This window comes from Streptomyces sp. NPDC005408 (assembly GCF_040606445.1).
Classification (GTDB): Bacteria; Actinomycetota; Actinomycetes; order Streptomycetales; family Streptomycetaceae; genus Streptomyces.
In genome coordinates this window covers 56,937-172,279 of sequence record NZ_JBEXEX010000012.1, presented here as the reverse complement: position 1 = coordinate 172,279, position 115,343 = coordinate 56,937, and the positions used below count along the sequence as shown (strand labels likewise).

The window sequence follows — 115,343 nt, the reverse complement described above, 5'->3', positions numbered from 1 at the left end:
TTCAACTTCTCGCACGCCGCGCACAGCGGTATCGCGTACAAGGCTCCCTGGTACTCCGGCATGGCGCAGGGCGAGGCGATCAGCCTCTTCACCCAGCTCTCCCAGCTCGACGGGATCACCGAGGAGGAGCGCACGCTCTACAAGGCGGCCGCCGACGGCGCCTTCGCCTCGATGCTGCGCGCCGACGACGCGAAGCCGTGGGCGGTGAACAAGGACAGCAGCGGATACCTGTGGATCCAGGAGTATCCGATCGACGCCCCCGGCATCTCGGACTACACCTACAACGGCATGGTCTTCGCCATGTTCGGGCTCTGGGACTACTTCCAGGCGACCGGCAATCCGCTGGCCGAGCAGCTGTACGACGGCTCGCTGACCACGATCCGCGACCACTTCCCCCGGCTGCGCAACGCCCGCTGGTACTCGTTCTACTGCGACACCCACCGGATACAGGCGCCGACGTACCACCAGCACCACATCAATCTGCTCCGCCAGCTGCACTGGCAGACCGGAAGCCCCACCATCGCCAACCGGCACGACCTGCTGATCGACGACTTCCCGGCGTACATCCTGCGCGCCGGGTCCGCCGCGGCCTTCGCCGCCGGCACGCACACGCTCTACAAGCTCGACACCCTCGGCGCGGCTGACGACTACGGGTGGTCCTCCTCGAAGGGCGACAAGCAGCTGGCCGTGAAGAAGGTGACCTTCGCCAAGGCCACCCAGGCACCGGTCAATGTGCGCCGCCGCATCATGGGCCGTGGCATCTACTACCGGATCAACGCAGGCGCGTACGCGGGCTGGTGGGTCGGCGAGGCCTACCCGAAGGTCTTCCTGCGCGGTGAGTACGTCTCCACCACCTACCTCCCGCAGCGCACCGCGACCTTCCCCGCGAATGTGGCAGTCACCTGCGTCAAGTTCGGTTCCGACGGGGTCACCGGCTCCACCAAGACGGTGAAGTTCGCCAGTGCGTCCAACGCGCCCTTCGACCGCAGGGCGATCGTGAACGGCCGGCCCATGGTCCGGATCACCGCGGGCGGGCTCACCGGCTACTGGGCACCCACCGCGCAGGTGCTCACCGACGGCCGCTGACGCGGCTCAGCAAGGCCACAGGGCCCCTGCCATCCAGCAGGGGCCCTTTCCCACGTCCCGCCCGTTCCCGCGTCCCCGTCGGTGACCCTGGTTCCGGTACCTGGCCCCGGTTCCGGTACCTGGCCCCGCGACCCGTCGAGGTAACGCTTTGGTTGCCTAGACGGCGCTGACCATTGACTCCTGCCTGACATGCGGCTTACCTTCCTCCCAACTGAATAGGAAACTTTCCTAACAGTCCAGCTGAGGACCTCGGCAGCCGAAGGGCAGGTGCATCCGTCGTGGCCGGAACCACACCCGGAACCACACCCGGAACCACACCCGGTACACCGCGCGTACTGCGCGCCATGAACGACCGGGCCGCGCTCGATCTGCTGCTGGAGCACGGGCCCCTGTCACGCACCAAGATAGGGAAGCTGACCGGTCTCTCCAAGCCCACCGCCTCGCAGCTGCTCGCGCGGCTGGAATCCGCCGGGCTCGTCGTCGCGACCGGGACCACCGAAGGGCGGCCCGGGCCCAATGCGCAGTTGTACGCCGTCAATGCGCGCGCCGCCTTCGCCGCCGGGCTCGATGTGACGCCGCAGCGCATTCACGCCGCCGTCGCCGACATCACCGGGGCCACCGTCGGGGAGTTCGAGCTGCCGACCCCTGGGCGGCGTGCCGAGAGTGTCGTGCGGCAGGTCGCCGAGGCGCTCGACGGGGCCGTGAAGGCCGCCGGGGTCACCCGGTCCGATGTGCACCGACTCGTCATCGGTACGCCCGGTGCGTTCGATCCGTCCACCGGCCGGCTCCGGTACGCGTCCCATCTGCCCGGCTGGCACTCCCCCACCCTTCTCGACGAGCTGGCCGCCGTGCTGCCGATGCCCGTCGAGTACGAGAACGACGTCAACCTGGTCGCGGTCGCCGAGCAGCGGCTGGGCGCCGCGCACGGGCACGAGAACTTCGTGCTGCTGTGGAACCAGGAGGGCCTCGGCGCCGCCGTCGTCATCGGCGGCCGGCTGCACCGGGGCTTCACCGGCGGCGCCGGGGAGGTCGGCTTTCTGCCGGTGCCCGGTACGCCGCTGGTGCGGCAGGTGACCAAGGCCAACAGCGGCGGCTTCCAGGAACTGGCCGGCGCCCAGGCGATCCCCCGGCTGGCCCGCGAGCTGGGGATCGACGGCGTCGGGCACGGCCCGCACGCCGAGGTCGCCTCCGGGCTCGTCGCCCGGGCGACCGAGGCCGACTCGGGGCCGTACCGCAAGCTGCTCGACGCCTACGCGACCGGGCTCGCGACCGGTCTGGCCTCCATGGTCGCCGTGCTCGACCCCGAACTCGTCGTCCTCTCCGGCGATGTGATCGCCGCCGGCGGGGAGCCGCTGCGCGAACGCGTGCAGGCGGAACTCACCGAACTGGCCGCCCCCCGGCCCCGTCTCGTACTCGGCTCCGTACAAGAACACCCGGTCCTGCGTGGGGCGCTGGAGAGCGCCCTGGCCACCACGCGCGACGAAATCTTCGACACCGCTCGCTGACACCCCCGCTGGAAGCCCGAAACAGCCCGCAGCTACCCCCGACCGCCACAGGGAGACTCCGCCATGTCCACACGCACCCGGAAGACGGCCGCCGCGCTCGCCGCGACCGCCGCGATATCCCTGTTCGCCTCGGCTTGTACGGGCTCGAGCGACAGCGCGGCCAACGACGATCCGAACGCGAAGACGACCATCACCTTCTGGCATGGCTGGAGCGCTCCGAGCGAGGTCAAGGCGATCCAGGAGAACGTCGCCCGCTTCGAGAAGACACACAGCAACATCAAGGTCAAGATCGTCGGCAATATGACCGACGACAAGATCAACCAGGCGCTGCGGGCCGGTGGTTCGAACGCGCCCGACGTCGTCAGCTCGTTCACCACCGACAGCGTGGGCAAGTTCTGTACCTCTGGTGCCTTCGTCGACCTCAAGCCCTTCCTCGAGAAGTCGAAGATCGACGCGTCCAAGGTCTTCCACAAGACGCTCCTCGACTACACCCAGTACGGGGGCAACCAGTGCTCGCTGCCACTGCTCAATGACGCGTACGGCCTCTACTACAACAAGGACGCGTTCAAGGCCGCCGGGATCACCGCCCCGCCCAAGACCTGGAGCGAGTTCGCGAAGGTCGCCGAGAAGCTGACCAAGACCAAGGGCGACAGCTACGAGCAGCTCGGCTTCATGCCGAACTACCACGGCTACGAGACGACCCCGATGCACTATGCCTCGCAGTGGGGCCCCACGTACTTCGGCGCGGACGGCAAGTCCAACATCGCCAAGGACCCGGCGTTCTCGAAGGTGCTGACCTTCCAGAAGGGCCTGGTCGAGAAGCTGGGCGGCTTCACCAAGCTGGAGAAGTACCGCAACACCTTCGGTGACGAGTGGGGTGCCAAGCACCCCTTCCAGACCGGTCAGGTCGCCATGCAGCTGGACGGCGAGTGGCGGCTCGGCATGGCCAAGGACGCCAAGGTGAAGTTCGAGATCGGCACCGCGCCGCTGCCCGTCGCGGACGACCAGGTCGCCGACTACGGCAAGGGCTACCTCTCCGGCACGATCATGGGCATCGCCTCCACCAGCAAGAAGCAGAACGCCGCGTGGGAGCTGGTGAAGTACATGACCACGGACACCGAGGCGGTGGTGGCCTTCGCCAACGGCATCCACAACGTGCCTTCCACGATCGAAGCGCTCAAGTCGCCGAACTTGAAGATCGACCCGGGGTTCAAGACCTTCATCGACATCGCGCAGCACCCGAAGTCGAACACCACGCCCGCCAACGTCGACGGCGGCGCGTACCAGATCACCTTCCAGGACTTCGGCTACCAGTACGAGTCCGGGAAGGCACAGGACCTGAAGGCCGGTCTGGAGAAGACGGCCAAGCAGATCGACACCGACATCGCGAAGCAGAAGTAGCAGAGAAGAAAGACAGTGACTACGCACACTCTGCGGTCGAAGCGCCGGCGCTCGGCGCTTCGTACCGCCGCCTTCATGTCACCCTGGCTGATCGGCTTCAGCGTCTTCTTCGCGTACCCGCTGATCTCGACCGTGTACTTCTCGTTCATGAAGTACGACGGCTTCAGGCCCCCTGTCTTCAACGGCCTGGACAACTGGACGTACGTCTTCAGCGAGTACCCGATGTTCTGGCCGGCGCTGCGCAACACGCTGTGGCTGGTGCTGGTGATGGTCACCTGCCGGGTCGTCTTCGGCCTCGGCATCGGACTGCTCATCACCAAGATCAAGACGGGCGCCGGGGTTTTCAGGACCCTGTTCTATCTGCCGTATCTGGCCCCGCCGGTCGCGGCGACGCTCGCCTTCGTCTTCCTTCTCAACCCCGGTACGGGACCCGTCAATTCGATCCTCGACGCGATCGGCCTTCCGACCCCGGGCTGGTTCACCGACCCCAGCTGGTCCAAGCCCGCGCTCACCGCGCTCGCGCTGTGGGGCATCGGCGACCTGATGGTGATCTTCATGGCGGCGCTGCTGGACGTACCCAAGGAGCAGTACGAGGCGGCGGAGCTGGACGGGGCCTCGGCCTGGCAGCGCTTCCGCTTCGTCACTCTGCCGAACATCTCGCCGATCGTGATGTTCGCAGTGGTCACGGGTGTGATCCAGACGATGCAGTACTACACACAGCCGCTGGTGGCCGGAAAGGTCGCCTCCGGCATCATCGGGGGCAGCGGGCAGCAGTTCGAGCCCGGCTACCCCGAGAAGTCGACACTGACGCTGCCGCAGCTCGTCTACAACCTCGGCTTCCAGCGCTTCGACTACGGCGCCGCGGCCGTCATCGCGCTCGTCCTGTTCGTGCTCTCCATGGTCTTCACCGCGTTCCTGATGCGCAGGCGCGGCGGCCTCGTCCAGGTGGGTGACTGACCACATGACCCAGATCCTCGACAAGCCCGCCTCACCGGCAAGCCTAGTCGCCGACGCCGAACGGACCGCGCGCCGCAAGACGCTGCTGCACTGGATCGCCGTGCACTCGCTCGGCATCGCCGCAGCCCTGTTCTTCGTGCTGCCGATCGTCTTCGTCGTCCTCACCTCGCTGATGAGCGACCAGCAAGCCCTGACCCGCGATCTCGTTCCCAAGACCTGGGAGTGGGACAACTACCGCCGGGTGCTGGACACTCCGGGCTTTCTGACCTGGTGGCGGAACACCCTGCTGTACGCGGGCCTCGGCACCGTCCTCACGGTGGTGTCCTCGATCCCGGTGGCGTACGCCCTCGCCAAGTTCCGTTTCCGAGGTCAGCGGCTCGCGCTGATGCTCGTCATCTCGATGATGATGCTGCCGCCCCAGGTGGTCATCATTCCGATGTACCTGTTCTGGGCGAAGCAGCTCGATCTGGCCGGCACGCTGTGGCCGCTGATCATCCCGATGGCGTTCGGCGACGCGTTCTCGATCTTCCTGTTGCGCCAGTTCCTGCTCACCATCCCCAATGAGTATCTGGACGCGGCGAAGGTCGACGGCTGCAGCGAATTCCGCACCCTGCTCAAGGTGGTGCTGCCGATGGCCAAGCCGGGCATCGCCGCCGTAGCGCTCTTCCAGTTCTTCTACGCCTGGAACGACTACTTCGGCCCGCAGATCTACGCCTCGGAGAACCCGGCGGCCTGGACGCTGAGTTACGGCCTGGAGTCGTTCAAGGGCGCGCACCACACCGACTGGAATCTGACCATGGCCGCGACCGTCCTGGTCATGGCCCCCGTGATCCTCGTCTTCTTCTTTGCCCAGAAGGCATTCGTCGAGGGCGTCACACTGACCGGAGTGAAGGGCTAGAGACACATGAAGCTCGCAGTCGTGGGTGGCGGATCCACCTATACCCCTGAGTTGATCGACGGCTTCGCCCGGCTGAGGGACACCCTCCCGATCAGTGAACTGGTGCTCATCGATCCTGCGGCCGACCGGCTGGAGCTCGTCGGTGGCCTGGCGCGGCGGATCTTCGCCAAGCAGGGCCACGACGGGAAGATCGTCACCACCTCCGACGTCGACGCGGGCGTCGCGGACGCCGACGCGGTACTGCTCCAGCTGCGCGTGGGCGGGCAGGCCGCCCGCAACCAGGACGAGACCTGGCCGCTGGAGTGCGGCTGCATCGGCCAGGAGACGACGGGCGCGGGCGGCCTCGCGAAGGCGCTGCGCACGGTCCCGGTTGTTCTCGACATCGCCGAGCGGGTGCGGCGTGCCAACCCCAACGCCTGGATCATCGACTTCACCAACCCGGTGGGCATCGTGACCAGGGCGCTGCTGCAGGCCGGTCACAAGGCCGTCGGCCTGTGCAATGTCGCCATCGGCTTCCAGCGCAAGTTCGCGGCCCTCCTCGAAGTCACCCCCGCCGATGTTCACTTGAACCATGTGGGCCTCAACCACCTGACGTGGGAGACGGGTGTGCGGCTCGGCGGCCCGGAGGGTGAGGACGTACTTCCGAAGCTGCTGGCCAAGCACAGTGACGCGATCGCCGGCGATCTGCGTCTGCCGCGGGCGGTGCTCGACCGGCTCGGAGTCGTCCCCTCGTACTACCTGCGCTACTTCTACGCGCACGACGAGGTCGTACGGGAGCTGAAGACCAAGCCTTCGCGGGCCGCCGAGGTCGCGGAGATGGAGAAGCAGCTGCTCACGATGTACGGCGACCCCGCGCTCGACACCAAGCCCGAGCTGCTCGCCAAGCGCGGCGGCGCCTTCTACTCGGAGGCGGCCGTGGACCTCGCGGCCTCCCTCCTGGGCGGGGGCGGCAACCCGTACCAGGTGGTGAACACCGTCAACAACGGCACTCTGCCGTTCCTCCCGGACGACGCCGTGATCGAGGTGCAGGCCGCCATCGGCGCGCAGGGCGCGACGCCGCTGCCCGTGCCCGAGCTCGACCCGCTGTACGCCGGGCTGATCACCCATGTCACGGCGTACGAGGACCTGGCGCTCGAGGCCGCACTGCGCGGCGGCCGCGACCGTGTCTTCAAGGCGCTGCTCTCCCATCCCCTGATCGGCCAGTACGAGTACGCCGACGCGCTCACCGACAAGCTGATCGCGCACAACCAGGAGCACCTCGCGTGGGCCTGAACGCACCTCGCCCGGCAGAGGCGAGCGTGCTCGCCATCGACGCGGGCAACAGCAAGACCGACGTGGCCGTGATCGGTGCGGACGGCGCCGTGCTCGCCGCCGCGCGCGGCGGCGGCTTCCAGCCGCCCCGGGTGGGCGTCGAGGCGGCGATCGACGCCCTCGCCGAGCCGGTCGGCCGGGCGCTGGCCGAAGCGGGGGTGACGGGCGTCGCGCATGTCTCGGCCTGCCTGGCCAACGCCGATCTGCCGGTGGAGGAACGGGAGTTGGCGGATGCCGTGCAGCGGCGCGGCTGGGGACGTACGACCGAGGTCCGCAACGACACCTTCGCGATCCTGCGCGCCGGTGTCGACGAGCCGCGCGGTGTCGCGGTGGTGTGCGGCGCGGGCATCAACTGCGTCGGCATGCTGCCGGACGGCCGCACCGCCCGCTTCCCGGCGATCGGCAAGATCTCCGGGGACTGGGGAGGCGGCGCGGGCCTCGCGGAGGAGGCGCTGTGGTTCGCGGCCCGGGCGGAGGACGGGCGCGGCGAGCCGACGGCCCTGGCCCGTACGCTGCCCGCGCACTTCGGCCTCGACTCGATGTACGCGTTGATAGAGGCACTGCACCTGGAGCACATCCCCTCGGGACGCAAACACGAGCTGACGCCCGTCCTCTTCAACACCAGCGCGGAGGGCGACCCGGTGGCGCGCTCGCTGGTGCACCGGCTGGCGGAGGAGGTCGTCGCGCTGTCCACGGTGGCGCTGGCCCGGCTCGATCTGCTGGACGAGGAGGTGCCGGTACTGCTGGGCGGCAGTGTGCTGGCGGCCCGGCACCCCGAACTGGACGAGCACATCGGCACATTGCTGGCGGCCAAGGCGCCGAAGGCGGTCATCGACGTCGTGACGGCACCGCCGGTGCTGGGCGCTGCCCTGCTGGGGCTCGACCATGTGGGGGCGCCGCCGGAGGCCCGCGCCCGGCTGCGCGCGTACTACGCATAGCGCGGTGACGGGCGCCGGACGGCCCTCGGTGCCGGACGGACTTGAGATCAAGCCCGTCCGGCACCCCCGTCCACCCCGTGCGACGGGAACCGATCAAGGCCCGGGGGCGTATTCATGGTGGGGAGATCGGTCTGGCAGGATCGTGGATTGCTGCGATAGGAACAAGATCCAGTCAATCCTGCTGTGAATGTCGGTCACTGCGGCCATACTGCTGGCCGGGAGCAGTCTCCCGACCCGCCGGGGGGCGGGCCGACGTCAGGGACCGAGGGGGAGGTCACGTGACATACCCGCCGAATGTGCGCACCGCGCCCCAGTCGGCTCCGGCGCATGCGCCCGCACAGCCGCCGGTCCAGCCATCCGTCCAGCCATCCGTCCAGCCGCCCGCGCACCGCGGCGCCTGGGCCGTGGGCAAGGAACGGCTGCGCGCGGCGGCGACGACCGAGCCCGGGCGGCTGCAGATCATCGGGGCCGTACTGGCCGCGCTGGTGGTGGCGTTCGGCGTGGTGACCGCGTTCGAGATCGCCGACCGCGCCGCCGCCGCCGACGATGTGGTGAGCCGCAGTCAGCCGCTGAGCGCGGACGCCGCGTCCATCCACCGCTCGCTGGCCGACGCGGACGCCGCGGCCGCCAATGGCTTCCTCGCGGGCGCCGAAGAGCCGCGCGCGATCCATGAGCGGTACGAAAAGGACATCACGGCCGCGTCGCGGCTGCTGGTCAACGCCGCGGCGAACACCGACAGTTCGACCGAGTCGGGTCGCCAGATCGCCACGCTGAACGAGCAGCTGCCCCGCTACACGGGCCTGATCGAGCGCGCCCGCGCCAACAACCGGCAGGGCCTGCCGCTCGGCGGCGCCTATCTGCGCTACGCCAACCTGAAAATGTCGAACGAGCTGCTGCCCGCGGCCGACAAGCTCTACAAGGCGGAGACGAAGCGGCTGGCCGAGGACAACGACCAGGCACGCGGCTGGCCGTTCGTCTCGCTCGGTCTGGGCGTGGTGGCGCTCGGCGCGCTCGTGTGGGCGCAGCGGCGCAACTACCGGCGTACGAACCGGATGTTCAACCACGGGCTGCTCGCCGCCACGGCCGCGTCGACGGTCGTCATCCTCTGGCTGATCGTGGGACACTCGGTGGCCCGCGCCGAACTCAACGACGCCATGGAGCGCGGCGAGGAGTCCCTGAAGGCTCTCAACAGCTCCCGGGTACAGGCGCTGCAGGCCCGCGCGAACGAGAATCTGGCAGTCGTATCCCGAGGCGCGGTCCTCACCCCGGACGGCAAGAACGACCAGTACGAATTCAATTACACGAACCGCATGAACGCCGTCGGTGTCACGCTGAAGTGGGCCAAGGACCTGGCCGACGACTCCGACGGCCGCGATCCCGTCGCGGACGCCACCAGTGCCGTCACCGAGTGGCGCACCCGCCACAAGAAGGCGCGTGACACCGACAACGGCGGTGACTACGACAGCGCGCTGCAGCAGATCATCGGCCCGAAGGTCTCGACGGGCCAGTCGTTCGACACGGTGGACGCGGCCCTGCGCCGGGCGATCGACCATGAGCAGCGGGAGTTCACGGCGTCCGCGAAGTCCGGGCGCGGCGCGCTGGACGGGCTGCCGATCGGCGCCGCCGCGCTGGCCGTTCTCGGCGCGGCCGGAGCCGTGGTCGGCATCAACCGCAGGCTTTCGGAGTACCGGTGAGAGGGGGCGCGATGAAGGACGCGAGGAGCAGGATCCGCGGCTGGGAGGGCGTCGCGGGGATGGCCGCCGCATGTGCCCTGACCGCCGCCGTCACACTGCTGCCGCTCTCCCGGGGCACGGACGTGCGCGAGGCGGGCCCTGCCACGCAGGGTGTGGCCTCCATCGTGCCCGCCAAGGCCGACTGCTCCACCCCCGAGGCCTCGCTGCCGTCGTCGACGGCCGGCGGACCGGCCATCAACGCGATTGTGAAGCGCGGCAAGCTGATCGTCGGCGTCGACCAGAACAGCTACCGCTGGGGCTACCGCAATCCCGCCAGTGGCGGCCTCGAAGGCTTCGACATCGATCTCGCCCGGGCCATCGCCACGGACATCCTCGGCAGGCCCGACGCCATCATCTTCCGCGCCATACCGACCAACCAGCGCATTCCCGCGCTGAACAACGGCACGGTGGACATCGTCGTCCGTACGATGACGATCAACTGCGCCCGGATCAAGCAGGTCGCGTTCTCCACGGCGTACTTCCAGACCGGCCAGCAGGTGCTCGCCCCCAAGGGGTCGTCCATCACGGGTTACGACAAGTCCCTGTCCGGCAAGAAGGTGTGCTCGGCCGAGGGCTCCACGGCGTACGAGGCCCTGGAGAAGAACTCATTCGGGGCGACGTTCAAGGACACGCACGACGGGCAGGCATCGGACGAGGACCAGCTCACCGTGCCCAACCAGCTCGACTGCCTGGTGCGGCTCCAAATGGGCCTCGTCGACGCCGTCGTCACGGACGCCGCCCTCGCGGCGGGCCAGGCCGCCCAGGACCCCGCGGTCGAGCTGAAGGGCGGCAAGCCCTTCACGACCGAGTTCTACGGCGTCGCCACCAAGCTCGGCAACGACGATCTGGTACGCCGCGTCAACAGCGTGCTCGACGACTACCGCAAGGGCCCCTGGACGGAGGCGTACAACAAATGGCTGGTGGCGGACCTGCCCGGGATAACCGGGCCGCCCGCGCCGAAGTACCGCACCGGCTGAACAAGAACGACAGGCCCTAGTCCTGCAAGGAAGAGCGGAGAGGTGATCGATGGGCGCGGCGGGACCCTCCCCCAGCTTCGCGGGGGGACCCCCAGGACCGGTGATGGACCGGGACGAGGTGGACCGTGCGCTGGCGCGCCTCGGCGCCGAGCACGAAGCGATCGAGACGTCGCTCCTCGCCCTTCAGGACCATGCGGGCCGCCGGCTCCTCGAAGGCGCCGAGCTGACCGGCGTCACCAAGGACCGCTGGGCCTCCGCCGAGCAGGCGATCACGCTGCTCTGGGGGTACTTCGACGCGTACAGCGCCGCTCTGAACGACACCCGTGAGCTGCGCGCCCGCAGGCGCTGGCCCAGCCGTGAGGACCTGATGGAGCTGACCGACAGGCTTCGCGGCCGCAGCGTCACGGTCGCCAGCACTGCCGCCCACACCGCGCCGTCCATCACCGGACCCGCCAAGCTCTCCGAGCAGTTCACGCTCGAAGAGCTGGTCGCCCGGATGAACGATCTGTATGCGAGCTCGCTGGACATGGTGGTCACGGCCGACTCGGTGTGGTCCGCGCTGCCCGCCCGGATCGATCTGCTCTCCGCCGAACTGCAGCGCACCCGCTCACTCGCACACTCCGTCGGCGTACGTCCCGGAGAGCACCCGGCGGGGGACGAGCTGGAGTCGATCACCCATGAACTGACCACGCTGCGCGCCCAGGTGATCTCCGACCCGCTCGCCTTCTGGCGGCCCGCGCCCGGCAGTTCGGCCCCGGGCGGCGGACGGCCCGACACCGACCGCTACGACCGGGCGGCGAGAGCCCTTGAGGACATCCGCCGCGAGATCGAGGCGGTGCTCCAGGTCCGGCAGGACTCCGAGGAGCGGCTGCTCCGGCTGCGCGACGTACTCTCGCGCGCCGACCGGACGCTGACCGAGGCCAGGTCCGCGCGCGGCGAGGTGCTGGCGAAGATCGCGGCATCCGAGGTGCCCGCGGTCAGCGGCCCGTCGACCGCGCTCCAGGAGCGGCTCGCCACCGCCGCCGAATACCGCAGGCACTCCCAGTGGCACCGGCTCTCGCCGCTGCTCGAAACCCTGGAGCGCGAGGCGGAGGACGAACTGCTGCGTGCCCGTGAGTCGTTGACGGCCGTGACCGCGCCGCTCGCGGTCCGCGCGGAGCTGCGCGGCCGCCTGGACGCGTACAAGGCGAAGGTGGCCCGGCACGGCATGGCGGAGGACCCGCTGCTGATCGAGCGGTACGACGCGGCCCGCCGGATGCTGTGGAGCGCGCCGTGCGATCTGCGCGTCGCCGAACAGGCGGTGCTGCGCTATCAGCAGGCCGCCGCCGAAGTACTGGTCCCGCGCCAGGCAGGACCGGCCGGGCCCGAGGACCGCAGGGGGGACTCATGAGCGAGAACAAGAAGTGCCAGCGCCCCGGCTGCGAGGGCAGTTACGAGGACATGGGAGGCGGTGAACTGTACTGCGACACCTGCGGGCTCGCGCCCGTCGTCTCGTCGAACGGCATGGTGTCCTCGCAGCCCACCGGCATCACCGGCGGCGGCCGGGACTCCGGCTCCGCGCGCAGCAGTTCACGCTCCTCGCGGGCCTCCGCGCGCTCGTCGACCTCGCGGCGTTCCGTCTCCGGGCGGCTTTCGCGCTCGCTGACCGGGAGCAGCACCTCGTCGCGCTCTGTCTCGGTGCGCAGCTCCGGCACCTCCACGGGCGCGTCGGGCCGCAACCGTCTTGGCGCGGGCCTGGTCTCGGTGCCGGACGTGCCGCGCCCGGAGCCGCGTACGGCGGTGATGGAGAACCCTGAGGTCCCCGAGCGCAAGCGGTTCTGCTCGCGCTCCGACTGCGGGGCGCCGGTGGGCCGTTCGCGCGGGGAGCGTCCCGGGCGTACGGAGGGTTTCTGCACCAAGTGCGGCCACCCGTATTCGTTCGTGCCCAAGCTCGCCGATGGCGACATCGTGCACGGGCAGTACGAAGTGGTGGGCTGCCTTGCCCACGGCGGCCTGGGTTGGGTCTATCTGGCCGTCGACCGCGCGGTCTCCGACCGGTGGGTGGTCCTCAAGGGCCTCCTTGACACGGGCGACCAGGACGCCATGGCCGCGGCCATCTCGGAGCGCCGCTTCCTCGCGGAGATCGAGCACTCCAACATCGTCCGCATCTACAATTTCGTGGAACATCTCGACCAGCGCACCGGCTCCCTCGACGGCTACATCGTCATGGAGTACGTCGGCGGCAAGTCGCTGAAGGAGATCGCCAACGAGCGGCGCGACACGGGCGGCAAGCGGGACCCGCTGCCCGTCGAGCAGGCGTGCGCGTACGGCATCGAGGCGCTGGAGGCGCTCGGTCATCTGCACAGCCGGAACCTGCTGTACTGCGACTTCAAGGTCGACAACGCCATCCAGCAGCAGGACCAGCTCAAGCTCATCGACATGGGCGCGGTCCGCAGGATGGACGACGACGAGTCCGCGATCTACGGCACGGTCGGCTACCAGGCCCCGGAGGTCGCCGAGGTCGGCCCTTCGGTCGCGTCCGACCTGTACACCGTCGCGCGCACGCTGGCCGTGCTGACCTTCGACTTCCAGGGCTACACGAATGTGTTCGTGGACTCCCTGCCGGACCCGGAGAACATCAAGGTCTTCCAGACCTACGAGTCCTTCTACCGGCTGCTGGTGCGGGCGACGGACCCGGACCCGGCGCGCCGGTTCGCCTCGGCACAGGAGATGGCGGAGCAGCTGACGGGGGTGCTGAGGGAGGTCGTCGCGATCCAGACGGGCCGCCCGAGGCCTTCGCTGTCGACTCTGTTCGGTCCTGAACTGCGGGTCACGGACACGCAGTTGTTCGCAGAGCTGACCGGGGACGTGTCGCAGCTGGGCGGGCGTACGGCGGCGGCCGCGGGACGGGGACGTGGCAGGCGGCCGGTGGTCGTGGCGAACGGCTCGGTGGGCACCGGTTCGGTGGGTACCGGTTCGGTGGGTACCGGTTCGGCCGCCCTGGGCGGGCCGGTGGCGAACGGCTCGGGTCCGGTGGCCCATCCCCTGGGCGCCGGAGGTGCCGGATACGGGCACGGCGGAGCCGGGAACGCGGGCGGCGCTCTGGTGCCCGGTGCGCGTGTGGGCGGGGGTCCGGCCCAACTGGGCGCCGGAGGCGCCGGGTATGGGACCGGCGGAGCCGGGAACGCGGGCGCGGTGCCCGCACCGGGCGCCGGGTACGCGGGCGGCGGAGCCGCCGGTACACACGCCCTCGCGCCGCACCTCGCCGCGCTCGACACCCGCGCGACCTCGCTCGCCCTGCCCGTGCCGCGGGTCGATCCGAACGACCCCAACGCCGGTTTCCTGGCCGGTCTGATGGCCTCCGCGCCCGCCGAGCTGATCGCCGCGCTCCACTCCGCGGCCGCGGCCTCCCCGGAGACCCGGCTGCGAGAGCTGCGCGCCCGCCTGGAGATGCGCGAACTCGACTCAGCGACCAGGGCGCTCGCGACCCTGGAGAGCCAGCACCCCGACGACTGGCGGGTCGTCTGGTACCGCGGCCTCACCTCTCTGGTGACTGGGGAGAACGAGGTCGCGGCGCTCTCCTTCGACGCGATCTACGACGCGTTCCCCGGCGAGCCCGCGCCCAAGCTGGCGCTGGGCGTCTGCGCCGAGGTGCTCGGCCAGCTCGACAACGCCGCGGAGTACTACCGCCTGGTCTGGACGACCGACCCGAGCTATGTCAGCGCCGCCTTCGGCCTGGCGCGGGTGCAGCTCGCGGCGGGCGACCGGGCCGGAGCCGTACGCACTCTGGAGTCGGTGCCGGAGGCGTCGATCCACTACACCGCGGCTCGCGTGGCCGCCGTACGGGCGAGGCTGCGGCGACGCGCCGTGCACGACCCGCTCATCGACGACCTGTCGGCGGCCGCGGCGCAGGTGGACGCCCTGAAGGACTTCGGTCTGGATGCGGTACGCCGCGAACAGTTGTCGACAGAAGTACTCGGTACGGCTCTCGACTGGGTACTCTCCGGTAGTCCCGGAGCCCCACCGTCCGTACAGAACGCACCGCAAGCACCGCATGCACTGCACGCACCGGCGCACAGCACGCCGACCGTGCTGCTCGGCAGCGAACTGGACGAGCGCGGCCTGCGCTTCGGACTGGAACGCTCCTACCGGGTGCTCGCCCGGCTCGCCCAGCGCGGCGAGGAGCGGATCGACCTGGTGGAGCGGGCGAACCGCTTCCGCCCCCGGACGTGGGTGTGATTGATGGCATCGCAGATGCACCAGCCGGCCGCCGGGTCGACCTGCCCAAGTTGCGCGGAGCCGCTGGAGACGGGTGACCTCTTCTGCGGTGCGTGCGGACACGACCTCTCGGCCGTGCCCGCGCAGCCGGACGACCGCCCCACCATCGCCATCGGTACGGGGGTCCAGTGGCCGGCGTCGACCGGGACGGACAGCTCGGGCACCTCGGCGCCCACGCAACAGCCCGGCGATCTGCGGGGCAGGGACTCGGGCGGCGGGCGGCTCTCCGCTCCGCCGGCCGTACGGTTCGACCACCGGGCAGGCCATGAGGCGTCGCCGGACGCGTCGCCCGGCGCCCCGGCCGTCCCCGCCCCTGCCGCTGTCCCCGTCCAAGCCACCTCGCCCAGCGTCTCGCCGAGTGTCTCGCCGGGCGGCGACTTCGAGCTGCCCGCCCCCGAGGCGGCACCGGCCGTCGCCGCCGACCCGCGCGCCGTCGACCCCACTCCCCCGGCGGGCACCAAGCTCTGCGTGGCCTGCCGCGCCGGGCATGTCGACACCGACGGCTACTGCGAGAACTGCGGCCACGCCCAGCCCCGCGAGCGCGACCACATGGAGCGTGAGCTCGGCTCGGTCGCCGCGGTCAGCGACCGCGGACTGCGCCACCACCGCAACGAGGACTCGTTCGCGGTCTCCTCCACGGCGTTGCCCGACGGCTCACCGGCCGTCGTCGCGATCGTCTGCGACGGGGTGTCGTCGGCGACCCGCCCCGACGAGGCGTCCGAGGCCGCCGCGAGCGCCGCCAACGAGCTGCTGCTCGAGACCCTGCCGCGCGGCACGCACCCCCAGCAGGCCATGCACGAGGCGATCGTCGCGGCCGCGGACGCGGTCAACTCCCTTGCCGCCGACCCGGGTCAGGGCGAGGCGATGGAGCACGACCCGCACCGCCGTCAGAACGCGCCGGCGTGCACGATCGTCGGCGCGGTCGCGGCAGGCGGTCTGCTGGTCGTCGGCTGGGTCGGCGACAGCCGGGCGTACTGGGTGCCCGACGACCGCAGCGGCCCGCCGGCCCGGCTCACCGAGGACGACTCCTGGGCCGCTCAGATGGTGGCGGCGGGCCTGATGAGCGAGGCCGAGGCGTACGCCGACGAGCGCGCCCACGCCATCACGGGCTGGCTGGGAGCCGATGCGTATGAACTGGAGCCGCACACCGCGTCCTTCAAGCCGGACCGTTCCGGTGTGGTCGTGGTCTGCACGGACGGCCTGTGGAACTACGCGGAGGGCGCCGAGGACATCGCCAGGGCGATCCCTGCTGATGCCGCGGGCAGGCCGCTGCACAGTGCGCAGGTTCTGGTCGGTCATGCCCTCGACGGCGGGGGCCACGACAACGTAACAGTGGCCGTCCTGCCGTTCGCCGTGCCGCAGCAAGGGGCAGGATCGGCCTACAACAAGGCTTGAGCCCCCTTTGTCCGCTTGTCCGCCGAGCTACCCCTTGCCGACCTTCGTGCCGTTTCTCGCTGACCACGTCACCGAGTGACCAAAGACCAACTGACCAACTCTGCCCGAGCGGAGCCTCAAGGAGCCGATTCAGATGGCCGTTTTCTCCAAGTCCCAGGTGCCGCAGTTCTCGGTCGACGTGTACCAGAACGAATACCTGCCCGAGGGCGGCCGCGAAGTGAACGCGATCGTCACCGTCACCTCCACCGGCGGCGGCACCAGCGGCGGGGCACCACTCACGGGCGCTTCGCCCTCCCCCTCCGCCATACCGGGGCAGGCGCCGAGCGCGGCCGTAGTGATCATGGTCGACTGTTCCGGCTCGATGGACTACCCGCCGACCAAGATGCGCAACGCCCGTGATGCCACGGCCGCCGCCATCGACACCCTCCGCGACGGTGTCGCCTTCGCGGTGGTCGCGGGCACGCACCTCGCGACCGAGGTCTTCCCGGGCGGAGGCAAGCTCGCAGTCGCCGATCCGGCGACCCGCGCCCAGGCCAAGGACTCCCTGCGGCGGCTCACCGCGGGCGGCGGCACCGCGATCGGCACCTGGCTGCGGCTGGCCGACCGGCTGCTCGCCACCTCCGATGTCGAGATCCGGCACGGCATCCTGCTCACCGACGGCCGTAACGAGCACGAGTCGCCGGAGGATCTGCGGGCCGCGCTCGAAGCCGTCGCCGGCCGCTTCACCTGCGACGCCCGCGGTGTGGGAACCGACTGGGAGGTCAAGGAGGTCACCGGTATCGCCTCCGCGCTGCTCGGCACGGCGGACATCGTCGCGAACCCTGCCGAGCTGGCCGCGGACTTCACGAGCATGATGGAGAACGCGATGGGCAAGGAGGTCGCGGACGTCGCGCTGCGGCTGTGGACGCCCGTCGGCGTGGAGATCAAGTTCATCAAGCAAGTGGCGCCGACGGTCGAGGAGTTGACCGGGCGGCGCACCGAGGCCGGGCCGCGGGCCGGGGACTATCCCACCGGCTCCTGGGGCGACGAGTCCCGCGATTACCACGTATGTGTGCAGGTGCCGGAGGCAGGGATCGGCCAGGAGATGCTGGCGGCCCGCGTCTCGCTGATCATTCCGGCGACGGACGGCGGCGCTCCGCAGGTGCTGTCGCAGGGTCTTGTACGAGCGGTGTGGACGGACGACATGGCCGCATCCACCTCGATCAACCCCCAGGTCGCGCACTACACGGGCCAGGCCGAACTGGCACAGGTGATCCAGCAGGGCCTGGATGCCCGCAAGTCGGGCGATATCGACGGCGCGACCGCGAAGCTCGGACGTGCGGTGCAGCTCGCGGCCGACTCGGGTAACGAGGACACTGCGAAACTGCTTTCGAAGGTGGTGGACGTCGTCGATGCGGCGACGGGTACTGTGCGACTGAAGGCGAAGGTCGCGGAGGCGGACGAGATGACCCTCGAAACGCGCTCCACCAAGACGGTTCGTGTGAAGAAGTAGCCAGCCAGAAGCACCCGCATTACTGATGTGACACGGCCCCCGGGGCCGGACGAGGAGAGGGGGAAGCGCCGACATGCCGACCTGCCCGAACGGACACCAGTCGGGTTCCGACGACTGGTGCGAGGTCTGTGGCCACCGCATGGCCGGTCCTGGCGCTCCCGCGGGTGCCGTTCCGCCGCCTCCCCCGCCACCGGCCTACGGCTACCCCGGCGCCGGCCTCGGCGACCCGAACGCCACCGCCCAGGCCGAGCTCTGCCCGCAGTGCCGCACCCCGCGCGAGGCCATGGCCCCGTTCTGCGAGGAGTGCAGGTACAACTTCCTCACGCACACGGCGACGTCGTACACCCCGCTGGCTCCGCCCCCGCAGCCGGTCGGCGGGCTGAACCTCCCGCCGGGCTTCCAGGCGCAGCCGGCGCCCGCGCCGCCACCGCCGCCCCCGAATCCGCAGCACCAGCAGCACGATCCGTACGACTACCAGAGCTCGCGGCCCTCGCAGATGAACCGGCCCGCCGAGCCGCTGGTCAACGAGCCGTCGGCGCAGCAGCTGCCTCCCCAGGGCTTCCAGCAGCAGGGGCCGCCGCCTCCGCCGTTCCAGCAGCAGCCGGGTCCGCCCCCGCCGCCCGCGTATCAGCAGCCCGCGCCGCCGCAGCCCCAGCAGACGGGCGGCGGGGACGACTGGATGCTGTCGCCGCCCTCGCAGACGCAGGCACCGCAGCAGCCCCACGCGCCTCAGCCGCAGCAGCCGTTCCAGCAGCAGCCGATGCCGCCGCAGTACGGGCAGCAGCAGGGTCCGCCGCAGGGCCAGTACCAGGCCCCCGCGGGCTGGACCGCCGTCATCGCGCCCGACCGTGAGTACTTCTTGGCGATGATGCAGCGCAGCGGCCCGGACGCGACCGGCCTCAACCTGCCCGCGTACTCCCCCGAGCAGCAGCTCCCGCTCGTCGGCAACCAGATCGCCATCGGCCGCCGCCGGCACTCCACCGGTGAGTCCCCCGACATCGATCTGTCCGTGCCGCCGGAGGACCCGGGCGTTTCGCACCAGCACGCGGTGCTGGTGCAGCAGCCCGACGGCTCGTGGGCGGTCGTCGACCAGAACTCCACCAACGGCACCACGCTCAACGGCGCCGAGGACCCGATCCAGCCCTATGTCCCGATCCCGCTGAACGACGGCGACCGGGTCCATGTCGGAGCCTGGACGACGATCACGATCCGCCGCGGCTAGCGGGAGGCCCCAGAGGCCAGGCGTACGGCCCTTCGGGGTCGTCCAGCCAGGCCCACTGGTGGCACCCGCTGACGGTGACGCCGAAGCGGTCCCGCTGCGGGCGCCGCTCGCGCTCCCACAGCGACAGCGCCTCGTGCGGATCGAGGCTGCCCGCGGTCAGCGTCAGCAGAAAGCGGAACAGTTCGTTCTCGATCGCGCGCCTCGGCAGCCCGCCGGTGTGCCCCTCTCGTGCGGCCTCGCCGCCGCGCAGCGGCACGAAGTACGCGGACGTCCGCAGAAAGCGCCCCTCCGCACTGCGGCCGTGGCTGTCGTCGCGCACCCGCAGGGCGATCAGCCCGGTGGAGAGCGGCGCCAGGATCCGCGCCCCCGGCCGGCACTGCGGCAGCCAGTCGAAGGGCACGGACGGCAGGGTGCAGGTCGCGATGATCCGGTCGAAGGGCGCGCGCTCGGGACAGCCGCGCGCGCCGTCGCCGGTGATCACGGCCGGGTGGTAGCCGGCGCCCGCCAGGTGCGAGCGCGCCGACTCGGTGATCTCCGGTTCCACGTCGATGGTCGTCACCAGCTCGTCGCCGAGCCGGTGGGCGAGCAGGGCCGCGTTGTATCCGGTGCCCGCACCGATCTCCAGGACGGCCTGCCCGTCGCGTACCTCCAGCTCTTCGAGCATCCGCGCCATCAGCGAGGGCTGGCTGCTGGACGAGATCAGCCGGCCGTCGCGGACCCGCGTTGCGAGCGGCCCGTCGTCATACGCGCCCTGCAGCCAGCGGGCCCGCCGCCCAGGATCGGGGTCCTCGCACCACAGCCGCTCGTACGCGCCCTTCCCGAGGCCGTCGCTCGGGACGTGTCCCCGGCTCACGAAGTAGTACGGCACGAACAGATGCCGCGGCACGTCCTCGAACGCCGCCCGCCAGGCCGGATCGGTCAGCCCGCCGTCGGCCATGATCGTCCGCACCAGCGAGCGCCGCGCCTCGGCGGCGGGCTCGGCGAACCGTTCAAGCTCCGTACCCATGCCTCCACTCTCCTGCCCGGCCGCCGCCCAGGCGAGCACCCGACCGTGAATGGTCCTAGGCCTTCCGTACTCGGCCGGTGCGTCTGAGACCATGGAGGCGTGACTGAGATTCCGCGCGGCACCCTTGAGGAGCAGACGTTCTACGAGCAGATCGGCGGCGAGGAGACCTTCAGGCGCCTCGTCCACCGGTTCTACAAGGGCGTCGCCGAGGACCCGCTGCTGCGGCCGATGTACCCGGAGGGGGATCTGGGCCCGGCCGAGGAGCGGCTCACGCTGTTCCTGATCCAGTACTGGGGCGGCCCCCGCACTTACAGCGACAACCGCGGCCACCCGCGGCTGCGGATGCGGCACGCGCCGTTCACCGTCGACCGGGCCGCGCACGACGCCTGGCTGAAGCACATGCATACGGCCGTGGACGAGCTCGGCCTCTCCGAGACGCACCAGCGGCAGCTGTGGGACTACCTCACCTACGCCGCCGCCTCGATGGTGAACGCCGCGGACTAGGGCCTCTCGTTTGGATCAGGCCGGATCAGTGAACGGGACTGGTGCGTGCGATCGCAAGGCGGAGGAAGGAGCCCACGCGGAGCGTCAGCGACTGACGACAACGCAGCGTGGGGGCACCTCCCGTGCCCGAAGGGCTACGGGGGAGTGCGTGCCAGGGCACGCGAGCCCGGCAAGATCCGAACGACAGGCCCAAGCCCGCTGGCGCGTTCGACGCGGGTGTCAGCCGTGCCGGGTGGGCGTGACGCTCAGTCCGCCGAGACCATGCGTGCGTACGGCGATCGACCCGAAGGGCGTACGCAGTCTGAGCCACGCACCCGTGGACAGCAGGGCCACGGGGACACCCGGTCGCAGAAAGCCGAGCGACTGGGCCGCGTGCACGGCGCGCAGGGGCAGCCCGGTGGTGCCGACGGTGCGCGACCAGATCTCGCGCCCGATCCGGTCCCGCTCGGCGCGGGTGCGGCGCTCGGCGGGCAACTGCTCGTCGCGGGTGCGGAATTCGGCAACCGCGGCAGCGACCGCGCCGCGCATCGCGGTCACTTCGGGCAGTCCGGAGAGCTCCCGCCAGCCACCGCGCGGCGGCAGCAGACCGGCCCACGGCGGTCCGGTGACCGGCGCGGGCACGGTGAACTCCGCCCCCGACTCACCGCCCAGGGACTCGAGAAGCTCACCCGCGGAGACGGTCACATCCAGCTCGACCGGGCCGCCGAGCCGTGCCGTACGGATCGCGAGCACCTCGAAGGAGGGCGGACGTCCGAAAACGGCGAGCGCGCCGCTGCCGGCCTGAAGGCGGACGGCGGCGGCGCGGTCGTAGTGGATCAGCCGGGCGAGGAAGGCGGCGAGATCCTCCGCCTCGCTCGCGTCGGCGAAGTGCAGACTCTGCACGGGCACGCTCATGCCGCGAGCGCACCCTCGCCCGCGTCGTCCAGGTACTGCTGGAGGAAGGACTTCTCCTCCGCGCTGATCCGGCGCGGACGCTCGGCAGCGAACTCGTAGGGCACGACGATGGTCGAGGCCCGCACATAGACCTGCGACGAGGGGCCCTCGGCGTCCTTGACCTCGTACGCGATGGTCAGCGACGCCGCGCCTATCTTCGTCACCCACAGCTCGATGACCACCGGCTCGTGCCGGTGGACCAGCGGCCGCTTGTAGTCGATCTCGTGGCGGGCCACGACGGACCCGCCCGAGAACGACGGGGAACCGTCCCCCGGCGCCAGCCGGAACATGAAGTCGATACGCGCCTCTTCCAGGTACCGCAGGAAGACCGCGTTGTTGACGTGCCCGAAGGCGTCCATGTCCGACCAGCGGAGGGGACAGCGGTAGATGTAGCGGGCCATCTGCGAATCAGCCCCGGGTGAGCTTCTTGTAGGTGGCGCGGTGCGGACGGGCCGCGTCCGGGCCGAGCCGCTCGACCTTGTTCTTCTCGTACGACTCGAAGTTGCCCTCGAACCAGAACCACTTGGAGTCGCCCTCGTACGCCAGGATGTGCGTGGCGACGCGGTCGAGGAACCAGCGGTCGTGGGAGACGACCACGGCCGCACCGGGGAACTCGAGCAGGGCGTTCTCCAGGGAGGAGAGCGTCTCGACGTCGAGGTCGTTGGTGGGCTCGTCGAGGAGCAGCAGGTTGCCGCCCTGCTTGAGGGTCAGCGCCAGGTTCAGGCGGTTTCGCTCACCGCCGGACAGGACACCGGCCGGCTTCTGCTGGTCCGGGCCCTTGAAGCCGAACGCCGAGACATAGGCGCGTGACGGCATCTCGACCTGGCCGACGTTGATGTAGTCGAGCTCGTCGGAGACAACGGCCCACAGGGTCTTCTTGGGGTCGATGTTGGCGCGGCTCTGGTCGACGTAGGAGATCTTGACGGTGTCGCCGACCTTGATGACGCCGGAGTCGGGCTCTTCCAGACCCTGGATCATCTTGAAGAGCGTGGTCTTGCCGGCGCCGTTGGGGCCGATGACGCCGACGATGCCGTTACGCGGCAGGGTGAAGCTCAGGTCGTCGATCAGGACCTTGTCACCGAAGGCCTTGGAGAGCTTCTCGACCTCGACGACGACGGAGCCCAGACGCGGGCCCGGCGGGATCTGGATCTCCTCGAAGTCCAGCTTCCGCATCTTGTCGGCCTCGGCGGCCATCTCCTCGTAACGGGCCAGACGGGCCTTGGACTTGGCCTGCCGCCCCTTCGCGTTGGAGCGGACCCACTCGAGCTCTTCCTTCAGACGCTTCTGGCGCTTGGCGTCCTTCGCACCCTCGACCTTGAGACGGGAGGCCTTGTTCTCCAGGTAGGTGGAGTAGTTGCCCTCGTAGGGGTGGGCGCGGCCGCGGTCGAGCTCAAGGATCCACTCGGCGACATTGTCGAGGAAGTACCGGTCGTGGGTGATCGCGACGACGGTGCCGGGGTACTTGGCGAGGTGCGCCTCCAGCCACTGCACGGACTCGGCGTCCAGGTGGTTGGTGGGCTCATCGAGAAGCAGCAGGTCGGGGGCTTCGAGGAGCAGCTTGCAGAGGGCGACGCGGCGCTTCTCACCACCGGAGAGGGTGGTGACGGGCCAGTCGCCGGGCGGGCAGCCGAGGGCGCCCATGGCCTGCTCGAGCTGGGCGTCGAGGTCCCAGGCATTGGCGTGGTCGAGGTCCTCCTGGAGCTTGCCCATCTCCTCCATCAGCGCGTCGGTGTACTCGGTCGCCATCTGCTCGGCGATCTCGTTGAACCGGTTGAGCTTGCCCTTGATCGCGGAGACGCCGTCCTCGACGTTCTCCAGCACCGTCTTGGACTCGTCCAGCGGCGGCTCCTGCAGCAGGATGCCGACCGTGTAGCCGGGCGAGAGGAACGCGTCACCGTTGGAGGGCTGCTCCAGACCGGCCATGATCTTCAGCACGGTGGACTTACCGGCGCCGTTGGGGCCGACCACACCGATCTTCGCACCGGGCAGGAAGCTCAGCGTCACGTCATCGAGGATGACCTTGTCGCCGTGCGCCTTGCGCGTCTTGCGCATCGTGTAGATGTACTCAGCCAAGAGAAACCGTCCGGCAAGAAGAGGGTGGGCAGATACACCCCATCTTGCCGTACGTCCATCCCTGGACGGAAACCGGTCCTCCGGCGCCCCGCGCCCCGACCCACGCATCGGCCCGGCCCTGCCCGCCCATCTGCCCGCCCATCTGCTTGCCCCCGACGGCAACGGCCCCGGCACGCGCACGCGTACCGGGGCCGTCTTCCGCGCGCAGCGTCACGTTGCGCGAGGGCTTGCTCACTCCTCGGTGGGCGTCTCCTTCTTCTTGCGGAGGAAGAAGACCGCGCCGCCGCCGATCACGACCAGCGCGATCGCGATGCCCGCGATCATCGGGGTCGCGCTGGAGCTGCCCGTCTCCGCGAGGTCGCCCTCGAGGCCGCTGGAGGTGCCACCGGCCGAAGCCGGGCTGGGCTGGGACGAGGGGGTGTCCGTCCCCGGGCCCGCGGCGCCGGTGGTCTTGCAGTCCAGCACGCCCTTGAAGTTCTTCTTGAAGCCCTCGGGCCCGGTGATCGTGAAGTCGTACGCCTGGTCCTCGGCGACCGGAATCGTGACGGTCCTGGAAGCCCCGGCCGGGATCGTGTGCTTGAAGCCCATCAGCTCGAAGCTGAAGGGAGCGTCTCCCTTGTTGGCGGCGGTGATGTCCACGCCGCCCTTGGCGCAGTTCTTCTTCGCCGAGAGCGCCGGTATCGCGCCCGCCTTCGCCCAGGTCGCCGTCGCGTCTGCGGAGACCGTGGACTCGCTGGAACCGGCCAGGATCTGGGTCTGGCTCTTGGTCGCCCCGGCGAACGCGCGGCCCACCGGCACGGAGGTGGTGGCCTGCGCGGTCAGCGACGCCGAGCCGTCCACGGCACCGGCCGGGACGTCGAAGTACAGCTGGGCGCCGTTGACGACCGAGGTGAGGGGCTTCCCGGCCCCGTCGGTGATCTTGATTCCGCTGGCTGCCGCGTCGGCCGGCGGGGCCACGGCGACCTGCCCGGCGTCGGTGCGGACCGTGACCGGGCCGAGCCGCCCGCCCGCCTTGCCGGAGACCGCGTTCGGCTCCAGGCTGAGCGAGGCTTTCGGCTCCGCCACGTTCTGGGCCTTGCCCTGCAGCCAGTCCGCGAGCTTCTCCGCGGCGGGGTCGAGCGCGTCGACGTCCGCGTCGTCCGAGTAGCGCCAGATGGCCACCTGGGTGCCGGCCGCCGCAGTGCTCTCGGAGAGCGGCCCGGTGCCCGCCGACTTGGCCAGCGCCGCCAGGTCGTCGACCTGGGGGTAGGAGTGCTGCAGGATCCACCGGATCTTGCCCGCGTCCTTGTTGGTGCCCAGCGAGGTCTGGTTCCAGGGGGTCTCCAGGTACTTCGCCTGGTCCTGGGTCGGGTTGTGGATGTCGATGCAGTACGTCTTCAGCCGGCCGCCGCCGTCGACGGTCATCTCGAAGACCCCGGCTGCTATTTCGTGCTTCTTGCCGTTCGTGCGGAGCACGGCCCGGTCGAAGGTCTTCAGCCCGTCGAGAGTGGCGACGGCGCCACCCTGGTGCTGGACGTCGTTGTCGGCGGCTGCCGAACCCGCGGCCGCCATGGAGCCGGTCGCGATGAGGCCCGACAGCAAAGCCGCGGCAGTAAGACGACGAGCAGCGCCCCGCCTGCGTACAACTGACGCAGAGAACACAGCAAACACAGAATTCCCCTCCGGGCGAGGCCCTATTCGCATGTGACGTGTGGGGGGAGTGCCTCGCCTGCAGACTCAAGTGCCCCGTGAGTACGCGGAAATCCTAGGGACGCGGCGCACCCCAGTCCCCCGTCCTACCGTCAGACAACCATTCCGACTCGGAATCGTTATCGCGGCCTTGCCGTCATCGCCGAATCCCCGTTCCTGAATCGACAAATCTCCACAACTCCTGGTCAGGGCACGGCTACCGGTGCCGCCCTCACCTCGTCGGATCGTTCGCCGGCGTGCTGTTCCGGACGCTCCGCGGAAGTCACCGCCGGACGGGCCGTCAGATTGGGCTCCGCCTTCACCACGCGGCGGAATGCCGAGGTCCCGCGCGTCAGATCGTGTCCCACCGCCACCGCGCCGATCTCCACCGATGCCCTGCGCTGCCCGTCCCGCTCCTCCTCGCGCACCTTCAACCGCCCATGGACGAGAAGCGGTTCACCGACCGAGACCGACCCGACCAGATTTATGGCGAGCGACCGCCAGGCGAAGACCGTGTAGAAGCTGGTGTGCCCGTCCGTCCAGCTTCCGCTCTGCTTGTCCCACCGCCTCGGTGTGACCGCGAATCGGAATCGCGCCATGCCTCCCGCCACCGATTCGCGGTACTCCACATTCGTGGCGACATTGCCCACCAGCGTCACCATCGTGTCGTTCACGACAGCCACCTCCCCGTCCGGTTGCCTGACCGATCTCCATGCTGGACCGGACGGGAAGAAGCCGCAGGCGCCTGTGGACGACCGCGCCTGTGTGGAAAACCCCGTCACCCCAGAAGCCCGGTCACCCCAGAAGCCGTACCGACCCGCCCCCTGCCCCGCCGGAGCCCGTCCCCGCCTTCCCCGACGACACCGTCGCGTACTGCTCCCGCACCTCCCGGTAGCGCATGAGCTCTCCCGCGACCGGATCGAGCACCCTCGCCCGTCCGCACCCGGCCGCCGCCTCCCGCAGCCGTCGTTGCGCGTCCTGCCCGTACCGCCGCGCGGGTCCTCGTACGGCCGCCCCGCACGCCCACTCCACCAGCGGCCCGCCCACGATCCCGGCGACCATCAGCATCGCCGGGACCAGCAGCCCCGGCTCCAGTACGCCGATGATCTGGCCCACCAGCCACAGCCCGCCGTAGATCTGAAGCAGCGTCATCGACGCCTGCGCCAGCACCGCGGCGGGCCACCACGCGGGCCGCAGTGGCCGCCCGCTCGTCGCCGCCGCCTCACGCGCCGCCAGCTCGTCCAGCGCTTCGGGCAGCCCTTCGGCCCCGCGCACAGCAGCCTCGCGCACCGCCTGTGCCCACGGCGCGGGCAGCCCGGACGCCGCCTCGTCCGCGACCGTGCGCACCGCCTGCTCGACCCGCTGCCGCGCCGTGAGCTCGTCCTCCACCGGCGCCGCCGGCTCCGGCAGCCCGCTCCCCGGGGTTCGGGTGCGCTCGTACCAGCGCCACAGCCGCAGCCACGGCGTCCCGCACGCCCGTCCGGCGTTCCTGCGCCACTCGCGCTCCGCCGTCTCACCGGCCGCATTCGCGCCGATCGCCTCGGCGAGCCGGGCGGCGAAGTCCTCGCGCGAGCGCTCGTCGAGACCGGTCCTGCCACTGGCCAGATACACCGCACGCAGCCTGGACGCCGCCGCGTCGACATCGGCGGACAGCCGTCGCGCCGGGGCGTTGCGCTCCTGGACGAACGTGCCGATCAGGTCCCGCAGTTCGTCGATGCCCTCGCCGGTCAGCGCGGAGAGCGAGAGCACGGTGGCTCCCGGCTCGCCGTGTTCGCCCAGTGCCATTCCGTCCTCGTCCAGGAGCCTGCGCAGATCGTCGAGCACCTGGTCGGCGGCCTCGCCGGGCAGCCGGTCCACCTGGTTGAGCACCACGAAGGTGATCTCCGCGTGCCCGGCGAGCGGCCGCAGATACCGCTCGTGCAGCGCGGCGTCCGCGTACTTTTCCGGGTCGACGACCCAGATCACCGCGTCCACCAGTGCCAGTACCCGGTCCACCTGCTCCCGGTGTCTGACCAGGGCGGAGTCATGGTCGGGCAGATCGATGAGCACCAGCCCGGACAGCTCCTCGGCGCCGCCCGCCAGAGGGCGGCGCCGCAGCCTCGGGGGGATGGCGAGCCGGTCGAGCAGCCCGGCCGCGCCCTCCGACCAGGTGCAGGCGATCGGTCCTGTGGTGGTGGGCCTGCGCAGCCCGGTCTCCGAGATCGGCACCTGGGCCAGGGCGTTGAAGAGCGTCGACTTGCCGCTGCCCGTGGCGCCCGCGATGGCGACGACGGTGTGCCTTGAGGAGAGCCGCTGCCGGGCGGCGGCCTCGTCGAGTACGCGTCCCGCCTCGGCGAGTGTCGGCCCGTCCAGCCGGGTCCGCGACAGACCGATGAGTTCGCGCAGGGCGTCGAGGCGTACCCGCAGCGGCCCCACGTACGCCCCGCCGATCGGTACGTGCTCCTCTCCCAGCTCCTCCTCGGTCTCCTCCTGCTCGCTGTCGTCGCGTCCGCCCGCGCGCCGGGCGATCAGCCCGTCGTCCCAGCGGTCCCCGGCCTCGTTCTCGTCGTCAGTGATGGCGGTCAACGCCGTCACCTCTCCTTCTGCAGTACGGACAGCGCGGCGATCAGTTCGGCCTGCGGCTCGGGGGTCACTTGGAGTGCGTCCAGCGGGGCGAGGCGGCGGTCGCGTTCGCCGTGCAGTACGCCGTCGATGTACGTCGCCATGAGCTCACCGCCCTTGTCCCGCAGCCGCAGCGCGCCCTTGGCGCCGATCCGTTCGGCGAGCCGCTCCCCGGCGCCTCGGGCCCGCCGTCCGCCGAGCAGAGCGGCTGCGACCAGTGCAGCGACGGTCTCGGAGTCGGGCGCGAGATTGAGCTCCAGCCTGCGTACCTCTTCGTCGGCGAGTTCCTCCAGCTCGCGCCTCCAGCGGCGTACGGCCATCCCGATCCGCTCCGCCGATTCCAGATCCGGCCGCCCACGGACGACGACCGCCCCGGCGGCGGGCTCGCGCCGCCACGCCTCCTGGACGCGTTCGTCGGCGGCTGCGACGGCGCACTGCAGCAGCGCGGACAGGCTGCCGACCAGGGCGTCCAGCAGCTCGCCCGCGGAGCTGTCGCGCGGAAAGCCCCGCCAGCGCGTCCGCGCGTCGCCCGCGAGGACCGCGCCGCTCAGGAGCTGCTGACGTACGCGCTCGCGCTCCTTGTCGTACCCGTCCTCGACCGCGCCCGTGAGCCGTACTGCCGCGGCGTACTGCCCCGCCACCGCCGCCGCGAGCTCCGGCATCCGGGCGTTGAGCGAATCGATCACGCCCGAAGCGGTACGTGCCAGGGCCTGCTGGCGGGCCGCCGGATCCTGTACCCGGTGCGCCAGCCAGGCGAAGAGGGGGGCCACGGCGGTGGTGGGCAGCAGCCCGCTGCCGCCGCCCGCCGACTCGGGCAGCTCGGGGATCGTGAACCGCGGCACCTCGCCGAGTCCTGCCTTCGTCAGCAGCGCCGCGTACTGCCGCGAGACATCCGCGATGACCTGGTGCGGCACCCGGTCGAGCACGGTCACCAGCGTGGCGTCGTACTCCTTGGCGGTACGCAGCAGATGCCACGGGACCGCGTCCGCGTACCGCGAGGCCGTCGTCACCATCACCCACACATCGGCGGCGCAGATCAACTCGGCGGCCAGCAGCCGGTTCTCGACGACGAGCGAGTCGATGTCGGGCGCGTCGAGCAGTGCGAGCCCGCGGGGCAGGCTGGCGGCAGTCTCGACGCGCAGGGAGTTCTCCTCGTCGGCCTCGCGCCCGCTGTCCTGTCCCCCTTCGGTCTCTTCCTGCTGAGGCAGCCATACGCGGGTGAGATGCGGCAGGACCCGCATCCCCGCGAACCAGTGGTGATCGTCGGGGTGGCAGACGAGCACGGGCGTGCGGGTGGTCGGCCGCAGCACCCCCGCCTCGCTGACCCGACGCCCCACAAGGGAGTTGACGAGGGTCGACTTCCCGGCCCCGGTGGATCCGCCGACGACGGCGAGAAGCGGCGCTTCGGGCTCCTTGAGCCGGGGCACGAGATAGTCGTCGAGCTGTGCGAGGAGCTCGGCACGGGTCTGCCGTGCCCGCGGCGCACCGGGAAGGGGAAGAGGGAGACGCACGGCGGCGACACGGTCGCGGAGGGCGGAGAGTGCGTCGATCAGCTGAGGCCGTGCATCCAAGGTCACCACATGCGAAGAATGCCCAACTTTAGTGGCTTTTTGAAGCGTATAGCCCTCCCTGCGCGCCGGTCGGACAGACGCGACAGATGGGGCGAGTGGGGCGCAGGCATAACGAGTGCACAACACCCGAGAGCGTGAGGCGCCAAAAGCGGTGCGTGAATCGCACCTGCCTGCGATTATCGGTTCGCTTCACTGAACCTACACATCGTGCCACGCAGGTGAAGCAACCGGGTCAAGGCGATCGGAGCCCTATCCTTGTCCCGGCAAGGTCACGGAACCGCCTGACGAGGGCTCCAGGCCACCGAGGTCCACCATCCGGCCCCCGTAGCTCAGTGGATAGAGCAGGCGCCTTCTAAGCGCTTGGCCGCAGGTTCGAGTCCTGCCGGGGGCGCTCTTCGCGACCGATGTACGGCCCTCCACCGCGGAGGGCCTTTTTTCGCGGGTTTTTCGCAGGTCTGCGGCACTCTAGCGGGAGCGGCGTTGAGACGGGATAAACAGGGCAGAAACCGGCCACCCGTCCGGCTCATACGCTCTGCGCGCGTCATGGTTGGGCGGGGACGCCGCAAAGCATGGGCAAAGCCGGCTCCAGCAGGAAGTTGATCTTCTAGGATCCCTGAGGCCTGTACTCCGAGGTCTTTCCCTCGCGTGCTGCCGCTCGACCAATCTCATGATCGTGACCTGGGGGATCCTCCATGCCCAAATCCGTCCTGCTCAACTGGGGCCCGACCATCCTGTTCAGCGTGCTGCTGCCCTGGGTGACGTACGGAATCCTCACCGATCACGGCGTGGCGCCGGTGACGGCGCTCTTCATCATCGCCGGGTGGCCCCTGGTGGAGGTGGGGATCTTCTTCGCGATCAATCGTCGCATCGACGAGTTCGGGGTGATGATCCTGATCGTGCTGCTGCTGAGCGCCGTGAGTGCGTTCGCCTTCAAGAGCGAGAAGCTCGTCTTCGTCAAGGACTCCGCGCTGACCGGCCTGCTGGGGCTCGCATTCCTGGGATCGCTGCTGATGACGCGACCGATGATCTTCTACTTCGGGCGGAAGTTCGCGACCGACGGGACCGCGGAGGGCATCGCGCGCTGGAACGGCTTCTGGGACGCGTACCCCGGCTTCCGCAGCACCCAGCGACGGCTGACCGTCATCTGGGGCGTGGCGTTCCTGACCGAGTCCGCGGTGCGCATTGCGCTCACGTACATGCTCGACACCGGGACCATGGTCGGGGTGACGAACGTGCTGCCGTTCGTGGTGCTTGCCGGGCTCATGACGTACACGATCCAGACCGGGAAGAAGGGGCGGGCCAGGATGGCCGCCGCACAGCAGCAGCAGGAGCCCGGGGCAGCCTGAACGCCCCCGGGCCCGTGCTGGTGCGGATCAGTACCTCGGCTTACGGGTGAGGGCCAGGCCCGCGACGAGGAACAGCACGCCGATCGCGCCCGCGATGACCGCTTCGGTGGTCGCCGCGGGCCTTTCGCTTGCGTCGAGGACCGCGGTGACCAGGCCGGCGACTCCGCTGATGTAGCAGAAGATCGTGATGAAGATCTTGAGGTTGGGGTGCATGGAGCATTCCTTTCTGAGGGGGGTGGTTAGGGGGCGGTCCCTGCCGCGGTGAAGCCGAGCAGCATCACCCAGGCGTCCGGGTCCTTGCGGAAGCGGTTCCAGCGGTCGGCGGCCAGGGCCAGTTCGGGGAAGGTGAGCACCCCGGCGGCGACCAGGGGTTCGAGGCGCTGCGGCCCGAGGTGCGGGGCGAACATCTCGGTCGGAAGGTCGTCGTTCGTGGTGGCGAACGGGCGCAGGGCGATGTCCGTGCAGCCCGCGCCGCGCAGCAGCCGGGTGAGACGGCGGCCGATCGACCGGTCTCCTCCCGCCTGCTCCTGTGCGCGGGCGATCTTCGCGTGGATGGGGGCGAGTTCGGGGTAGGCAGGGTCGGCCAGGCCCCAGCAGGAGCTGTCCACCTCGGTGACGACGATCGTGCCGCCGGGACGCAGCACCCGCAGCGCCTCCGCGACGACCGCCGCCGGGTCCGCGACGTGCTGGAGGACATAGCGGAGCAGGACGCATCCGGCGCTGCCGTCCTCCAGCGGGAGGCCGGCGGCGTCGGCGACCATGAGTTCGGCGCCCGAGTCCGCCGCGTGGGAGAGCAGTTCGCCGTCGATGTCCGCGGCGATGAGGGGAAGGGCGGGGAAGGCCGAGCGGAGGCGTCGGGTGATCGCGCCGGATCCGGCGCCGAGTTCCAGCAGGGGGGCGTTCGCGGTGGCGCCGCCGATGCCCAACTCCCCCAGAATGCGGAGCTCTTCGGCGAAGGACAGCTCGGCCTGGGCTTCGAGCCGGGCGAGTTCGGCGGTCAGGCCCCCTCCGGTCGTACGGGCCGGGTCGTACGAGCCGCCGACGGGCCGGGGCCGGGCGGGGGCGCTCATCGGGTCACCGCCAGCATGCTCATGCCGTGCCGCGGGCGCAGGGTGACAAGTGCCTCCGGCTCGACGGGGTGGCCGGGCACCAGTGCGAGCCGCAGCGACTGCATCAGGACGGCCAGGACGAGGGTGGCTTCGGCCATCGCGAAGTGCTGTCCTATGCAGATGCGGTCGCCGCCGCCGAAGGGGAGATAGAGGTGGCTGGGCAGTTCCGCGTCCGCGAAGCGGTCGGGGCGGAACTCCTCGGGCGCGTCCCAGAATTCGGGGTGGCGGTGCAGGACCCACTGACTGACGCAGATCAGGGTGCCGGGCGCGACGTCGTAGCCGCCGATGGTGTCGGGGCCGACGGCACGCCGGGAGATCAGCCATACGGGCGGGTAGAGGCGCATCGCCTCCTGGATCGCCCGTCGGCACAGCGGGAGCCGGGAGAGGTCGGCGGCGGTCGGCGTACGGCCGCCGAGGACCCGGTCGACCTCGTCGCGGAGCCGCTCGGCCTCCTCGGGGTGGCGGTCGAGGAGATAGAGCGTCCAGGTCAGGGATTTCGCGGTGGTCTCATGACCGGCCATGACGAGGGTGAGGACCTGGTCGCGCAGGTCGGTGTCGGACAGCGCGTCCACTCCGGGACGGCCGGAGCCGAGCATGGTGTCGAGCAGAGTCGCGGGTCCGCCGCCGGCCGAGCCGCCCGCCCGCCGGCTCGCGATGATCATGCGGGTGATTCCGTCGAGGAACATCCGTGCGCGCAGGAAGCCCTGCCGGCGCAGTGCGGTGTCCTGCGGGTCGGGGTCGTCGGCCGGTACGTAGTGCCCGATGAAGCGGTTGACCGCGTCCACCGCGCGGCCGAATCCCTCCCCCGTGCCCTCGGTGTCGGCGCCGAGTATCGAGCGGGTGAGGACGGCGAGGGTCAGCCCGGTCAGCTGGTGATCGACGGCGATCGGGGTGGAGGCGGCGGCCGCGGTGCGCCAGCGGTCCACGAGGGCGTGCGTGGCGTCGGTGATGATCGCGTCGAAGGTCCGTACGGCACTGGGCCGGAACGCCGGTGCGCACAGCCTGCGTTGCCGGGCCCACTCCTCGCCGTCGCTCGTCAGCAGACCGTTTCCGAGCAGCGGGCGGAGCATGTGGTCGTCGGGCGTGTTCTCCTTCGTGTAGTTGGCCCCGTTGTCCTTCAGTACGTGCCGGACGTGGTCGGGGTGGTTCAGCAGGTAGACGGTGTCGCCGTCGGCCTGGTGCCGGGTGATGTCCCCGTACGTACGGGCGAGTCCGGTGATGAACTCCAGTGGCGCGGTGCGCATGCGGCGCATGTCCACCTCCCCCGGCGGGCCCGGGGGAAGAAGACTGTCTCGGACTCGGTCGAGTCGGGTCGGCACGGTGCTGCCACCTCCTGTTCGGTATGCGTGGCGCGTCGGTTACGTATGCGCCCCATACGCAAGGGAAATACGTAAGCAGAATGCGTAACCGGCCCCAGAAATACGTGATGCCGAGTGCCGCATACGTAACTGCATTACGTATGGAGCGATCTCGACTGCACGCAAGATACCGCAGCGACTAAGGGCACTCAATACCTACTGGACCTAACCGGACAGGGCACGGAGATTAAGTCTTGGCAGCCCATTGACCGCATGTCAGTGTTCTTCTCGTCGCCAGGCACACCGGGTGCCGGTCGGTCGAACAAGGAGGAGTCCACATGGCGTTGGACCCGCAGAAGCGCGCGGAATTCGTGAACGCTTACACCCGCGCTCTGATCAATGCCTGGTCGAGCGAGGAGTACGCGGAGCGACTGGGCACGGACTCGCGTGCCGCTCTCGCCGAGGCCGGCCTCGAGCTTCCGGCGGACGCCGAGATCGTCATCGTCCGTGAGCTGCCCGAGGGCAAGCAGGACGGCAACCTCGACGTGCAGGTGGAGTTCTGGGAGATCGGTCTGGCGACCGGTCGCTACGAGTTCCACATCCCGGAGACCCCGATGGTCGACACCGCCGAGCTGAGCGAGGGCGACCTCTCCGACGTCGCCGCCGGCGGCACGTACTGCTGCTGCCCCTGCTGCTGCTGCACCTGATTCCTGCAGCTGCACCCGCAGGAATTCCTACTCCACCGGGAGCGTAGAAAAGTGGTTCAAGCCGCTGGGGATGTCCATCCCGTTCAGGTACGCGGTCTGCACAAGCAATACGGTGACGCATTCGCCGTGCAGAACCTTGATCTGGAAATTCACCAGGGAGAGGTATTCGCCCTGCTCGGGCCGAACGGCGCGGGCAAGACGACTACCGTCGAAATCCTGGAGGGGATACGGCAGAGAACCAGCGGCGAGGTGCGGGTCCTCGGCTGTGATCCGGCCGAGGACCGCCGCACCTGGCGGTCCAGGATCGGTGTCGTACCGCAGGCCACCGGCGCGTACACCGATCTGACCGTGAAGGAAGTGGTGGAGCATTTCGCGGCGTTCTATCCGGCGCCGCTGCCGGTCGGCCAGATCATCGACATGGTCGGACTCGGTGCTCACGAACGGAAACAGACGACGGCATTGTCGGGCGGCCAGCAGCGCCGGCTCGATGTGGCCGTGGGGGTCGTCGGCGACCCCGAACTGATCTTCCTCGACGAGCCGACCACGGGGCTCGACCCGGTGGCCCGCCGCGAGGCGTGGGAACTGGTCCGGTACTTCGCCGACCGCGGCCGGACCACCGTTCTCACGACGCACTATCTGGACGAGGCGGAGGCGCTCGCGCAACGGGCGGCCGTCATCGTCGACGGGCGCGTCGCCCAGCTGGGCACCATGTCCGAACTCGGCGGCCGCGCGCACACGCCCGCCACCGTCTCCTTCCGGCTCACCGCCGCACTCTCTCGGCGCGGCCTGCCGGCTCTGCCGCCCGACGCGCTGCTGGAGTCCGACGGAATGCCCGGCGGAGCCGAGGAGATGGGCGTCGTCACCGTACTCACCCATGAACCGACCCAGTTGATGGCGGTGCTGCTGGCCTGGGCGCGGGATGCGGGGGTCACCGAGCTGCCGGAGCTGAGTGTGCACCGGCCGACGCTGGAAGAGACCTACCTCCGGCTGATCCGTGAACACCGCGAGAACCGGGCCATCGAGGAGACGTCATGTCCGTGACGGACCATCAGCAGACTGTCCGTACGGGCGGATCCGTACGCGCGAAGAGAGAGCCGGGGGGCGGTGCGCTGCCGGGCTGGTGGCGCGCGAGCGTGGCCCGTTCCCGTGTCGAGCTTCGGGCCTTCTTCCGCAACAAGCAGTCGCTGATCTTCACGCTGCTCTTCCCCGTCCTGATGCTCGTCGTCTTCGGATCGATCTTCGACGGCAAGGTCGAGGGGACCGACACCGATCTCAAGCAGCTCTTCATCGCGGGCATCATCGCGGCAGGTGTGATGAGCACCGCCTTCTCCGGCCTTGCGATCAATGTGGCGATCGAGCGGGACACCGGCACGGTGCGCCGCCTCGCGATGACGCCCATGCCCAAGTCGGCCTACTTCACCGGCAAGTTGGTACGGGTCGTGGTGACGACGCTGCTGGAGACCGCGCTGCTGCTGATCCTGGCGGTGGCGCTGTTCGCGCTGCCGCTGCCCAGCAGCCCCGAGCGCTGGCTCACCCTCGCCTGGGTGCTGACCCTGGGCACGGTCGCATGCACCCTGCTCGCCTTCGCGTACAGCGCGGCCATTCCCAACAGCCGGTCGGCCGCCGCGATCGTCACACCGGTCTTCATGGTCATGCAGTTCATCTCGGGAGTGTTCTTCCCCTTCGGCCAGCTGCCGCAGTGGATGCAGACCACGGCCGCGTTCTTCCCGCTCAAGTGGATGGCGCAGGGCTTCCGTTCGGTCTTTCTGCCCGACTCCTTCGCCGCCGTCGAGCCCGCCGGGAACTGGGAACTGGGCGCTATCGCCCTCGTGCTCGGGCTGTGGTCGGTGGCCGGGCTCGCGCTGACCGCCTGGACCTTCCGCTGGCGCGGACCACGCGTCCGCTGACGACAGGAGTCACCATGGCGACGGCTCTCGTACGACTGCCGGGACATCTGGCCCACCCCTTCTCGCCCGCCGGGCGCGCCGATCCGTATCCGGCCTACCGATGGCTCCGTGAGAACGACCCGGTGCATTTCGACCCCGCGTCCCGGATGTGGCTGCTCACCTCGCACGCCGACTGCTCGGCCGCGCTCCGCGACGACGGCCTCTCCGCCGCGCAGGGCCAGCGGGAGCGCGCCCGCGACGACGACCTTCCGCCGTCGATGCTCACCACCGACGCACCCGACCACCAGCGGCTGCGTGCCCCCGGCACGCTGCTGCTGGGGCCCGCCGCCATCCGGTCCGTCGCGGACCGGATCGCGGCGGAGGCCGATGCGCTGCTGGACCGGGCGCCCCGGGTGCTCGACGCCACCTCCGGTATCGGAGTGCCGCTGGCCACCGCCGTCTTCGCGGCTCTCTTCGGGCTGCCCGACGCCGAGCGGCCGCGCTTCGAGCTGCTCGCGCGCGCCGCGTCCGTCAACCTCGACCCAATGGCCGGGCCCGAGGCTGCGGCGGCAGGCCGGCGCGCGATGGGCGAGCTGACCCGTTATCTGGACGCGCACGCCCGCGAGTTGACGGTACGGGGGGACACCTCCCCGCTCGCCGTGTTCGCCTCCGACGAGAGGCTGTCCCGGGCCGAGATGCTCGGCGTCCTCGGGCTGGCCGTGGTGGGTGGCTGGCAGCCGCTCGCCGAAGCGGTCGGGAACGGGCTCGCCTGGCTGCTGCCCCGGCCCGAGGTGATGGCCCGTCTGCATACGGGAGGCGACGAGCTTGCCCGCAGCGCCATGGACGAACTGCTGCGGCTCGAAGCCCCCATCCCCTTCACCGCGCGGGTCGCCACCCGTCAGGTCCGGCTGCCCGGCGGAACGATTCCCGCGGGCGCGCGTGTGCTGTCCGTGCTCGCTGCCGCCAATCGCGACGCCGCCGTCTTCGCCCGGCCCGACGAGCTGGTGCCCGACCGCTCCCCCAACCCCCATCTCGCCTTCGGCGCGGGCCCGCACTTCTGCCTGGCCGCCCAGCTCGTACGGCAGACGGGCGCCGTACTGCTGGCGCGGCTGGCCGGGCGGTTCCCCGGGGCGCGGGCGCTCACCGACGCGCCCGACTGGGACGGCGGTCGGCTGATTCCCCGCCGGCTGCGCGCCTTCCCCCTCAGCCTGTACGGAACGGAGTGACCCGGATGGGTACCGACGTCGTTGTGATCGGCGCGGGAATCAGCGGACTGGCCTGTGCGACACGGCTGCACGAGGCGGGCCTGCGGGTGACCGTGCTGGAGGCCCGCGAACGGGTCGGCGGCCGCATCCGCACCCACCGGCCGGCCGACGGCGGCCCACCGGTGGAGCTGGGCGCGCAGGTCGTCCACGGCGAGCACAACCCGGTGCACGCGCTGATGGGCCCGGAGCTGATGGAGGCGGTGCCGCGCGCCGTCACCGCCCGCGTGGTCAGCGAGGGCGCCGCACATCCCATGGCGGTTCTGGCCCGTCCCGGCCGCAGGGCGCCCTGGGTCCTTGAGGGGCAGCTGCACGCCGCGTACGCGCAGGGCCTCGCCGGGGACGGTGTGTCGGTGGGCGCGTGGCTCCGCGCCCAGCGCGTGGCAGGTTCCGAAGGACGCGCAGCCGAGGAGTGGTTCCGGCAGAACTGGGCTGCCGAACCTGACGAGTTGAGCGCGGCGGGAGTCGCGGCGGCCCGGCGCGGGGACGCGGTGGGCCAGGGCGAGTTCGCGGTGTCCGGCGGGTTCGGGCTGCTGCCCGGCCGCCTTGCGGCTGCGCTCCCGGATGTACGGCGCTCCAGTCCGGTGCTCGGGCTCGAGTGGTCGCCGGGCCGGGTGACGGTCCGTACTCACGAGGGCGTGATCCGGGCGGGCGCGGTGGTGATCACCGTGCCGCCTTCGGTGGTTGCGGCGGGGGCCACGGCCTTCGACGAGCTGCCGGCGTACAAACATGCGGCGGCCCGCGAACTGCGGGCGGGCGACGGCATCTGCGCGGTGATCTCGCTGTCGCGGCCCGCTCCCGAGACGGCGGTGGTACTCGACACGGACGGCTCGGCGGGCTTCGTACGGACGGCGGCCGGGCGCCCTGAGGTCCTGGTGGTGGCCAAGGCGGCGGCCGCCGGGCCGGTGCGCTCCGCCGTACAGCACGACGGCGATCCCCGTGCCCTGCTCGCCCCAGCACTCCCCTGGGTGCGGGACGCCGCGGTGACCGCCGTCACGGTGGCCGACTGGGGCTCCGACCCCTGGTCGCGCGGTGCCTTCACCGCGCCCCGCGCGGGAGCCGGCGATGCCGTCTCGAAGTGGGCCGAACCGCTCGGCGGGACGCTGTTCTTCGCGGGCGAGGCAACGGTGTGCGGTGAGCAACTCCCCTGGGTCCAGGGCGCGATGGCGTCCGGACGGCGCGCGGCGCGGGAGCTGCTGGGCAAAGAAACAGCTAAGGACGTGGCGTGATGACCGTGCATTCCGGGTGGTACCTGCTGGCCTTCCGGTCCGAACTGGACACCGACGTCACACCGTTGGCGATCGGTCCGCGGCGGCTTGTCGCCGTGCGGGACGGCGAGGACCTGATACGGGTCTTCGACGGGTCCTGCCCGCACCGCGGGGCACATCTGGGGTACGGCGGAAAGCTCGACGGGGGCTGCCTCGTCTGCCCCTTCCACGGAAAGCGGATCGCGCTGGGCGACACCTCCAAGCGCTGGTCGGTCGGGGAACATCCGGTGCTCGTCGCCGGGGACGCCGTCTTCGTACGGCTCTCGCGGGAGGACGCCGACGACCGCGGGTTCGAGGCGCGGATGCGGGAGTGGGCGCGGACCCATCCGGTGGTTCAGGCGGTCGCACAGCCCGTCTCGGCGGATTCGGCACTGGTCGTCGAGAACGCCTTCGACGCCGACCACTTCACCGCCCTGCACAAGGTGCCCAAGGTGCGCGGTATGACCGTCTCGCACGGCGACAGCGGTGAGCTGGTCATCGACGGGGACTTTCTGATGCAGACCTCGCCGTGGCAGGACGCCCGGGCCAAGGAGAAGGTGCGCTGGGATTCGGTACGGACCGGGGTCGTCCGGTGGGACTACGTGCCGCGGTTCCATGCGCGTGCCTTCAGCCCCGGCGTCGTCGTCACCGAGTTCGGGCCTGCCGGGCGGGAGCACGTCATCATCACCGGTGCCGTGCCGAACGCCGACGGCAGCGGTAGTACGGCCCGTGTGGCGATCGGGGTACGGCCGGGCCAGGAGGGCGAGTTGCCGATGCTCATCACGGGCAGCGAACGCGCGCTCGCCGAGGACGCCGTCATCTGGGACCACCTCGACCCGGACCATGTGCCCCGCTACGACCCCGGTGACGCCCCGGTGGTCGCGTACCGGGCCTTCTGCCAGGGCTTCCGGGACCTCTCCCGTCCCGAGCCGTCACCCGCCACGACACCCGCGGCGTCATGAGCGGCGGCACCCGGCCCGCCGTGCTGTGGCTGCACGGCTACACCATGGACTCCACCACCTGGGAACCGCTCTGGGAGCTGCTTCCCGGTTTCCGCCACATCGGGGTGGACCTGCCGGGACACGGCACGGCCGAGCCCATCCCCGCCGGGCTGACGCTGCCCGCGCTCGCCGCCCGGATCGCCGATCGCGCCCGCGCGGAGGGCACTGAACGCATGGTCGCGCTCTCGTACGGCTCCTCCGTGGCCCTCCAGATCGCCGTGGACCACCCGGATGTGACGGAACGTCTGGTGCTGGCCGCACCGACCCTCGCGGGCGCCCCGCCCGAGCCGCACGCGCGACGGCGCTATCAGCAACTCGCGATGGCCAAGAGGATCACGGGCCCCGGCGAACAGCTGGCCGACCTGTGGATGGCCTCGCCGCCCGACATCTTCAACGGCACGGAACGCCATCCGCGGCTGCGCGCCGCACTGCGCGAGGTGATCCGCAAGCACAGCTGGGCCGAGCTGGACGACGGCAGCATGAACGCGCTCACCGCTCACCACCACTCCCGTGAGGACCTGCGCCGCATCCGGGCCCGTACCCTCGTCGTCATCGGCGACGAGGACATGCCCACGTTCAGGCGGAACGCGCGGTGGCTGGCCGAGGATGTCGCGGAGTGCGAGGTTCTTTCGCTGCCGGAGACCGGGCATCTGCCGCTGCTGGAACGGCCGGAGGCGGTCGCGGGCGCGCTCGCCCGCCACCTCGCGTGAGCGGACGTACGGAAGCGGGGCCGGGTGACACTCACCCGGCCCCGCTTCCGTATGCGCGCGATCAGCTCACTCAGCCGTCCATCCCCACCATCCGCGCGGGCAGCTCCCCAGGCGCCCCCAGGAACGACCGCCCCGGGCCGTGCGCGGCACAGAAGCGGTCGACCATCAGCGCGAAGCCCGGGTTGACCGAGGCCTCCTGCTCGGCGAGCGCGTTCACCTCGGCCGCCGGCTCGGTGCGCAGCCCCGGCGTGCGGGAGAGCAGGAACATCCCGCCCTGCGTGTAGCCGCGGTCGAGCCAGCTCTGCCAGTGCGCCGCCCGGTCGGCCTCCTGCCCGGCGAAGTACGCCGTCGCGCGCGGGCGCGGCCCGGCGGGCGCCTCGGGTCCGGGGCGCAGCGCGATCCGGCGGCCGTCGATGTAGGCGACGCCGAGTCCCTTGCGTACACAGAAGGTCAGCGCCTCCGCGGCGGTGTCGACGATCGGTTCGCCCTTGTCGTTGAGCGAGGTGTTGCACAGCAGTGCCACACCGGTGACCTCGCGGAAGGCGTCGATCGCGCGGTACAGCCGCGGGTTGGCCTGCGCGGTGAGGCACTGGTGGCGGGCCGAGCCGTCCAGGTGCAGCACGGCCGGAACACGGTCGCGTGCGTCGGCGGGTACCTGGACCGTCTCCAGCATGTACGGCGAAGGACGGGAGCCCTCGAACCAGTCCCCGGCATGGTCGGCGAGGACGATCGGCGCGACCGGGCGCCACCACTGCCGCTGTTTGAGGTCGTTCAGCCGGTCCTTGACCTTCGCCGAGCGCGGGTCGCCGAGCAGGCTGCGGTGGCCGAGCGCACGCGGACCGATCTCGGCGGCGCCGTCCACCCACGCGATCACCCCGTCCGTCACGTCCTGGACGAAGGCCTCGGGCGTGAACTCCTCCACGGACTCGATCCACGGCTCGAATTCGGCGATCGCCCGGTCCGTGTCGCGCAGCGGATTCCCGTAGTAGGCGGAGTCGACTCGCAGTTCAGCGCCGTCCAGCAGGCCCGTGGTGTGCAGGGCGAGCAGGCCGAGACCGAGCGCCTGACCGGAGTCGTTGGCGCTCGGCGGGGTGAGCAGGGACCGGAAGCCGAAGTGGTCCATGAGGAGTGAATTGGTGGGGCAGTTGAGGGCGAAGCCGCCGCTGGTGGCGAGATGGCAGTCCTCGGGACGTACGTCTCCGAGCGCGAGCAGCCGCTCCACATTGCGGATCGCGACCAGTTCGCAGCAGCGCTGCACGATCTTCATGACCGCGCTCTGCAGGTTCTCCTCGGCGCTGAACTCCGGGTCGGGCGCGCCGCCCGCGAGCTGCCGCCGGGCCTCGGCGACCGCGCCGCGCACCAGGCGGTGGGCCACCTGCCAGGGCGCGGTCCGCCCGCCGTAGAGACGCACGGACGCGGCCGCCTTCTCCGTGTCGTACGCGATCTCGGTACGGCAGGCGGTGGCCAGCGCCATGAGGGTGCCGGGCTCCTTGCCGAAGAGCGTTTCGGCGGCGGTGTAGAGCGGGCCTGGCGACTCGACGGGCAGATAGCTCACCTCCCCCCGCCGGGACAGGCAGCCCGCGTACCAGAACTCCTTGGTCTGCTCGTCCTGTACGTGGTCGGGAGCACCGTCCACGGCCAGGCCGATGACGGTCCCCTCGCGGAAGACCCGGGTGTCGCGCAGCAGCCCGCTGAACAGATGGCCGAGGCTGTGCACCGGAAAGTCCCCGGCGCCCGGCGGCACCGGGATCGGGCGATGACCGGGAAGCCCCGGGGTCCCCCAGGAGGCGCGGATGTCGGCGAGGCCGAGCCCTTCGGCGGCCAGCAGGTCCGACAGCAGCGCGCGTGCCCTCTCCGGGGTGTACAGCGGCCAGAAGTGGTGCTTCTGGCCGCTGATCCGCTCCAGCTCCCACAGCCGTACGAGCTCGACGGTGCGGCCCGTGCGGCGCCAGAGTGCGAGGTTCTGGTCGTGTCGGGGGGAGAGCACGGACAGCTCTCCGGGCGGCGTCAGATAGGCGGAGAGGTAGTGCTCTGCCGTCATGTTTGTTCCTCCTCGGCTGTGGATGGGCTCAGTCGGATCTCGTGGCGCCCGGACGGTCGCAGCGGCGTACGTCGACGACGTTGCCCGGGCTCACGGGCATCCGGGCGGCCCACTCCAACGCCGCTTCCTCGGAGTCGAGTTCGAGGATCCACAGACCGCCGACCTCGGGGCGGCCGTCCTGGGCACGTTCACCTTTGGCGGCGACGTCGGGGCGGGCGAGCTTGGCCCCGTACCGGATCACGACCCCGGCCTCGTGCAGTTCGCGGCCGTACCGCAGGTTCGCTTCGAAGCGTTCGCGGCGCTCGGACTCCGGCATGTCGTCCCATGCCTTCTCCTCGCCGCAGACGAGCAGGGCGAATTCCACGGGTGGCCTCCTGGAGGTGAGAACGGTCAGGACAGGGGGATCAGGAGATCTGACGGCGGGCGAGGCGGGCGAAGAGTCCCTCGTGGTCGGCGAGCAGTTCCTCGTACCGGCCCTGCTGGACGATGCGTCCCTGGTCCATGACGACGATGCGGTCCGCGCCCGCGACGGTGGACAGCCGGTGGGCGATGACGACACGGGTGGCGTTGAGCCGGCGGGTGGACTCGGTGACGCGCTTCTGCGTGGGGTTGTCGAGGGCACTGGTTGCCTCGTCGAAGAAGACGATGCGGGGGCGGGCGACGAGCGCGCGGGCGATCATCAGGCGCTGCCGCTGGCCTCCGGAGAGGGTGTTGGTGCCCTCGGAGAGCACCGTGTTCATGCCCATGGGCATGGCCTGGATGTCGGCGGCGACACCGGCCATCTCGGCGGCTGCCCAGGCGTCGTCGATGGTGTGGCTGCTGCTGCCGATGATGTTTGCCTTGATGTCCCCGGCGAGCAGCGAGCCGCTCTGCAGGACAACGCCGCACTGGCGGCGTACGGCGGAGACCTCCAGCTCTGCGAGGTCCTGGCCGTCGTACAGCACCGTGCCCGCGGCGGGTTGTTCGAAGCCGAGGAGCAGCCGCAGCACGGTGGACTTGCCGCTGCCGGAGGGGCCGACGAGGGCGACGAACTCGCCCGGCTCGACCTTCAGGGTCACGTCCTGCAGGGCCAGCGGCCCGTCCTGGCCGTAGCGGAAGGAGACATGGCTGAGGGCGAGACGTCCGGAGAGATCGCCGGGGTCCGCCTTGCCGGTGTCGTCCTCGGGTTCGGCCTCCAGGATCGGGCGGAGCTTCTCCAGCATGGGCACGACGCCCATCGCGGTGATGGCGGCCGCGGTGAACTGGAGGCTGGAGGCGAGCAGCAGGTTGAACGCGGCGAAGAAGGAGAGGAACGCCGCGACCGGCACCTCGCCGTGCATCGGTCCGGCGATGACGGCGAACAGCACCACCGAACACAGCAGGGGGAAAACGGCGTTGAAGGTGGTGACGGCGTTCTGGATGCGCCGGGAGGCGGCGCCGAGGCTGCGGCCCCTGGCGAGTTCGGCCGCCCACACTCCGAACACCCGGTCCTCGGCGGCCGCGACGCGCAGCTTCGGTACCGCGGACAGGAGCTGGAAGACCTTGGACGACATCTCCTGCTCGTGCGTGTACAGCTTGCGCTGCCAGCGGACCTCCCGGCGTCCGGCGACGAGGGCGAAGACGGCGCCGCCGAGGACGAGTCCGGTGGCGATCAGGGCGAGGCGGACGTCGTAGAAATAGACGAGGACCAGATTGGCGGAGCCGGTGAGCAGACCGAGCGCGGCCGTGGTCAGCATTCCGGAGAGCATTTCCTGGGCCGCGCTGACGCCGAGGACGGTGGTGCCGAGTTCACCGGTGGAATAGCGGGTGAAGAACGGCGCGGGGAGGGAGAGCAGCCGCGTCCAGACGCCGACCTGCATGGCGGACGCGGAGCGGCTCTCGACCCGCAGTACGGCGATGTTCTGTACGACGGAGATGGCGGCGACGACCAGGGCCGAGCCGATCACCACCAGCGAGCCCTGGATGATCAGGTCGCGCTGGGCGCGGGCGACGAAGGTACCGAGAACAGTGCCGGTCATGATGGGCACGAGCAGCCCGACGAGGGCCACGACAGCGGCCGTACAGGCGAACATCCACAGGTCGCGGCGGTTGCCGTGCATACCGAAGCGGAGGAGCCCGCCGAGGGTACGGACGGTGTCGGGGAGCGGGCGGTACAGGACGGTGCCCTTGTTGCGGAGCTCGGCGGCGAGAGCCGGGGTGACGGGGGTGACGCGGCCGGCTTCGACCATCACGTACCGGCCGCCGATGGGGAGCAGGGCGACAGGCAGGTCGCCGACCTTGCGGTGCCCGACGAGCGGGCCCAGGTCCTGTCGCCACCAGCGCCCTTCGAGGCGGACGCCGCGGATGCGGACCCCGGAGGCCAGGGCGATGGCCTGGAGTTCACCGAGACCCCGCTCGTGGCCGAGGCCGGCGACCGGTGCGTGGACGGTGAAGCCCTGGTGGGAGGCGACCAGCCGGGCGGCCGCGAGGGACGGCGGGTCGGCGGCGACATCGGCGAGCCGGATCCGGGCCTCCGTGTCGTGCAGTACGGCGTCGAATCCGGTGGCCGCGGCCTTCAGCGTTCCCGCATCACGTTCCTGACGATCCGCCAGAAGCTGGCGCTCCTGGGTCCGTTGGCGCTCCATGCGGCGGTCGACCGCGTACAGCAGCCGCGCCGCATGGGTGACCAGCCGGCCCCACAGCAAGCCCTCGTCGAGGAGTTCGCGCAGTCCGCGGGTGCGGACCCGGGCATCGGTCTGGGCGACCAGCCAGTCCCGGCCCGTAAGACAGACGTCCGCCCCCGCGGAGAGCCGGCCGGGCAGGCCCTCACCGAGCTCGACAGTGCCTTGCTCGACCTCGACCCAGCGGACGCCGTCGACCGAGCGGGCCGCCGCTCCGGCCTCGACGACCGTCGGCCCGTCGACGGCCAGCGGCACGAACTCGCGGGGCGGGAGGGTGTCGCGCAACGCCTGGGAGACGGCGACGATGCCCTCCTCCAGCCCCTGCAGGAACTGCCGCACCGCGGCCCGGTAGGCGCTCTCGTCCTGGGCACGGAGCGCCGAGAGACCCTGCAGCCGGGCGATGGTGAGATACGAGAGCCGGGCACCCGGGAGCGGACGGCCGACGATGCCGTGGCGCGGCCCCGGCGGCGAGCCGACGAGCAGCGCGCCGGGCTCCAGACGGCACAGGAAGTTCCAGCGGCCGGTGGGCGCACCGTCCTTGAGGCGTACGGCGAACAGGTCCACTCCCCCGGACTCGACGAGCAGTACGCGGCGCAGATCGTCGAGGACGATGAAACGGTCGGCGTGCGCGGGGTCGGGTTCGGCCGGGGTGGCGGCCTCGGTGAAGAACTCCGAGAAGGCCGAGCCGTCCCCCGCGGGGACGGGGCCGGTGGCGGCGACTTCGGGGCCGGCGGTCACAGTTCGTCCTCTTCTTCCCGGCGGCTGGAGGCGATGAGGGCGGCGTACTGGCCGTCCAGGGCGATGAGATCGTCATGGCTGCCGCGCTCGGCGATCCGGCCTTCGTGCAGCACGATGATCTCGTCGGCGTCGCGCACGGTGGAGAGCCGGTGCGCGATGGTCAGACAGGCGCAGCCGCGGCGGCGCAGGTTGTCCATGATGATCCGCTCGGTCTCCGGGTCGAGGGCGCTGGTTGCCTCGTCGAGGATGAGCAGGGTGGGCTGGGCGGCGAGGGCGCGGGCGAGTTCGAGGCGTTGGCGCTGGCCGCCGCTGAAGTTGCGTCCGCTCTCCCAGACTGGCGAGTGGATACCGCCGGGGCGGGTCATGACGGTGTCGAAGACGGCGGCGTCGTGCAGGGCCGCGATGACGGCCTCGTCGGTGATGTCCTCGTTCCAGAGGGTGAGGTTGTCGCGGACGGTGCCTTCGAAGAGCGAGATGTCCTGGTCGACGTAGGCGACGGAGGCGGCCAGTACCGTACGGGAGACCTCGCCGCGCGGCGTGCCGTCCAGCAGGATGGAGCCCGACCAGGGCGTGTAGAGGCCGGTGAGGAGCCTGCCCAGGGTGGACTTTCCGCTTCCGGAGCCGCCGACGACGGCGACCCTTCGGCCCGGGACCACGGAGAGGCTGAGGTCCTCGATGACGGGCTCGGACAGCGGGCTGTAGCCGAAGGTGACGTTCTCCAGGGCGAGATGGCCGTCGAGCCGGGTGCGGATCTCCCCGGCGGGCACCTCGAACAGCGGGTCCGCCGGGAACTTCTCGACGTCGTACAGCCGCTTGATGTCGGCGGTGACGTCCTGGAGCCGGCTGCCGAGGTTGGTGAGCTGGGTGACGGGCCGGCTGAGTGCGGCCAGCAGCGTCTGGAAGGAGACCAGGATGCCGATGCTGATCGCGCCGTCGACGACCCGCTGGCCGCCGACGAGCAGGATGAGCCCGCTGTTGAGGGCGGCGAGCATGGGCGGCACGACCAGGAGCACGGCGGTGGGCACACCGAGCCGCTGCCGGCCGGAGACGACCTTGGCGAGGAAGCCCGCCCAGCGGCTGAAGGCGTCCGGTTCGGCACCGGTCGCCTTGACGGTCTCGATCTGGCTGAGGGTGTTGAAGGTGGTGGCGGTGAGGTTGCCCCGGTCGGCTCTGAGCGCGACGACGGCGTCCGTACGGGCCCGGGAGACCCAGCGCAGGACGACGACGTTGAGCAGGGCCATGCTGATGCCGATGACGCCGAGCAGCACGTCGTACCGGATGAGCAGGGCCGCGTAGAAGGCGACGAGTACGAGGTTGACGGCGGTCAGGGCGAGATCGCGGGAGAGGATCTCGGCGACCACGTCGTTGCCGGAGACGCGTTTGGCCACCTCGGCCGGCCTGCGCTGCATGAAGAAGTCGACGGGCAGCCGCAGCAGATGGCGGAAGAAACGGGCCGAGGAGACCAGGCCCATCCGGATTTCCAGACGCAGCAGATAGTGCTGCTGCACGGAGGTCAGGATGAGCGTGGCCAGGGCGGTGAGAAGCATCGCGACGAGCAGCGGCACCAGGTAGCCGCCGGCCGGTCCGCCCGAGAGCACCCGGTCGATGAAGACCCGGGTGAAGGCCGGGGCTGCGATGCCCGGGACGACGAGCAGGGCGCTGGCCATCAGCACCAGCGGCAGGGCGCGTCCCGACGGCAGGCGCCGGGCGAGCAGCGCGGCGCCGACGCGGGTGGGCGTGCCGCCCCGCTCGAAGTCCGGGCCCGGCTGGAAGGAGAGGACGATGCCGGTGAAGCCGGCGTCGAACTCGTCCCAGTCCATCAACCGGGGCCCCGCGGCGGGGTCGTTGACGGCGACGACGGTCCTGCCGAAGCGCGTCCGTACCCCTTCCACCACCATGAAGTGCTGGAAGGCCCAGAAGATGATGACGGGCCCGGTCAGCTCGCGCAGACTGTCGGCCTCGGTCTGGTACCCCTTGGCGGTGAGGCCGTACTGGCGGGCGGCGGCGAGGAGCGTGGACGCCTTGGCACCGTCGCGGGACACGCCGCAGACACCGCGCAGCTCTTCGAGCGGTACGTGCAGGCCGTAGTGGCCGAGGATCATACCGAGCGACGCTGCGCCGCACTCGACCGACTCCATCTGCATGACGGTCGGCACGGGGTGGCGCCAGCGGCGGGGGCGGTGTCGCTGCCCCCGCCCGGTGGGTCCCGAGGGTCCTGGCTGCTGCGGGTCGGCGGCGGGCGGGGCGGTGAGGGTCTGCGTCATCCGGTCCTCCGTGCTCAGCGTCCGAGGACGAGGTCGAAGGGCGTCTGGCTGCCGAGGTTGATGGTCGCGGCGACCGAGACCTGGGAGCCCAGCTCTGTGGGCGGCCCGCTGGTGGTGGACCAGGCGTAGCCGGTTCGGGTGTCCTTGTCCGGGATGAGATCGACGACCACCAGCCGGGGTGCGCTCTGTCCCGTGTACCGCTTGGCTGCGAGTTCACCGCCGACCAGCCCGGTGATCGCTTCCTGGGTGAGCGGGTACGGGCTCACCGAGCTGACCTTGCCGCGCAGCAGCCCGAAGGCCGCGGGCGGGGCGGTGGAGACGGCGAGATCCACGCGGGTGCCGGGGGCGAGCATGGCGGCCCGGTCGGAGGGGACGAAGACCATGGCGACCATGCGGTCGCCCGGGCCGTCGGTGCGCTCCACGGTGAACAGGGAGGTGCCGGTGGTGACGACCTGGCCGTCGCTGACGGCGAGACCGACGACTCGGCCGGCGAAGGGGCTGGTGATCTTGCGGGTGCGGCCGTCCGCGTCCCTGATCTCGGCCACCGGCTGACCGCTGGTGACGGCGTCGGCCGGGTGGGCGAACAGACGGTGGACGGTGCCGTTGTAGGGGCTCTGGACCCGGGCGGTCCCGCCGGGACGGGTGAGCAGTCCGGGGGCGTTGACCGTGACGCGGAGCTGTCCGGCGAAGGCCCAGATCAGCGCGGCGGCCATGGTGATCAGGACGACGAAGAGAGCGATCCAGCCGCGGGGGGCGGCGAGCAGTGTGGGCGAGTCGAGTTCGTCGGGCTCGCGCATCCGCTGAAGCGCCTTGAAGCGGAACATCATGGTCTGTGTCCCTCCTCGTGGCCGCGCGGCACACCCGCGGAATGACGGAGCGTCACTGGGCGGCTGCCGAGCACCAGTTCACCGACCGAGCCCTCGATGAGCGGGTCGATGCCGCTGGCCGCGGCGAAGTCTCCGGCGTCCCCGCCGCCGAGCCCGCACACGCCGAGTCCCATGGCGGTGCCGACGAGATAGAGCGTCTGGTAGAGCACGCCGACGTGCTTGAGGATCAGGGGGTACGCGACGGTCTCGTACTTCCACATCACCCGGCCGAAGCGGGCGGTGACCAGCAGCAGCACCTGCGGATCGGTCGCCATGAGACTGCCGTCCCGGGCCGCGGACACCAACGCCTGGGTTCTGGGGCCCGGTTCGGCGACGAGTTCGAGCTCGTGCCGGTCGGTCGCGTAGTGCCAGAGCCCCGCGTCGAGGCCGGCGCAGTGTGTGACAAGCGGGTAGACCTCCAGCTCGTGCACGGCGCCACCGGACGGACAGGGCCGGTCGGCGAGCTCCTGGCCGTCACTGCCGGTGAAGGTGGAGCGCATACGCAGCGTGCGGTAGAGGAGTTCGCCGAGCTGGTCGACGGTGATGGGCGCGTCGTGGTCGTGTTCGCGTACGGACGTCCGGCCCTCCAGCACCTCGGTGAGGGAGGGGTCGCGGCGGGCGATGTCCCCCAGGTCGGGGGTGGCCGGCGCGACCCTCCGTACGGGGAAGGAGGGCCGCGCCGCCGGTTCGGGAGCGAACCGGTCCCGGTTGCGGTACGTGCCTCCGTATCCGGCGACCGTTTTCGGCCCCCGGGTACGGGCGTGGATCCAGCGGTCCTCGGACTGCCAGGTGGCGAGGCGCGGGTCGGCCGTCTCCTCGTCGTGGTCCGGCCCGCCGGGGGCGAGCAGCCCCGCGGCGGCGAACAGGCCCAGGACCTCGGCCGGTGCCGGGAAGTCCAGGCCGTCCGGTGCGGTCCAGGAGGTGAGGGCGCCGAGCAACGCCACTGCCTGTGGAGCGAGTTCGACGGCCAGATGGCTGCCGGGCGCCCGTACGGAGAGGACTCCCCCGTCGGCCGGGGCGGCGACCGCGAAGCGCGACAGCTTGACCGCGCCGGCCAGGGCGGGAGACGCGGGCAGCGGTCCCTGCCCGATGACGCGCAGCCGGGCGTGCGGCTCGCCCGCGACCCGTATCGCGCGCTCCACCAGACCACCGCCCTCGAGTCTGCGCAGGAACATCTGCCAGCGCAGCAGACCGAGTTCGCCGTCGAGGGCGGTGACCGCCGCGGCCAGCTCGCCGGTCGTGCGGTCGCCCGTGCCGAGGGCGGCGACGGCGGCACGGATGCCGTCGGACGGCAGGGCCGCCTCGGTGATCCGTGCGCCGGGCCGCAGCCTCAGCACGGTCTCGGTGATGGTCCGCGTGGGTGCGGTCGTCATCGGTTCCCCCCGGTCCGAAAGTGATGAGTCAGCTGGGCGAGATGGACCGCACGGTCTAGAAGAAGACGTTCCAGGGGTTCATCTCGTCCTCGGTGCGCGGCTCTTCGAGCAGGCCCATCCGCACCGGTACGTCGTAGAGCCGTCCCGCGCCGAGCCGCCGCCAGAAGTGCCGCATTCCGGGTGCGATGACCTTGACGACGTTCAGGTCCAGATCGGGCCGGGTCTGGTCGAGGACGATGACCTCGATGCCGGCCGCCTCGGCCCGCCGTACGCAGTCCTGGATGTGCCCGGCGAGGTCGTCACCCGCCAGTGGCTCGAAGTCGCCGAGTGTGCTGGGCTTCGCCGCGGGATCGGGCAGCAGCCAGGGCTCCTGCTGGAGCTTGGCCTCCTTGCACCAGGTCAGCGTCTCGGGGTCGTCGGAGCGGTAGAGCGTGTTGCCTTCCGCGTCGCGGCGGTCGACGTACGGCAGGAACTGGTTGACCTCGGTGAGGGCACGGATCGCGGCGATCTTCGGATCCGGGTGGGCGCCGAAGCCGACCATGATGTCCTGGACCTCGTGGCGCCGGTTCGACACCGCGGCGAAGACCGGGATCCCCAGGTCGGACGTGATGTCGATGACCCACAGATCGCGGTCCATGGAGTCGTAGAAGGCGCGCATGGTGTCCACGTACGGGTCGCCGAGCGAGTCGAGGTCGAAGGCGGGCAGGCGCAGCCGGTTGTACCACCAGAGCGCGACGGCGTCCCGCTCCACGACCTCGCAGTAGCCCTGCAGGATCGCTTCCTCGAGGGTGTTTCCGCTGGCACTGCCGTTGGAGTCGCCGACGCAGTAGAAGTGACCGTCGAGGTCCGGGTGCCCGTACCAGACATAGCCGGAGGGAATCTGCCGTTCCCGGTCGTGCGTGAGCGACCAGGCCGAGGACCAGTCGAGCTGAAGGCCGGTGTCGAAGGGATCGGGGACGAGCTGGAGACGGTGCGCGGGATGAGCGTTCCATTCCGCACGTCCTTCGGACTGGCCGGGCGAGAAGTGCAGGAGCTCGTCCGGGTGGACCGCGGTTTCCGGGTCGAGATCCCGGTACGCGGCCCGCGTCACCGGCTCGTTTCCGCGCCAGACCCCGGAATAGCGCTCAATGGCCTCGCAGACCGCGCTCACCTTCGCCTGCATTTCGGAACGGCCCTTGCCACCGCTCTGGCCGCGCATATTGCGGCGCAGCAGATCCATGTTGTCGTTGACCATCGCGAAGTTGTGCCCGGCGGTGAAGCTGTACGTGATGCCGTTGCCGCCCTCGCTCTCCTCGTGCGCACCGAGCTTGGTGATCGCGCCGAGGTAGGGGCTGATGTGCTTCTTCAGCCGGTCGAAGGTGAGCTGAGGCGCCTGTACGCGGTAGCCGCCGTCGGTGGTGTGCCGCGCCGGGCTCGCCGAGAGGACGACCTTGGGGCTGCGCTCGGTGACCAGCGCCGGGTCGCCGCACGAGGCGCACTGCGGCTGGCGGATCAGCTCGTGCTCCTCGGTGGTCAGCGTGCCGAGGTCGAGGGTGACCATGCGGCCTTCGAGGGACGGACACGAACCGGTGGCGAGCTGAGCCAGGGTGCGTCCGGTCTCGGCGGCGAGCAGGCCGGCGAGCGCGCCCGCCCCGGCGGGGATCACGGCGTGGGAGGGGTGCAGCGGGGCCTGGTCGCCGCGCTTGCCCGCGAGATAGCGCTCGACCTGGCGGTTCCCGCCGAGGCGCTGGGCCAGACAGGACCAGCAGCCGGTGTGGCCCGGCTGCAGGAACGGGCCGATCCACGGGGTCACCCCGCCGGGCTTGGCGAGGAGCCAGGGGCGCTCGGCGGCGAGATGGGCCGCGTTGATCCGCTCCAGTGCGGGGTCGAGGTAATCGTCGACGAGGACGACCGTGAGACCTTCGCCCGGCGCGTAGCCCTCGCCGGTCTCCTCCAGCGGGGAGGTCCGTACCGTCAGACCCGTCTCGCGCAGCGCGGCCAGGACCGGCTCGCAGGGGACGCTCCGCCCGGTGAGCACGCTCACCCCGTCCGCGGCGGCGGTGAGCACGGCCGCGGGGTCGATGCCCTGCGCGTCCCAGTAGGCGAGTTGGGGCTCGGGCAGGTCCGGGCGGCCCTCGGCGAGATGTCCGGCGGCTTCGTAGCGGCGCAGCGCGGTGAGCGTCTCGGCGATGGAGAGCGTGCCGCTCAGCAACTGGATGATGTCCGGGACCGTGCGGGTGCCGTCGAGGTACGGGAGCAGCAGCGCGGCGGCGCGGCCCTGGACCAGATAGTCCTTGCCCTCGGCGAGGAGGAAGACCTTCGAGCCGTCGACCACTTCACGCAGGTAGTGCGCCTTGACTCGAGGACGCTCCATCTTCGTTCCCCCATATCACGTATCCCTGCGGGGATTTCCAGCAATTCCCCGGTAAGTGGGAGCAATCCAAGCACGGGCCGAAAACTGCTGTACATACCGAATTCCCGGGCGGGAAGCGGCGTTACGTATCTGCGGCGGGATTACGTATGCGGGGCCCGGATACGTAATCCGGCGCGTATCCAGGACCGGCGCTTCCGCCGCGGGTTCGGCGCGTACAAACGCGGAGTAAGGTGCGAAGGTCAGGTCTGGGGGGTGTTTTTGGGATCAGGCATGGACACCCCTACGGGGGCATACAGGGGGGCCATGATGCCGGAGGGGCAGTTGCGGCAGCGCTTGCTGCAGCGTGACACCGAACTCGGCCTACTGCGCAAGTCCTTGTCCGGGCTCGGCGACGGCCGGCCCGCGGTCGTGGTGATCCAGGGGCCGCGCGGCATCGGCAAGACGGCGCTGCTCCAGGCGGCGACCGAACTCCTGCCGTCCGAGACCGTGGTGTTGCGGGCCCGCTGCCATCCGACGGAGCGGGAGTTTCCGTACGGGGTGGTGCGCCAGCTCTTCGACCGGTCGGGGCCCGCCGCTCCCCCGGCGGACGCCGCACCGCACGACGTACTGGACGGCCTGTTCAGCACGGCGCGTTCACTGGCCGCGACCCGGCCGGTGGCAGTCGTCGTGGACGATCTCGCGGACGCGGACGAGCTGTCGCTGCGGTGGTTCGCCTACCTCGCCCGGCGGCTGGACGGTCTGTCCGTCGCCCTGCTCGCCACGCTCGCGCCCGATGCGCACGACGGCCTGCTGGCGGAGCTCGGCGCACTCTCGTACACCACGCTGCTGCGGCCCGGACCGCTGTGCGACAGCTGTACGACCGAGACGGCCGCGCTCGCCCTCGGCGGGCCTCTCGACCCCGAACTCGCGGCCGCCTGCCACATCCTGTCGCAGGGAAATCCCCTGGTGCTCCGCGAACTGACGGACCGTCTGCGCGAGGAGTCGGTGTCGCCCGGCGCACCGGACCTGGAGACCGTCCTGCGGATCGGGGCCTCGACACTGTCCGACACCACCCTGGAGTGGCTGCACCACCGCCACCCGACCGCCGTCGAACTGCTCACCTCGCTGGCGCTGCTCGGACCGGACGCCGATCTGCCCACCGCCGCGGTCCTGACCGGTCAGGGCGAGTACGCCGCGGTCGAGGCGCGGGAGGCGCTGCGCGGGACCGGGCTGCTCGAGCCGGGCCCCCCGGACCGCTTCCGGCACGATCTGATCCGTACGGCCATCCTCTCCCGGCTGCCCGCGGGCGAACGGCTGGACCTGCATGCGCGGGCCGCCGCCCTGCTGGCCCGGCTGGGGGCACCCGCCCCGCAGACCGCCGAGCATCTGATGGCGCTGGGCACGACGGGTGAGCCCTGGACGATGCCCGTGCTGCGGTCGGCGGCACGGGACGCGGCGGCCGGGCAGGACTGGGAGGGCGCGGCCCGCTTCCTGCGCCGGGCGCTGGCTGAGTCCGCCGCCGCGGACGGCGACGAGAGCGGTTCCCCGGAGCTGACGGCCGAGCTCGGCGCGGTCGAACTGCACCGCGATCTGGCGGCCTGCGCGCGATACGCGGCGGCCGTGGCCGGCGGTCCCGGCGGGCTTGCGGAGCGGGCCCGCGCACTGCTGCCGCTCGCCCATCCGGCGCTCGGCGCCGAAGGGGCCGCGGCGGTAAGGCCGTTCGCGGAGCTGGCGACGGGCCTGGCGGCGGGCGGGCAGCGTGAACTGCTGCTGCCCTTCGCAGCGCAGGCCGCGCTCGCCGGACACCGCGCGGGACTTCACCAGGCCGTACGGGCCCTGGGCGGCTCCCCCGACCCGTCATCGCGCGCGCTGCTCGGAGCACTCGCCGCCATGAAGGCCGCGGGTGGCCGGGGCACGCGGCAGGCCAGGCGGCTCGCGGACCGCTGCGTGGCGGGCCTCTCCCCCGCCGACACCGGAGCAGCGGTGCTGAGCGCGGCGCTGGCCTTCGCCTGGACGGGAGCGGTGGACGAGGCCGCGGAGTGGTCGGACCGCGCCGTGACCGCCGCCCGGGGACGGGCTCACCCGGCGGAACTGGCCCTGGCCCTGCTGGTGCGGGCGGATGCCGCGTACCGCCACGGGCGTTGGGCGGCGAGCCTCGGCGACGCCCGGGAGGCCGGCTCGCTCGCGGAGGCGGTTCGGGCACCGGGTCTGGCGGCCGCGGCCGCGGGATGCGCGGCCCGCGCCCTCGTACGGCGTAGCCAGCACGATTCCGCGGCAGCGCTGCTTGCGACCGCCGAACTCCGGCCGGACACCCATCCGTTGGTACGCGGTGTGGTGCTGGAGGCGCGGGGCATGGTGGCGCTGGCACGGGGTGAGCACGCTGCCGCACTGGACATGTTCCTGGAGTGCGGGCACCGGCTTGCCGCACGCGGTATCGCCAACCCGGCCTGCATACCCTGGCGTTCACATGCGGCGCGCTGCTACGAGGCGCTCGGAGAGCCCGAGGCCGCCCGCACCATCGCCGGACGGCAGGAAATGCCCGGGTCGCCGGGTCCGCAGACGCCCGGAACGGAGACCGCCGCCCCTCAGCAGTCCGGGGCAGCGGAGCCGCTACGTCTCTCGGTGGCCGAACAGCGCGTGACGGACCTGGTGTTGCGCGGCTTCAGCAATCTGGAGACCGCCGAGCAGCTGTGCCTCAGCAAGCGGACGGTGGACACCCACCTGGGCCGCATCTATCGCAAACTCGGCATCCGGGGCCGCCCTCAGCTCGCCGCGGCGGTGGCGGCACTGGAGAGCGGCCCGGTGACCGGCCGGACGCCCGGCCCGTAGGCCCCGTGGATCAGCGGCCCGGCTCCACGAGCCCGAAGACCGCCCCCCACGGATCGCGCAGCACCGTCCCCCCACCGGGGCGGGTCACGAGGGACGCGCCTGCTGCGAGTGCCGCCCGTACCGTGGTGGTCGGGTCCGCGGCGCCGAACAGCGGCATCCAGTGCGGCGACACGCTCGGGTCGGCGACCAGTTCGGCATACGGAACGCCGCCCAGGGTGAGGGTCGTGCGGCCGTGTGCGACGCGATCGGCCGTGTACCCGTACAGCGCGCCGTAGAACTGCTCCGCCTGAGCGTCGCGGTGCACGCTCAGCAGCGTCCCGCACACGGCACCCGGCTCGTCGGCGAGCACGACGCCCTCCGCACGACGCCCCTCCCAGAAGCCGACCGGCGCCCCGGCAGGATCCACGGCGAGGAACAGCCGGCCGTTGTCCGCGACGGACACCGGTCCCATCACTACCCGGCCGCCCTCGGCGAGCACCCGAGCCCGGGTCACCTCGGCGTCCTTGGTGGCGAGATAGACGTTCCAGGCCGACCCCGCAGGACCGCCCGGGCTGCGGCCGATCCCGCCGATGATCTCGCCGCGCAGCGAGACGATGCGGTATCCGGGCCCCTCGTCCTCGTACTCCCAGCCAAAAAGACCGGCGTAGAAGTCCTGGGCACCCTTCAGATCGGTAGTGACACAGTCAGTCCAGCAGGGCGTGCCGGGTCCGTATCCGGTACGGCGGGGCATGCGCGCTCCTTCTCCGTCGTATCAATGGTGTCCCCCTCGGGTGCCCATTGCTGGTCGATGAGACAGGCGGCCTCCTCCACGCCGCCCGCCGGGGTGAGTTCGAGCCGGTAGGTGTCCCAGTCCGGCTCGTCCGGGGTCCCCGCACCGTCGACGTCCTCCGTGCCGTCCACCACCGGCCAGGTCTGCGCCCTGCGGTTCCAGGTCACCAGCCGCACGGCCTCCCCGGTGCCACGGCACAGCCGCACAACCCGGGGTGGCGCCAGCCGCGCCCCGACCGGCACGGCGCCGCCTGCCGCCTCCGGGCGTACGAGCAGCACCTCGCCGCTCAGCGTGGAGCGCCGCGCCCTGGCGGTGCCCCGCGGCAGACCGCGGGCAGCCACCGACTCCCGTATCTCACCGCGCAGTTCGAGCGGTGCCAGATAGGGGAGTGTCTGCCCGGTGGTCCGGTCCACGACCAGCAGACGCCCGGAAACGAAGCGCCAGCCGAGCTGGGCGAGGGCGAATCCGGTCCCTGCCTGCTGCCCTCCGGGGCCGCCGACGAGGGCGACGGTCGCACCGCCCTTGGCGAGTACGACGGCCGGGAGCAGCCGGTACCGGCCACGCAGGGCCGCGAAGGGAGGGACGGGCGGCGGCACATTTCCCCAGTCGCGGAAGGTGCGCCGCAGCAGAGTGGTGCCGTCGCTTCGCCGTACGAGATATTCGTCCGGCGTCGTGAATTCGACCCGCAGCCTGCCGGGAGACTGAGAATCCGCCACCACGTGCGGGCCGAACAGGAAACGCAGATCGGCCAATTGACCGGTCGGTGCGGCGACTGCGAATTGCTCTGAGAAGAATTCGAGGAAGAGGTGCGATGCGTCCGCCATGGCGGTTCCCCGTTCCATTCACGACACCGTGCCCACGGTCCAGCCGTCGAGCCGGCGCACGGCCTCGAGTGCCCGGTGGCAGAGTTCCTCGCCGGTGGCCGCCCCGCCCCGGGAACCGGCCACGGTCTGGAAGAGGACCAGATCGACACGGTCCGGGGCGGGGCGGACGGAGATGTGCTCGAGGCCGTCGTCCGGGGTCGCCACCGCGCGGAGGAGACTGGCCAGAAGGAGCAGGTCGAGCTCCTGTCCGGCGGAATGCTCGGGGGCGATCAGGGTCACCACGCTCATCTGCACGGAATCCCGCTCAGTCCCAGTTGAGGTTGTTGCCGATCTCGGCGATCCGGTCGGCGATGCACCGTGCGACATCGGCCGGAATTGTGTCCCAGTTGAGGTTGTCGGAGTGGGCGACGACGGTGCCGCCCGCCGGGTTTTCCGCGGCGTGCGCGGAGCCGGAGAAGAGCATCGCGCCGAGCACGACCGCGCCGCCGGTACACCCGAGAATTCTGTTGATCGAAGACATTTTTCCCCCGTACGACTTCTTGGATTTCGTCGACGCCACGGTCTCGACCGGTGTCCATTCGGGCCCCAGCCGGTTCCGTCGCGTTTCTGCGATGCCGAGAATCCTGCGGCGCGTGGCACGCCCAGCGGAAGGGGTTATCACTGGCATCAAGAACCTCGTGGCACTTGGGTGCCAGGCCGGTGTTTCCTCCGGCCGGAACCGGACTTTCGTATTCCAGGATCACCGAGTTCACGATCGTTTACGGAAACTTGGTTTCTCAGGGCCCCCGCGCGTTGAACAATGGCTCAGCACCGCGGCCGAGAAACGACCTTGAGCACCCAAAGCGAGCCCGGCCCGGGCCGAAGCTGATCAACGGGGGATCTGTCAGGCATGCTCGAACTACTGGGGCTGGACGCCGAAGCGGAAGCCGTCTACCGCTTGATGCTCGTCAACCACCACTGGGGCGTCGCGGAACTCGCCCGCCGGCTGTCGTTCCGCGAGCCCACCGTCCGGGCCGCCCTGGAGCGGCTCGCGGACCTCCGACTGCTCCACCGCTCACGGGCCGACGCCGACCTGCGCCCCGTCGACCCGAAGGTCGGACTGCGCGACCTGCTGAGCAAGCAGGAGAGCGAACTCCAGCGGAAGAAACGTGACTTCGACCGCTGCGAGGCGGCGCTGACCAGCCTGCTCGGCGAGTACAGCGACCTCTACACCGGCAGCGTGCAGCGCTATGCCGAGCAGCTCATCGGCATCGACGCCGTCCAGGAACGCATCCAGGAACTGGCCGCGAGCGCCACCACCGAATGCCTGACCTTCAACCCCGGTGGCGCCCAGTCGGAAGCCAGCCTGAACGCCAGCAAGCCCCTGGACCGGGATGTCATCGCCCGTGGCGTACGGATGAGGACCGTATATCTCGACAGCGTGCGCAACGACGCGGTGACCAACGACTACGCGGTCTGGCTGACCGAACTCGGCGGCGAGGTCGGCACCGTGCCCTCCCTCCCGCTGCGCATGCTCCTCATCGACCGCGAGATCGCGCTCGTCCCCGTGGACCCCGAGAACACCCGCAAGGGGGCGGTCCAGCTCACCGGTCCCGGCCCGGTCGCCGGACTGGTCGCGCTCTTCGACCGGGTCTGGGCAGCGGCTGTACCGCTCGGCACCGGCCCGGAGCGCGACGAGCGCGGGCTGACCCGCCAGGAACAGGAACTGCTGCGCCTGCTGAGCAGCGGCCTGACCGACGCGGCGGCGGGAAAGCAACTCGGCCTCTCACTGCGCACGGTGCGCCGGATGATGGCCGACCTGATGGAACGACTCGAGGCGCGCAGCCGTTTCGAAGCGGGTCTCCGCGCCGGCCAGCGCGGCTGGCTCTGACGGTGCTCACCCCGCCCGGGGAGGCCGCTGCGACGCCCACATCAGCCCCGCGGCGATGAACACCAGCACCACGCCCGCGCCGACACCGACGGACCGGGCATCCGGCCCTGCGAGCACGCCGAACGTCACCTGGAGACCGAGGTACGCGGCCATGATCAGCTGCCCGTAACCCCACAGGCGCGGCCGCTGGATGTGCCTGCGCTGCCACGTCGGCAGCCAGCCCGTCCGGATCGCGGCAATCCCACTGGCGGCAATGAGGGCCCCTACGACGACAGAGGGCACCAGAATGTAGCCGCTCATTTCCCCACCTCGAGAGCCCGGCCCGGGACAACAATCGTCCATCACAAGGTGCTTGGAGACAACTCCGATTCCTCTCGCCTTGACGACTTCCATATGCAGGTCACCGGGCCGCCCGGCCGCGATCCCCGCCGCGGAGGCGGAAGCGGCACCACGGACCTACGGTGGTCTGGGAAGCGCCATCAGGCCGGACCGGGCGTTCCGGAGGAGGCTGCGATGAAGGAGCAATTCGTCTGGGTGACGACGCGCCGCATCAAGCCCGGCACGTTGGAGGAGTTCGAGAGGGCATGGCGCCCGGACCCGTACCCGGAGGCCCTGTCCTACGCCTACGCGTACTGGTCCGAGGACGGTCAGGAGATCACCGGGGTGTCGTTCTGGGACACCAAGGAGGCGTGCGACTCCTGGCGGGCCTCCGAGGCGGAGACGCGGCGACACGAAGCCATGGCCCCGTACGTCGTCGAGGAGCGCGAAGGCTTCTACCGCGGCCGCGCACTCGGCGCCCCCGTGTCGTAGATGCCCGCTGCCACCAGGCATGGGCACGGTCTTCACCGCGACGGGGGGCGTGGCGCGGAGGAGAATTCGAGTAGAGGGCAAGAAACGGGATATAAGCCCCAGCGACCAAAGGGCAGAGACCGATGTCGAAATACCTGATCAAAGCCAAGTTGACGGTGGATGGACTGAAGGGCTTGCTCAAGGAAGGCGGTACCGCGCGCCGCGAGGTCGTCGAACGCATGGTCCAGAGCGTGGGGGGTCAGCTCGAATCGATGAACTGGGCATTCGGCGAGGAGGACGTGTACGTCGTGGTGGACCTGCCGAGCAACGTCTCCGCCGCGGCCGTGGGCCTGGTTACGTCGGCAGCCGGTGGCGTTCGCACGAGCGTCGTGGTGCTGCTGACGCCGGAGGAGATCGACGAAGCGGTCCGCCAGAAGGTGGAGTACCGCGGACCCGGCGCCTGACACACACCCCTCGCGCACGCGAGGCTTCGCGGTGGCGCACCGCCGTGGCCCTGGCCGTGGCGCGTCGCGATCGCCGGTCAGGAGCCGATGGCGCCATGTGTGCGCCACAATGACTTGCCATGGCGCCATACCCGCGCCTCATTCCTGACCGGACATGTCGTCGGCAGCGTGATCCAGACGATGGCCGGCATCACCCTCGTCATCGGCGTTGCGCCGGCGGTGGGCTTCCGGCCCGACCCCACCCCCGTCGAATGGATCGCCGCCATCGGCATCCTCGGCCTGCTCACCCTCGCGCTCACCTGGCTGGCGGCCCCTCGCCGGTCGTACGCTCCCCGGTCTCAGAGCACCCGCCACCGCACCAGCGCGGCCAGTACCGCCACCCCCGGCAGCAGTGGCATCCATACGGTGAGCAAGCGGAAGCCGAGAACCGTGGCGGTGGCGACCACGAGCGGCGCCCCCACGGTGACGAGGGCGACGGCCAGGGCGGGCTCGACCGAGCCGATGCCGCCCGGCGCCGGGATGAAGCCGGCCGCGATGCTCGCCGCCAGGTAGGCGATCACGATGTGCGGCCACGAGACCGGCAGCTCCAGAGCGAGCGCGACACAGACCAACACCCCGGCCTGCAGTAGCGGGAAGGCCAGTGCGCCACCCCACAGGGCCAGCGCCCGGGAGGGCCGCTTGTGGAGGGCGCGTGCGTCGGTCAGCGCGGTGCGCAGGAATCCGGCGATGAAGCGGCGCAGCCTCGGTACGGAGAGCAGCACGATGACCGCCGCTCCGATCACCGCGACCGCGACGAGGAGGGCCGTCGGGACCGTACTCCCCGGCGGAATGAGCTCGTTCAGCCGAAGTGCGTCGGGAAAGGCCACCACCAGGGCGAGCAGCAACCCGATCCTGGCGACGGCCTCGACCAGGCTGTAGAGGGCGAGCGCGGCCGTCGACCGGTCCAGCGGAATGCCGCAGCCCCGCAGGAAACGCAGGGTGACCACATGAGCCCCGAGTCCGGCCGGGAGCAGGTGGTTGGCGGCGCCCGCGGCGAACTGCGAGGCGAGCAGACGGCCTGTGGGGAGCCGTTCCATCACGGTTCCCTGGCGTACGCAGGACGCCGCCACCCAGCACAGTCCGGTGACGACGGCGCCCATGAGCAGCCAGCTGACGTCGGCGCCGCCGAGGCGGCCGACGCCGGAGGCGACGAGGGGCCAGTTGCCGACCGCCCAGACGGCGACCAGGACGAACGGAACGAAGCAGACGATCCGGCGGACGGGCAGTTGCCGCAGACGGTTCAGCGGTTGCCGTTGCGATTGCGATTGCCGTTGCAGGGGGAGGGTCTCGGGCATGGCCACGTTCTCGGCCGTCCTTCTTTCATCGGGCCTGCCTCGTGCGGCGATCGCGGTACGAGGTACGAGGCGGGGGGGCTGCCCGGGAACCTGCCCCTCGCTCCCGACATCCCGGTGTCGGGCACCCGACATCCAGCGGATACGTCGGTGGCCTCTGGGGGCGGCGACTGCTCAGGCGTTCACTACAGCGCGGAACAGACCATCAGCGCGAATGACGCGATCGTGAACAGCGTGCGAATCAGATGGAGACGGTTCCAGCGGGGCTCGAAGGCCGCGCGGACCTCGCTGTCGGGTCCGGCCGAGGGGTCCTTCTCCGACGTGGCGAGGGCATTGTTCAGCGGGATGTTGCCGACGGCGGTGACGAGGTGATTGAGGACCGCGCACACCAGGCCCGCGATGATCAGCCACCGCTGGGTGTCCGTGCGGCCGTCGACGGGGACGGCGAGGGCCGCGGCCGGGAAGGCGATGATCCCGAAGAAGATCAGCAGGAAGAGCGGCCGCGGCACGACCTCGTTGATACGGCGCATGGCGGGGAGGAACTGGTCGTCGGACAGCTGGGCGAGAGCGGGCATGACCCCGGTCTGAAAGGTCAGCATGAAGCCCGCGTACAGACCGGTGAAGATGATGGCGAGGGCGAGCAGAAGGGTGGCCATGCCCGACATCATGGCCCGCCGTGCCCGGCCGACGCAGCATCCTTGCGCGCTGCACGACCGCGCCGCGGACCAGTCGGCGCGGGGATGGACCGCAATGCCATCGCGTCCGAAGGGGCTGCAGCCGAACGGGCCTGCACGGCCGCACCGGTGGTGAGATGCGGCCACGCCGTGCCTTATGGGGCGAACGGGCCCGCGCGCCACCGAGCTTCAGCCGAACCCACCTGTGCGGCCGCACCGGGCGGTGAGATGCGCCCACGCCGTGCCCATCGGGCGAACGGGCCCGCGCCACCGAGCTCCAGCCGAACCCGGGCCGTGCCCCCTGGGGGCGAACGGGCCCGCGCGCCACCGAGCTTCAGCCGAACCCGCCTGTGCGGCCCCGCCCCTGGGCCGGGTTGCGCGGGCCGCGAGACCAGAGAGCCCCGCGCCGCCGGCCGGAGCCGCGCCTGCCGCGCGGCCGCCCGGCACACCGCACCCCATCCCCGTCTCAGTCCCGCAGCCTCTGCGCCTGCCCAATTGCCTCAGCCAGTTGCCGTACCGCTCCGTCCTCCGTCGACTTCGCCAGTGACCCGGCCCGCTCGGCGAGTTCACCCAGACCCGGCGCTCCCGGCATCGAGCCGCCCCGCAGCGACTCGGCGAAGTACGCCGCGATCGCCGTGACCTGGAGCCTCTTGGACGCTCCGTCCCACAGCGCACCGTCGATCGTGTCCGTCTCGACCGAGCCCGTCTGCTCGTGCGGCGCGCGCGTGCGGGGGTCGAGCCAGCGGACCGTCGCCGTCGCGACGTGCCCGCTCGCGCCCTCCCGCAGCCGTACCGCATACAGCGCCGTCACCGTGTGGCCCGGGCCGACCTCGCCGCCGTCCACGCGGTCGTTGCGGAAGTCCTCGTCCGCGACCGCACGGTTCTCGTAGCCGATGAGCCGGAACTGCTTGACGGTCCCCGGGTCGAAGGCCACCTGCGCCTTGGCGTCCCGTGCGCGCAGTTCGACATGGGTGGGCAGCTGGTCGACGAAGACCTTCCTCGCCTGTTCGCTGGTGGAGACATACGTGGTGTGACCGTCGCCCTTGTCGGCGAGCCGCTCCATCAGCTGGTCGCCGTACTCACTGCCGACGCCTACGCCGAAGAGTGTGATCCCGTACTCCCGCCGTGCGTCGTCGATCCGGTCGAGGATCTTGTCGGCCTTGGTCTCGCCGGTGTTGGCGAGGGCGTCGGAGAGGAGTACGACGCGATTGGTGGCTCCGCGGCGACGGCCTTTGACCGCCTCGTCGTAGCCGGTCCGCACGCCCGCCTCGACATTGGTGGAGTCGGTCGGCTCCAGGCTGTCGATCACCGAGTGGATCCGCTCGCGGTTGCCGTCGAGCCGGGTCATCGCCAGCCGGGTCTCGGCCTCGTCGCTGAAGGTGACCACGGCGATCGAGTCGTCGTCGCGCAGCTGATCGGTGAGGGTCCCCAGCGACTCCTGGACGAGGTCGAGCCGGCCCGGCTCGGCCATCGAGCCGGAGATGTCGATGACGAACGTGAGGGCGGCGGGCGGCCGTTCGCCCGCGCGGTCGGAGGGGCGGGTGGAAAGCCCGACCCTCACCAGCGACCACTCCTCGCCTCCCGCCTCACTCTTCACCTCGCCTTCGCTGCTACGGGTCCGCGCGCCGTCGACCGTCACCGAGAAGCCGTCGCCCTTCGGCCGCGGATAGTCCTGCCGGAAGCTGTTGATGAACTCCTCGGGCCTGATGTCGGCGGCCCGGGGCCGCTGCCCGTCGGCCAGCGTGCGGCGGGCGTACCCGTACGAGGCGGTGTCCACGTCGAGCGCGAAGGTCGACAGATAGTCGGGCGCGGGCTTGGAGTCCTGGAGCGTGTCCCCCTTCCGCTTCCCTTCAGACCCGCCGTCAACCCCCTCCGCCGCACCTCCTCCGCCGGTCCGGTGCGATCGGCGCGGGAGCGGGCTTCGAGCCGTCGTCGGCCCGCTTCTCGCCGCCGTGAGAGGTCCGGTCGGCCTGGCCGCCCGCCCCGCAGCCCGCGGTCAGCAGCATGCCGCCGGCCAGTACCGCGGCCGCCATTCCCCTGTACGTCCGTGTGCTGAGCTTCATCTGGGCTCCCCTGGATCGTCACTTGTGAATGTGACGTCCGAGACGGCTCCAGGGAGCAGTCGAAGGAGTTGCGGATGAATCTCAATGCGGCAACGGCGGGCGGGAGTTGCCCGGCCGGGTGGGCAACTCCCTCAGTGGCTCCGGTGCCCGCACTGACCTCTCCTGCCTCCAGCGTGACCGGCCCACCGCTCGGAACTGAAGGGGCTGGCAATGACTCGCCATTCTCTGAACAGGCGCTTGTCACCATGCGCGCTCGTGTGCGTACATGGAGTGGCATACGGATCCGAAGGGGACGGACCGTGTCTGCATGCATGGCGGGGGATGATCTGCGATGGCAGTGGGGGTGGTTCCGGGCTCCGTGCTCGGTCGAGACGATTCACGGTCTGTTCTGCGCAATGTGCCTGGGCAGCCGGTTCACGGAGTGGCGCAGGTGAGAGCGGCCCTGACCGGGCTGGTCCGCTCCGCGCGCCGTGAGCTCCTCAGCTTCGACGACCCGGCCGGTGCGCTGGGTCAGGGCATTCCGGAGCCGTTTCTCGAATTTGCCGGTGCCTGTGTGCGCACGGCCGCCGAACGGACCGCGACGGTCCGGCGCATCGCGCCCCGGCAGGGGCTGACCCATGTCCGGGAGCCGTGGCGCTGCCCCGGCGCGGCCCGGGTGACGGACTCCATCCCGTTCAAGATGGTCGTGGCGGACCGCACGGTCGCGGCCGTGCCCCTCGATCTGGAACTGCATTACAACGGCGTGCTGTTGATCCGGGATCCCGTCGTCGTCCAGACGCTGGTCCACACACACCGCACCTGGTGGGACACGGGTGACGATCTGACCCGACATATGGTGGCCGGTGCCGTGCCGGCCCATCTGAAGCCCGTGCTCCACGCCATGCTGGCCGGGCTCACGGACGAGGCGGCCGCGCCCCGGCTCGGCATGTCGGGGCGTACGTACAGCCGCCGCGTCGGTGAACTGCTCACCGCCCTCGGCACGACGAGCCGCTTCCGGGCGGGAGCGGAAGCGGCTCGTCGGGGCTGGTTGTAGATCTAAGGCGTTGTGGAGCAAAGGCCCTGGAGCAAGATCCGAACGACAGGCCCTAGGACACGATGTCCTTGCGGGAGAAGTTCCGGAAGGCGAGCGCGAACAGCACCAGGGCATACGTCACCGAGACGGCCGCGCCCTTCACCATGCCGCTCCATTCCAGCTGTGGCTGGAGCGCGTCGATCCATGCGAACTGCCAGTGCGCGGGCAGCACATCACGCCATGACCCGAGCGCCGTGACCGCGTCCAGCACATTGCCGATGATCGTCAGTCCGACCGCGCCGCCGACCGCGCCCAGCGGGGCGTCGGTCTTGGTGGACAGCCAGAACGCAAGCCCGGCCGTGACCAGTTGGGAGACAAAGATGAACGCCACGACCAGCGCCAGACGCGGCACCGCGTCCCCGGCGCCCAGGGAGCCGCCCGTGGGCAGCTCCAGCGGCCCCCAGCCGTAAGCCAGGGTGCCCGTCGCCAGAGCGACCAGCGGCAGCAGCACCATCGCCGCCGCGCTGAAGCCGAGCGCCACCGCCAGCTTGGACCACAGCAGCCGGGTGCGCGGTACGGGCGCGGCGAGCAGATAGCGCAGGGACGACCAGCTGGCCTCCGATGCCACGGTGTCGCCGCAGAACAGGGCCACCGGCACGACCAGCAGGAAGCCCGCCGAGACGAACAGGCAGGTGGCGGCGAAGTTCGCGCCGGACGCGGTGGCCGTGTCCATCAGGGTCACGCGGCCGCTGTCCCCGCCGTTCGGCGTGCCGCCGATCGCGAAGGCGGCGATCAGAATGAGCGGCAGTGCGGCCATCACCCCGGCCATCACCATCGTCCGCCTGCGCTTCAACTGCCGTACCGCCTCGACACGCAGCGGCAGGGTGTGCCGTGCCCGGTAGCCCGGGGCCGACTCGACCAGCGTGCTCATGCGGGTCCTCCGATCAGGGTGAGGAAGGCATCCTCCAGGCGGCGGTGCGGACCGACGCCCGTCAACGGCACATCCAGACGGACGAGTTCGGCGATCATGCCGGTGGCGGTGGACCCGTCGAGGCGTACGAGCAGTCCTTCGTCCGTACGGGTCGCCGAACCGATCCCCGGCAGCGCGGCGATCTTCTCGACCAGCGGCTCCGGCACTTCGTCGGCGGTGGTGACGAGCAGGGTGTCGCTCTCGCCGGTGATCTCCGCGACCGGTCCTGCCTGCACCAGGCGGCCGCGGTCCATGACCACGAGATGGGTGCAGGACTGTTCAACCTCGGAGAGGAGGTGGCTGGAGACGATCACCGTGCGGCCTGCGGCCGCGTACCGGATCATCACGTCCCGCATTTCGCGGATCTGGGGCGGGTCGAGTCCGTTCGTCGGCTCGTCGAGGATCAGCAGATCCGGCATACCGAGCATGGCCTGGGCGATGGCGAGACGCTGCCGCATGCCCTGCGAGTAGGTGCGTACGGCGCGGGCGAGGGCGTCGCCGAGACCCGCGATCTCCAGGGCCTCCTCGATATGCGCGTCGCTCGCGGGACGGCCGGTGGCCTGCCAGTACAGCTCCAGGTTGTCGCGGCCCGACAGATGCGGCAGGAAACCCGCGCCCTCGACGAACGCGCCGACCCGGGACAGGACGGGCGCGCCCGGCCGAATGGCGTGGCCGAAGACGCGGATCTCGCCCTCGTCGGGCCGGATGAGGCCCATGAGCATGCGCAGGGTGGTGGTCTTGCCCGCGCCGTTGGGGCCGAGAAGACCGAGGACCTGGCCCTTCTCGACCCGGAAGGACAGTTCCCGTACGGCATACCGGTCGGCGGACCTGGCGTACCGCTTGGTCAACCCGGTGATCTCCAGCGGCACTTCGGCCAGCTCGGGGTCGGGTGCCGGGGCGAGCGCACGGCGGCGGGCGGTGATCAGCAGGGCCGCTGCCAGAAGTGCGCCCGCGGCCGGGAGCGCCCAGGTCCACCAGGGCAGTCCCGCGGCCTGGGTCTTCACGGCCGGTGCGGTGGGCACCGCCAGGGTGCCGCCGTCGGCGAGTGCGACGGTGTACGTGGCAGGAGCGGCCGGGGAGGCATAGCCGAGATCGGTCGCGGACAGCACCAGCCGCAGCCGGTGCCCGGCGTCGACCTGGTGGTCCACGGCGGGGAGGGTCAGTGCGACGTCCTTGCCCTGCTTGGCGTCCTCGACGCGGACGGGGGCGACGAGCTGGGAGGGCAGGACCTGTTGGCGGCCGTCGGGCCCGACGTCGTACACCTTGCCGAACAGCACCGCTTCACCGCTGGAGGAGGTGACTGTGGCGCGGACGGTCGGCGAGCCCGTGATCCGCAGGGACTGCTGGAGGGGCTGGGAGTCGAAGCGTGCGAACTGGCCGGGGAAGTCGAGGGAGAGACCGAGACCGAGGGAGGAGAGCTGGGTGAGTCCGCCGCCGAGGCCGGGGACGGCGGAGATGGCGGGCGGGGTGGCGCCGGCCGGGTTGGCGAAGCTCTGCTCACGGCCGGTGAGGGCGATCGGGTGTGCGCCGCCGGCGAGGCCCGGGTAGCGGTCGCCGGTCGCGCCGCGCAGCAGGGCCTCGCCGTCGGTGGAGTCGATGCCTCCGGTCCGGCTGACGCGGAAGGCGGGTCCGGTGTCGGCGCCCTTGTCCTGCTTGAGGTAGCGGTCGAACCAGTTGCTGATACGGGACTCGATGCGGCCGGTCTCGCGGTCGCCGCCGTCGTGGCCGCCGGCGATCCAGTCGACGGAGACGGGCGCTCCGTTGGCGCTGATCTGCTTGGCCATGGCGTCGGCGTGCGCGAGCGGGAAGAGGGAGTCGGACTGGCCCTGCACGATCAGTGTGGGCACCTTGATGCGGTTGCCGACGGCGGAGGGGCTGCGGCGTTGGAGGAGTTGCTCGGCGGCGGCATCGGGCTTTCCGGCGACGGCGACGCGTTCGTACATCGTGCACAGCGCGGGCTGGAAGCGGCCGCAGCCGCCGGCGGCGGCCGGGCCTCGGGGCGTGCCTGCCCCGGCCGTGCCCTGCTTCCCGGCGCCGCCCGGCGGGGTGTCCCCGGCGGGCACATCGGCGGGCTGGTCCCCTGAGGTGCCCTGCGCCCCGGCCGAGCCGGTGGAGAAGAAGATCCCGGCCCAGAGCTTCTTGAACACGCCGTTCGGGAAGAGCGCGTCGGAGAGGTTCCAGTAGGTGATGGCGGGTGCGATGGCGTCGACGCGCTTGTCGTATCCGGCGGCGAGCAATGAGATGGCTCCGCCGTAGGAGGCACCGGCGACGCCGACGCGCGGGTCGCCGTTCGCGTCCAGCTGCACCTCGGGCCGCTTGGCCAGCCAGTCGATCAGCCGCGAGACGTCGTTGACCTCGAAGTCGGGGTCGTTGAGCCCGATCTGCCCGGTGGATGAACCGAAGCCGCGGGCGGACCAGGTCAGCACGGCGTATCCGTCGCGGGCCAGCTTCTCGGCCTGGGCGCGCACGTCGTCCTTGCTGCCGCCGAAGCCGTGCCCGAGGAGCACGGCGGGGCGGCGCTCCGTGCCGCCCGTCGTGAAGTAGGAGGTGTCGATCTTCGCCCCGGGCATCTCCTGCACCCGGTCCTCACGCTGCACGACCGGTGCGCTGTCGTCGGCGACCGCGGTCCAGGTGCCCGCGCCGGCGAGGACGGCGAAGGCGGCGACGCCTGCGAGCCATCGGCCGCGCGGCCGGGGAAGTCGGATCTGCATGCTTGAAACCCTAAGTGGATCCCCTGTGCCATCTCGGCTGCCGCCAGGCGGAACTCAGGAGCCTCCTCGAGTAGTACGCAGTACGGTCGCCGTACACCAGACGCGGTATGCACCGCCGTGTGAAGGGATCCGTATGGACATCCGGCGCGCGACCACCGTGGCCGAGCTCATCGCGGCCGAGCATCTTTATGACGGCCCGGCGCGGGCGGAGTGGGCGGAGCGATTTCTGGCGGCCCCCGGGCATCTGATGCTGATCGCCTATGCCGACGGCGCCCCGGCTGGGATGGTCTCGGGCATCGAGATGCTCCACCCCGACAAGGGCACAGAGATGTGTCTGTATGAGCTGTCGGTGGACGAGCCGTATCGCAGGCGCGGCATCGGAGGTGCCCTCGTCGAGGCGCTGCGCGAGGTGGCGCGCGAGCGCGGCTGCTACGACCTGTGGGTCGGCGTGGACACGGACAACGATCCGGCGCTGGCGACATACCGCTCGACGGGCGCGCGGGACGACGGGGTGTTCGCGATGCTCACCTGGGAGTTCACCGCGGGCTAGCGATCGCGTCCGTTGGCGCGGCTGTCCGGTAGGTGTGATTTTGCGTGAGATCTACCAGTTGATGGGTGTTCACAATGTGTGGGTCCGTCACGCACCACGTGGTGATGCTGTCTTGTTTCGCGGGTCACGGCACGAGACGCTGGTCAGCGCATATGCAGCTCCTGGCACCATGCACTCCCGTACTTGTCCGTTAACGGTCAACGAAAGGTAGGTGCACGAGATGAGAGCCACTGCCCGACGCTTCGGGGCGCTGATACCCATAGTCGCCCTTGCCGCCGGTCTCCAGTTCGCCGCCTCCCCCACCGCGCAGAGCGCGCCCGTCGGCGATCTTCGTCTCGCTCCCCTTGCAACTGCCGTACAGAACAGCTGGATTGTCGTCCTGAAGGACGGCTCCACGCGCGCCGCCGATCTGGGCGCCACGCCGAAACTCACCTACCGCAACGTCCTCAAGGGCTTCTCCACGTCGATGTCCCGCGAAAAGGCCGCGCAGCTCGCGGCCGATCCGCGCGTGGCGTACGTCGAGCAGAACGCCACGGTCCGCCTCAACGACACCCAGTCCAACGCGACCTGGGGCATCGACCGCGTCGACCAGCGGAATCTGCCGCTGTCGAAGACGTACACCTACAACACCACCGCGTCGAACGTGAACGCGTACATCATCGACACCGGGATCCGCACGTCCCACAGCGAGTTCGGCGGCCGCGCGAGCGTCGGCACGGACACGGTGGGCGGCGGACAGAACGGCCAGGACTGCAACGGCCACGGCACACATGTCGCGGGCACGGTCGGCGGCAAGACGTACGGCGTGGCCAAGGCCGTCAAGCTCATTGCCGTACGCGTCCTGGACTGCGAGGGCTCCGGGACGACGGACGGGGTCATCGCGGGCATCGACTGGGTTACCGCCCACGCGAAGAAGCCGGCCGTCGCCAACATGAGCCTGGGCGGCAGTGCGAGCGCGTCGCTGGACAACGCGGTGAAGAAGTCCATCGCCTCGGGCGTCAGCTACTCGATCGCCGCGGGCAACGGCCTTCCCATCCTGGGCCTGCCCGCAAACGCGTGCAACTACTCGCCCGCCCGCGTCCCCGAGGCGATCACGGTCGGCGCGACGGACAACACCGACCGGAGGGCGTCGTTCTCCAACTACGGGACGTGTCTTGACCTGTTCGCACCGGGCGTGAACATCACGTCGTCGTGGAAGGACAGCGACACGGCGACGAACACGATCTCGGGCACTTCGATGGCGACGCCGCACACGACGGGCGTGGCGGCGCTGTATCTGGCGACGCATGCGACGGCGACCCCGGCGCAGGTCAGGAACGCGCTCGTGAACAACGCAACGAGCGGCAAGGTCCAGGACCCGCGGACGGGCTCCCCGAACAAGCTGCTGCACTCGCTGTTCTAGCCGTACTGGCACGAGAGGCACTGAACAGGCCCGGCCCGCACGGACTTCCGAGTCCGTGCGGGCCGGGGCGGTCCGGGTGCCATCAGTGATTGCGCGGGAAGCCCAGGTCCACGCCGATGTGGCCCTCCGACGGGTCCGGCCAGCGGGTCGTGACGACCTTGCCGCGCGTGTAGAAGTGCACACCGTCGTTGCCGTAGATGTGGTGGTCGCCGAAGAGCGAGTCCTTCCAGCCACCGAAGGAGTGGTAGCCCACCGGGACCGGGATCGGGACGTTCACGCCGACCATGCCCGCCTGGACCTCCAGCTGGAAGCGGCGGGCCGCGCCGCCGTCGCGGGTGAAGACGGCCGTGCCGTTGCCGTACGGGGAGGCATTGATCAGCGCCACGCCCTCCTCGTACGTCTCCGCGCGCAGCACGCACAGCACCGGGCCGAAGATCTCGTCGCGGTACGCGTCCGAGTCCGTGGAGACCTTGTCGAGCAGCGACAGGCCGATCCAGTGGCCGTCCTCGAAGCCGTCGACGGTGTAGCCGGTGCCGTCGAGCACAACCTGCGCGCCCTGGGCCGCCGCGCCCGTGACATAGGTGGCGACCTTGTCGCGGTGGGCCTTGGTGATCAGGGGGCCCATCTCGGACTCCGGGTCGTTGCCGGGGCCGATCTTGATCTTCTCGGCGCGCTCGCGGATCTTGTCCACCAGCTCGTCGGCGATGGAGCTGACCGCGACGACCGCGGAGATCGCCATGCAGCGCTCGCCCGCGGAGCCGTACGCCGCCGAGACCGCCGCGTCCGCGGCCGCGTCCAGGTCCGCGTCGGGCAGGACCAGCATGTGGTTCTTCGCGCCGCCGAGCGCCTGGACGCGCTTGCCGTTGGCGGAGGCGGTGGCATGGATGTATCGGGCGATCGGGGTGGAGCCAACGAAGGAGACCGCGGTGACGTCCGGGTGTGCGAGCAGCGCGTCGACCGCGACCTTGTCGCCGTGGACGACATTGAGCACACCGTCGGGCAGGCCCGCCTCGGCGGCCAGCTCCGCGAGGAGGTTCGCGGCCGACGGGTCCTTCTCGCTGGGCTTCAGTACGAAGGTGTTTCCGCAGGCGATCGCCAGCGGGAACATCCACATCGGGACCATTGCCGGGAAGTTGAACGGCGTGATGCCAGCGACGACGCCGAGCGACTGACGGATCGAGGAGACGTCGACCCGGTTGGAGACCTGGGTGGACAGTTCGCCCTTGAGCTGGGTGGTGATGCCGCAGGCGAGCTCGACGATCTCCAGGCCGCGGGCGACCTCGCCGAGCGCGTCGGAGTGGACCTTGCCGTGCTCGGCGGTGATCAGAGCGGCGATGTCGTCGCGGTGCGCGTCGAGCAGGGCGCGGTAGCGGAAGAGGATGGAGGTGCGCTGGGCGAGCGAGGACGTGCCCCAGGTGGCGTACGCGTCTTTCGCCGCGGTGACGGCGGCGTCGACCTCGTCCGCCGAGGCCAGGGCGACCCGGGTGGTGACGGCGCCGGTCGCCGGGTCGGTGACCGGGCCCCAGTTGCCTGACGCGCCTTCGACGGTCTTGCCACCGATCCAGTGGTTGACGGTCTTCATTTCGTGCTCCTTCAGGCTTCTACAGATGGCGGCGTCGGGCTGAGACTTGCCGGTCGTACTCCTCCCGGGCCTTGACCGCCGACGGGCGGGTCGCGGTCTCGGCCACCGGAACATCCCACCACGCCTGCGCCGGAGGCGCGCCCGACACAGTGTCTGCCGTTTCGGTCTCGACGTAGACACCTGTGGGAACGTCCGCATCACGCGCCACAGCAAGCGCTTCGTGCAGGTCACGCACCGTCTTGGCGCGGATCACGCGCAACCCGAGGGAGGCGGCGTTGGCGGCGAGGTCGACGGGGAGCGGGGCACCTGTGTACGTACCGTCGCCCGCCCGGTGGCGGTAGGCGGTGCCGAAGCGCTCAGCGCCCACCGACTCGGAGAGGCCGCCGATCGAGGCGTATCCGTGGTTCTGCAGGATGATCACCTTGATCGGGATGTTCTCCTGGACGGCGGTGACGATCTCGGTGGGGTTCATCAGATATGTACCGTCGCCGACGAGCGCCCACACCGGTCGGCCCGGCGCGGCCATGCAGACGCCGATGGCCGCCGGGATCTCGTATCCCATGCAGGAGTAGCCGTACTCGACGTGGTACTGGTCGGCGCTGCGGGCGCGCCACAGCTTGTGCAGGTCGCCCGGGAGCGAGCCCGCCGCGTTGATCACAATGTCGTCGCCGGTGACCAGGGCGTCGAGAGCGCCGAGCACCTGGGGCTGGGTCGGGCGGGTGTCCGGGTCCTCGGCCTCGTAGGCGGCGTCGACCCGGTGCTCCCAGCGCTCCTTGTCGTCGCCGTACTCCGTGGCGTAGGCGGGCTCGACGCGGAAGCGGGTGCCGAGCGCCGCTGCGAGCTCGTCGAGAGCGGTGCGGGCGTCCGCGACCAGGGTGAGTCCGGCCATCTTGTGGGCGTCGAAGCCGGTGATGTTGATGTTCAGGAAGCGGACTGCTGGATTCTGGAAGAGGGTCGCGGAGGCGGTGGTGAAGTCGGACCAGCGGGTGCCGACGCCGATCACCAGGTCGGCCGTACGGGCCAGCTCGTCGGCCGTAGCGGTGCCGGTGTGGCCGATTCCGCCGACGTCACAGGGGTGGTCGTGGGGCAGTGACCCCTTGCCCGCCTGGGTGGAGGCGACCGGGATGCCGGTCGCGTCGGCGAAGGACTTCAGAGCCTCCTCGGCCTCACTGTGGTGGACACCGCCGCCCGCGACGATCAGGGGGCGGCGCGCGGCGGAGATCGCGCGGCGTGCCGCGTCGAGGGCGTCCAGGTCGGGTCGGGGGCGGCCGACCTGCCAGACGCGCTCGGCGAAGAACTCCTCCGGCCAGTCGTACGCCTCGGCCTGCACGTCCTGCGGCAGTGCCAGCGTGACCGCGCCGGTGTCGGCGGGGTCGGCGAGGACACGCATCGCCTGCAGGGCGGCTGGGATGAGCGCCTCGGGGCGGGTGACGCGGTCGAAGTAGCGCGAGACCGGGCGCAGGGCGTCGTTGACCGACACATCGCCCGCGTACGGGAGTTCCAGCTGCTGGAGGACCGGGTCGGCGGGGCGGGTCGCGAACATGTCGCCGGGCAGCAGCAGAACGGGCAGCCGGTTGATGGTGGCGAGCGCGGCGCCGGTGACGAGGTTGGTGGCGCCGGGGCCGATGGAGGTCGTGACGGCGTGGGCGGAGAGGCGGCGCGACTGGCGGGCGTAGCCGACGGCGGCGTGCACCATGGCCTGTTCGTTGCGGCCCTGGATGTACGGCATGTCCTCGCCGGATTCCAGGAGCGCCTGGCCGAGTCCGGCCACATTGCCGTGGCCGAAGATGCCCCAGGTGGCGTTGATCAGACGGTGGCGGCGGCCATCGCGTTCGGTGTACTGGCGGGCGAGGAAGGCGACGAGGGCCTGGGCGGCGGTGAGTCGGCGTGTCTTCATCGGTGGCCTCCATCGCTCCCGTACAGGGGCAGTCGGGGGTCGACGGGCTGCTCCGGCCAGGTGTCGCGGATCCAGCCGTGGTCCGGGTGGTCGCAGATCAGCCACTCCCGGGTGGCGCCCGGGCCCGCCATGACATTGAGGTAGTACATGTCGCGGCCGGGCGCGGCGATGGACGGGCCGTGCCAGCCGTCGGGGATGAGTACGGCGTCACCGGTGCGGACCTCGGCGAGGACGTCCGTACCGCCGGGCCTGGACGGGGAGACCCGGTGGTATCCCACGCCGCCGTGGTCGATCTCGAAGTAGTAGATCTCTTCGAGCTCGGACTCGACGCCGGGGCGGTGCTCGTCGTGCTTGTGCGGCGGGTACGAGGACCAGTTCCCGCCGGGCGTGAGCACCTCGACCGCGATCAGCTTGTCGCAGTCGAACCCGTATGAACCATCGCCTCCGGCGAGGGCGGCCGCGGCGAAGTTGTTGACCTGGCGCGAACAGGTGCCCGAGCCGCGCAGCTCGACCGGAACCTCCGGCGCGGGGCCGTAGCGAGCGGGGAGTCGTCGCTCGCACTTCGCTCCTGCCAGGGCGAAGCGGCCTCCCGCACCGGAGGCGATCTGTGCATGGGCATCGCGCGGGACATAGGCGAAGTCCGTCACTCCGCTGAACACGCTTTCTCTGCCCTGCAGTTCAAAGGTCTCGCCTTGTGTCTGCACCGTGCAACCGCCGGCGAGCGGCAGCACGATCCATTCACTGTCCCCGGCGACGAGGGAGTGTGAACCGCCCGGCTTCAGCTCCAGTACACGCAGGCTGGAGTACCCCCAGCCGGCCTGTTCCGGGTCGATCCGGAGGGCATACGGCCCGTCGGCCGCGCTGCCCGCCGGCAGGTACTGCTTCTGGTCGTCGTGGTCGCTCATGACTTCTCCGTACCCCCTACAGCAGTCCTACGGCCGTATCGACCGCACCGGAGACGTCTCCGTCGACCGGATAGAGCAGCGAGCGTCCCACCACCAGTCCCTGGACGGTGGGCAGTTGCAGCGCACCACGCCATTTCTCGTACGCGCCGTGCTGGTCGCCGCCGATCTCTCCCCCGAGCAGGACCGCGGGCAGGGTCGAGGTCTCCATCACGGACGCCATGGCGTCGGGGTCGTCGGTGACGGGGACCTTCAGCCAGGTGTACGCGGAGGTGCCTGCAAGCCCGGACGCGATCGCGATCGACCGGGTGACTGCCTCGGCGCTGAGATCGTTGCGGAGCCGGCCGTCGACCCGGTGACAGATGAACGGCTCGATGAAGACGGGAAGCTGACGCTCCGCCATCTCGTCGACGGCCCGGGCGGTGGCGTGCAGCGTGTCGAGCGAGGCCGGGTCCTCGTAGTCGATACGGAGCAGCAGCTTGCCCGCGTCGAATCCGAGGCGGTCCAGGTCCTGGGGGCGGTGTCCGGTGAACCGGTCGTCGAGCTCGAACGTCGCGCCGGCGAGGCCACCGCGGTTCATGGAGCCCATGACGACCTTGTCGTCGAGGGCGCCGAGGAGGAGCAGGTCGTCGAGGATGTCGGCGGTGGCGAGTACACCGTCGACGCCAGGGCGGGAGAGGGCCAGGCAGAGCCGTTCGAGCAGGTCGAGGCGGTTGGCCATGGCGAGCGGGCGGTCGCCGACGGCGAGGGCGCCGCGGGCGGGATGGTCGGCGGCGATGATCATCAGGCGTCCGCTCTCGCCGATGAGCCGCGGCCGCCTGCGCCGCCGGGACGCGGCTTCGGCGACAGCCTCGGGGTGACGGGTGCGGATCCCGACGAGCTCGGCGATGTCGACGGTGCTCACTACGCGGCTCCTGGCGGGACTGGCCCGAGCGTGGGCGGCGGGGCCTGACCGGGCGGCGGGACCGGCGGCGGGGTCGGGGACGGCGGGACCGGGCCGCCGGAGAGGACCTGGTCGACCTCGGCGGCGTACGGCATCGCGGTGGAGCAGGCGAGGCGTGCGGCGACGATGGCTCCGGCGGCGTTGGCGTACCGCATGATGCGCTCCAACTCCCAGCCGGACAGCAGCCCGTGGCAGAGCGCCCCGCCGAACGCGTCGCCCGCACCGAGCCCGTTGACCACCTCGACGGGGACGGGCGGCACCTCGGCCTGCGTACCGTCCCGGTGAACTGCGAGAACCCCCTTGGGCCCCTGCTTGACGACGGCGAGCTCGACCCCGGCGGCAAGCAGTGCGCGGGCCGCGGCATACGGCTCACGCTCGCCGGTGGCGATCTCGCACTCCTCCAGATTGCCCACGGCGACGGTGGCGTGCCCGAGCGCCTCGGCGTAGTACGGCCGCGCCTCGTCCGGGTTCTTCCAGGCCGTGCTGTTCCACAGCATCGGCCGCCAGTCGAGGTCGAAGACGGTCGTGCCGGACCGGTCCCGGTGGGCGAGCGCGGCCAGGGTCGCCGTACGGCTCGGCTCCGCGCACAGGCCCGTCCCCGTCATCCAGAACACGCGCGCCTCACGGATGGCCGCCAGGTCCAGCTCGTGCTCATGGATCTCGAGGTCGGGGGCTTTCGGCTGCCGGTAGAAGTAGAGCGGAAAGTCGTCCGGCGGGAAGATCTCGCAGAAGGTGACCGGGGTCGGGTAGGCGGCCACCGGCGTCACCCAGCGGTCGTCGACCCCGAACTCCCCCAGTGCCTGGTGGAGATAGTCCCCGAAGGCGTCCTGGCCGGTGCGGGTGATCACCGCCGTCCGCCGGCCGAGCCTGGCCGCCCCGACCGCGACATTCGTGGCCGAGCCGCCGAGGAACTTTCCGAACGTGTCGACCTGCGCCAACGGGACCCCGGTCCGCAGCGGATACAGGTCCACCCCGATCCGGCCCATCGTGATCACGTCGTACGGCTGAGGCATGCGCGTCCCTTCGGTTCGACGCCGGCTGCACCCAGGTCTAGTGCTCCTTCCTGAGCCCTGTCAACATTTTGTCCTTACATTCGGACGAAGCCTTGACACCCTTCTCCGACGGCCGGAAAGCTGACCGGCATGACCTCATCCGTCCCCTCCCTGAACCGCATCCGGGTCGGCTCGGCCCCCGACTCCTGGGGGGTGTGGTTCCCCGACGACCCTCAGCAGGTCCCCTGGCAGCGCTTCCTCGACGAGGTCGCCCAGGCCGGTTACGAATGGATCGAGCTCGGCCCGTACGGCTATCTCCCGAGCGACCCCGCCCGCCTCACCGATGAGACCGCCCGGCGCGGGCTGAAGGTCTCCGCCGGGACCGTCTTCACCGGGCTGCACCACGGGCCCGCCGTCTGGGAGAAGACCTGGGCGCATGTCGCGGACATCGCGGCGCTCACCCAGGCGATGGGCGCGGAACATCTGGTCGTCATCCCCTCCTTCTGGCGCGACGACAAGACCGGCCAGGTGCTGGAGGACAGCACCCTCACCCCCGCGCAATGGCGCGATCTGACCGACCAGACCGAGCGGTTGGGCCGCGAGGTGCGGGAGCGGTACGGGCTGAGGATCGTCGTCCATCCGCATGCCGACACGCATATCGACAGCGAGGAGAACGTCAGCCGCTTCCTCGACGCCACCGATCCCGCGCTGGTCTCGCTCTGCCTGGACACGGGGCACTACGCCTACTGCGGAGGCGACAGCGTCAAGCTGATCGAGACGTACGGGGAGCGGATCGGATACCTCCATCTCAAGCAGGTGGATCCGGAGATCCTCGCCGAAGTGGTCGCGGACGAAGTGCCGTTCGGACCGGCCGTCGGCCGGGGCGTGATGTGCGAACCGCCGTCCGGGGTGCCCGCGCTGGAGCCCGTACTGGCCGCGGCCCAGGCACTGGACGTCGAACTCTTCGCCATCGTCGAGCAGGACATGTATCCCTGTCCGCCCGACAAACCCTTCCCGATCGCCCGGCGAACCCGCGGTTTCCTGCGCTCTTGTGGCGCCTGACGCTCACGCCACACTCACGCCACACTCACGCCACTTCTGTCACGGTTGTCTCCCGCTCATCACGCATGTCTCTATTACGCGGGACTTCCGTCACAGCCGATCAACAGGCCCACCCCTCGCCGCACTCGCAGTCGTTCAACGGGCACAGGCTCAGTGATCGCCAGCGTCCGCGCCGCAGCTCCCCCGATGGCCCCCCGGCCGCCCGCTGCCGCGCACGCAGGGAGGTGCCACCTATATGACGGACAGAAGACTCTGGTCCTACAAGGACATCGCCGCGCACATCAAGGTGCAGCCGGACACGGTCCGCTCATACCGCAAGCACGGCCTTCTCCCGCCGCCCGACCATGTGGAGGCAGGCAAGCCCTACTGGTACGCGGACACGATCCGCGTCTGGGTCGCCAACCGCCCCGGGAACAGGGGCCGCAGGGACTGAGACGTATGGCCTGAGAGCCGATGGGACTGCGCCACCGGAGCCCCGCCCCCCGGGTGCGGGGCTCCGGCGTGCACGCGGTGTCAGGCGTTGACCTTGTCCCGTACCGCGTCGGGATCAGACTCCGGCCCCGACTTCGGGCCGGTGTCCGGCTTCGACTCCGGAGTCGGCTGCGGTATCTCCCCCTCGCTCAGACCGAACCGCTGATGGAATCGGCGCAGTGGCGCGGGTGCCCACCACGTCGAGACGCCCATCAGCTTCATCACCGACGGGACCAGCAGACTGCGCACCACCATGGCGTCCATCAGCACGGCCAGCGCGATTCCGAGACCGAGCATCTTGGTGTTGGTCACCCGTGAGGTGCCGATACCCACCATCACGACAGCGAGGATCACGGCCGCCGCGGTGATCAGCCCGCCGGTGCGCTGGAGTCCGAACCTCACCGCGTGCTCGTGGTCGCCGGTGTGGTCGTACTCCTCCTTGATACGGGAGAGCAGAAAGACTCCGTAGTCCATGGAGAGCCCGAAGGCGATGCAGAACATCAGGACGGGCAACGTCGTCTCAATGTCCCCGGTGGAGGTGAAGGAGAGCAGTCCGGAGAGGTTGCCGTCCTGGAAGACCCAGACGACCGCACCGAACATCGCTGTCAGGCTCAGGGCGTTGAGCACGACCGCCTGGATCGGGATCAGCACACTGCCGGTGAGCAGGAAGACGAGCAGCAGGGTCACCACGGCGATGATCCCCAGCGCAAGCGGCAGTCGGTCCGCTATCGCCGCCTTGGAGTCCTCCAGGACTGCCGCCCTGCCCGTCACCGAGGTCTCGAACGAGGCCGGGACGTCGCGCAGTTCGTGTACGAGCCGCTGAGCCCGTTCGCCCACCGCCTCGCCCTTGGGCTGGACCGCGAAGTAGGCCGAACCGCTCGCGGTGACAGGCCCGTCGACCCGCAGCACACCCGGGAGGGCGGCAATACGGGCGCGGTAGTCGGCGTACTCGGCAGGTGTCGTACGGGACCTCTTGTCCTCGGCGAACACTTCGAGGCCGCCGGCGGGACTGCCGGGGAAGCCGTCGCGGATCTGCTGCTGGACCACATGAGACTCCGCGGTCGCCGGCAGCTGGCGGTCGTCCGGGGTGCCGAACTTCACGCCCAGGAAGGGCAGTCCGAGCAGCATCAGACCGGTCACTGTGGCGAAGGCGAAGAGCGGGGCACGGCGCATCACCAGGGCCGCGAACCGCGCCCATCCGGCGCCGGTTGCCTCCGTGTCCGTACCCACGCTCTTGCCGCGGGCACGCCGGAACAGGCGGCGCAGATCGAGCGCGTTGACCCGATGCCCCAGGAGCATCAGCGCGGCCGGGAGCAGAATCAGCGCGGCGCCCGCGGCCAGCAGGACAACAGCGATCCCGGCATAGGCGAACGACCGCAGGAAGTACTGCGGGAAGACCAGCATCGCGGCCAGCGACACCGCCACGGTCAGCGCGGAGAACAGAACCGTGCGGCCCGCGGTGCGCAGGGTGATGCCCACCGCCTCGCGCACTTCGGCCCCCGCGGCGAGCTCCTCGCGGAATCTGCGCACGATGAACAGGGCGTAGTCGATGGCGAGTCCGAGACCCAGGGCCGTGGTGAGGTTCTGCGCGAAGACCGAGACATCCGCGAACTCCGTGATGCCGCGCAGCACGGCATTCGTCCCCAGGATGGCGACGATGCCGACGCCCAGCGGGAGCAGCGCGGCGATCGCGCTGCCGAAGACCATGACCAGCAGCACCAGCGTCACCGGCAGGGCGATCATCTCGGCCCGCAGCAGGTCGTCCTGGATGATCGTCGTCATCTCGTGCTGAACGCCGACCGGGCCGCCGATCGAGACGTCCACCGGGCCGTGCGCTCCGCGGAAGTCGGGCGCAATCCGCTCCAGCACCTCGGCCGCGGCCTTCTCGTCGCCCTGGATCCGGGCCGCGATCAGGGCCTGCCGCCCGTCTCGGGCCCGCAGCGCGGGCGAGCCCGTCTGCCAGTACGAACCGACGCCCGTGACGTCCTTCTCGGCGGCCAGCTGCTCCGCCAGCCGCCGTCCCTCGGCGGCGACCGCCGGGTCGTCCACGCTCGCCCGCCCGCTGTCCACGAGCAGCAGCACATTCGGCTGAGAGGCGGGGAACTCCCGCTCCAGGGCCTTGGTCGCATAGGTCGACTCGGCAGACGGGTCCGCCCAGCCGCCGCTTCCCATCCGCTCGGCGACTCCGCTTCCGGCGAATACGGCGAGCGCGGTGAGGACGAGGGCGGCGAGCAGCGAGAGCCGGGGGCGCGCGGTGACGAAGCGGGTCCATCCTCCGAGTGGAGGTGGGCTGTTGACTTCGGACATGGTGCGGTGTCCCCTTCACCGTGGCCCACGCGCTGGCTTCCCGGCAGGCAGCATGGGTCGACCATTGCCATAGACTGGCAAACACGAGCTATCGCTCGCATTAATCAAGAATGCGAGCGACCACTCGCGTTTGTCAACCGCTTGAGGAAGCTGGGGATTTCACGTGCCGGAGCCCACGACACCGGAGCCCGCCGCGACCGCCGAGCCCAAGCCCGGACCCGCCGCCGAGCCGGGACCGGACGCGACCACAGAGCCCGTCGGCGCCGCCGCGACCAGCGAGCCAGCGGCCACCGAGCCCGCGAGCACCGAGCCCGCGACCACCGCCAAGCCGCGGCGGCGCCAGGCCCGGGGTGAGCGCCGTATCGCCCAGCTCCTCGACGCCGCGGCCAGCGTCTTCTGCAGCACCGGCTACACCGCGGCCAGCACCAACGCCATCGCCCGCGAGGCAGGCGTCTCCCCCGGCACGCTCTACCAGTTCTTCCCGAACAAGGAGGCCATCGCCGTCGAGCTCGGCGGCAGGCTCCTGGAGCGCTGGCGCGAGTCCCACGGTGCGGCCCTGACCGAGGCCAATCTGGACCTCCCCCTCGACCGGTTGCTGGACGCTGTCCTCGATCCGCTCTTCGCGTTCAACCACGAGAACCCGGCCTTCGCGGTCCTGGTGCACGGCCCCGACGTACCCGGCCAGATCACCGTGGAGTTCAACGCGCTGCACGCCGTGCTGCTCACCCGCATCGAGGAGATCATCGCGAGCTTTCTCCCCGACGCCCCGCCCGCCGAGCGCACCCGCATCGCGACCATGATCTTCGCCGTGTTCAAGGCCGGTCTCGACCTGGCACTCGCCCACGAGGGCGAAGAGCGGCAGGCGTACATCGACGAGATCAAGAAAGTCATGTTCCGCTACCTGGCCCCGGTCGTCGGCCTCTGCCCGGCCGGGCAGCCGGCCGCGGAGCAGCAAAACGCGGCACGCGGCGCTCATTCGCATTAATACCCCCTAGGGGTATAGTCTGCGAGTGTCAGGGAGCCTCGGCATTCCCGCGGCCCTCCGGCGCCCCATGACTTCGTACGTGTTGCACCCTCGAAGAGGAGAACGCCATGACCGCCGAGACGAACACCGAGACCGCCCGGGCGACCGGCTCCTGCTGCTCGTCGACCGGCTCCTGTCACGACGGCGCGGCCGACGTGCAGATCGGTGGCGTCACCACCGTCTACCAGGTCACCGGCATGACGTGCGGCCACTGCGAAGGCGCGGTCTCGAGCGAGATCTCCGAGCTCCCGGGCGTGACTTCGGTGAAGGCGGTCGCCTCGACCGGCCAGGTGACGGTCGTCTCCGACGCCCCGCTGGACGAGACCGCCGTACGCGAGGCCGTGGACGAGGCCGGGTACGAGCTCGTCGGCCGGGCCTGAGCGCAGACCGCCGGGCGCTAGCCCCACAGACATCTCCCGCCGGGCCGTACCCGACCAGTCCCATACTGGTCGCGTACGGCCCGGCCCCCGTTTTGGAGTCCTGAACGTGGAAACATCCCAGGTCGAGCTGACCATCGGCGGGATGACCTGCGCCTCGTGCGCCGCTCGCGTCGAGAAGAAGCTCAATCGCATGGACGGCGTCAGCGCCACCGTCAACTACGCGACCGAGAAGGCGAAGATCTCCTACCCGCAGGGTCTGGAGGTCACCGATCTCATCGCGACCGTCGTGAAGACCGGCTACACGGCCGAGCAGCCCCCGCCGCCCGCGCCGGAGCCCGCCTCCGACCTCGACGAGCCCGCTGCGGACGCACCCCCGCACCGCGACCCCGAGACGGCCGCCCTGCGCCAACGCCTCACCGTCTCCGCCGTACTCTCCGCGCCTGTCGTCCTGATGGCGATGATCCCCGCCCTGCAGTTCGACAACTGGCAGTGGCTCTCACTGGCCCTCGCGGCCCCGGTCGTCGTCTGGGGTGCCCTCCCCTTCCACCGGGCCGCCTGGACCAACCTCCGCCACGGCGCGGCCACCATGGACACCCTCGTCTCCCTCGGCACGCTCGCCGCCTTCGGCTGGTCGCTGTGGGCGCTGTTCCTCGGGGACGCGGGCATGCCCGGTATGCGCCACGGCTTCGATCTGACCGTCGCCCGTACCGACGGACCTTCGACGATCTATCTCGAAGTCGCGGCGGGCGTGACCACGTTCATCCTGCTCGGCCGCTATCTGGAAGCCCGCTCCAAGCGGAAGGCGGGCGCGGCCCTGCGTGCCCTCATGGAGCTGGGAGCCAAGGACGTCGCCGTACTGCGCGGCGGTACGGAAGTGCGCGTTCCGGTCGGCCGGCTCGCGGTCGGCGACCGCTTCGTCGTACGTCCGGGAGAGAAGATCGCCACCGATGGCACGGTCGTGGACGGCGCATCGGCCGTCGACGCCTCGATGCTCACCGGAGAGTCCGTGCCGGTGGATGTGACCGCGGGCGACCCGGTCACGGGCGGCTGCGTCAACACCGCCGGCCGTCTCGTCGTCGAAGCCACCCGGATCGGCGCGGACACCCAGCTCGCCCGGATGGCCAGGCTGGTCGAGGACGCCCAGAACGGCAAGGCCGAGGTGCAGCGCCTTGCCGACCGGATCTCGGCGGTCTTCGTGCCCGCCGTGCTGCTGATCGCCCTCGGCACGCTCGCCGCCTGGCTGCTGACCACCGGCGACACGACCGCTGCCTTCACCGCCTCCGTCGCCGTACTGATCATCGCCTGCCCCTGCGCGCTCGGCCTCGCGACCCCGACCGCCCTCATGGTCGGTACGGGGCGGGGCGCGCAGCTCGGCATCCTGATCAAGGGGCCCGAGGTGCTGGAGTCCACCCGCAGGGCCGACACCGTCGTCCTGGACAAGACCGGGACGGTCACCACCGGCCGGATGAGCCTTCAGGGCGTGTACGTCTCCGGAACCGCCGAGGAGCACGAACTGCTGCGCTTCGCGGGCGCACTGGAGCACGCCTCGGAGCACCCCATCGCACGCGCCGTCGCTGCGGGAGCCGCGGAACGCGTCGGTCGTCTGCCGGCTGCGACGGCCTTCGAGAACGTCCCCGGGCTCGGCGTGCGAGGCGTCGTCGAGGGCCACGAGGTGCTCGTCGGACGTGCCCAGCTTCTCCAGGACGCGGGTGTGGACCTGCCCGGCGAGCTGACCGCCGCCGCGGGCACGGACGGACGGACGGCCGTCTTCGCCGCCCGGGACGGCAAGGCGCTCGGCGTCCTCACCGTCGCCGACGCGGTCAAGGACTCGAGCGCCGAGGCGGTCGCCCGGCTGCGGGCCCTGGGCCTCACTCCGGTACTGCTGACCGGTGACAGCAGGGCGGTGGCCGACGCGGTCGCGGCCGAGGTCGGCATCGACGAGGTGTACGCCGAGGTCCTGCCCGAGGAGAAGGTGGCCGTGGTCCGGCGCCTGCAGGCCCAGGGCCGCAGCGTCGCGATGGTCGGGGACGGCGTCAACGACGCGGCAGCGCTCGCCACAGCCGATCTTGGTCTGGCGATGGGCACGGGCACCGACGCGGCGATCGAGGCCGGCGATCTGACACTCGTACGCGGGGATCTGAGGGTTGCCGCCGACGCGATCCGTCTCGCACGTCGGACGCTTGCAACTATCAAAGGGAATCTTTACTGGGCCTTCGGCTACAACGTCGCCGCACTGCCTCTCGCGGCATCAGGCCTGCTCAACCCCATGATCGCCGGTTTCGCCATGGCCTTTTCATCCGTATTTGTGGTGACCAACAGCCTCCGCTTGCGCTCCTTCTCGTGACTACAGATAGGTCACAAGACCTTCACAAGGAGACCTAGATCACAGATATTGAGGGGTAACCATTCAGGCTCCTCGCGAGTCTAAATGGGCGATGCCGAGAACGTCTTGGGGGACGTTCATGGGATGTCTTGGGGGACGTCCCAGGCAAGCGTTGGCCGGGGCACGTGCCCGGGGAGCTTTGAGCGGCCCTCCCGTGCGTACGTACCCCGGCAGACCGCGTGAGGAGCTCCTGCAGCCAGCAGGCACCCGGCCGGATCCCGTGGGGGGAATCCGCTCCGGGGATATGGGAAGCGCCCCGCCCGCCGACCCGTGGGGGGATCGGCAGCGGGGCGCTTTCCGCGTTCTACGCGGCCGCGTTCAGCGGAGTACCGTCCCCCGACGAGCGCCGCGGACGCGGTGTCAGCGGGCCTCGACCGGGACGAAGTCGCGCAGGACCTCGCCGGTGTAGATCTGGCGCGGACGGCCGATGCGGGAACCCGGCTCCTTGATCATCTCGTGCCACTGGGCGATCCAGCCCGGGAGACGGCCGAGCGCGAAGAGCACGGTGAACATCTCGGTCGGGAAGCCCATGGCCCGGTAGATCAGACCGGTGTAGAAGTCCACGTTCGGGTAGAGGTTGCGCGAGACGAAGTAGTCGTCGGAGAGCGCGTGCTCCTCCAGCTTGAGCGCGATGTCGAGCAGCTCGTCGGACTTGCCGAGCGCCGAGAGGACATCGTGCGCCGCGGCCTTGATGATCTTCGCGCGCGGGTCGAAGCTCTTGTAGACGCGGTGGCCGAAGCCCATCAGACGGACGCCGTCCTCCTTGTTCTTCACCTTGCGGATGAAGGAGTCCACGTCGCCGCCGTTGGCCTGGATGCCTTCGAGCATCTCCAGGACCGACTGGTTGGCGCCACCGTGCAGCGGGCCCCACAGGGCGCTGATGCCGGCGGAGATCGAGGCGAACATGTTCGCCTGCGAGGAGCCGACCAGACGCACCGTGGATGTCGAACAGTTCTGCTCGTGATCAGCGTGCAGGATCAGCAGCTTGTCGAGCGCCGAGACCACGACCGGGTCGAGGTCGTACTCCTGGGCGGGGACCGAGAAGGTCATCCGCAGGAAGTTCTCCACGTACCCGAGGTCGTTGCGCGGGTAGACGAAGGGGTGGCCGATCGACTTCTTGTAGGCGTACGCCGCGATCGTCGGAAGCTTCGCGAGCAGCCGGACCGTGGAGAGGTGACGCTGCTTCTCGTCGAACGGGTTGTGGCTGTCCTGGTAGAACGTCGACAGCGCGCTGACGACGGACGACAGCATCGCCATCGGGTGGGCGTCGCGCGGGAATCCGCCGAAGAACCGCTTGACGTCCTCGTGCAGCAGCGTGTGCTGGGTGATCTCACCCTTGAAGGCCGCAAGCTCGTCGACCGTCGGAAGCTCGCCGTTGATCAGCAGGTACGCCACCTCGACGAAGGTGGAGCGCTCGGCCAGCTGCTCGATCGGGTAGCCGCGGTAGCGCAGGATGCCCTGCTCGCCGTCGAGGTAAGTGATGGCGGATTTATAGGCGGCGGTATTGCCGTATCCGCTGTCCAGGGTGACCAGACCGGTATTGGCTCGGAGCTTCCCGATGTCGAAGCCCTTGTCGCCGACGGTGCTCTCGACCACCGGGTAGGTGTATTCACCGTCCGCGTACCGCAGTACTACAGAGTTGTCGCTCACGTCATCCCTCACCGACGTAGTGCCTCTTCTTCGAGGTGCCCTGACTGTCTCTACCATCCCCCATTTGGCTCAGGAGAGTGCACTCGGGGTCGACCATTGGGCCTATTGGCGGCACTCAGTGCCGCCAACCTGCTCATCTTGCCGCGTCCGCCCTGGTTCCGGAAGCCGGGGTGGGGTTTCCCACCCCCGGGAGCCGGAGGGCTTCCCCCGGCCGGCCGAGCCGTCACGCCTCAACCGCCGGTCAGCCGGTGGTCGAGCGCGGTGAAACGCCTGCCTGCGGAAACGGTGCGCACTGCCTGTCCTATCGCCTTACGGGAGCCGACCAGCACGACGAGTTTCCTGGCCCGTGTGACCGCCGTGTAGAGGAGGTTCCGCTGGAGCATCATCCAGGCTCCGGTGGTGACCGGGATCACCACTGCGGGATATTCACTGCCCTGCGAGCGGTGAATGGTCACGGCGTACGCGTGTGCCAACTCGTCCAGCTCGTCGAAGTCGTACGAAACCTCCTCGTCCTCGTCCGTCAGCACCGTCAGCCGCTGGTCGTCGAGCTGTATCGAGGTGACCACGCCGACCGTGCCGTTGAAGACGCCGTTCTTGCCTTTCTCGTAATTGTTGCGAATCTGGGTGACCTTGTCGCCGACCCGGAAGACACGGCCGCCGAAACGCTTCTCGGGGAGGTCGGGCCGTGCGGGTGTAATCGCCTGCTGGAGCAGGCCGTTGAGCGTGCCGGCGCCGGCCGGACCGCGGTGCATCGGCGCGAGGACCTGCACATCGCGCCGTGGATCGAGTCCGAATTTGGCCGGGATCCGGCGGGCCGCCACATCGACGGTGAGCTTGCCCGCGTCCTCCGTCTCCTCCTCGACGAAGAGAAAGAAGTCGGAGAGCCCTGAAGTGATGGGCTGGACACCGGAGTTGATGCGGTGGGCGTTGGTGACGACGCCCGACTGCTTGGCCTGCCGGAAGATCCGGGTCAGCCGGACACAGGGCACCGGGCCGCCGTCCGCGAGCAGATCGCGCAGCACTTCGCCCGCACCGACGCTCGGCAGCTGGTCCACGTCCCCCACCAGCAGCAGATGCGCGCCTGGAGCGACCGCCTTGACCAGCTTGTTGGCCAGCAGCAGATCGAGCATGGACGCCTCGTCGACCACCACCAGGTCCGCGTCCAGCGGCCGGTCCCTGTCGTACGCCGCGTCCCCGCCGGGCTTGAGCTCAAGCAGCCGGTGCACGGTGGAGGCATCGGCTCCGGCGAGCTCGGCAAGGCGCTTGGCCGCGCGGCCTGTCGGAGCGGCCAGCACCACCTTGGCCTTTTTCGCACGGGCCAGCTCCACGATCGAGCGGACCGTGAACGACTTGCCGCAGCCCGGTCCCCCGGTGAGGACGGCCACCTTGCTGGTGAGCGCGAGGCGGACCGCCTGCTCCTGCTCGGGCGCCAGCTCGGCGCCCGTCCGCTCGGCCAGCCAGGCCAGCGCCTTGTCCCAGACGACATCCTGGAAGGCGGGCATCCGGTCGTCGGGCGTGCGCAGGAGGCGGCCCAGCTGGGCCGCGAGGGAGATCTCGGCGCGGTGGAAGGGGACGAGATAGACCGCGGTCAGCGGCTCGCCGCCGTCGGGGGCCGGGACCTGATCCCGTACGACCCCCTCGTCCTCGCCCGCGAGTTCGGCCAGGCACTCGATGACAAGGCCGGTGTCCACCTGGAGCAGCTTCACCGCGTCCGCGATCAGCTGCTCCTCGGGCAGGAAGCAGTGCCCCTGGTCGGTGGACTGCGACAGGGCGTACTGCAGGCCCGCCTTGACCCGCTCGGGGCTGTCGTGCGGAATGCCGACCGCCTGCGCGATCTTGTCGGCCGTGAGGAAGCCGATACCCCATACGTCGGCGGCGAGGCGGTACGGCTGGTTCTTCACGACCGAGATCGAGGCGTCCTCGTACTTCTTGTAGATGCGCACCGCGATGGAGGTCGAGACGCCGACGCCCTGGAGGAAGATCATGACCTCCTTGATGGCCTTCTGCTCCTCCCAGGCGGCGCCGATCAACTTCGTCCGCTTCGGGCCCAGTCCGGGGACCTCGACGAGCTTCTTCGGCTCCTGCTCGATGATGTCGAGGGTGTCGATGCCGAAGTGCTCGACGATGCGCTCGGCGATTCTGGGGCCGATGCCCTTGATCAGGCCCGAGCCGAGATAGCGGCGTATGCCCTGGATGGTGGCTGGCAGGACCGTGGTGTAGTTCTCCACCGTGAACTGCTTGCCGTACTGGGGATGGGAGGCCCAGCGGCCCTCCATGCGCAGGGACTCGCCCGGCTGCGCGCCGAGCAGCGAGCCGACCACCGTGAGGAGATCTCCGCCGCCGCGGCCGGTGTCGACCCGGGCGACCGTGTAGCCGTTCTCCTCATTGGCGTACGTGATCCGCTCGAGGACCCCTTCGACCACTGCCAGATTGGACATGATCCGACGCTACCGCCGCGGTCCGACAGCGCGGGCGGCCTGTGGACAACTCCGGCCCTACGGCGGCCGTGCGGCGGCCCGGCGGCTCCCTTGCAGGCGGCCTGGAAGGTCAAGGGGGCCCGGTCATATGACCGGGCCCCTCGAACTCCCCCTCCGTCAAGGACTCCCTGATCCCCCCAGATCCCTCCCCAGAAGCCTTGATGCCAGGTACGACTCGCGTTACGCGGAAAGGGTTGTACGACTGCGGGCAGTTATTTTTGCGGAATCTCGGAATGCCGACGAAACGGGGCGGTCGTAGCGTTTCACCCACGGGCGGTCTGATGTCCGGGATCCTCGGCAGGATGAGCAGGCCGGTGGCGCAGGCGGTCTCGAAGAAGACAGGAATTCCCGCGGCGACGATCACGCGGGGGATCGAGATGCTGCTTCCCGTGTTGCTTGCGGTGCTGTCTCGCCGCGCGGCGAAGGGAGCGGCAACGCCGCCCCCGGCCGGAGCACCGGGCGCCGCAACTCCGGGCACGGCAACGCCGGGTGCCACGTCCAAGGGCGGTCTGGGTGACCTGCTGGGCAGCATCCTCGGCGGCGGCAAGAAGTAACCCGAGGAACCGCGGGCGCGCCGGCGCGGTGCGTCCGTCGGCCACCGCCCCGCGGCTCAATTCGCCTTCGGCTCGAAGTGGTTCTGTGCCAGGACACCGCCGTCCCCCGCGAACGCCGTGACCGTGTAACCGGCCGCCACGGTCGAAGCGTCGAGGAACGCGTAGTACGTGCCCCAGCCCGCTTCTCCTCGCAGGCGCAGCACGCCCGCCGAGCACTCCCCGCCTTCGTCCGCCCGCACCACGATCCGCGCGGGCACCTCGTCCGTACGGAACGCTCCCGCGACAAGCCCCTCGTCACTGCCCCCCGAGCCGCTGAGGCTGTTGGGGAGGATGTTGGTGCCCGGATACTGCCGCGCGTCGTCGATGTCCTTCTGCAGATCGTCCAAGCCCACGACGTAGTTCTGGTTTCCCTCCGGCAGCAGCGCCATACGGACGCCCCGGCCGATGTCCACCACCTCGTACGGCTGCACCGTGCGCATACCGGCCCGCGGGCAAGTGACGGACGGCACCGGCCGCGGTCCGGCGGTGGCAGGGGGTGTCGGTGCGGGGGCCGGATCCGCACCGGGGACTCCGCCGTACGCGAGGAGGGCAAGCGCGGCAGTGGCCACCGCCGCACCGGCCGTGGCCGCGGTGCGGCGCCTTCGGGCGGTACGGCCACGCCTCAATACCTCGTCGACCGGGGCCTGTCCGACGGGATGTGCGTCCGCCTCGCGCCGCAGGGCCTCGCCGATGCGCATCTCGTCGTTCACGGGTGGAGCTCCTCGGATGTCCGGCCGCCTGCGGGCGCGGCGGCGAGGCCGGCTCCGGCACCGGTGATGCCCGGCTCGGCGCGCAGCTTGCGCAGCGCCCGGGCGGTGTGACTGCGCACCGTGCCGACACGGGTGCCGAGCAACCGCGCCACCTCGGTCTCGCTGTGGTCCTCCAGATACCGCAGCACGATCACCGCCCGCTGCTTGGCCGGCAGCCGGTCGAGCGCCTCGGCGATGGCGCTCCGCTGCGCGAGGCCATCGGTCCGGTCCGGCGCGGCCGTCTCAGGGAACCGGTTGGTCAGCCATTCCCTGGCACGCATCCGCCGGAGCCGGTCCACATTGGCGTTGATCATGATGCGCCAGACATAGGCGTCGGGGTCCTCGGTGCGCTGGATGCGCTCCCACTTCACATAGGCCTTGGCCAGGGCTGCCTGCACCAGGTCCTCCGCGTCATGGTGATGTCCGGTGAGGAGGCGGGCCGTCCGCAGCATGCGCGGCCAGCTGCTGACCACGAATGCCCGGAATTCCGTCTCCGCGCTCGTCTTCAATCAGGGTCCTCTGTCGGGGTGCCACTGTCCGCCGTCGGGGTGCCACGCCGCCGGGACCCGACCCCCGTGCGGGCTCGGCAGCGTGGCATCCGGCCAACAGCCCTAGGACTTGGGCGCGAAGGCCAGGCTCGCCAGCACCTTTCCGTTCCCGTCGTACGCGGTGACCTTGACGGGCTCTCGCCACGGCCCGGACCCCGGCAGGTCGAGGTAGTACGTGCCCCAGCCCGGCTTGCCCGGCAGCCTCAGCATCGACACCTCGGTCTCCGCACCCTTGCCGAGGCGCAAGGTCATCCGCGCGGGCACGGTGTCCGTACGGTACGCGCCCGTGAACTGGATGTTGTCACCGTCGCTGCCGATGCCGCCGCTGATGCTGTTGGGGCGGATGCTGCTGCCGGGGTACCCCTTGGCCTGCTCGACGGCCCGCTCGAAGTCCTCGTACCCCACGACGAAGTTCTGCCGTCCTTCCGGCAGGAGGCCCATCTTCGCCCCCCGGCCGATCTCGACCGGCTGGTACGGCTGCACAACCCGCGGTCCTGCGGAGGACGGGGAGTTCACGGCGGCGGCAGGCCTGTGCGGGCCGGTCGTCGCCGCACCGGTACGGCCGGGCGCGGAGGCCCTGTCGACGGCGATGGCCGTGCCGGCGCCGCCCGCCAGAACCAGTGCTGCCGCCCCCGCGATGGCAAGTCGCTTCGTCCTCATGCTTCCTCCAGGTGATCAATGCTGATCGGTGAACGCCTACATCTGTCAGACGGCGTTCGGCCCCGGCATCTATGTCATGACGGACGAACTATTTTCCGAGCGGCTGTACTTGTTTCCGAAGGGCTGTACTCGTGCTCAGGATCAGAGGACGTGCTCGATGAAACGCCTGGCAGTCTCCTCCAGAACGTCCACCCCGTCGCGGGCCCACAACCCCTCGTTGAACAGCTCCACTTCGATCGCCCCGCCGTACCCCGCCGCGTCCACCCGGGCCCGCCACTCGCGCATGTCGATCGCGCCGTCACCCAGCTGGCCACGGCCGTTCAGGACGCCCGCCGGCAGCGGGGTCGTCCAGTCCGCCAGTTGGAAGGCGTGGATGCGGTCCGAGGCGCCCGCCCGGGCCACCGCCGACGGGGCCTGGTCGTCCCACCAGATGTGGTAGGTGTCCACCACCACGCCCACCTGCGACGCCGGGAAGCGTTCCGCCAGGTCGAGTGCCTGGGTCAGGGTCGAGACCACGCACCGGTCCGAGGCGTACATCGGGTGCAGCGGCTCGATCGCCAGGCGTACGCCCCGCTCCTCCGCGTAGGGGGCCAGGACGGACAGCGCGTCCGCGATGCGTTCGCGCGCCGCCGCCAGGTCCCGGCTGCCCGGGGGGAGGCCGCCCGAGACCAGAACCAGGGTGTCCGTGCCGAGGGCCGACGCCTCGTCGATCGCCGTGCGGTTGTCGGCCAGGGCGCGGGCCCGTTCCGCCGGGTTCATCGCGGTGAGGAAGCCGCCGCGGCACAGGCTGGTGACCGTCAGCCCCGCGTCCCGTACGAGCTTCGCCGCCGCTTCGACTCCGTACGCCTGGACCGGTTCGCGCCACAGGCCCACCCCGCCGATGCCCAGGGCGCCGCATGCCTCGGTGAGTTCGGGCAGGGTCAGCTGCTTCACCGTCATCTGGTTGATGCTGAAGCGGGTCAGGGGGCCGGTCACTGCGTGACTCCGTACATCGTGAGCAGGCATTTCATCCGGTGCTCGGCCAGCCCCGGATCCGGGAACAGGCCGAGCCCGTCGGCCAGTTCGTACGCGCGGCAGAAGTGCGGGAGCGAGCGTGCCGACTGAAGGCCGCCCACCATCGTGAAGTGCGACTGATGTCCCGCGAGCCAGGCCAGCAGCACGACGCCCGTCTTGTAGAAGCGGGTCGGCGGCTGGAAGAGGTGGCGGGACAACTCGACCGTAGGGTCGAGGAGTTCGCGGAAGCCCTTGACGTCACCGGTGTCCAGGACCCGTACCGCCTGTGCCGCCAGCGGACCGAGGGGGTCGAAGATCCCCAGCAGCGCGTGGCTGAAGCCGCGTTCGTCGCCAGCGATGAGTTCCGGGTAGTTGAAGTCGTCGCCGGTGTAGCAGCGGACACCCTCCGGCAGCCGTCGGCGCAGGTCGATCTCTCGCTGCGCGTCGAGCAGCGAGACCTTGATGCCGTCGACCTTGTCGGGGTGCGCGGCGATGACCTCCAGAAAGGTCCCCGTCGCCTCGTCCAGGTCGGACGAGCCCCAGTACCCCTCAAGCGCCGGGTCGAACATCGGGCCCAGCCAGTGCAGGATCACCGGCTCGGAGGCCTGGCGCAGCAGGTGGGTGCAGAGGGCCAGATAGTCGTCCGGCGTCCGGGCCGCGGCCGCCAGCGCCCTCGACGCCATCAGAATCGCCTGCGAGCCGGTCTCCTCGACGAGCGCGAGCTGCTCCTCGTACGCCGTACGGACGGCCACCAGATCGGCAGGGCCGGTCAGTTGGTCGGTACCGACCCCGCACGCGATGCGGCCGCCCACCGCTTTCGCCTCGGCAGCCGAGCGCCTGATCAGCTCCGCCGCGCCCGCCCAGTCGAGGCCCATTCCCCGCTGGGCCGTGTCCATGGCCTCCGCGACGCCGAGGCCGTGCGACCACAGATGGCGGCGGAAGGCGAGCGTGGCGTCCCAGTCGACGGCGGCGGGCGAGTCGGGCGAGACATCGGCGTACGGGTCGGCCACGACATGCGCCGCCGAGAAGACCGTACGGGAGGCGAGCGCGGCGCCCCCGGCAAGCGCAGCACCCCCGAGCACAGTGCCCCCGCCGAGCCCGGCGTCCGCGCCGAACACGGCCGGTTCGGTGCGGGGTTCGTACGTCCCCCGCAGCAGCCTGATCGTCACAGCGACAGCTCCGGCACCTCGAAGCGGCGCCCCTCCGCCGACGACTTCAGCCCCAGCTCGGCAAGCTGCACGCCCCGCGCGCCGGCCAGCAGGTCCCAGTGGTACGGCTCACCGAGCGCGACATGGCGCAGGAACAGCTCCCACTGCGCCTTGAAGCCGTTCTCGAACTCCCCGTTGTCCGGCACCTCCTGCCACTGGTCGCGGAAGGACTCCGTGGCGGGCAGATCCGGGTTCCAGACCGGCTTCGGGGTTGCGGAGCGGTGCTGGGCACGGCAGCGGCGCAGGCCCGCGACGGCCGAGCCGTGCGTGCCGTCGACCTGGAACTCGACGAGCTCGTCGCGCATCACCCGTACCGCCCAGGAGGAGTTGATCTGGGCGATCGCACCGCCCTCCAGCTGGAAGATGCCGTACGCGGAGTCGTCGGCGGTCGCGGCGTACGGCTTGCCGCGCTCGTCCCAGCGCTGCGGGATGTGCGTGGCGACCTGCGCCGTCACGCTGGTGACCCGGCCGAACAGCTCGTGCAGTACGTACTCCCAGTGCGGGAACATGTCGACGGCGATGCCGCCACCGTCCTCGGCGCGGTAGTTCCAGCTCGGGCGCTGCGCCTCCTGCCAGTCGCCCTCGAAGACCCAGTAGCCGAACTCCCCGCGCACGGACAGGATCTCGCCGAAGAAGCCGCCCTCGACGAGGCGCTTCAGCTTCAGCAGACCCGGCAGGAAGATCTTGTCCTGGACGACGCCGTGCTTGATTCCGGCGGCGTCGGCGAGACGCGCCAGCTCCAGCGCGCCCGCGAGATCGGTCGCGGTCGGCTTCTCGGTGTAGATGTGCTTGCCCGCCGCGACGGCCTGCTTGATGGCGGTGACGCGGGCGGAGGTGACCTGGGCGTCGAAGTAGATGTCGATGCTGTCGTCGGCGAGTACGGCGTCGAGGTCGGTGGAGACATGGGCGAGGCCGTGCCTGTCGGCGATCTCGCGCAGCGCGTGCTCGCGGCGGCCGACGAGGACGGGCTCGGGCCACAGGACGTCACCGTCACCGAGGTCGAGGCCGCCCTGTTCGCGGATCGCGAGGAGGGAGCGCACCAGGTGCTGGCGGTATCCCATTCGCCCCGTGACGCCGTTCATGGCGATCCGCACTGTCCTGCGTGTCACGAAGGTGCCTCCATGCTTCCTCAATGCTTCCGGTTCCCTCATTACGGCCGTGTTCCCTCGATACGGCTGTAGCAAGCGCTTTCTACGCGGTATGACGCTAGCCTGCCGACAGCGGCCCGGACAAGGGCCCGGTCCCATCTCCCGCGGAGGAAAGCGATGACAGTCACCCTGGCGGATGTGGCGGCGCGCGCCCGGGTGTCCCCGGCCACCGTCTCCCGAGTGCTCAACGGCAACTACCCGGTCGCGACGTCAACGCGGGAACGGGTGCTACGAGCGGTTGACGAGCTCGACTACGTCCTGAACGGGCCCGCGAGCTCGCTGGCGGCGGCAACCTCCGACCTGGTGGGCATCCTCGTCAACGACATCGCCGACCCCTTCTTCGGGATCATGGCCGGGGCCGCCCAGACCGAGATCGGCGGACAGGAGGGCTCGGGGCGCGCGGGCGGCGAGAAACTGGCCGTCGTCTGCAACACCGGCGGCTCCCCCGAGCGCGAACTCACCTATCTCACCCTGCTCCAGCGCCAGCGCGCCGCGGCCGTCGTGCTGACCGGCGGCGCCCTTGAGGACCCGGACCACATCGCGGCGATGGCCACGAAACTGGCGAAGCTCGCGGACGCGGGCACGCGCGTCGTGCTCTGCGGCAGACCGCCACTGCCGGGCAGCGAGGCGATCGTTGCCGCACTCGCCTTCGACAACCGGGGCGGCGGGCGGCGGCTCACCGAGCATCTGGTCGCGCTCGGCCACCGCAGGATCGGCTATGTGGCCGGTCCGCCCGAGCGCACGACGACCCGGCACCGGCTGGAGGGCCACCGGGCGGCGCTGACCGCGGCGGGCATCGACGAGGACCAGGACCGGCTCACGGTGCACGGCCCGTACGCCCGCCGCTCCGGCTACGACGCGACCCTCGAACTGCTGCGCCGCGACCCCGACTTGACGGCGATCGTGGCCGCGAACGACACGGTGGCGCTGGGAGCGTGTGCGGCCCTGCGCGACCAGGGCATGCGCATCCCCGAGGACATCTCGGTGGCGGGCTTCGACGACCTCCCCTTCTCGATCGACGCGGTGCCCGCACTGACGACGGTACGGCTGCCGCTGTACGAGGCGGGGGCGCGGGCGGGCCGCCTGGCGATGGGCAACGAGGCTCCGCCGCCGGGCGGAATCGCGACGATCGCCGCGGAACTGATGGCACGGTCGTCGACGGCGCCGCCGCGGAAGGGGTGAGGGAACTCCTCGGTGCTGCCGGGCCGGTCCCCGCCGGCCCGGCAGCGGCCGGGGCCTACCCCGGCAGCGCGAATCGCACGAACCGTGCCGCCGACGGCACGCCCGTCGCGTCGAGCACGAACAACTGGTCCCGCCGGCCCGCTCGCCACCTCGCGCCGTCTCAGGCCTTGCCGCGGTCCCGACCGCGCCGTACCGTTGACTGAGTCAAAGATAGAGCCCGGAGTAACCAGCCCGGACAGCCCGGAGCAGCCCATGCCCATCCAGGAAATCCGCGCCTTCAACCGCTTCTACACCAACCTCATCGGCGCGCTCGACTACAGCAAGCACCTCTACACCCCGTACACCCTCACCGAGTCCCGTGTCCTGTACGAGCTCGCCCACAGCCCCCGTACCGACGCCGCCGATCTGCGCGCCGAACTCTCCCTCGACGCCGGGTACTTGAGCAGACTGCTCGCCAAGTTCGAGCGGGACGGCCTGGTCGGGCGGGCGCCGTCCGAGGTGGATCCCCGGCGGCAGCGGATCACGCTCACGGCCCGGGGGCGCGAGGCCGCAGCCCTGCTCGACGAGCGGTCGCGGGAAGCCGTGGGGGCGCTGCTTGCCAAGGTGCCGGCGGACGAGCGGCCGCGGCTGGTCGAGGCGATGCGGACCGTGCGCGAAATCCTCGGGCGCGGGCGGCCCGCCCACCGTGAGGGGCCCGTGCTGCGCGAGCCGGGGCCAGGGGATCTGGGGTGGGTGGTGCAGCGTCATGGTGCGCTGTACGCCGCCGAGTACGGCTGGAACGCCGATTTCGAAGGGCTCGTCGCCCGCATCGTCGCGGACTTCGCGCAGGACCACGACCCTCATCTGGAGCGGGTGTGGATCGCCGAGCTGGACGGGCGGCCCGTGGGGGCGGTTATGTGTGTACGGGACGACGCCCCGGCGACCGCGCGGCTGCGACTGCTGCTCGTCGAACCGGACGCGCGCGGGCACGGACTCGGCGACCTGCTCGTGCGTACCGTCGTGGATTTCGCGCGCGATGTGGGGTATCGAGATCTGGTGCTGTGGACCAATGACGTACTGGCCGGGGCCCGCCGGATCTACCAGCGGGCCGGGTTCACCCTCGTCGCCGAGAAGCCGCACCGCTCGTACGGAGCCGATCTGGTCGGCCAGGACTGGCGACTGCCCCTGCTGGAAGGAACAGTCAAGTGAAGTTCGCCTTCTCCACCCTCGGTGTGCCGGGCATGCCGGTCGCCGATGTGGTCGCGCTCGCCGTGGACACCGGCTATCAGGGGGTCGAGCTGCGCGCCCACCCCGAGGAGCCGGTGCATCCGGGGATCGGGGCGCAGGAACGGGCCGCTGTGGTCGCGGAGTTCGGGCGCGCGGGCGTGGAGATTCTCACCGTGTGCGGATACACCGGCGTCGCGGCCGCCGGTGACGACGCTCCGGTGTACGAGGAGCTCGACGAACTGATGCGGCTGGCCAGGGACTTGGGCGCGCCGTTTGTGCGCGTCTTCCCGGGCGGCGGCGACCAGGACCCGGCCGTCGCCGAGGCCACGGCCGCCCGCCGGCTCGGGGCCGCCGCCGAGACCGCGGCCGGGCTCGGCGTACGGATCCTGCTGGAGACCCACGACTCGCATCGCACCGGCGCCGGTGTCTCACGCATCTTGGGCCCGGTCGGCCACAAGAACGCGGGCGCGATCTGGGACGTGGTGCACCCCTGGCTCGACGGTGAGAGCCCGGCGGCGGCGCATGCCGCGCTCGCTCCCTTCCTCGGCTATGTGCAGGTCAAGGACGTCGCATCGGCCGACGACCTGGCGCCCCTGCCGCTGGGCGCGGGCGTACTGCCGCTCGCCGAGTGCCTGGCAACGCTCACCGAGGAGACGTGGCTTTGCTGGGAGTACGAGAAGCGCTGGCATCCGGAGGCAGCTGATCTGCGGGGGCTGCTGGTGCCGGGGCGGGAGTACCTGGAGCGCATGCTCGCGACAGTGAGGTGAGCGCGACTCCGCCGACCAGCAGTACCGCAGCGCCCCAGCGCAACGGGCTCACGGACTCGTCGAGCAGCAGCGCCGCCGACGACATGCCGAAGACCGGTACGAGGAGCGAGAAGGGGGCCACGGCGGAGGCGGGATAGCGGCGCAGCAGGAAGCCCCAGGCGCCGAAACCGAAGACCGTCGCGCCCCAGGCGACGTAGACGATCGTTCCGGCCCCGCTCCAGTCCAGGGAGCGCAGCGCGTCCAGATCGGCGTTGGGGCCTTCGATGAGCAGGGAGAGCGCGAGCAGCGGCAGCACGGGGACGGTGGAGACCCAGATCATGAAGTTCAGGGCGTCCGGTGGGGACGCCTTGCGGGTCAGCACATTGGACACGCCCCAGCAGGCCGCGGCCGCGATGAGGAGCAGGAAGGCGAGGACGGGGCCCGATGTGCCCTCGTCGACCGCCGCGAGGGCGATTCCGCACAGGGCGACCGCCATGCCCAGGATCCGTACCCTTCCCGGGCGTTCACCGAGGGCGACGGCGGCGAACAAGGCCGTGAAGACCGCCTGGATCTGCAGGACGAGCGAGGAGAGCCCGGCCGGCATCCCGCGGTCCATGCCGATGAACAGCAGCCCGAACTTGGCGACGCCCAGGGCCAGTCCGACGCCGATCACCCACTTCCAGGCGACCTTGGGGCGGCCCACGAAGAAGACCGCGGGCAGCGCGGCCACCAGGAAGCGCAGGGCGGAGAAGAGCAGCGGAGGGAAGTGGCCGAGCCCGAGCTCGATGACGACGAAGTTCACTCCCCAGACCGCGGTGACCAGGACGGCGAGTGCGAGGTGTACGGGACGCATGGGTCGAGGATCACCGGCGCCGACCGTGTAGCACCAGCGCGGGTTTCTTCATGGTGGAATTGAGCGTTGCTTACGAATGCCCAGGAGGACCCCGGGCACAGGGAGGCCGGTCATGCTCGATCTGGGGCGACTGCGCGCACTGCACGCCGTCTCCGTCCACGGTTCCGTCGCCGCCGCGGCCACCGCGCTCGGGTACACCCCGTCCGCCGTGTCGCAGCAGATCACCAAGCTGGAGCGGGAGACGCGTACGACCCTGCTCGAGCGGCAGGGACGGGGCATCGCGCTCACCGACGAGGCACTCCATCTGGCCGCCACGGCACAGGAGTTGCTCGCCATCGTCGAGCGCGCCGAGACCACGCTGGAGGAGCGCAGGGGGCAGCCGACGGGGCGGCTCACCATCGGCGCGTTCGCCTCGGCCGCGCGCGGTCTGCTGCCCGGCGTGCTTGCCGAACTGGGCCGCAGGAATCCGGGGCTCGATGCCCGGATGACCGAGGTCGACCCGCACCTGTCCATCGATCTGGTGGCCCGCGGCATGATCGATGTGGCGGTCGCACACGACTGGGACATCGCGCCGCTGCCCGCTCCCGAGGGCGTGGAGCAGGCCGTGATCGGCGACGACCTGTGCGATCTGCTCGTACCGGAGGGGCATCCGCTGGCCGGGCACGCGTCCGTACGCCGTGCGGACCTGGCGGGTCAGCGGTGGATCTGCCAGCCGCCCGGCACGGTCTGCCACGACTGGCTGATCCGCACGCTGCGCGCGGCAGGCTGCGAGCCCGATCTCGCCCACCAGGCCGAGGAGAACCACACCCAGGTCGCGCTGGTCGCGGCCGGGCTCGGCGTCGCGATGATCCCGCGGCTCGGCCGTGGCCCGCTGCCCGCCGGGGTGGTGGCGCTCGCCCTGGACCCCGTACCGAAGCGACGGCTGTACGCGCTGTGGCGCACGGGGGCGGCGCGGCGGCCGGCGATCACGGCGACGGTGGCGGCGCTGCGGGAGCAGTGGCCGGAAGTGGCGGGGCGGTGAGCCTCGAGGCCGGGGTTCGGGGTTGTTCCCCCACCCCGCCCCTTCCCGAAACCCTGACGGGAACGAGGGGGCTGACGCCCCCACGCCCCCGGCGGCAGCTTCGCGCCGCGAGCCTGACCCACGGGTCGCGAGTCGCCCCCGCACCTCGGAGAGCGGCAGCTTCGCGCCACGGGCCGCCCCGATCGGCAGCTTCGCGCCACGGAGCCTCGTCTGCACCACGGGTCGCGACTCGCCCGGCCCCCTGGAGAGCGGCAGCTTCGCGCCGCGAGCCTGACCCGCAGGTCACGATTCGCCCCGCGCCCCGGCGGAGCCACACACGCCCCGGGGGACATGTTGCGCACCAATTCCCCGAACCACGGCGTGGCGGGGAACGCAGCACGACGCCCGTCCGTCTAACGGGCCGTACTGCTGGGTGAGTCTCCGCAGTGCGGTGTCGGCCCTCGCTGCTGGCTGCGATCGCTGACGACCCCTCTCCAGCCGCCTGCGGCCGGCAGCACACCGCCACCGGTGCGCCCCCTCCGACAGCACCGGTGGCGGACCCCCGTCCCGGTGACCTTCCGCGCGCCGCGCGTCCTTTCTCTTGCCACACCCTTGACCTGGCAGTAATTTTCGGGCTATCCGTGTGTCCTTGGAAGTTTCCTTCAACTCCCTTGTCGAGCAAGGCCGGAAGGAGCCCCATGCACGACCGGAGCCTCACCAGACGCACCCTCCTGACTGCGACCGCCGTGGCGGCCGGCGCGGTCGCCGGCGCCTCCCCCGCATTCGCCCTTCCCTCCCACCACGACCGCCTCAAACGGCTGATCTCCCGGATGAGCCTGGAGGAGAAGGTCGGCCAGCTCTTCGTGATGCGCGTGTACGGACACTCCGCCACCGCCCCCGACCAGGCCGACATCGAGCTGAACCTCAAGGAGATGGGCGTCCGTACGGCCGCCGAGCTGGTCGCGGCGTACCACGTCGGCGGCATCATCTACTTCTCCTGGGCGCACAACACCCGTGATCCGCACCAGATCGCGGACCTGTCCAACAGCATCCAGCGGGCCGGACTCGCCCAGCCGACCCCCGTACCGCTGCTGATCTCCACCGACCAGGAGCACGGCATAGTGGCCCGCGTGGGCAGGCCCGCCACCCTGTTGCCGGGCGCGATGGCGCTGGGCGCCGGCGGGTCCCGCTCCGACGCCCGCAGTGCCGCACGGATCGCCGGGGCCGAGCTGGCCGCGATGGGCATCTGCCAGAACTACGCCCCGGTCTCCGACGTCAACGTCAATCCCGCCAATCCGGTCATCGGCGTACGCTCCTTCGGCGCCGACCCCCACGCGGTGGCGGGCCTGGTCGCCGCCCAGGTGAAGGGCTATCAGGGCGCGGGCATCGCCGCGACGTCGAAGCACTTCCCGGGACACGGCGACACGACCGTCGACAGTCACACGGGCATCCCGGTCATCACTCACACCCGGGAGCAGTGGGAGGAGATCGACGCCCCGCCGTTCCGGGCCGCGATCGCCGCCGGTGTCGACTCGATCATGACGGCGCACATCCAGTTCCCGGCGCTGGATCCGAGCAACGACCCGGCCACCCTCTCGCGCCCCATCCTCACCGGCATCCTGCGCGAGGAGCTCGGTTACGACGGTGTGGTCGTCACCGACGCGCTCAATATGCAGGGCGTACGCGACAAGTACGGCGACAGCCGGGTTCCGGTGCTCGCGCTGAAGGCGGGTGTGGACCAGCTGCTCAACCCGCCGGACCTGGCTGTCGCCTGGAACGGCGTCCTCAGCGCGGTCAAGAGCGGTGAGCTCACCGTGGCCCGCCTCGACGAATCGATCCTGCGCATCCTGCTCCTGAAGGAGAAACTGGGCCTGTTCCGCGACCCGTTCGTCTCCGCGCGGCGGCTTGAGCGCACCGTAGGCGCCCGCGCGCATCTCGCCGCCGCCGACCGGATCGCCGAGGGCACCACGACCCTGCTGGTCAACGAGGACGGGTTGCTGCCGCTGAGCAGCCGCAAGCAGCGCAACCTCCTGGTGGTCGGCGCCGATCCGGCATCGCCCACCGGGACGACCGGACCGTCGACTTCCGTACTGGCGAACGCGCTGACCGAACTGGGCTTCGCCGCCACCGCGCTGTCCACCGGAATCACCCCGACCGCCGCGAAGATCGACGAGGCGGTGGCGGCGGCCGGCGGCAAGGACGCGGTGATCGTCGGCACGTACAACGTCACGGCGACCAGCCCCCAGCGCACGCTGGTGGCCCGGCTCGCCGCGACCGGTGTGCCCGTCGTCGCGGTCGCCATCCGCAATCCGTACGACATCGCCCGGCTCAGTGGCGTACGGGCGGCGCTCGCCGCGTACTCCTGGACCGATGTCGAACTGCGCGCCGCGGCACGGGTGATCGCTGGCCGGGCAGATCCGGAGGGACACCTTCCGGTGCCGATACAGCGTGCGGACGATCCGCTCCAGGTGCTGTATCCCACCGGCTACGGCCTGTCGTACGACTGAGCGAGAACCCGACATACCCAAACGTGCCACGCACCACAGGCGCACTCCCGCAAAATGTCATCAATCGCCCCGCACGTCTGGCGTGGCCCGCCCCGGCGGGTCACGCTGGACGGACCGGCCGGGGGTCGGGGCTCGGGGGGTACAGGATGGGCGCGAAGCGGAGGTCAGCAGGGGCGGTGAGCCTCCTGGTACTGGTACTCGCCCTTGCGGCGGCGCTGATCGCCGGGTGCCAGCAGGCGAGCGGAGGCACCGGGGCCGCCGCCGGAAGCATCGCGAGCGCCACAACCCCCACGCCCTCGGGATACGGCCTGGTCTTCCTCGGCCTGGGCGACTGCGCATCGCGCGGCCGCGACGTCCATGAAGTGCCCTGCACCAGCGAGAAGGCGTCCGCCCGGGTGACCGCCCGGTACGAAGGGCGGCCCGCGACCGGCCCCGCCTGCCCCGCCGCCACCGACTTCGTCCTGCACATCTCCGAGAGCCGTCCCTCGACCGACGAGGACGGGGACGGCGAGGTCGGCCAGGGCTACGCCTGCATGCGCAATCTGGAGCCACCGCATCCGGGCGACCCGGGCGGGGGCGGTGGTCCGCACACCGTCGTCGGCGACTGCGTCTACAGCGCGAGCGAGGGCCAGGTGAAGGAGACGGCCTGCGACGGATCGGGCACGCGCGCACCGGAGTTCAGGGTGGCGTCCGCTGTGGACCGCAGGGCGCAGTGCCCGCCGTCCACGGCGCTGTATGTGCGGCTGGACGCGGACAAGCCCGTGGGCTGCGCCCGCCGCGTGTGAGGATCACTCGGCGGCGGGCACAGCCCACGGGGAGGTGGAGTTACGGCCGCAGGGCCGGCTCCCGCTCTACGTCGCGCTTGTCGAGCTTCGCGTCGAACCTCGTCAGCGGCTTCGCCTTCGCCGCGTCTTGCTGGACGGCGGCCGGGGCGACGCCCGCCCACTTCAGGATCGCGGCGGTCGCCGCAGCCTTCTGGTCCGGCACGAGACCGGCGACATTGGCGCCGTGGTTGGCGCCGGGGGCGACATACACATGGCTGTCGTGGGTGCCCCTGCCGGGCCGGAACTGCTCGGAGCCCCACGGGTCGTTCTGGCCGTAGACGAACAGCATCTGGTTGGCGTTGTGCCGCACCCAGCTGTCCACGTCGCGCATGACCCACGGCTTGAAGCGCATCGGAATGTCACGCGGCACGAAGTTCCGCGGCGGCTGGTACCCGTACCGGGTCAGGCCGTCGAGGTGCGGCTGCTTGATGTCGGGCGAGCCCAGCTCGGTGCCTGCCTGATAGTAGTACGGGGTGTACGTCTCCAGACCCTGGTCGGCGTAGGCGGAGAAGCCGGAGATCGCGTCGATGCTGTCGTAGATCTCCTGGTCGCCGGCGGTCGCAGCGGCAGGGATCGATCCGCAGTCCGCGAGCAGGCTGTACTGCCAGAAGGCCCAGACGTAGTCGAGGACGACGGCCTCGTACGCCTTGTCGAGACTGCCGACGGTCTTGAAGGTGTAGCCCTCGGTGGTCGCGTACGCCTGGTACTTGGCCTCCAGCGGCTCGCGCCGCACCAGGGCCTCGCGCTGGACCGCGTTCAGCTTGTCGCGGCACTCCTTGGTGCCGACCTTCTCGAAGAACCGGTCGTACGCCGAGTCCTCCTTGTTCACCACGTCGTTGGGCGCGACGTACGCGACGACGCCGTCCATGTCACGCGGGTAGAAGCGCTCGAAGTACGTGGCCGTCATGCCGCCCTTGGAACCGCCGGTGGCGAGCCACTTCTTGGAGTAGATCTTCTTCAGTGCCGTGAAGACCCGGTGCTGGTCGCTGGCGGCCTGCCAGATGTCCAGCTTGGACCAGTTGGCCGGGTCGGGCCTGGACGGGGTGAAGAACCGGTACTCCAGGGAGACCTGGTTACCGTCGATGATCGCCGTCGGCTCACTGCGGCGCGGCGTGGTGCTCACGTTGTAGCCGGAGGTGAAGAAGACGGTGGGGCGGCTGGTGTCCTTGTGCAGCAGGGTGATCCGCTGCTTGAACTTCGCCCCGTTCGGGTGCCGGTGGTCGACCGGCTGTGTGTAGTTGAGGACGAAGTACCGGTAACCCGGGTACGGCTTCTCCTCGATTAGACTCATGCCCTCAACTGCGAGGATCTGGTCCTTGATGTCCGTGCCGGCCGTGGGCTCGGCGGCGGTAGCCGCACCGGCCGTCGCACCGGCCGCACTCATGGTGCCTATGAGCACCACGAGCGACAGCAGCCATCTGAGCGCCTTGCGCATTCACCCTCCCCTTGATTCACCTGTGGTCGCGGTGAACCTAGCGGGGGCAATGCCCGGCCCGCCAGCCCCAGTTGGGATCGAGAGCCTGACCAGGCGTCATGCAGCAGGTAGGAGAGTCAGCAGAGGATCCAGCCGGTCGAACGCGAGATACCGGCTATGGAACCGGTGGCCCGTACACAGCGGTTGAGCGCGTGGACGGTGACGGGTCCGGCCTGTCGGGTGAAGCTGCCCTTGTCGACCGCCGCGCGGCCGCCGCGCGCCTGCAGCGAGATCGACATCACACGCCGTCCGGGCTTCCTGGCGACCGTGATGGCGCAGGCGTACTGCCGGTTCTTGTAGACACGCAGCTCGCCCGTGGCGAACTTGATGGTCTTCAGCGGCCGGCCGCTGCACGCGGAGGCGACGGCCTCGGCCTGTGATGTGCCCGGTCCGGCCAGCGTGAGCGCTCCGGCTGCCATGAGCACGGCGAGGCCCTGCGCGAGCAGCTGCCGCCCCCGTCGTTTGTTCCCCGCCCCACCGAACACGATCGCACCCCTTTGCCACGGCCCCGTACATGCGTACGACGCAGCGGGGCCTCCTATGGTTGCGGTACTCGGCAATCCGTCATACGGCGGCGGGCTCGTCCTCCCCGATGAAGGTGCGCCAGAGCATGGCGTACCGCCCGTCCAGGGCGAGGAGTTCATCGTGCGTACCGTCCTCGACGACCTGGCCGCCGTCCATCACGACCACCCGGTCCGCGCGGGCCGCCGTGGTCAGGCGGTGGGCGACGACCAGCGTGGTACGGCGGCCCGTAAGCCGGTCCGTGGCCTGGTTGACCTGGGCCTCGGTGGCCAGGTCGAGGGCCGCGGTGGCCTCGTCGAGCAGCAGGATGTCCGGGTCGACGAGCTCGGCCCTGGCGAGCGCGATCAGCTGGCGCTGCCCCGCCGAGAGGTTGCGGCCGCGCTCTGAGACCTCGTGCATATAGCCGCCGTCGAGGGTGGCGATCATGTCGTGGGCGCCGACGGCGCGGGCCGCGGCCTCCACCTCGGCGTCGCTCGCGCCGGGACGGCCGTACGCGATGGCGTCCCGGACGGTACCCGCGAAGAGGTATGCCTCCTGGGGGACGACGCCGAGCCGGTGGCGGTAGGCCGTCAGATCCAGATCGCGCAGATCGGTCCCGTCGGCAGTGACCCGGCCGCTCGTCGGGTCGTAGAACCGCGCGACCAGCTTCACGAGCGTCGACTTGCCCGCGCCGGTCTCACCGACGAAGGCGACGGTCTGGCCCGCCGGGATGCGCAGGTCGATGGACTTCAGGGCCGCTTCGTCGTCCCCGTAGGCGAAGTCGACGTCCTCGAAGGCGATCTCGCCGCGCAGCGAGAGCACATCGAGGGGCGCCTTCGCGGTGGCGGTCGAGGTCGGCTCCTGGAGCAGCTCCTGGATGCGCCCGAGCGACACCGTCGCCTGCTGGTAGCCGTCGAAGACCTGGGACAGCTGCTGCACGGGCGCGAAGAACAGATCTATGTAGAGGAGATAGGCGACCAGCGCGCCGGTGGTGAGGGTGCCCGCTTCGATGCGGCCCGCGCCGACGATCAGCACGGCCGCGGCGGCCACCGAGGCCAGCAGCTGGACGAAGGGGAAGTAGACCGAGATCAGCCACTGGCCGCGCACCCGGGCCTCGCGGTAGCTGTCGCTGCGCTCGGCGAACCGGCCCGCGCCGTCGCGCTCGCGCCGGAAGGCCTGCACGATCCGCAGCCCGGACACGGACTCCTGCAGGTCGGCGTTGACGACGCTGATGCGTTCACGGGCCAGCTCGTACGCCTTGACGCTCTTCTTGCGGAAGAAGTACGTGCCGAAGATCAGCACCGGCAGGGTCGCGAAGACCACCAGTGCCAGCTGGAGGTCGATGACCAGCAGGACGACCAGGATGCCGAAGAAGCTGACCACCGAGACGAACGCGGTGACCAGGCCCGTCTGCAGGAACGTGGACAGGGCGTCCACGTCCGTCGTCATCCGGGTCATGATCCGGCCGGTCAGTTCGCGCTCGTAGTAGTCGAGTCCGAGGCGCTGGAGCTGCGCGAAGATCTTCAGGCGCAGGGAGTAGAGGATGCGCTCGCCGGTGCGGCCCGTCATCCGGGTCTCGCCGATCTGCGCGGCCCACTGCACCACCACGCTCACCAGTGCGAGCGCGGACGCGGCCCACACCGCGCCGAGCGCCATCCGGGTGACGCCCTCGTCGATGCCGTGCCGGATCATGACGGGGAGCAGCAGGCCCATGCCCGCGTCGGTCGCCACCAGCAGCAGGCTGACGAGCAGGGGCGGGCCGAAGCCGTGCAGCAGCCGGCGCAGCCCGTAGGTCTGCTCGGCGCGTACGGCGCGTGCCTCGTCGATCTCGGGAGTGTCGGTCGCCGGGGGCAGCGCCTCGACCTGGGCCAGCAGCTCGGGGGTCGCGCCGGGGGCGGCTGATTCCTCGGCCCTCTCCTCGCGCTCCCACAGGCGGGGTGTGATGCCGCGCTCGACGTCGAACTCGGCGTCCAGCTCGTCCCGTACGGTGTGGTCCTCTTCCGGTTCCGCGAGGGGCAGCGGGGTGTGTCCCGGCGATACGCCGCCGAGCTCGTCCGGGTCGGTCAGCAGCCGCCGGTACAGGGCCGAGCGCTGCGTCAGCTCCTCGTGCGTGCCGATGTCGGCGAGGCGTCCCGCGTCGAGGACGGCGATCCGGTCGGCGAGCCCGAGGGTGGAGCGGCGGTGGGCGATCAGCAGGGTCGTCCGGCCCGCCATGACGGAGCGCAGGGCCTCGTGGATCTCGTGCTCGACGCGGGCGTCCACGGCGGAGGTGGCGTCGTCCAGGAGCAGCAGCCGGGGGTCGGTGAGGATCGCGCGGGCGAGCGCGACGCGCTGGCGCTGGCCGCCGGAGAGGGTCAGGCCGTGCTCGCCGACCTTGGTGTCGTAGCCGTCGGGCAGCTCGGCGATGAAGCGGTCGGCCTGGGCCGCGCGCGCCGCGGTCTCGATCTCTTCCTGGGTGGCGTCGGGCTTTCCGTACGCGATGTTCGTGCGCACGCTGTCGGAGAAGAGGAAGCTGTCCTCCGGCACGAGACCGATGGCCGCGCGCAGGGATTCGAGGGTCAGCTCGCGGACATCGTGGCCGCCGACCAGGACAGCGCCGTGCGTCACGTCGTAGAAGCGGGGCAGCAGCAGCGAGACGGTGGACTTGCCGCTGCCTGAGGAGCCGACGACGGCGAGGGTCTCGCCGGGCCGGATCTCCAGCGAGAAGCCGTCGAGTACGGGGCGCTTCTCGTCGTATCCGAAGGTCACATCGTCGAACTCGACCGTCGCGGGCGCGTCCGCCGGGAGTTCCTTGGTGCCGTCCTTCATCGTCGGCTCGGTGTCGATCAGCTCCAGTACGCGCTCCACACCGGCGCGCGCCTGCTGTCCGACGGTCAGCACCACGGCGAGCATCCGGACCGGGCCGACGAGCTGCGCCAGATAGGTCGAGAAAGCGACAAAGGTACCGAGGGTGATCTGGCCGCGGGTGGCCAGCCAGCCGCCGAGCGCCAGCATCGCGACCTGCCCGAGCGCGGGGACGGCCTGGAGTGCGGGCGTGTACTTCGCATTGAACTTGATGGTGCGCAGCCGCCCGGCGAAGAGCTTGCGGCCGACCTCGCGCAGCTTGCCGGTCTCCTGGTCCTCCTGGCCGAAGCCCTTGACCACGCGTACGCCGGAGACGGCTCCGTCGACGACACCCGCGACGGCGGCCGCCTGGCTCTGCGCGTACCAGGTGGCCGGGTGCAGCCTGGTGCGGCTGCGCTTGGCGATGAACCAGAGGGCGGGGGCGACGGCGAGGGCGATCAGCGTGAGCGGCAGCGACAGCCACGCCATGATCACCAGAGAGATGATGAAGAGCAGGATGTTCCCGATGGTCATCGGGAGCATGAAGAGCAGGCCCTGGATGAGCTGAAGGTCGCTGGTGGCGCGGCCGACGACCTGGCCGGTGGAGAGCTCGTCCTGGCGGCGGCCGTCGAGGCGGGTGATCGTCCCGTACATCTCGGTCCGCAGATCGTGCTGGACGTCGAGGGCGAGGCGGCCGCCGTAGTAGCGGCGTACATAGGTGAGGGCGTAGACGACGACGGCGGCGGCTATCAGCAGCCCGGTCCAGACGGCGAGAGGTCGTGTCCGGTCACCGATCACGTCGTCGATGACGACCTTGGTGATCAGCGGGACGAGCGCCATGACGGCCATACCCGCCAGCGACGAGCCGAGCGCGAGCATCACATTGCGCCGGTAACGCCAGGCGTAACCGGACAGCCTCCGTGCCCAGCCTTGGTCTGCCGCCGCCACGTGGTGCCTCCCGGTCGTCCCGATCCAGTTCTGAAATCGTGTTCTGATCTACCGGAAAGCACCAACGCGGCGAGCAGCGGATTTCATCCCGCTGCAACACGCTGCAACAAACGGACGCCTCAGCGGGCGGCGGAAATCGCGTCCTTCGCGGCCGTCTCCGGGGTGGCCGGCAGGGCCTCCCGCGGAACGGCGGGCGGAGTGAAGACCTGGGCCGACCGGGCGGCGGCCGGGTTGAGGTCCTTGTGGATGGCGCGGGCGACGGCCTGGATGGTGTTGACGCCGTAGTCCATGGTCGCGTTGTCCCACGTCAGGACCGTGATCGTGTAGTCGTGGCCGTTGCCGGTGAACGCGCCGATGCTGTGCACGCGCCAGCCGTGGGTGGCCCGGGACAGCCAGCCGTTCTTCACCTGGACGGTGGCGTCGGCGGGGGCTCCGGCCGGGGTGCCCCAGCGCTGGGAGGTGATGACCTTGCTCATCAGCTTCAGGGCGTACGACCGGTTGCCGTCGCTGAGCACGGTGTTCGGCACGGTCAGCAGCGCCAGCAGCTTCTGCTCGTCACGGGCGGTGATCTGGGTGAGCCCCCAGTAGCCGTCGGCGCCGGGAACGGTCTGGGTCATCCCCGCGGCCGTGAGGAAGCTCTTGATCTTCGTCAGGCCGAGCTGCTTCCACAGGGCGCTGGTCGCGGCGTTGTCCGACTTGGTGATCATGTCGTTGGCGAGCGTGAACTCGCGCTGCGTGAAGCCGCGCTTCTGCCTCTGCGCGTCCAGCAGCAGGGCCCCGAGCACGGTCACCTTCACCACGCTGGCCGAGTCGTATTTCTGGTCCGGCCGCAGAACGCAACTGGTCTTGCTGACGCGGTCGTTGAGGAGGACCGCGGTCGTCGACTTGCGGCCCGCGAGCGCGGCGTTGATGTCGGCGGTGAGCTTGGCGGCGAGTCCCGCCGTCTTTGAGGTGCAGGCGACCTGGGGCGTCGCGGCGGCCGCGGGCGTCGCGCCCGCGGCGAGCGGCACGAACAGGCCCGCGGCCACGGCGGCGGAGGCCGCTCGCGCGCGGCGGGATATTCGGTGGTGAGTCATGGAGGCTTCCCTGTCTCCTGGTGCTGTCGCGGGTGCGCCTCTCCGGTGCACCCGCCAACATGACTCACGACTGGCGGAAAAGTTGTATGAGTTACGTCTCAGTGCCGTGGCAGCCTTACCGATAGCCGGTAGAAACGGGTGATTTGGGCGGAATTCTGATTGTCGTCACTGGCCAGCAGGAGATGGAGCCGCCCGGGTGCTCGTGAAGTGACCGCCATGGCCTCGATGTTGTCGAGCAGCGGATTGGGCTGGGGCTGCTTGGCGGGGGCGCCGAGGGAGGGGCAGTCGGCGATGTCGGCGAGCAGGGTCTTGCGTACGAGCCGGATCCCGTCCTGGCCCGTGACGTCCTGCTCCGTCACGTACTCGACATCGCTCACATCGGTGGCATGCCGCAGGTCGGCCAGGTAGAGCCGGACGGTGTTACCGACACCCGCCGTGAACCCGCGCTCCAGCACGAGCAGCCGGCCGTCCCCGGTGGCGGTGGCCTCGCTGATCCCGAGCTTGGCGTCGGCTCGGTAGCCGTACTGCTCTGCGAGCCGGAACTCCTGCTTCTGGCCGTGCCGCCGCCAGGTCTGCAGCCGCACGATCCCGGGCCCGTCACCGGCGATCGGCCCCTCCATGGCGGCGACGAGGGTCCGGCCGCCGGGCTGCAGCGTCAGCCCCTCGAAGGTGAGATTCCGCGTGGCCCGCCCGGCAGGGGCGACGCGCAGGGCGTCGGGCACGGGAAGAGAGCCGAGTAGCGCGCCGTCGCGGCTGTAACGGCGTACGGAGGGCTCGGTCTCGGAGCTGACGAGGCGACTGCCGTCCCGCTCGACGGCAAGCCCCTCCGAGTCGAGCTGCGCGCCCTTCTCGTCGGCGAGATGTACAACGCTCTTCGGCCGCAGACTCGCACGGTCGAGACCGAACAGCTCCGAACGGTCGGAGACCGCGGCGATGTCGCCGTCCGTGTCGACCGCGAGAGCCGAGAAGTTGCCGACGAAGCTGCCCTGGAACTCGGTCTTGTCGAGCGCGTCGGAGTAACTGTCGATGTCCACGCGGGACGAGCAACTGCCCTCTTGGAGACGCGAGTTGGCGGGCGCGGCGGCGCCGAGGCAGGTGGCCACGGCCAGACCGGCGGTGACGGTGGCGAGTACGGGTCGCAGACGCATGGCGTCACGCTATGCCGCGAGGGGTTGAGCCCGGGCGGACTTCCCGTGAACGTTGGGCCGCCCGGGCCGCGCACCATGCCTGCGCCCCGCTGCTCCACGGGGGTTGGAGCAGCGGGGCGCAGGGGTCGGGTGGGACTCAGAGGTGCGTCGGGCCGAACATCCTCAGGACCGCCGGGAGCACGACCACCGAAGGACCGGGCTCGGCCAGGGCCTTGCCGAGGTCCTCCGCCAGGGACTCCGGCGTGGTGCGGGTCGCCGGGACGCCGAAGGATTCCGCCAGGGCCACGAAGTCCGGGCGGGACAGTTCCGTCGCCGTTGCCTCGCCGAATGCGTCCTTCATGTACTCGCGCAGGATGCCGTAGCCGCCGTCGTCCACGATCAGCCAGGTGACCGGCAGGTCGTACTGGCGGGCCGTCGCCAGCTCGGCGATCGAGTACATCGCGCCGCCGTCGCCGGAGACCGCGAGGACCGGGCGGGTGGGGTCCGCCGCCGCGGCGCCGAGTGCCGCCGGGTAGCCGTAGCCGAGACCGCCGGCGCCCTGGGCCGAGTGCATGGTGTTCGGGCGGCGGGCGTCGAAGGCGGACCAGGCCCAGTAAGCCAGGATCGTCATGTCCCAGAAGCTGGGGGCGTCGTCCGGCAGGGCCTCGCGGACGGAGGCCAGCACCTGCTGTTCCAGCGTGAGGTCCTGGGAGGCGATGCGGGCACGGACCTGGTCCAGGACCGTCCGTACCGCGTCCGCAGCCGAAGCGTCCTCGCGCTCCTCCACCGTCTCGAGGAGGGCCGAAAGCGCAAGCCGCGCGTCCGCGTGGATGCCGAGACCCGGGTGGTTGGACTCCAGCTTGCCGGCGTCCGCCTCGATCTGGATGACCCGGCCGCGCGGCGCGAACGTGTGGTAGTTCGAGGACAGTTCGCCCAGGCCGGAGCCGACGACGAGCAGCACGTCCGCGGACTCCAGGAAGTCCGTGGTGTGGCGGTCCTCCAGCCAGGACTGGAGCGAGAGCGGGTGCTCCCACGGGAACGCACCCTTGCCGCCGAAGGTCGTGACGACCGGGGCGTTGACCTTCTCCGCGAGCGCGAGCAGCTTGCCGGTCGCGTCGGAGCGTACGACTCCGCCGCCCGCGATGATTGCCGGGCGGGTGGCACGGGACAGCAAGTCGGCTGCCACCGCGGTCAGTTCGGGGCGGGGGACGAGGTCGTCCGGGGTCGCGTCCATCGCCGTGACCACCGGCAGTGTCGTCTGCGCCAGCAGGACGTCCTGGGGGATTTCGACCCAGACCGGCCCGTGCGGGGCCGTCAGCGCCGACTCCCAGGCCGCGGCGATCGCCGACGGGATCTGGGACTGGGTGCGGGCCGTGTGGACGGACTTCACCACATCCCTGAACGAGGCCTGCTGGTCACGCAGTTCGTGCAGATAGCCGTGACGGCCGCCGCCGAGCCCGGCCGTGGGCACCTGGCTGCCGATGGCGAGCACCGGCGCGGAGGCCGCGGCGGACTCCTGCAGCGCTGCGAGCGACATCAGCGCGCCGGGTCCGGTGGAGAGCAGCAGCGGGGCCACCTCACCGGTGATCCGGCCGTACGCGTCGGCGGCGAACCCCGCGTTGTTCTCGACGCGCAGTCCGACGTACGAGAGCGAGGACCGGCGCAGGGCGTCGAACATGCCGAGCGCGTGCTGGCCGGGCAGCCCGAAGACGGTGGTCGCGCCGAGACCGGCCAGGGTCTCGACGACGAGGTCGCCGCCGTTGCGGCCCGCCGGGGGGTTCAGCGCGGCCGTGGTCTGCGCCTGGGTCGGCCGCAGGACGAGGTCGTGGTCGTGGGTCACTGCGCCGCCTTCGCTGCCGCGATCTGGCGGGACATGATCGTGGTCAGCTCGTACGCCGTGTGGGAGGCGGCGACCGAGGTGATCTCGGCGTGGTCGTACGCGGGCGCGACCTCGACGACATCCGCGGAGACCAGGTTGCAGGAGGCGAGGCCGCGCAGGATCTCCAGCAGCTCGCGGGAGGTCATGCCGCCCGCCTCGGGCGTGCCGGTGCCCGGGGCGTGCGCCGGGTCGAGACAGTCGATGTCGATCGAGATGTAGAGCGGGCGGTCGCCGATGCGCTGGCGCAGCTGGTCGGCGACCTCGTCGGCGCCGCGACGGTAGACGTCGGACGAGGTGACGATGCCGAAGCCCAGCTTCTCGTCGTCGGTCAGGTCCTGCTTGCCGTACAGCGGGCCGCGGATGCCGACGTGCGAGAGCGCCTCGGTGTCGAGGATGCCCTCCTCGACGGCACGGCGGAACGGGGTGCCGTGGGTGTACTCCGCGCCGAAGTACGTGTCCCAGGTGTCCAGATGCGCGTCGAAGTGCAGCAGCGCGACCGGGCCGTGCTTCTTGGCGACCGAGCGCAGCAGCGGCAGCGCGATGGTGTGGTCGCCGCCGAGGGTCATCATGCGCGCGCCGGTGCCGAGCAGATCGTCGGCCGCGGCCTCGATCGTCTCGACGGCCTCGTTGATGTTGAACGGGTTCGCGGCGATGTCGCCCGCGTCCGCGACCTGCGCGAGAGCGAAGGGCGAGGCGTCCTGGGCCGGGTTGTAGGGGCGCAGGAGCCTCGACGCCTCGCGGATGGCGTTGCCGCCGAAGCGTGCGCCGGGACGGTAGGAGACCCCGGCGTCGAAGGGAACGCCGACCACGGCGACATCGGTGGTGCCGACCTCGTCGAGCCGGGGCAGCCGGGCGAACGTCGCGGGTCCGGCGTACCGCGGAATACGGGACGAGTCGATCGGGCCGCGCGACTGCTCGTTGCTGCTCATGTGAATTGCCTTCTTTCGTACGCTTCGTTGCGGTTTCGACTCTAGCTGGCTACGGCCGCGGGCTCGGCCGTGGCCTCTTCCTCTTCGGCGCCCCGGCCCGCCAGGCGCTCGCGCCAGTTCGCCAGGATCGCCGCGTCCGTCGGCCTGGTCGTCAGCGAGCCGATCAGGTACGCCGCGAGCGACAGGAGCAGGCCGTAGTAGACGGGCTCGTTGGCGAGGATTCCGTAGGAGGCCATCAGACCGATGACCGCGACGCCGCCGACGATCACCGAGGCGAGCGCGCCGTAGACCGTGCCGCGCTTCCACAGCAGGCCGCCGAGAATCGGCACAAGCAGTCCGCCGACGAGCAGGTTGTACGCGACGGTGAGCGCCTCGACGACATTGTTGAGCGCGATGGCGATACAGACGACGCCGACGCCCATGATCAGGATGAAGGCGCGGTTGCCCCTCACCTCGTCGTGGTCGCTGCCGCCCCGGGACGCCAGACCGCGCAGCCGCGACCAGATGTCGTTGTTGGCGACGGTCGCGCAGGCGATCAGCGCACCGGACGACGTCGACATCACGGCGGCGAGGGCAGCGGCGAGCACCAGTCCGCGCACACCGATGGGCAGTTCGTCCTTGACGATGGTCGCGAAGGCGTCGTCGGCGTTGGCCAGCTTCGGGTAGAGGACCCGGGCGGCCGTGCCGATGACGGCGCCTGCGAGGGCGTAGACGAGACAGTACGTACCGGCGACGGTGCCGCCGTGGCGCGCGACCTTGTCGCTGCGGGCGGTGAACACCCGCTGCCAGATGTCCTGGCCGATCAGCATGCCGAAGGTGTAGATCAGGACGTAGGTGAAGATCGTCTCGCCGCCGATGCCCAGCGGGTCGAAGTACTCGGTCGGGAGCTTCGCCTTCATCGCGCTGAAGCCGCCGGCCTTGACGACCGCGATGGGCAGCAGGAGCAGCAGGACACCGACCGTCTTGACGACGAACTGCACCATGTCGGTGAGGGTGATCGACCACATGCCGCCGAGCGTGGAGTACGCGACGACGATCGAGCCGCCGAGGATGATCGCGACGGTCCTGTGCATGTCGAAGAGGACGTCGAAGATCGTGGCGTAGGCGATGGTCGAGGTGACCGCGAGCATCAGCGTGTACGCCCACATCACGACGCCGGAGATGAGACCGGCCTTGCCGCCGTAGCGCAGGTCGAGCATCTCGGAGACGGTGTAGACCTTCAGCCGGGCGATGCGCGCGGAGAAGAACACGGAGAGGGCGAGGAGGCCGAGGCCGATGGTGAAGACCATCCAGGCTCCGGAGAGGCCGTACTTGTAGCCGAGGCCCACGCCGCCGATGGTGGAGGCGCCGCCGAGGACGATGGCCGCCATGGTCCCGGAGTACATGCTGGGGCCGAGGCGGCGGCCCGCGACCAGGAACTCGCTCTTGGACTTGGCGCGGCGCATGCCCCACCAGCCCATGCCGAGCATGCCGGCCAGATAGACGACGATTACTGCATAGTCGACAGCCATCGGCTTTCCTTCCGTCTCGTCCCCCGGGTTCTCAGGTCTTGTGCGACGACGGTAGGTGGCCGGAATGCAAGCCTGAAGAGTACGTTTCATCCATTCTTAACGCTGCCGATGGATGGACTGTCCATGCCGGAGACCGCAACAGCACCACCGACCCCACCGATCCCGCTCGCCGCACTGCTGGCC

General features: G+C 70.6%; 92 protein-coding genes, 1 tRNA gene and 3 pseudogenes (2 of these 96 cut by a window edge). 45 read left to right on the top strand and 51 right to left on the bottom strand.

Annotated features, from left to right (window positions below; translation table 11 throughout):
* From ABZS64_RS14830 to ABZS64_RS14765, 14 genes are all read left to right on the top strand, one after another.
* Positions 1 to 1,086, top strand: the 3' portion of a protein-coding gene (locus ABZS64_RS14830) for a D-glucuronyl C5-epimerase family protein (protein WP_355828347.1). 570 nt of this gene lie to the left of the window's left edge; only the last 1,086 of its 1,656 coding nucleotides appear in the window; its start codon lies beyond the left edge, outside the window; the stop codon is at positions 1,084 to 1,086.
* Positions 1,087 to 1,430: 344 nt separating this feature from the next.
* Positions 1,431 to 2,591 (top strand): ROK family transcriptional regulator, encoded by a 1,161-nt coding sequence (locus ABZS64_RS14825; RefSeq protein ID WP_355828377.1) that lies wholly within the window; start codon positions 1,431 to 1,433, stop codon positions 2,589 to 2,591.
* A gap of 63 nt (positions 2,592 to 2,654) precedes the next feature.
* Complete coding sequence (locus ABZS64_RS14820; protein WP_355828345.1) at positions 2,655 to 3,992, top strand: ABC transporter substrate-binding protein; 1,338 nt, start codon at positions 2,655 to 2,657, stop codon at positions 3,990 to 3,992.
* Between the two features lie 15 nt (positions 3,993 to 4,007).
* A complete protein-coding gene (locus ABZS64_RS14815; RefSeq protein ID WP_355828342.1) occupies positions 4,008 to 4,949 on the top strand; it encodes a sugar ABC transporter permease in 942 nt (313 codons plus the stop codon).
* Between the two features lie 4 nt (positions 4,950 to 4,953).
* Positions 4,954 to 5,847 (top strand): carbohydrate ABC transporter permease, encoded by an 894-nt coding sequence (locus ABZS64_RS14810; RefSeq protein ID WP_355828339.1) that lies wholly within the window; start codon positions 4,954 to 4,956, stop codon positions 5,845 to 5,847.
* Between the two features lie 6 nt (positions 5,848 to 5,853).
* Positions 5,854 to 7,119, top strand: a complete 1,266-nt coding sequence (locus tag ABZS64_RS14805; RefSeq protein WP_355828336.1) for a 6-phospho-beta-glucosidase — start codon at positions 5,854 to 5,856, stop codon at positions 7,117 to 7,119.
* A complete protein-coding gene (locus tag ABZS64_RS14800) occupies positions 7,110 to 8,096 on the top strand; it encodes a BadF/BadG/BcrA/BcrD ATPase family protein (RefSeq protein ID WP_355828333.1) in 987 nt (328 codons plus the stop codon). Before ABZS64_RS14805 ends, ABZS64_RS14800 begins: the two co-directional genes overlap by 10 nt.
* A gap of 404 nt (positions 8,097 to 8,500) precedes the next feature.
* Positions 8,501 to 9,790 carry a hypothetical protein gene (locus ABZS64_RS14795; RefSeq protein ID WP_355828374.1) on the top strand — a complete coding sequence of 430 codons (1,290 nt, stop codon included), beginning with the start codon at positions 8,501 to 8,503 and terminating at the stop codon, positions 9,788 to 9,790.
* Between the two features lie 11 nt (positions 9,791 to 9,801).
* Positions 9,802 to 10,806: a glutamate ABC transporter substrate-binding protein gene (locus ABZS64_RS14790; RefSeq protein ID WP_355828330.1), complete on the top strand. Its 1,005-nt coding sequence runs from the start codon at positions 9,802 to 9,804 to the stop codon at positions 10,804 to 10,806.
* 49 nt (positions 10,807 to 10,855) lie between these two features.
* Positions 10,856 to 12,196 carry a hypothetical protein gene (locus ABZS64_RS14785; protein WP_355828327.1) on the top strand — a complete coding sequence of 447 codons (1,341 nt, stop codon included), beginning with the start codon at positions 10,856 to 10,858 and terminating at the stop codon, positions 12,194 to 12,196.
* Positions 12,193 to 15,024 carry a tetratricopeptide repeat protein gene (locus tag ABZS64_RS14780; RefSeq protein WP_355828324.1) on the top strand — a complete coding sequence of 944 codons (2,832 nt, stop codon included), beginning with the start codon at positions 12,193 to 12,195 and terminating at the stop codon, positions 15,022 to 15,024. Before ABZS64_RS14785 ends, ABZS64_RS14780 begins: the two co-directional genes overlap by 4 nt.
* Positions 15,025 to 16,458 (top strand): PP2C family serine/threonine-protein phosphatase, encoded by a 1,434-nt coding sequence (locus tag ABZS64_RS14775; RefSeq protein ID WP_355828321.1) that lies wholly within the window; start codon positions 15,025 to 15,027, stop codon positions 16,456 to 16,458. It begins immediately after the preceding gene.
* A 133-nt stretch (positions 16,459 to 16,591) separates the two neighbouring features.
* On the top strand, positions 16,592 to 17,950 hold the full coding sequence (locus ABZS64_RS14770; protein ID WP_355828319.1) for a VWA domain-containing protein: 1,359 nt from the start codon (positions 16,592 to 16,594) through the stop codon (positions 17,948 to 17,950).
* 73 nt (positions 17,951 to 18,023) lie between these two features.
* Positions 18,024 to 19,172, top strand: coding sequence for an FHA domain-containing protein (locus ABZS64_RS14765; protein WP_355828316.1), 1,149 nt, complete (start codon positions 18,024 to 18,026; stop codon positions 19,170 to 19,172).
* Here ABZS64_RS14765 and ABZS64_RS14760 read toward each other — a convergent pair.
* Positions 19,153 to 20,178, bottom strand: coding sequence for a methyltransferase domain-containing protein (locus tag ABZS64_RS14760; protein WP_355828313.1), 1,026 nt, complete (start codon positions 20,176 to 20,178; stop codon positions 19,153 to 19,155). The genes ABZS64_RS14765 and ABZS64_RS14760 overlap by 20 nt on opposite strands.
* A 99-nt stretch (positions 20,179 to 20,277) precedes the next feature.
* Between ABZS64_RS14760 and ABZS64_RS14755 the strand changes: the two genes are divergently transcribed.
* Positions 20,278 to 20,682 carry a globin gene (locus ABZS64_RS14755; protein WP_355828311.1) on the top strand — a complete coding sequence of 135 codons (405 nt, stop codon included), beginning with the start codon at positions 20,278 to 20,280 and terminating at the stop codon, positions 20,680 to 20,682.
* Positions 20,683 to 20,901: 219 nt separating this feature from the next.
* Here the strand turns inward: ABZS64_RS14755 and ABZS64_RS14750 are convergent, their stop codons facing one another.
* The 7 genes from ABZS64_RS14750 to ABZS64_RS14720 all read right to left on the bottom strand — a co-directional run bounded on the left by ABZS64_RS14750 (position 20,902) and on the right by ABZS64_RS14720 (position 29,528).
* Positions 20,902 to 21,576, bottom strand: a complete 675-nt coding sequence (locus tag ABZS64_RS14750; RefSeq protein ID WP_355828308.1) for a hypothetical protein — start codon at positions 21,574 to 21,576, stop codon at positions 20,902 to 20,904.
* Positions 21,573 to 22,016 (bottom strand): thioesterase family protein, encoded by a 444-nt coding sequence (locus tag ABZS64_RS14745; protein WP_355828305.1) that lies wholly within the window; start codon positions 22,014 to 22,016, stop codon positions 21,573 to 21,575. Before ABZS64_RS14745 ends, ABZS64_RS14750 begins: the two co-directional genes overlap by 4 nt.
* Before the next feature lie 7 nt (positions 22,017 to 22,023).
* Positions 22,024 to 23,688, bottom strand: coding sequence for an energy-dependent translational throttle protein EttA (gene ettA / locus ABZS64_RS14740; protein ID WP_355828302.1), 1,665 nt, complete (start codon positions 23,686 to 23,688; stop codon positions 22,024 to 22,026).
* Between the two features lie 231 nt (positions 23,689 to 23,919).
* Positions 23,920 to 25,371 (bottom strand): LAETG motif-containing sortase-dependent surface protein, encoded by a 1,452-nt coding sequence (locus ABZS64_RS14735; RefSeq protein ID WP_355828299.1) that lies wholly within the window; start codon positions 25,369 to 25,371, stop codon positions 23,920 to 23,922.
* A 191-nt stretch (positions 25,372 to 25,562) separates the two neighbouring features.
* Complete coding sequence (locus ABZS64_RS14730; protein WP_355828296.1) at positions 25,563 to 26,030, bottom strand: single-stranded DNA-binding protein; 468 nt, start codon at positions 26,028 to 26,030, stop codon at positions 25,563 to 25,565.
* 121 nt (positions 26,031 to 26,151) lie between these two features.
* Positions 26,152 to 27,921, bottom strand: a complete 1,770-nt coding sequence (locus ABZS64_RS14725; RefSeq protein WP_355828293.1) for a GTPase — start codon at positions 27,919 to 27,921, stop codon at positions 26,152 to 26,154.
* Between the two features lie 5 nt (positions 27,922 to 27,926).
* On the bottom strand, positions 27,927 to 29,528 hold the full coding sequence (locus tag ABZS64_RS14720; protein WP_355828290.1) for a dynamin family protein: 1,602 nt from the start codon (positions 29,526 to 29,528) through the stop codon (positions 27,927 to 27,929).
* 318 nt (positions 29,529 to 29,846) lie between these two features.
* Between ABZS64_RS14720 and ABZS64_RS14715 the strand changes: the two genes are divergently transcribed.
* A tRNA-Arg gene (locus ABZS64_RS14715) sits at positions 29,847 to 29,919 on the top strand.
* A gap of 301 nt (positions 29,920 to 30,220) precedes the next feature.
* Positions 30,221 to 30,874, top strand: coding sequence for a VC0807 family protein (locus ABZS64_RS14710; RefSeq protein ID WP_355828287.1), 654 nt, complete (start codon positions 30,221 to 30,223; stop codon positions 30,872 to 30,874).
* A gap of 27 nt (positions 30,875 to 30,901) precedes the next feature.
* Here the strand turns inward: ABZS64_RS14710 and ABZS64_RS14705 are convergent, their stop codons facing one another.
* Genes ABZS64_RS14705 through ABZS64_RS14695 form a run of 3 tightly spaced genes read right to left on the bottom strand, consistent with a single transcriptional unit; the run spans position 30,902 to position 33,236 of the window.
* Positions 30,902 to 31,087, bottom strand: a complete 186-nt coding sequence (locus ABZS64_RS14705) for a hypothetical protein (protein ID WP_355828284.1) — start codon at positions 31,085 to 31,087, stop codon at positions 30,902 to 30,904.
* 26 nt (positions 31,088 to 31,113) lie between these two features.
* Positions 31,114 to 31,944, bottom strand: coding sequence for a methyltransferase domain-containing protein (locus tag ABZS64_RS14700; protein ID WP_355828282.1), 831 nt, complete (start codon positions 31,942 to 31,944; stop codon positions 31,114 to 31,116).
* Positions 31,941 to 33,236, bottom strand: coding sequence for a cytochrome P450 (locus tag ABZS64_RS14695; RefSeq protein ID WP_355828279.1), 1,296 nt, complete (start codon positions 33,234 to 33,236; stop codon positions 31,941 to 31,943). The genes ABZS64_RS14700 and ABZS64_RS14695 overlap by 4 nt, the downstream gene beginning before the upstream one ends.
* Positions 33,237 to 33,619: 383 nt before the next feature.
* Here ABZS64_RS14695 and ABZS64_RS14690 point away from each other — a divergent pair, with 383 nt between their 5' ends.
* The 7 genes from ABZS64_RS14690 to ABZS64_RS14660 all read left to right on the top strand — a co-directional run bounded on the left by ABZS64_RS14690 (position 33,620) and on the right by ABZS64_RS14660 (position 40,094).
* Positions 33,620 to 33,988, top strand: coding sequence for a hypothetical protein (locus tag ABZS64_RS14690; RefSeq protein ID WP_355828277.1), 369 nt, complete (start codon positions 33,620 to 33,622; stop codon positions 33,986 to 33,988).
* Positions 33,989 to 34,114: 126 nt separating this feature from the next.
* Positions 34,115 to 35,029: an ABC transporter ATP-binding protein gene (locus ABZS64_RS14685; protein WP_355828274.1), complete on the top strand. Its 915-nt coding sequence runs from the start codon at positions 34,115 to 34,117 to the stop codon at positions 35,027 to 35,029.
* Positions 35,020 to 35,895 carry an ABC transporter permease gene (locus ABZS64_RS14680; RefSeq protein WP_355828271.1) on the top strand — a complete coding sequence of 292 codons (876 nt, stop codon included), beginning with the start codon at positions 35,020 to 35,022 and terminating at the stop codon, positions 35,893 to 35,895. Before ABZS64_RS14685 ends, ABZS64_RS14680 begins: the two co-directional genes overlap by 10 nt.
* A 14-nt stretch (positions 35,896 to 35,909) precedes the next feature.
* Positions 35,910 to 37,100 carry a cytochrome P450 gene (locus ABZS64_RS14675; RefSeq protein ID WP_355828268.1) on the top strand — a complete coding sequence of 397 codons (1,191 nt, stop codon included), beginning with the start codon at positions 35,910 to 35,912 and terminating at the stop codon, positions 37,098 to 37,100.
* A gap of 5 nt (positions 37,101 to 37,105) precedes the next feature.
* Entirely contained in the window at positions 37,106 to 38,365 is a 1,260-nt protein-coding gene (locus ABZS64_RS14670; protein WP_355828265.1) for an NAD(P)/FAD-dependent oxidoreductase, read from the top strand.
* Positions 38,365 to 39,345: a Rieske 2Fe-2S domain-containing protein gene (locus ABZS64_RS14665; protein ID WP_355828263.1), complete on the top strand. Its 981-nt coding sequence runs from the start codon at positions 38,365 to 38,367 to the stop codon at positions 39,343 to 39,345. Before ABZS64_RS14670 ends, ABZS64_RS14665 begins: the two co-directional genes overlap by 1 nt.
* Positions 39,342 to 40,094 (top strand): alpha/beta hydrolase, encoded by a 753-nt coding sequence (locus tag ABZS64_RS14660; RefSeq protein ID WP_355828260.1) that lies wholly within the window; start codon positions 39,342 to 39,344, stop codon positions 40,092 to 40,094. The genes ABZS64_RS14665 and ABZS64_RS14660 overlap by 4 nt, the downstream gene beginning before the upstream one ends.
* Positions 40,095 to 40,164: 70 nt before the next feature.
* Here the strand turns inward: ABZS64_RS14660 and ABZS64_RS14655 are convergent, their stop codons facing one another.
* From ABZS64_RS14655 to ABZS64_RS14625, 7 genes are read right to left on the bottom strand one after another with little or no spacing between them, the layout of a single operon-like run.
* On the bottom strand, positions 40,165 to 42,135 hold the full coding sequence (locus ABZS64_RS14655) for a carbamoyltransferase C-terminal domain-containing protein (protein WP_355828257.1): 1,971 nt from the start codon (positions 42,133 to 42,135) through the stop codon (positions 40,165 to 40,167).
* Positions 42,136 to 42,163: 28 nt separating this feature from the next.
* Positions 42,164 to 42,499: a YciI family protein gene (locus ABZS64_RS14650; RefSeq protein WP_355828254.1), complete on the bottom strand. Its 336-nt coding sequence runs from the start codon at positions 42,497 to 42,499 to the stop codon at positions 42,164 to 42,166.
* Between the two features lie 40 nt (positions 42,500 to 42,539).
* Complete coding sequence (locus ABZS64_RS14645; RefSeq protein ID WP_355828252.1) at positions 42,540 to 45,512, bottom strand: NHLP bacteriocin export ABC transporter permease/ATPase subunit; 2,973 nt, start codon at positions 45,510 to 45,512, stop codon at positions 42,540 to 42,542.
* Positions 45,509 to 47,776, bottom strand: coding sequence for an NHLP family bacteriocin export ABC transporter peptidase/permease/ATPase subunit (locus tag ABZS64_RS14640; RefSeq protein WP_355828249.1), 2,268 nt, complete (start codon positions 47,774 to 47,776; stop codon positions 45,509 to 45,511). Before ABZS64_RS14640 ends, ABZS64_RS14645 begins: the two co-directional genes overlap by 4 nt.
* Positions 47,777 to 47,790: 14 nt before the next feature.
* A complete protein-coding gene (locus ABZS64_RS14635; RefSeq protein ID WP_355828246.1) occupies positions 47,791 to 48,603 on the bottom strand; it encodes an HlyD family efflux transporter periplasmic adaptor subunit in 813 nt (270 codons plus the stop codon).
* The gene (locus ABZS64_RS14630) at positions 48,600 to 50,015 is read right to left on the bottom strand and encodes a SagB family peptide dehydrogenase (RefSeq protein WP_355828243.1); all 1,416 of its coding nucleotides are present in this window, start codon (positions 50,013 to 50,015) and stop codon (positions 48,600 to 48,602) included. The genes ABZS64_RS14635 and ABZS64_RS14630 overlap by 4 nt, the downstream gene beginning before the upstream one ends.
* A gap of 55 nt (positions 50,016 to 50,070) precedes the next feature.
* Entirely contained in the window at positions 50,071 to 52,368 is a 2,298-nt protein-coding gene (locus ABZS64_RS14625) for a TOMM precursor leader peptide-binding protein (protein WP_355828240.1), read from the bottom strand.
* A 321-nt stretch (positions 52,369 to 52,689) separates the two neighbouring features.
* On the opposite strand from ABZS64_RS14625, the gene ABZS64_RS14620 reads away from it, so the two are divergent.
* Positions 52,690 to 55,176 (top strand): AAA family ATPase, encoded by a 2,487-nt coding sequence (locus ABZS64_RS14620; protein WP_355828237.1) that lies wholly within the window; start codon positions 52,690 to 52,692, stop codon positions 55,174 to 55,176.
* A 10-nt stretch (positions 55,177 to 55,186) separates the two neighbouring features.
* On the opposite strand, the gene ABZS64_RS14615 is transcribed toward ABZS64_RS14620, so the two are convergent.
* From ABZS64_RS14615 to ABZS64_RS14600, 4 genes are read right to left on the bottom strand one after another with little or no spacing between them, the layout of a single operon-like run.
* Positions 55,187 to 55,906, bottom strand: a complete 720-nt coding sequence (locus ABZS64_RS14615; protein ID WP_355828234.1) for a VOC family protein — start codon at positions 55,904 to 55,906, stop codon at positions 55,187 to 55,189.
* Positions 55,840 to 56,787: a hypothetical protein gene (locus ABZS64_RS14610; RefSeq protein WP_355828231.1), complete on the bottom strand. Its 948-nt coding sequence runs from the start codon at positions 56,785 to 56,787 to the stop codon at positions 55,840 to 55,842. The genes ABZS64_RS14615 and ABZS64_RS14610 overlap by 67 nt, the downstream gene beginning before the upstream one ends.
* Entirely contained in the window at positions 56,788 to 57,057 is a 270-nt protein-coding gene (locus tag ABZS64_RS14605) for a hypothetical protein (RefSeq protein ID WP_355828228.1), read from the bottom strand.
* 16 nt (positions 57,058 to 57,073) lie between these two features.
* Positions 57,074 to 57,289 (bottom strand): hypothetical protein, encoded by a 216-nt coding sequence (locus tag ABZS64_RS14600; RefSeq protein ID WP_355828225.1) that lies wholly within the window; start codon positions 57,287 to 57,289, stop codon positions 57,074 to 57,076.
* 369 nt (positions 57,290 to 57,658) lie between these two features.
* Here ABZS64_RS14600 and ABZS64_RS14595 point away from each other — a divergent pair, with 369 nt between their 5' ends.
* Positions 57,659 to 58,639, top strand: coding sequence for a helix-turn-helix transcriptional regulator (locus tag ABZS64_RS14595; RefSeq protein ID WP_355828222.1), 981 nt, complete (start codon positions 57,659 to 57,661; stop codon positions 58,637 to 58,639).
* A gap of 6 nt (positions 58,640 to 58,645) precedes the next feature.
* Here the strand turns inward: ABZS64_RS14595 and ABZS64_RS14590 are convergent, their stop codons facing one another.
* Positions 58,646 to 58,939 (bottom strand): hypothetical protein, encoded by a 294-nt coding sequence (locus tag ABZS64_RS14590; protein WP_355828220.1) that lies wholly within the window; start codon positions 58,937 to 58,939, stop codon positions 58,646 to 58,648.
* A 213-nt stretch (positions 58,940 to 59,152) separates the two neighbouring features.
* On the opposite strand from ABZS64_RS14590, the gene ABZS64_RS14585 reads away from it, so the two are divergent.
* From ABZS64_RS14585 to ABZS64_RS14575, 3 genes and pseudogenes are all read left to right on the top strand, one after another.
* Entirely contained in the window at positions 59,153 to 59,449 is a 297-nt protein-coding gene (locus tag ABZS64_RS14585) for a hypothetical protein (protein ID WP_355828217.1), read from the top strand.
* A 122-nt stretch (positions 59,450 to 59,571) separates the two neighbouring features.
* Positions 59,572 to 59,892: a GYD domain-containing protein gene (locus tag ABZS64_RS14580; RefSeq protein ID WP_355828214.1), complete on the top strand. Its 321-nt coding sequence runs from the start codon at positions 59,572 to 59,574 to the stop codon at positions 59,890 to 59,892.
* Between the two features lie 129 nt (positions 59,893 to 60,021).
* Positions 60,022 to 60,204: pseudogene (locus ABZS64_RS14575) on the top strand (ABC transporter permease); the annotation flags it as partial.
* Positions 60,205 to 60,230: 26 nt separating this feature from the next.
* On the opposite strand, the gene ABZS64_RS14570 reads toward ABZS64_RS14575, so the two are convergent.
* The 3 genes and pseudogenes from ABZS64_RS14570 to ABZS64_RS14560 all read right to left on the bottom strand — a co-directional run bounded on the left by ABZS64_RS14570 (position 60,231) and on the right by ABZS64_RS14560 (position 63,930).
* Complete coding sequence (locus ABZS64_RS14570; RefSeq protein ID WP_355828211.1) at positions 60,231 to 61,226, bottom strand: lysylphosphatidylglycerol synthase transmembrane domain-containing protein; 996 nt, start codon at positions 61,224 to 61,226, stop codon at positions 60,231 to 60,233.
* Between the two features lie 182 nt (positions 61,227 to 61,408).
* Positions 61,409 to 61,879, bottom strand: a complete 471-nt coding sequence (locus ABZS64_RS14565; RefSeq protein ID WP_355828208.1) for a DUF1772 domain-containing protein — start codon at positions 61,877 to 61,879, stop codon at positions 61,409 to 61,411.
* Positions 61,880 to 62,363: 484 nt separating this feature from the next.
* Positions 62,364 to 63,930, bottom strand: a pseudogene (locus tag ABZS64_RS14560) (von Willebrand factor type A domain-containing protein).
* 460 nt (positions 63,931 to 64,390) lie between these two features.
* Here ABZS64_RS14560 and ABZS64_RS14555 point away from each other — a divergent pair.
* On the top strand, positions 64,391 to 64,993 hold the full coding sequence (locus tag ABZS64_RS14555; protein WP_355828205.1) for a DNA-binding response regulator: 603 nt from the start codon (positions 64,391 to 64,393) through the stop codon (positions 64,991 to 64,993).
* A gap of 52 nt (positions 64,994 to 65,045) precedes the next feature.
* Here ABZS64_RS14555 and ABZS64_RS14550 read toward each other — a convergent pair whose 3' ends face one another.
* Together ABZS64_RS14550 and ABZS64_RS14545 are read right to left on the bottom strand one after the other, a co-directional pair.
* Complete coding sequence (locus tag ABZS64_RS14550; RefSeq protein ID WP_355828202.1) at positions 65,046 to 65,903, bottom strand: ABC transporter permease; 858 nt, start codon at positions 65,901 to 65,903, stop codon at positions 65,046 to 65,048.
* The gene (locus tag ABZS64_RS14545) at positions 65,900 to 68,653 is read right to left on the bottom strand and encodes an alpha/beta fold hydrolase (protein ID WP_355828199.1); all 2,754 of its coding nucleotides are present in this window, start codon (positions 68,651 to 68,653) and stop codon (positions 65,900 to 65,902) included. Before ABZS64_RS14545 ends, ABZS64_RS14550 begins: the two co-directional genes overlap by 4 nt.
* A gap of 133 nt (positions 68,654 to 68,786) precedes the next feature.
* Between ABZS64_RS14545 and ABZS64_RS14540 the strand changes: the two genes are divergently transcribed.
* Positions 68,787 to 69,203: a GNAT family N-acetyltransferase gene (locus ABZS64_RS14540; protein WP_355828196.1), complete on the top strand. Its 417-nt coding sequence runs from the start codon at positions 68,787 to 68,789 to the stop codon at positions 69,201 to 69,203.
* Positions 69,204 to 69,414: 211 nt separating this feature from the next.
* The gene (locus ABZS64_RS14535) at positions 69,415 to 70,605 is read left to right on the top strand and encodes a S8 family peptidase (RefSeq protein ID WP_355828193.1); all 1,191 of its coding nucleotides are present in this window, start codon (positions 69,415 to 69,417) and stop codon (positions 70,603 to 70,605) included.
* 82 nt (positions 70,606 to 70,687) lie between these two features.
* Here ABZS64_RS14535 and mmsA read toward each other — a convergent pair whose 3' ends face one another.
* Genes mmsA through iolC form a run of 5 tightly spaced genes read right to left on the bottom strand, consistent with a single transcriptional unit; the run spans position 70,688 to position 76,942 of the window.
* Entirely contained in the window at positions 70,688 to 72,187 is a 1,500-nt protein-coding gene (gene mmsA / locus ABZS64_RS14530) for a CoA-acylating methylmalonate-semialdehyde dehydrogenase (RefSeq protein WP_355828190.1), read from the bottom strand.
* Between the two features lie 19 nt (positions 72,188 to 72,206).
* Positions 72,207 to 74,084, bottom strand: coding sequence for a 3D-(3,5/4)-trihydroxycyclohexane-1,2-dione acylhydrolase (decyclizing) (iolD, locus tag ABZS64_RS14525; RefSeq protein ID WP_355828187.1), 1,878 nt, complete (start codon positions 74,082 to 74,084; stop codon positions 72,207 to 72,209).
* The gene (gene iolB / locus ABZS64_RS14520) at positions 74,081 to 74,989 is read right to left on the bottom strand and encodes a 5-deoxy-glucuronate isomerase (RefSeq protein ID WP_355828184.1); all 909 of its coding nucleotides are present in this window, start codon (positions 74,987 to 74,989) and stop codon (positions 74,081 to 74,083) included. The genes iolD and iolB overlap by 4 nt, the downstream gene beginning before the upstream one ends.
* Positions 74,990 to 75,005: 16 nt before the next feature.
* Positions 75,006 to 75,890 carry a deoxyribose-phosphate aldolase gene (locus ABZS64_RS14515; protein ID WP_355828181.1) on the bottom strand — a complete coding sequence of 295 codons (885 nt, stop codon included), beginning with the start codon at positions 75,888 to 75,890 and terminating at the stop codon, positions 75,006 to 75,008.
* Complete coding sequence (gene iolC, locus ABZS64_RS14510) at positions 75,890 to 76,942, bottom strand: 5-dehydro-2-deoxygluconokinase (protein ID WP_355828179.1); 1,053 nt, start codon at positions 76,940 to 76,942, stop codon at positions 75,890 to 75,892. The genes ABZS64_RS14515 and iolC overlap by 1 nt, the downstream gene beginning before the upstream one ends.
* Before the next feature lie 129 nt (positions 76,943 to 77,071).
* On the opposite strand from iolC, the gene ABZS64_RS14505 reads away from it, so the two are divergent.
* Complete coding sequence (locus ABZS64_RS14505) at positions 77,072 to 77,983, top strand: sugar phosphate isomerase/epimerase (protein WP_355828176.1); 912 nt, start codon at positions 77,072 to 77,074, stop codon at positions 77,981 to 77,983.
* Positions 77,984 to 78,218: 235 nt separating this feature from the next.
* Positions 78,219 to 78,416, top strand: coding sequence for a MerR family transcriptional regulator (locus ABZS64_RS14500; protein WP_355828173.1), 198 nt, complete (start codon positions 78,219 to 78,221; stop codon positions 78,414 to 78,416).
* 80 nt (positions 78,417 to 78,496) lie between these two features.
* Here the strand turns inward: ABZS64_RS14500 and ABZS64_RS14495 are convergent, their stop codons facing one another.
* Entirely contained in the window at positions 78,497 to 80,761 is a 2,265-nt protein-coding gene (locus ABZS64_RS14495) for an MMPL family transporter (protein ID WP_355828170.1), read from the bottom strand.
* A 163-nt stretch (positions 80,762 to 80,924) separates the two neighbouring features.
* Here ABZS64_RS14495 and ABZS64_RS14490 point away from each other — a divergent pair, with 163 nt between their 5' ends.
* The 3 genes from ABZS64_RS14490 (at position 80,925) to ABZS64_RS14480 (ending at position 84,509) form a co-directional block, all read left to right on the top strand.
* Complete coding sequence (locus tag ABZS64_RS14490; RefSeq protein ID WP_355828167.1) at positions 80,925 to 81,746, top strand: TetR family transcriptional regulator; 822 nt, start codon at positions 80,925 to 80,927, stop codon at positions 81,744 to 81,746.
* 107 nt (positions 81,747 to 81,853) lie between these two features.
* Entirely contained in the window at positions 81,854 to 82,165 is a 312-nt protein-coding gene (locus ABZS64_RS14485) for a heavy-metal-associated domain-containing protein (RefSeq protein WP_355828165.1), read from the top strand.
* A gap of 106 nt (positions 82,166 to 82,271) precedes the next feature.
* Positions 82,272 to 84,509: a heavy metal translocating P-type ATPase gene (locus tag ABZS64_RS14480; protein WP_355828162.1), complete on the top strand. Its 2,238-nt coding sequence runs from the start codon at positions 82,272 to 82,274 to the stop codon at positions 84,507 to 84,509.
* A gap of 399 nt (positions 84,510 to 84,908) precedes the next feature.
* Here the strand turns inward: ABZS64_RS14480 and ABZS64_RS14475 are convergent, their stop codons facing one another.
* Positions 84,909 to 86,198: a citrate synthase gene (locus ABZS64_RS14475; protein ID WP_355828160.1), complete on the bottom strand. Its 1,290-nt coding sequence runs from the start codon at positions 86,196 to 86,198 to the stop codon at positions 84,909 to 84,911.
* A gap of 230 nt (positions 86,199 to 86,428) precedes the next feature.
* On the bottom strand, positions 86,429 to 88,636 hold the full coding sequence (locus ABZS64_RS14470; RefSeq protein ID WP_355828157.1) for an ATP-dependent RecD-like DNA helicase: 2,208 nt from the start codon (positions 88,634 to 88,636) through the stop codon (positions 86,429 to 86,431).
* Positions 88,637 to 88,977: 341 nt separating this feature from the next.
* Between ABZS64_RS14470 and ABZS64_RS14465 the strand changes: the two genes are divergently transcribed.
* Positions 88,978 to 89,229: a hypothetical protein gene (locus ABZS64_RS14465; protein WP_355828154.1), complete on the top strand. Its 252-nt coding sequence runs from the start codon at positions 88,978 to 88,980 to the stop codon at positions 89,227 to 89,229.
* Between the two features lie 56 nt (positions 89,230 to 89,285).
* Here ABZS64_RS14465 and ABZS64_RS14460 read toward each other — a convergent pair whose 3' ends face one another.
* From ABZS64_RS14460 to ABZS64_RS14435, 6 genes are all read right to left on the bottom strand, one after another.
* A complete protein-coding gene (locus tag ABZS64_RS14460; RefSeq protein ID WP_355828152.1) occupies positions 89,286 to 89,978 on the bottom strand; it encodes a hypothetical protein in 693 nt (230 codons plus the stop codon).
* Positions 89,975 to 90,526 (bottom strand): SigE family RNA polymerase sigma factor, encoded by a 552-nt coding sequence (locus ABZS64_RS14455; RefSeq protein ID WP_355828150.1) that lies wholly within the window; start codon positions 90,524 to 90,526, stop codon positions 89,975 to 89,977. Before ABZS64_RS14455 ends, ABZS64_RS14460 begins: the two co-directional genes overlap by 4 nt.
* A gap of 102 nt (positions 90,527 to 90,628) precedes the next feature.
* Complete coding sequence (locus ABZS64_RS14450; RefSeq protein ID WP_355828147.1) at positions 90,629 to 91,225, bottom strand: hypothetical protein; 597 nt, start codon at positions 91,223 to 91,225, stop codon at positions 90,629 to 90,631.
* Positions 91,226 to 91,366: 141 nt separating this feature from the next.
* On the bottom strand, positions 91,367 to 92,164 hold the full coding sequence (locus ABZS64_RS14445; RefSeq protein WP_355828371.1) for a sugar phosphate isomerase/epimerase family protein: 798 nt from the start codon (positions 92,162 to 92,164) through the stop codon (positions 91,367 to 91,369).
* A 32-nt stretch (positions 92,165 to 92,196) separates the two neighbouring features.
* The gene (locus tag ABZS64_RS14440) at positions 92,197 to 93,300 is read right to left on the bottom strand and encodes a dihydrodipicolinate synthase family protein (RefSeq protein ID WP_355828368.1); all 1,104 of its coding nucleotides are present in this window, start codon (positions 93,298 to 93,300) and stop codon (positions 92,197 to 92,199) included.
* A gap of 83 nt (positions 93,301 to 93,383) precedes the next feature.
* Positions 93,384 to 94,535 carry a Gfo/Idh/MocA family oxidoreductase gene (locus ABZS64_RS14435; protein WP_355828144.1) on the bottom strand — a complete coding sequence of 384 codons (1,152 nt, stop codon included), beginning with the start codon at positions 94,533 to 94,535 and terminating at the stop codon, positions 93,384 to 93,386.
* Positions 94,536 to 94,691: 156 nt separating this feature from the next.
* Between ABZS64_RS14435 and ABZS64_RS14430 the strand changes: the two genes are divergently transcribed.
* The 3 genes and pseudogenes from ABZS64_RS14430 to ABZS64_RS14420 form a co-directional block, all read left to right on the top strand.
* Positions 94,692 to 95,756 (top strand): LacI family DNA-binding transcriptional regulator, encoded by a 1,065-nt coding sequence (locus ABZS64_RS14430; protein WP_355828141.1) that lies wholly within the window; start codon positions 94,692 to 94,694, stop codon positions 95,754 to 95,756.
* 252 nt (positions 95,757 to 96,008) lie between these two features.
* Positions 96,009 to 96,944: a helix-turn-helix domain-containing GNAT family N-acetyltransferase gene (locus ABZS64_RS14425; protein WP_355828138.1), complete on the top strand. Its 936-nt coding sequence runs from the start codon at positions 96,009 to 96,011 to the stop codon at positions 96,942 to 96,944.
* A 32-nt stretch (positions 96,945 to 96,976) separates the two neighbouring features.
* Positions 96,977 to 97,600: pseudogene (locus ABZS64_RS14420) on the top strand (sugar phosphate isomerase/epimerase family protein); the annotation flags it as partial.
* A 4-nt stretch (positions 97,601 to 97,604) separates the two neighbouring features.
* Here ABZS64_RS14420 and ABZS64_RS14415 read toward each other — a convergent pair.
* Complete coding sequence (locus ABZS64_RS14415) at positions 97,605 to 98,561, bottom strand: EamA family transporter (RefSeq protein ID WP_355828135.1); 957 nt, start codon at positions 98,559 to 98,561, stop codon at positions 97,605 to 97,607.
* Positions 98,562 to 98,673: 112 nt separating this feature from the next.
* Here ABZS64_RS14415 and ABZS64_RS14410 point away from each other — a divergent pair, with 112 nt between their 5' ends.
* From ABZS64_RS14410 to ABZS64_RS14400, 3 genes are all read left to right on the top strand, one after another.
* A complete protein-coding gene (locus ABZS64_RS14410) occupies positions 98,674 to 99,582 on the top strand; it encodes a LysR family transcriptional regulator (protein WP_355828132.1) in 909 nt (302 codons plus the stop codon).
* Positions 99,583 to 100,259: 677 nt separating this feature from the next.
* Positions 100,260 to 102,068, top strand: a complete 1,809-nt coding sequence (locus ABZS64_RS14405; RefSeq protein WP_355828129.1) for a glycoside hydrolase family 3 protein — start codon at positions 100,260 to 100,262, stop codon at positions 102,066 to 102,068.
* A 146-nt stretch (positions 102,069 to 102,214) separates the two neighbouring features.
* Positions 102,215 to 102,853: a hypothetical protein gene (locus ABZS64_RS14400; protein WP_355828126.1), complete on the top strand. Its 639-nt coding sequence runs from the start codon at positions 102,215 to 102,217 to the stop codon at positions 102,851 to 102,853.
* Between the two features lie 40 nt (positions 102,854 to 102,893).
* Here the strand turns inward: ABZS64_RS14400 and ABZS64_RS14395 are convergent, their stop codons facing one another.
* The 8 genes from ABZS64_RS14395 to ABZS64_RS14360 form a co-directional block, all read right to left on the bottom strand.
* Positions 102,894 to 104,327 (bottom strand): S28 family serine protease, encoded by a 1,434-nt coding sequence (locus tag ABZS64_RS14395; RefSeq protein WP_355828123.1) that lies wholly within the window; start codon positions 104,325 to 104,327, stop codon positions 102,894 to 102,896.
* A gap of 116 nt (positions 104,328 to 104,443) precedes the next feature.
* The gene (locus tag ABZS64_RS14390) at positions 104,444 to 104,785 is read right to left on the bottom strand and encodes a hypothetical protein (RefSeq protein WP_355828365.1); all 342 of its coding nucleotides are present in this window, start codon (positions 104,783 to 104,785) and stop codon (positions 104,444 to 104,446) included.
* A 145-nt stretch (positions 104,786 to 104,930) separates the two neighbouring features.
* The gene (locus ABZS64_RS14385) at positions 104,931 to 108,638 is read right to left on the bottom strand and encodes an ABC transporter ATP-binding protein (RefSeq protein WP_355828120.1); all 3,708 of its coding nucleotides are present in this window, start codon (positions 108,636 to 108,638) and stop codon (positions 104,931 to 104,933) included.
* 119 nt (positions 108,639 to 108,757) lie between these two features.
* Positions 108,758 to 109,714: a serine hydrolase gene (locus ABZS64_RS14380; RefSeq protein ID WP_355828118.1), complete on the bottom strand. Its 957-nt coding sequence runs from the start codon at positions 109,712 to 109,714 to the stop codon at positions 108,758 to 108,760.
* Positions 109,715 to 109,812: 98 nt separating this feature from the next.
* Positions 109,813 to 110,862 (bottom strand): esterase-like activity of phytase family protein, encoded by a 1,050-nt coding sequence (locus ABZS64_RS14375; protein WP_355828116.1) that lies wholly within the window; start codon positions 110,860 to 110,862, stop codon positions 109,813 to 109,815.
* Positions 110,863 to 110,998: 136 nt separating this feature from the next.
* On the bottom strand, positions 110,999 to 112,681 hold the full coding sequence (locus ABZS64_RS14370; protein ID WP_355828113.1) for a thiamine pyrophosphate-binding protein: 1,683 nt from the start codon (positions 112,679 to 112,681) through the stop codon (positions 110,999 to 111,001).
* On the bottom strand, positions 112,678 to 113,649 hold the full coding sequence (speB, locus tag ABZS64_RS14365; RefSeq protein ID WP_355828111.1) for an agmatinase: 972 nt from the start codon (positions 113,647 to 113,649) through the stop codon (positions 112,678 to 112,680). Before speB ends, ABZS64_RS14370 begins: the two co-directional genes overlap by 4 nt.
* Positions 113,650 to 113,690: 41 nt before the next feature.
* A complete protein-coding gene (locus tag ABZS64_RS14360; protein ID WP_355828108.1) occupies positions 113,691 to 115,160 on the bottom strand; it encodes a sodium:solute symporter in 1,470 nt (489 codons plus the stop codon).
* Positions 115,161 to 115,283: 123 nt separating this feature from the next.
* Here ABZS64_RS14360 and ABZS64_RS14355 point away from each other — a divergent pair, with 123 nt between their 5' ends.
* Positions 115,284 to 115,343: the start of a PucR family transcriptional regulator gene (locus ABZS64_RS14355; RefSeq protein ID WP_355828105.1), read on the top strand. Its footprint extends 1,392 nt past the window's final position; only the first 60 of its 1,452 coding nucleotides appear in the window; it begins with the start codon at positions 115,284 to 115,286; the stop codon falls past the right edge of the window.

Excerpts from the sequence above, each read along its gene's own strand:
- ABZS64_RS14405 (WP_355828129.1), top strand. The coding sequence starts at position 100,260 with ATGCACGACCGGAGCCTCACCAGACGCACCCTCCTGACTGCGACCGCC.
- ABZS64_RS14710 (WP_355828287.1), top strand. The coding sequence starts at position 30,221 with ATGCCCAAATCCGTCCTGCTCAACTGGGGCCCGACCATCCTGTTCAGC.
- ABZS64_RS14495 (WP_355828170.1), bottom strand. The coding sequence starts at position 80,761 with ATGTCCGAAGTCAACAGCCCACCTCCACTCGGAGGATGGACCCGCTTC.
- ABZS64_RS14780 (WP_355828324.1), top strand. The coding sequence starts at position 12,193 with ATGAGCGAGAACAAGAAGTGCCAGCGCCCCGGCTGCGAGGGCAGTTAC.
- ABZS64_RS14500 (WP_355828173.1), top strand. The coding sequence starts at position 78,219 with ATGACGGACAGAAGACTCTGGTCCTACAAGGACATCGCCGCGCACATC.
- iolB (WP_355828184.1), bottom strand. The coding sequence starts at position 74,989 with ATGAGCGACCACGACGACCAGAAGCAGTACCTGCCGGCGGGCAGCGCG.
- ABZS64_RS14565 (WP_355828208.1), bottom strand. The coding sequence starts at position 61,879 with ATGGCCACCCTTCTGCTCGCCCTCGCCATCATCTTCACCGGTCTGTAC.
- ABZS64_RS14690 (WP_355828277.1), top strand. The coding sequence starts at position 33,620 with ATGGCGTTGGACCCGCAGAAGCGCGCGGAATTCGTGAACGCTTACACC.
- ABZS64_RS14735 (WP_355828299.1), bottom strand. The coding sequence starts at position 25,371 with ATGCGAATAGGGCCTCGCCCGGAGGGGAATTCTGTGTTTGCTGTGTTC.
- ABZS64_RS14400 (WP_355828126.1), top strand. The coding sequence starts at position 102,215 with ATGGGCGCGAAGCGGAGGTCAGCAGGGGCGGTGAGCCTCCTGGTACTG.
- ABZS64_RS14655 (WP_355828257.1), bottom strand. The coding sequence starts at position 42,135 with ATGACGGCAGAGCACTACCTCTCCGCCTATCTGACGCCGCCCGGAGAG.
- ABZS64_RS14750 (WP_355828308.1), bottom strand. The coding sequence starts at position 21,576 with ATGAGCGTGCCCGTGCAGAGTCTGCACTTCGCCGACGCGAGCGAGGCG.
- ABZS64_RS14675 (WP_355828268.1), top strand. The coding sequence starts at position 35,910 with ATGGCGACGGCTCTCGTACGACTGCCGGGACATCTGGCCCACCCCTTC.
- ABZS64_RS14415 (WP_355828135.1), bottom strand. The coding sequence starts at position 98,561 with ATGCGTCCCGTACACCTCGCACTCGCCGTCCTGGTCACCGCGGTCTGG.
- ABZS64_RS14550 (WP_355828202.1), bottom strand. The coding sequence starts at position 65,903 with ATGAGCACGCTGGTCGAGTCGGCCCCGGGCTACCGGGCACGGCACACC.
- ABZS64_RS14745 (WP_355828305.1), bottom strand. The coding sequence starts at position 22,016 with ATGGCCCGCTACATCTACCGCTGTCCCCTCCGCTGGTCGGACATGGAC.
- ABZS64_RS14640 (WP_355828249.1), bottom strand. The coding sequence starts at position 47,776 with ATGACGCAGACCCTCACCGCCCCGCCCGCCGCCGACCCGCAGCAGCCA.
- ABZS64_RS14445 (WP_355828371.1), bottom strand. The coding sequence starts at position 92,164 with ATGACGGTGAAGCAGCTGACCCTGCCCGAACTCACCGAGGCATGCGGC.
- ABZS64_RS14665 (WP_355828263.1), top strand. The coding sequence starts at position 38,365 with ATGACCGTGCATTCCGGGTGGTACCTGCTGGCCTTCCGGTCCGAACTG.
- ABZS64_RS14615 (WP_355828234.1), bottom strand. The coding sequence starts at position 55,906 with ATGCCCCGCCGTACCGGATACGGACCCGGCACGCCCTGCTGGACTGAC.
- ABZS64_RS14465 (WP_355828154.1), top strand. The coding sequence starts at position 88,978 with ATGAGCAGGCCGGTGGCGCAGGCGGTCTCGAAGAAGACAGGAATTCCC.
- ABZS64_RS14820 (WP_355828345.1), top strand. The coding sequence starts at position 2,655 with ATGTCCACACGCACCCGGAAGACGGCCGCCGCGCTCGCCGCGACCGCC.
- ABZS64_RS14660 (WP_355828260.1), top strand. The coding sequence starts at position 39,342 with ATGAGCGGCGGCACCCGGCCCGCCGTGCTGTGGCTGCACGGCTACACC.
- ABZS64_RS14570 (WP_355828211.1), bottom strand. The coding sequence starts at position 61,226 with ATGCCCGAGACCCTCCCCCTGCAACGGCAATCGCAATCGCAACGGCAA.
- ABZS64_RS14785 (WP_355828327.1), top strand. The coding sequence starts at position 10,856 with ATGGGCGCGGCGGGACCCTCCCCCAGCTTCGCGGGGGGACCCCCAGGA.
- ABZS64_RS14810 (WP_355828339.1), top strand. The coding sequence starts at position 4,954 with ATGACCCAGATCCTCGACAAGCCCGCCTCACCGGCAAGCCTAGTCGCC.
- ABZS64_RS14705 (WP_355828284.1), bottom strand. The coding sequence starts at position 31,087 with ATGCACCCCAACCTCAAGATCTTCATCACGATCTTCTGCTACATCAGC.
- ABZS64_RS14540 (WP_355828196.1), top strand. The coding sequence starts at position 68,787 with ATGGACATCCGGCGCGCGACCACCGTGGCCGAGCTCATCGCGGCCGAG.
- ABZS64_RS14375 (WP_355828116.1), bottom strand. The coding sequence starts at position 110,862 with ATGCGTCTGCGACCCGTACTCGCCACCGTCACCGCCGGTCTGGCCGTG.
- ABZS64_RS14635 (WP_355828246.1), bottom strand. The coding sequence starts at position 48,603 with ATGATGTTCCGCTTCAAGGCGCTTCAGCGGATGCGCGAGCCCGACGAA.
- ABZS64_RS14600 (WP_355828225.1), bottom strand. The coding sequence starts at position 57,289 with ATGTCTTCGATCAACAGAATTCTCGGGTGTACCGGCGGCGCGGTCGTG.
- iolD (WP_355828187.1), bottom strand. The coding sequence starts at position 74,084 with ATGAAGACACGCCGACTCACCGCCGCCCAGGCCCTCGTCGCCTTCCTC.
- ABZS64_RS14680 (WP_355828271.1), top strand. The coding sequence starts at position 35,020 with ATGTCCGTGACGGACCATCAGCAGACTGTCCGTACGGGCGGATCCGTA.
- ABZS64_RS14470 (WP_355828157.1), bottom strand. The coding sequence starts at position 88,636 with ATGTCCAATCTGGCAGTGGTCGAAGGGGTCCTCGAGCGGATCACGTAC.
- ABZS64_RS14505 (WP_355828176.1), top strand. The coding sequence starts at position 77,072 with ATGACCTCATCCGTCCCCTCCCTGAACCGCATCCGGGTCGGCTCGGCC.
- ABZS64_RS14595 (WP_355828222.1), top strand. The coding sequence starts at position 57,659 with ATGCTCGAACTACTGGGGCTGGACGCCGAAGCGGAAGCCGTCTACCGC.
- ABZS64_RS14360 (WP_355828108.1), bottom strand. The coding sequence starts at position 115,160 with ATGGCTGTCGACTATGCAGTAATCGTCGTCTATCTGGCCGGCATGCTC.
- ABZS64_RS14630 (WP_355828243.1), bottom strand. The coding sequence starts at position 50,015 with ATGACGACCGCACCCACGCGGACCATCACCGAGACCGTGCTGAGGCTG.
- ABZS64_RS14605 (WP_355828228.1), bottom strand. The coding sequence starts at position 57,057 with ATGAGCGTGGTGACCCTGATCGCCCCCGAGCATTCCGCCGGACAGGAG.
- ABZS64_RS14590 (WP_355828220.1), bottom strand. The coding sequence starts at position 58,939 with ATGAGCGGCTACATTCTGGTGCCCTCTGTCGTCGTAGGGGCCCTCATT.
- ABZS64_RS14485 (WP_355828165.1), top strand. The coding sequence starts at position 81,854 with ATGACCGCCGAGACGAACACCGAGACCGCCCGGGCGACCGGCTCCTGC.
- speB (WP_355828111.1), bottom strand. The coding sequence starts at position 113,649 with ATGAGCAGCAACGAGCAGTCGCGCGGCCCGATCGACTCGTCCCGTATT.
- ABZS64_RS14610 (WP_355828231.1), bottom strand. The coding sequence starts at position 56,787 with ATGGAACGGGGAACCGCCATGGCGGACGCATCGCACCTCTTCCTCGAA.
- ABZS64_RS14395 (WP_355828123.1), bottom strand. The coding sequence starts at position 104,327 with ATGCGCAAGGCGCTCAGATGGCTGCTGTCGCTCGTGGTGCTCATAGGC.
- ABZS64_RS14410 (WP_355828132.1), top strand. The coding sequence starts at position 98,674 with ATGCTCGATCTGGGGCGACTGCGCGCACTGCACGCCGTCTCCGTCCAC.
- ABZS64_RS14825 (WP_355828377.1), top strand. The coding sequence starts at position 1,431 with ATGAACGACCGGGCCGCGCTCGATCTGCTGCTGGAGCACGGGCCCCTG.
- ABZS64_RS14390 (WP_355828365.1), bottom strand. The coding sequence starts at position 104,785 with ATGGCAGCCGGAGCGCTCACGCTGGCCGGACCGGGCACATCACAGGCC.
- ABZS64_RS14430 (WP_355828141.1), top strand. The coding sequence starts at position 94,692 with ATGACAGTCACCCTGGCGGATGTGGCGGCGCGCGCCCGGGTGTCCCCG.
- ABZS64_RS14790 (WP_355828330.1), top strand. The coding sequence starts at position 9,802 with ATGAAGGACGCGAGGAGCAGGATCCGCGGCTGGGAGGGCGTCGCGGGG.
- ABZS64_RS14585 (WP_355828217.1), top strand. The coding sequence starts at position 59,153 with ATGAAGGAGCAATTCGTCTGGGTGACGACGCGCCGCATCAAGCCCGGC.
- ABZS64_RS14760 (WP_355828313.1), bottom strand. The coding sequence starts at position 20,178 with ATGGGTACGGAGCTTGAACGGTTCGCCGAGCCCGCCGCCGAGGCGCGG.
- ABZS64_RS14765 (WP_355828316.1), top strand. The coding sequence starts at position 18,024 with ATGCCGACCTGCCCGAACGGACACCAGTCGGGTTCCGACGACTGGTGC.
- ABZS64_RS14700 (WP_355828282.1), bottom strand. The coding sequence starts at position 31,944 with ATGAGCGCCCCCGCCCGGCCCCGGCCCGTCGGCGGCTCGTACGACCCG.
- ABZS64_RS14770 (WP_355828319.1), top strand. The coding sequence starts at position 16,592 with ATGGCCGTTTTCTCCAAGTCCCAGGTGCCGCAGTTCTCGGTCGACGTG.
- ABZS64_RS14625 (WP_355828240.1), bottom strand. The coding sequence starts at position 52,368 with ATGGAGCGTCCTCGAGTCAAGGCGCACTACCTGCGTGAAGTGGTCGAC.
- mmsA (WP_355828190.1), bottom strand. The coding sequence starts at position 72,187 with ATGAAGACCGTCAACCACTGGATCGGTGGCAAGACCGTCGAAGGCGCG.
- ABZS64_RS14580 (WP_355828214.1), top strand. The coding sequence starts at position 59,572 with ATGTCGAAATACCTGATCAAAGCCAAGTTGACGGTGGATGGACTGAAG.
- iolC (WP_355828179.1), bottom strand. The coding sequence starts at position 76,942 with ATGCCTCAGCCGTACGACGTGATCACGATGGGCCGGATCGGGGTGGAC.
- ABZS64_RS14545 (WP_355828199.1), bottom strand. The coding sequence starts at position 68,653 with ATGCAGATCCGACTTCCCCGGCCGCGCGGCCGATGGCTCGCAGGCGTC.
- ABZS64_RS14695 (WP_355828279.1), bottom strand. The coding sequence starts at position 33,236 with ATGCGCCGCATGCGCACCGCGCCACTGGAGTTCATCACCGGACTCGCC.
- ABZS64_RS14670 (WP_355828265.1), top strand. The coding sequence starts at position 37,106 with ATGGGTACCGACGTCGTTGTGATCGGCGCGGGAATCAGCGGACTGGCC.
- ABZS64_RS14450 (WP_355828147.1), bottom strand. The coding sequence starts at position 91,225 with ATGAGGACGAAGCGACTTGCCATCGCGGGGGCGGCAGCACTGGTTCTG.
- ABZS64_RS14380 (WP_355828118.1), bottom strand. The coding sequence starts at position 109,714 with ATGACTCACCACCGAATATCCCGCCGCGCGCGAGCGGCCTCCGCCGCC.
- ABZS64_RS14425 (WP_355828138.1), top strand. The coding sequence starts at position 96,009 with ATGCCCATCCAGGAAATCCGCGCCTTCAACCGCTTCTACACCAACCTC.
- ABZS64_RS14805 (WP_355828336.1), top strand. The coding sequence starts at position 5,854 with ATGAAGCTCGCAGTCGTGGGTGGCGGATCCACCTATACCCCTGAGTTG.